120 protein-coding genes, 2 pseudogenes and 1 riboswitch (2 of these 123 running past the window's edge) are annotated in these 108,064 nt (G+C 68.0%); of the genes and pseudogenes, 42 read left to right on the plus strand and 80 right to left on the minus strand.

The genetic code is table 11. The features are described from left to right. Both E1H18_RS23735 and E1H18_RS23740 read left to right on the plus strand, forming a co-directional pair. Window positions 1–167, plus strand: partial view of a cupin domain-containing protein gene (locus tag E1H18_RS23735; RefSeq protein WP_241736181.1) — the final stretch only. 298 nt of this gene lie to the left of the window's left edge; the window shows 167 of its 465 coding nt (coding positions 299–465); the start codon falls outside the window, past its left edge; it ends in the stop codon at window positions 165–167. 187 nt (window positions 168–354) lie between these two features. Continuing rightward, window positions 355–795 (plus strand): hypothetical protein, encoded by a 441-nt coding sequence (locus tag E1H18_RS23740; RefSeq protein ID WP_172273853.1) that lies wholly within the window; start codon window positions 355–357, stop codon window positions 793–795. Here E1H18_RS23740 and E1H18_RS23745 read toward each other — a convergent pair. From E1H18_RS23745 to E1H18_RS23760, 5 genes and pseudogenes are all read right to left on the minus strand, one after another. Then, window positions 792–1,541 carry a substrate-binding domain-containing protein gene (locus E1H18_RS23745; protein WP_370526592.1) on the minus strand — a complete coding sequence of 250 codons (750 nt, stop codon included), beginning with the start codon at window positions 1,539–1,541 and terminating at the stop codon, window positions 792–794. The two genes, E1H18_RS23740 and E1H18_RS23745, sit on opposite strands and share 4 nt — an antisense overlap. A gap of 117 nt (window positions 1,542–1,658) precedes the next feature. Further along, window positions 1,659–1,829 (minus strand): annotated as a pseudogene (locus E1H18_RS27440) (LacI family DNA-binding transcriptional regulator); the annotation flags it as partial. A 178-nt stretch (window positions 1,830–2,007) separates the two neighbouring features. Beyond that, window positions 2,008–2,802, minus strand: coding sequence for a DUF4908 domain-containing protein (locus tag E1H18_RS23750; protein ID WP_172273856.1), 795 nt, complete (start codon window positions 2,800–2,802; stop codon window positions 2,008–2,010). 133 nt (window positions 2,803–2,935) lie between these two features. Continuing rightward, on the minus strand, window positions 2,936–3,658 hold the full coding sequence (locus E1H18_RS23755; RefSeq protein WP_172273859.1) for a beta-ketoacyl-ACP reductase: 723 nt from the start codon (window positions 3,656–3,658) through the stop codon (window positions 2,936–2,938). Between the two features lie 94 nt (window positions 3,659–3,752). Beyond that, entirely contained in the window at window positions 3,753–4,928 is a 1,176-nt protein-coding gene (locus E1H18_RS23760; protein ID WP_172273862.1) for an acetyl-CoA C-acetyltransferase, read from the minus strand. Window positions 4,929–5,226: 298 nt separating this feature from the next. Between E1H18_RS23760 and phaR the strand changes: the two genes are divergently transcribed. After that, a complete protein-coding gene (gene phaR, locus E1H18_RS23765) occupies window positions 5,227–5,877 on the plus strand; it encodes a polyhydroxyalkanoate synthesis repressor PhaR (protein ID WP_172273865.1) in 651 nt (216 codons plus the stop codon). A 64-nt stretch (window positions 5,878–5,941) separates the two neighbouring features. Beyond that, window positions 5,942–6,271 carry a hypothetical protein gene (locus tag E1H18_RS23770; RefSeq protein ID WP_172273868.1) on the plus strand — a complete coding sequence of 110 codons (330 nt, stop codon included), beginning with the start codon at window positions 5,942–5,944 and terminating at the stop codon, window positions 6,269–6,271. 155 nt (window positions 6,272–6,426) lie between these two features. On the opposite strand, the gene E1H18_RS23780 is transcribed toward E1H18_RS23770, so the two are convergent. Continuing rightward, a complete protein-coding gene (locus tag E1H18_RS23780) occupies window positions 6,427–7,689 on the minus strand; it encodes an acetyl-CoA C-acyltransferase (protein ID WP_172273871.1) in 1,263 nt (420 codons plus the stop codon). Window positions 7,690–7,771: 82 nt separating this feature from the next. On the opposite strand from E1H18_RS23780, the gene hemF reads away from it, so the two are divergent. Further along, the gene (gene hemF, locus E1H18_RS23785; protein WP_172273874.1) at window positions 7,772–8,644 is read left to right on the plus strand and encodes an oxygen-dependent coproporphyrinogen oxidase; all 873 of its coding nucleotides are present in this window, start codon (window positions 7,772–7,774) and stop codon (window positions 8,642–8,644) included. Window position 8,645: 1 nt separating this feature from the next. Here the strand turns inward: hemF and E1H18_RS23790 are convergent, their stop codons facing one another. From E1H18_RS23790 to E1H18_RS26425, 7 genes are all read right to left on the minus strand, one after another. Continuing rightward, the gene (locus tag E1H18_RS23790) at window positions 8,646–9,290 is read right to left on the minus strand and encodes an Isoquinoline 1-oxidoreductase subunit (RefSeq protein WP_172273877.1); all 645 of its coding nucleotides are present in this window, start codon (window positions 9,288–9,290) and stop codon (window positions 8,646–8,648) included. Between the two features lie 60 nt (window positions 9,291–9,350). Then, window positions 9,351–10,049: a type 1 glutamine amidotransferase gene (locus E1H18_RS23795; RefSeq protein WP_172273880.1), complete on the minus strand. Its 699-nt coding sequence runs from the start codon at window positions 10,047–10,049 to the stop codon at window positions 9,351–9,353. After that, window positions 10,049–11,293 (minus strand): CCA tRNA nucleotidyltransferase, encoded by a 1,245-nt coding sequence (locus E1H18_RS23800; RefSeq protein WP_172274474.1) that lies wholly within the window; start codon window positions 11,291–11,293, stop codon window positions 10,049–10,051. The genes E1H18_RS23795 and E1H18_RS23800 overlap by 1 nt, the downstream gene beginning before the upstream one ends. A 180-nt stretch (window positions 11,294–11,473) precedes the next feature. Continuing rightward, window positions 11,474–12,124: a CoA pyrophosphatase gene (locus E1H18_RS23805; protein WP_370526585.1), complete on the minus strand. Its 651-nt coding sequence runs from the start codon at window positions 12,122–12,124 to the stop codon at window positions 11,474–11,476. Beyond that, on the minus strand, window positions 12,121–12,684 hold the full coding sequence (locus tag E1H18_RS23810) for a DUF1285 domain-containing protein (protein ID WP_172273883.1): 564 nt from the start codon (window positions 12,682–12,684) through the stop codon (window positions 12,121–12,123). Before E1H18_RS23810 ends, E1H18_RS23805 begins: the two co-directional genes overlap by 4 nt. 32 nt (window positions 12,685–12,716) lie before the next feature. After that, entirely contained in the window at window positions 12,717–13,250 is a 534-nt protein-coding gene (locus E1H18_RS23815) for a GNAT family N-acetyltransferase (RefSeq protein WP_172273886.1), read from the minus strand. Between the two features lie 60 nt (window positions 13,251–13,310). Then, entirely contained in the window at window positions 13,311–13,355 is a 45-nt protein-coding gene (locus E1H18_RS26425) for a hypothetical protein (RefSeq protein ID WP_194248186.1), read from the minus strand. Window positions 13,356–13,452: 97 nt separating this feature from the next. Between E1H18_RS26425 and E1H18_RS23820 the strand changes: the two genes are divergently transcribed. Further along, window positions 13,453–14,718 carry an MFS transporter gene (locus E1H18_RS23820; protein ID WP_172273889.1) on the plus strand — a complete coding sequence of 422 codons (1,266 nt, stop codon included), beginning with the start codon at window positions 13,453–13,455 and terminating at the stop codon, window positions 14,716–14,718. Here the strand turns inward: E1H18_RS23820 and E1H18_RS23825 are convergent, their stop codons facing one another. After that, on the minus strand, window positions 14,719–15,198 hold the full coding sequence (locus E1H18_RS23825; protein WP_172273892.1) for a GNAT family N-acetyltransferase: 480 nt from the start codon (window positions 15,196–15,198) through the stop codon (window positions 14,719–14,721). Between E1H18_RS23825 and E1H18_RS23830 the strand changes: the two genes are divergently transcribed. Next, the gene (locus tag E1H18_RS23830) at window positions 15,197–15,523 is read left to right on the plus strand and encodes a TfoX/Sxy family protein (RefSeq protein ID WP_172273895.1); all 327 of its coding nucleotides are present in this window, start codon (window positions 15,197–15,199) and stop codon (window positions 15,521–15,523) included. The genes E1H18_RS23825 and E1H18_RS23830 overlap by 2 nt on opposite strands. Here the strand turns inward: E1H18_RS23830 and E1H18_RS23835 are convergent. From E1H18_RS23835 to E1H18_RS23855, 5 genes are read right to left on the minus strand one after another with little or no spacing between them, the layout of a single operon-like run. After that, complete coding sequence (locus E1H18_RS23835) at window positions 15,520–16,023, minus strand: hypothetical protein (RefSeq protein ID WP_172273898.1); 504 nt, start codon at window positions 16,021–16,023, stop codon at window positions 15,520–15,522. The two genes, E1H18_RS23830 and E1H18_RS23835, sit on opposite strands and share 4 nt — an antisense overlap. Continuing rightward, window positions 16,023–16,988: an SDR family NAD(P)-dependent oxidoreductase gene (locus E1H18_RS23840; protein WP_172273901.1), complete on the minus strand. Its 966-nt coding sequence runs from the start codon at window positions 16,986–16,988 to the stop codon at window positions 16,023–16,025. The genes E1H18_RS23835 and E1H18_RS23840 overlap by 1 nt, the downstream gene beginning before the upstream one ends. 38 nt (window positions 16,989–17,026) lie before the next feature. Beyond that, a complete protein-coding gene (locus E1H18_RS23845; protein WP_172273904.1) occupies window positions 17,027–17,797 on the minus strand; it encodes an enoyl-CoA hydratase in 771 nt (256 codons plus the stop codon). After that, window positions 17,794–18,237, minus strand: a complete 444-nt coding sequence (locus E1H18_RS23850) for a MarR family winged helix-turn-helix transcriptional regulator (protein WP_172273907.1) — start codon at window positions 18,235–18,237, stop codon at window positions 17,794–17,796. Before E1H18_RS23850 ends, E1H18_RS23845 begins: the two co-directional genes overlap by 4 nt. Window positions 18,238–18,284: 47 nt before the next feature. Continuing rightward, window positions 18,285–19,361, minus strand: coding sequence for an MBL fold metallo-hydrolase (locus tag E1H18_RS23855; RefSeq protein WP_172273910.1), 1,077 nt, complete (start codon window positions 19,359–19,361; stop codon window positions 18,285–18,287). A 154-nt stretch (window positions 19,362–19,515) separates the two neighbouring features. Between E1H18_RS23855 and E1H18_RS23860 the strand changes: the two genes are divergently transcribed. After that, entirely contained in the window at window positions 19,516–20,868 is a 1,353-nt protein-coding gene (locus E1H18_RS23860; RefSeq protein WP_172273913.1) for a hypothetical protein, read from the plus strand. Between the two features lie 185 nt (window positions 20,869–21,053). Here E1H18_RS23860 and E1H18_RS23865 read toward each other — a convergent pair whose 3' ends face one another. Continuing rightward, the gene (locus E1H18_RS23865) at window positions 21,054–22,592 is read right to left on the minus strand and encodes an acetolactate synthase large subunit (protein WP_172273916.1); all 1,539 of its coding nucleotides are present in this window, start codon (window positions 22,590–22,592) and stop codon (window positions 21,054–21,056) included. 116 nt (window positions 22,593–22,708) lie between these two features. On the opposite strand from E1H18_RS23865, the gene E1H18_RS23870 reads away from it, so the two are divergent. Continuing rightward, window positions 22,709–23,350: a lysoplasmalogenase gene (locus E1H18_RS23870; protein ID WP_172273919.1), complete on the plus strand. Its 642-nt coding sequence runs from the start codon at window positions 22,709–22,711 to the stop codon at window positions 23,348–23,350. On the opposite strand, the gene E1H18_RS23875 is transcribed toward E1H18_RS23870, so the two are convergent. Next, window positions 23,337–25,121: a feruloyl-CoA synthase gene (locus E1H18_RS23875; RefSeq protein WP_172273922.1), complete on the minus strand. Its 1,785-nt coding sequence runs from the start codon at window positions 25,119–25,121 to the stop codon at window positions 23,337–23,339. The two genes, E1H18_RS23870 and E1H18_RS23875, sit on opposite strands and share 14 nt — an antisense overlap. Window positions 25,122–25,269: 148 nt before the next feature. On the opposite strand from E1H18_RS23875, the gene E1H18_RS23880 reads away from it, so the two are divergent. After that, complete coding sequence (locus E1H18_RS23880; protein ID WP_194248187.1) at window positions 25,270–25,608, plus strand: YciI family protein; 339 nt, start codon at window positions 25,270–25,272, stop codon at window positions 25,606–25,608. After that, entirely contained in the window at window positions 25,605–26,819 is a 1,215-nt protein-coding gene (locus E1H18_RS23885) for an RNA polymerase sigma factor (RefSeq protein WP_172273930.1), read from the plus strand. Before E1H18_RS23880 ends, E1H18_RS23885 begins: the two co-directional genes overlap by 4 nt. Here E1H18_RS23885 and E1H18_RS23890 read toward each other — a convergent pair. Both E1H18_RS23890 and E1H18_RS23895 read right to left on the minus strand, forming a co-directional pair. Continuing rightward, window positions 26,816–28,150, minus strand: a complete 1,335-nt coding sequence (locus E1H18_RS23890; RefSeq protein ID WP_172273933.1) for a dihydroorotase — start codon at window positions 28,148–28,150, stop codon at window positions 26,816–26,818. The two genes, E1H18_RS23885 and E1H18_RS23890, sit on opposite strands and share 4 nt — an antisense overlap. 155 nt (window positions 28,151–28,305) lie before the next feature. Further along, window positions 28,306–29,502, minus strand: a complete 1,197-nt coding sequence (locus E1H18_RS23895) for a glycosyltransferase family 9 protein (RefSeq protein WP_172273936.1) — start codon at window positions 29,500–29,502, stop codon at window positions 28,306–28,308. A gap of 109 nt (window positions 29,503–29,611) precedes the next feature. On the opposite strand from E1H18_RS23895, the gene E1H18_RS23900 reads away from it, so the two are divergent. Together E1H18_RS23900 and E1H18_RS23905 are read left to right on the plus strand one after the other, a co-directional pair. Next, a complete protein-coding gene (locus E1H18_RS23900; RefSeq protein ID WP_172273939.1) occupies window positions 29,612–30,397 on the plus strand; it encodes a folate-binding protein YgfZ in 786 nt (261 codons plus the stop codon). Between the two features lie 39 nt (window positions 30,398–30,436). Then, window positions 30,437–31,027 carry a DNA-3-methyladenine glycosylase I gene (locus tag E1H18_RS23905; protein WP_172273942.1) on the plus strand — a complete coding sequence of 197 codons (591 nt, stop codon included), beginning with the start codon at window positions 30,437–30,439 and terminating at the stop codon, window positions 31,025–31,027. A 15-nt stretch (window positions 31,028–31,042) separates the two neighbouring features. On the opposite strand, the gene E1H18_RS23910 is transcribed toward E1H18_RS23905, so the two are convergent. The 3 genes from E1H18_RS23910 to E1H18_RS23920 form a co-directional block, all read right to left on the minus strand. Further along, window positions 31,043–31,648: a thioredoxin domain-containing protein gene (locus E1H18_RS23910; protein ID WP_172273945.1), complete on the minus strand. Its 606-nt coding sequence runs from the start codon at window positions 31,646–31,648 to the stop codon at window positions 31,043–31,045. A 68-nt stretch (window positions 31,649–31,716) separates the two neighbouring features. Beyond that, window positions 31,717–32,277, minus strand: coding sequence for a hypothetical protein (locus E1H18_RS23915; protein WP_172273948.1), 561 nt, complete (start codon window positions 32,275–32,277; stop codon window positions 31,717–31,719). Between the two features lie 44 nt (window positions 32,278–32,321). After that, a complete protein-coding gene (locus E1H18_RS23920; RefSeq protein WP_172273951.1) occupies window positions 32,322–33,251 on the minus strand; it encodes a glycoside hydrolase family 16 protein in 930 nt (309 codons plus the stop codon). Between the two features lie 66 nt (window positions 33,252–33,317). On the opposite strand from E1H18_RS23920, the gene E1H18_RS23925 reads away from it, so the two are divergent. Both E1H18_RS23925 and ccrM read left to right on the plus strand, forming a co-directional pair. Continuing rightward, window positions 33,318–33,941, plus strand: a complete 624-nt coding sequence (locus tag E1H18_RS23925) for a ribonuclease HII (protein ID WP_172273954.1) — start codon at window positions 33,318–33,320, stop codon at window positions 33,939–33,941. A 126-nt stretch (window positions 33,942–34,067) separates the two neighbouring features. Beyond that, on the plus strand, window positions 34,068–35,144 hold the full coding sequence (gene ccrM / locus E1H18_RS23930; RefSeq protein ID WP_172273957.1) for an adenine-specific DNA-methyltransferase CcrM: 1,077 nt from the start codon (window positions 34,068–34,070) through the stop codon (window positions 35,142–35,144). Here ccrM and dmeF read toward each other — a convergent pair whose 3' ends face one another. Genes dmeF through mutY form a run of 3 tightly spaced genes read right to left on the minus strand, consistent with a single transcriptional unit; the run spans window position 35,145 to window position 37,439 of the window. Continuing rightward, on the minus strand, window positions 35,145–36,071 hold the full coding sequence (gene dmeF / locus E1H18_RS23935; RefSeq protein WP_172273960.1) for a CDF family Co(II)/Ni(II) efflux transporter DmeF: 927 nt from the start codon (window positions 36,069–36,071) through the stop codon (window positions 35,145–35,147). Window positions 36,072–36,079: 8 nt separating this feature from the next. Continuing rightward, complete coding sequence (locus E1H18_RS23940) at window positions 36,080–36,352, minus strand: metal/formaldehyde-sensitive transcriptional repressor (RefSeq protein ID WP_172273963.1); 273 nt, start codon at window positions 36,350–36,352, stop codon at window positions 36,080–36,082. A gap of 43 nt (window positions 36,353–36,395) precedes the next feature. Continuing rightward, the gene (gene mutY / locus E1H18_RS23945) at window positions 36,396–37,439 is read right to left on the minus strand and encodes an A/G-specific adenine glycosylase (protein ID WP_172273966.1); all 1,044 of its coding nucleotides are present in this window, start codon (window positions 37,437–37,439) and stop codon (window positions 36,396–36,398) included. Window positions 37,440–37,487: 48 nt separating this feature from the next. Here mutY and E1H18_RS23950 point away from each other — a divergent pair, with 48 nt between their 5' ends. The 4 genes from E1H18_RS23950 to smc all read left to right on the plus strand — a co-directional run bounded on the left by E1H18_RS23950 (window position 37,488) and on the right by smc (window position 42,858). Then, window positions 37,488–38,027 carry a DUF721 domain-containing protein gene (locus E1H18_RS23950; RefSeq protein ID WP_172273969.1) on the plus strand — a complete coding sequence of 180 codons (540 nt, stop codon included), beginning with the start codon at window positions 37,488–37,490 and terminating at the stop codon, window positions 38,025–38,027. 137 nt (window positions 38,028–38,164) lie between these two features. Next, window positions 38,165–38,782 (plus strand): DsbA family protein, encoded by a 618-nt coding sequence (locus E1H18_RS23955; RefSeq protein WP_172273972.1) that lies wholly within the window; start codon window positions 38,165–38,167, stop codon window positions 38,780–38,782. Between the two features lie 47 nt (window positions 38,783–38,829). Next, window positions 38,830–39,393: a thioredoxin domain-containing protein gene (locus tag E1H18_RS23960; protein ID WP_370526586.1), complete on the plus strand. Its 564-nt coding sequence runs from the start codon at window positions 38,830–38,832 to the stop codon at window positions 39,391–39,393. 21 nt (window positions 39,394–39,414) lie between these two features. Continuing rightward, complete coding sequence (gene smc, locus E1H18_RS23965) at window positions 39,415–42,858, plus strand: chromosome segregation protein SMC (RefSeq protein WP_172273978.1); 3,444 nt, start codon at window positions 39,415–39,417, stop codon at window positions 42,856–42,858. On the opposite strand, the gene E1H18_RS23970 is transcribed toward smc, so the two are convergent. Further along, window positions 42,859–43,620: a TSUP family transporter gene (locus E1H18_RS23970; protein ID WP_194248189.1), complete on the minus strand. Its 762-nt coding sequence runs from the start codon at window positions 43,618–43,620 to the stop codon at window positions 42,859–42,861. Between the two features lie 98 nt (window positions 43,621–43,718). Further along, window positions 43,719–44,111 carry a DUF6481 family protein gene (locus E1H18_RS23975; RefSeq protein ID WP_172273984.1) on the minus strand — a complete coding sequence of 131 codons (393 nt, stop codon included), beginning with the start codon at window positions 44,109–44,111 and terminating at the stop codon, window positions 43,719–43,721. A gap of 348 nt (window positions 44,112–44,459) precedes the next feature. On the opposite strand from E1H18_RS23975, the gene E1H18_RS23980 reads away from it, so the two are divergent. The 6 genes from E1H18_RS23980 (at window position 44,460) to E1H18_RS24005 (ending at window position 48,531) form a co-directional block, all read left to right on the plus strand. Further along, window positions 44,460–44,840, plus strand: a complete 381-nt coding sequence (locus E1H18_RS23980; protein WP_172273987.1) for an AtpZ/AtpI family protein — start codon at window positions 44,460–44,462, stop codon at window positions 44,838–44,840. Window positions 44,841–44,845: 5 nt separating this feature from the next. Next, complete coding sequence (locus E1H18_RS23985) at window positions 44,846–45,607, plus strand: F0F1 ATP synthase subunit A (protein WP_172273990.1); 762 nt, start codon at window positions 44,846–44,848, stop codon at window positions 45,605–45,607. Between the two features lie 49 nt (window positions 45,608–45,656). Then, the gene (locus E1H18_RS23990; RefSeq protein WP_004615714.1) at window positions 45,657–45,881 is read left to right on the plus strand and encodes a F0F1 ATP synthase subunit C; all 225 of its coding nucleotides are present in this window, start codon (window positions 45,657–45,659) and stop codon (window positions 45,879–45,881) included. Window positions 45,882–46,009: 128 nt separating this feature from the next. Further along, window positions 46,010–46,549 carry a hypothetical protein gene (locus E1H18_RS23995; protein WP_172273993.1) on the plus strand — a complete coding sequence of 180 codons (540 nt, stop codon included), beginning with the start codon at window positions 46,010–46,012 and terminating at the stop codon, window positions 46,547–46,549. 12 nt (window positions 46,550–46,561) lie between these two features. Then, entirely contained in the window at window positions 46,562–47,071 is a 510-nt protein-coding gene (locus E1H18_RS24000; protein ID WP_172273996.1) for a F0F1 ATP synthase subunit B, read from the plus strand. Window positions 47,072–47,172: 101 nt separating this feature from the next. Next, window positions 47,173–48,531, plus strand: a complete 1,359-nt coding sequence (locus E1H18_RS24005) for an MFS transporter (protein ID WP_206679129.1) — start codon at window positions 47,173–47,175, stop codon at window positions 48,529–48,531. On the opposite strand, the gene E1H18_RS24010 is transcribed toward E1H18_RS24005, so the two are convergent. From E1H18_RS24010 to E1H18_RS24050, 9 genes are all read right to left on the minus strand, one after another. Then, the gene (locus tag E1H18_RS24010) at window positions 48,528–49,307 is read right to left on the minus strand and encodes a transglutaminase family protein (protein WP_172273999.1); all 780 of its coding nucleotides are present in this window, start codon (window positions 49,305–49,307) and stop codon (window positions 48,528–48,530) included. The two genes, E1H18_RS24005 and E1H18_RS24010, sit on opposite strands and share 4 nt — an antisense overlap. Window positions 49,308–49,378: 71 nt before the next feature. Then, entirely contained in the window at window positions 49,379–49,834 is a 456-nt protein-coding gene (locus E1H18_RS24015; RefSeq protein WP_172274002.1) for a hypothetical protein, read from the minus strand. After that, window positions 49,831–50,253, minus strand: a complete 423-nt coding sequence (locus E1H18_RS24020; RefSeq protein WP_172274005.1) for a hypothetical protein — start codon at window positions 50,251–50,253, stop codon at window positions 49,831–49,833. Before E1H18_RS24020 ends, E1H18_RS24015 begins: the two co-directional genes overlap by 4 nt. 133 nt (window positions 50,254–50,386) lie before the next feature. After that, complete coding sequence (gene gcvPB, locus E1H18_RS24025; RefSeq protein WP_172274008.1) at window positions 50,387–51,967, minus strand: aminomethyl-transferring glycine dehydrogenase subunit GcvPB; 1,581 nt, start codon at window positions 51,965–51,967, stop codon at window positions 50,387–50,389. Beyond that, window positions 51,964–53,310, minus strand: a complete 1,347-nt coding sequence (gcvPA, locus tag E1H18_RS24030) for an aminomethyl-transferring glycine dehydrogenase subunit GcvPA (protein ID WP_172274011.1) — start codon at window positions 53,308–53,310, stop codon at window positions 51,964–51,966. Before gcvPA ends, gcvPB begins: the two co-directional genes overlap by 4 nt. Before the next feature lie 25 nt (window positions 53,311–53,335). Continuing rightward, window positions 53,336–53,719 (minus strand): glycine cleavage system protein GcvH, encoded by a 384-nt coding sequence (gene gcvH / locus E1H18_RS24035; protein ID WP_370526593.1) that lies wholly within the window; start codon window positions 53,717–53,719, stop codon window positions 53,336–53,338. Continuing rightward, entirely contained in the window at window positions 53,719–54,831 is a 1,113-nt protein-coding gene (gene gcvT, locus E1H18_RS24040) for a glycine cleavage system aminomethyltransferase GcvT (RefSeq protein WP_370526587.1), read from the minus strand. Before gcvT ends, gcvH begins: the two co-directional genes overlap by 1 nt. 166 nt (window positions 54,832–54,997) lie before the next feature. Next, window positions 54,998–55,088: riboswitch (glycine riboswitch) on the minus strand. 111 nt (window positions 55,089–55,199) lie between these two features. Beyond that, window positions 55,200–57,002, minus strand: coding sequence for an arginine--tRNA ligase (locus E1H18_RS24045; protein ID WP_172274020.1), 1,803 nt, complete (start codon window positions 57,000–57,002; stop codon window positions 55,200–55,202). Then, a complete protein-coding gene (locus E1H18_RS24050; RefSeq protein ID WP_172274023.1) occupies window positions 56,999–57,718 on the minus strand; it encodes a Tat pathway signal sequence domain protein in 720 nt (239 codons plus the stop codon). The genes E1H18_RS24045 and E1H18_RS24050 overlap by 4 nt, the downstream gene beginning before the upstream one ends. 144 nt (window positions 57,719–57,862) lie before the next feature. Between E1H18_RS24050 and ispH the strand changes: the two genes are divergently transcribed. From ispH to E1H18_RS24070, 4 genes are all read left to right on the plus strand, one after another. After that, window positions 57,863–58,822 carry a 4-hydroxy-3-methylbut-2-enyl diphosphate reductase gene (gene ispH / locus E1H18_RS24055; protein ID WP_172274026.1) on the plus strand — a complete coding sequence of 320 codons (960 nt, stop codon included), beginning with the start codon at window positions 57,863–57,865 and terminating at the stop codon, window positions 58,820–58,822. A gap of 42 nt (window positions 58,823–58,864) precedes the next feature. Continuing rightward, complete coding sequence (gene thrB / locus E1H18_RS24060; RefSeq protein ID WP_172274029.1) at window positions 58,865–59,815, plus strand: homoserine kinase; 951 nt, start codon at window positions 58,865–58,867, stop codon at window positions 59,813–59,815. Continuing rightward, window positions 59,815–60,261 carry a ribonuclease HI gene (gene rnhA / locus E1H18_RS24065; protein WP_172274032.1) on the plus strand — a complete coding sequence of 149 codons (447 nt, stop codon included), beginning with the start codon at window positions 59,815–59,817 and terminating at the stop codon, window positions 60,259–60,261. The genes thrB and rnhA overlap by 1 nt, the downstream gene beginning before the upstream one ends. 63 nt (window positions 60,262–60,324) lie before the next feature. Further along, window positions 60,325–60,831: a recombinase family protein gene (locus E1H18_RS24070; RefSeq protein ID WP_172274035.1), complete on the plus strand. Its 507-nt coding sequence runs from the start codon at window positions 60,325–60,327 to the stop codon at window positions 60,829–60,831. An 82-nt stretch (window positions 60,832–60,913) separates the two neighbouring features. Here E1H18_RS24070 and E1H18_RS24075 read toward each other — a convergent pair whose 3' ends face one another. The 5 genes from E1H18_RS24075 to E1H18_RS24095 all read right to left on the minus strand — a co-directional run bounded on the left by E1H18_RS24075 (window position 60,914) and on the right by E1H18_RS24095 (window position 64,670). Then, window positions 60,914–61,675 carry an ABC transporter permease gene (locus E1H18_RS24075; protein WP_172274038.1) on the minus strand — a complete coding sequence of 254 codons (762 nt, stop codon included), beginning with the start codon at window positions 61,673–61,675 and terminating at the stop codon, window positions 60,914–60,916. Continuing rightward, window positions 61,672–62,664, minus strand: a complete 993-nt coding sequence (locus E1H18_RS24080; protein ID WP_172274482.1) for an ABC transporter ATP-binding protein — start codon at window positions 62,662–62,664, stop codon at window positions 61,672–61,674. The genes E1H18_RS24075 and E1H18_RS24080 overlap by 4 nt, the downstream gene beginning before the upstream one ends. Before the next feature lie 70 nt (window positions 62,665–62,734). Continuing rightward, a complete protein-coding gene (locus E1H18_RS24085) occupies window positions 62,735–63,196 on the minus strand; it encodes an NfeD family protein (RefSeq protein WP_172274041.1) in 462 nt (153 codons plus the stop codon). Window positions 63,197–63,200: 4 nt separating this feature from the next. Continuing rightward, the gene (locus E1H18_RS24090; RefSeq protein ID WP_194248178.1) at window positions 63,201–64,217 is read right to left on the minus strand and encodes an SPFH domain-containing protein; all 1,017 of its coding nucleotides are present in this window, start codon (window positions 64,215–64,217) and stop codon (window positions 63,201–63,203) included. A gap of 30 nt (window positions 64,218–64,247) precedes the next feature. Then, window positions 64,248–64,670: a TIGR02301 family protein gene (locus tag E1H18_RS24095; RefSeq protein ID WP_172274044.1), complete on the minus strand. Its 423-nt coding sequence runs from the start codon at window positions 64,668–64,670 to the stop codon at window positions 64,248–64,250. Between the two features lie 179 nt (window positions 64,671–64,849). Here E1H18_RS24095 and E1H18_RS24100 point away from each other — a divergent pair, with 179 nt between their 5' ends. Next, window positions 64,850–65,059, plus strand: coding sequence for a hypothetical protein (locus tag E1H18_RS24100; protein ID WP_172274047.1), 210 nt, complete (start codon window positions 64,850–64,852; stop codon window positions 65,057–65,059). On the opposite strand, the gene E1H18_RS24105 is transcribed toward E1H18_RS24100, so the two are convergent. Beyond that, window positions 65,052–65,594 carry a hypothetical protein gene (locus E1H18_RS24105; protein ID WP_172274050.1) on the minus strand — a complete coding sequence of 181 codons (543 nt, stop codon included), beginning with the start codon at window positions 65,592–65,594 and terminating at the stop codon, window positions 65,052–65,054. The genes E1H18_RS24100 and E1H18_RS24105 overlap by 8 nt on opposite strands. Before the next feature lie 114 nt (window positions 65,595–65,708). Between E1H18_RS24105 and E1H18_RS24110 the strand changes: the two genes are divergently transcribed. After that, complete coding sequence (locus E1H18_RS24110) at window positions 65,709–66,467, plus strand: Crp/Fnr family transcriptional regulator (RefSeq protein ID WP_172274053.1); 759 nt, start codon at window positions 65,709–65,711, stop codon at window positions 66,465–66,467. On the opposite strand, the gene E1H18_RS24115 is transcribed toward E1H18_RS24110, so the two are convergent. The 9 genes from E1H18_RS24115 to E1H18_RS26555 form a co-directional block, all read right to left on the minus strand. After that, window positions 66,464–67,429, minus strand: a complete 966-nt coding sequence (locus tag E1H18_RS24115; RefSeq protein WP_172274056.1) for a nitronate monooxygenase family protein — start codon at window positions 67,427–67,429, stop codon at window positions 66,464–66,466. The genes E1H18_RS24110 and E1H18_RS24115 overlap by 4 nt on opposite strands. A gap of 68 nt (window positions 67,430–67,497) precedes the next feature. Continuing rightward, entirely contained in the window at window positions 67,498–67,635 is a 138-nt protein-coding gene (locus E1H18_RS24120) for a hypothetical protein (protein ID WP_172274059.1), read from the minus strand. A gap of 136 nt (window positions 67,636–67,771) precedes the next feature. Then, the gene (locus tag E1H18_RS24125) at window positions 67,772–68,554 is read right to left on the minus strand and encodes an SDR family NAD(P)-dependent oxidoreductase (RefSeq protein ID WP_172274062.1); all 783 of its coding nucleotides are present in this window, start codon (window positions 68,552–68,554) and stop codon (window positions 67,772–67,774) included. 78 nt (window positions 68,555–68,632) lie between these two features. Then, window positions 68,633–69,394, minus strand: a complete 762-nt coding sequence (locus tag E1H18_RS24130) for a site-2 protease family protein (RefSeq protein WP_172274065.1) — start codon at window positions 69,392–69,394, stop codon at window positions 68,633–68,635. A gap of 27 nt (window positions 69,395–69,421) precedes the next feature. Next, entirely contained in the window at window positions 69,422–69,844 is a 423-nt protein-coding gene (locus tag E1H18_RS24135; RefSeq protein ID WP_172274068.1) for an NUDIX hydrolase, read from the minus strand. Next, a complete protein-coding gene (locus E1H18_RS24140) occupies window positions 69,841–70,902 on the minus strand; it encodes a patatin-like phospholipase family protein (protein WP_172274071.1) in 1,062 nt (353 codons plus the stop codon). The genes E1H18_RS24135 and E1H18_RS24140 overlap by 4 nt, the downstream gene beginning before the upstream one ends. 12 nt (window positions 70,903–70,914) lie before the next feature. Next, on the minus strand, window positions 70,915–71,712 hold the full coding sequence (locus E1H18_RS24145; RefSeq protein ID WP_172274074.1) for a 3-hydroxybutyrate dehydrogenase: 798 nt from the start codon (window positions 71,710–71,712) through the stop codon (window positions 70,915–70,917). An 85-nt stretch (window positions 71,713–71,797) separates the two neighbouring features. Continuing rightward, a complete protein-coding gene (gene yaaA / locus E1H18_RS24150) occupies window positions 71,798–72,565 on the minus strand; it encodes a peroxide stress protein YaaA (protein ID WP_172274077.1) in 768 nt (255 codons plus the stop codon). Window positions 72,566–72,750: 185 nt separating this feature from the next. Then, window positions 72,751–73,731: a hypothetical protein gene (locus E1H18_RS26555; protein ID WP_206679130.1), complete on the minus strand. Its 981-nt coding sequence runs from the start codon at window positions 73,729–73,731 to the stop codon at window positions 72,751–72,753. A 121-nt stretch (window positions 73,732–73,852) separates the two neighbouring features. On the opposite strand from E1H18_RS26555, the gene E1H18_RS24160 reads away from it, so the two are divergent. Next, entirely contained in the window at window positions 73,853–74,191 is a 339-nt protein-coding gene (locus E1H18_RS24160) for a hypothetical protein (protein WP_172274080.1), read from the plus strand. Here the strand turns inward: E1H18_RS24160 and E1H18_RS24165 are convergent. The 5 genes from E1H18_RS24165 to E1H18_RS24185 all read right to left on the minus strand — a co-directional run bounded on the left by E1H18_RS24165 (window position 74,166) and on the right by E1H18_RS24185 (window position 78,860). After that, window positions 74,166–75,587 carry an FAD-binding oxidoreductase gene (locus E1H18_RS24165; protein WP_172274083.1) on the minus strand — a complete coding sequence of 474 codons (1,422 nt, stop codon included), beginning with the start codon at window positions 75,585–75,587 and terminating at the stop codon, window positions 74,166–74,168. The genes E1H18_RS24160 and E1H18_RS24165 overlap by 26 nt on opposite strands. A 32-nt stretch (window positions 75,588–75,619) precedes the next feature. Continuing rightward, on the minus strand, window positions 75,620–75,940 hold the full coding sequence (locus E1H18_RS24170; protein ID WP_172274086.1) for a 1-deoxy-D-xylulose-5-phosphate synthase: 321 nt from the start codon (window positions 75,938–75,940) through the stop codon (window positions 75,620–75,622). A 3-nt stretch (window positions 75,941–75,943) separates the two neighbouring features. Then, window positions 75,944–76,921: an L-threonylcarbamoyladenylate synthase gene (locus tag E1H18_RS24175; protein WP_172274090.1), complete on the minus strand. Its 978-nt coding sequence runs from the start codon at window positions 76,919–76,921 to the stop codon at window positions 75,944–75,946. Then, a complete protein-coding gene (locus E1H18_RS24180) occupies window positions 76,852–78,144 on the minus strand; it encodes a YceI family protein (RefSeq protein ID WP_172274093.1) in 1,293 nt (430 codons plus the stop codon). Before E1H18_RS24180 ends, E1H18_RS24175 begins: the two co-directional genes overlap by 70 nt. Window positions 78,145–78,230: 86 nt before the next feature. Next, the gene (locus E1H18_RS24185) at window positions 78,231–78,860 is read right to left on the minus strand and encodes a YceI family protein (RefSeq protein ID WP_172274095.1); all 630 of its coding nucleotides are present in this window, start codon (window positions 78,858–78,860) and stop codon (window positions 78,231–78,233) included. 185 nt (window positions 78,861–79,045) lie between these two features. Here E1H18_RS24185 and E1H18_RS24190 point away from each other — a divergent pair, with 185 nt between their 5' ends. After that, entirely contained in the window at window positions 79,046–80,803 is a 1,758-nt protein-coding gene (locus E1H18_RS24190) for an acyl-CoA dehydrogenase (RefSeq protein ID WP_172274097.1), read from the plus strand. Between the two features lie 116 nt (window positions 80,804–80,919). Here E1H18_RS24190 and E1H18_RS24195 read toward each other — a convergent pair whose 3' ends face one another. Next, window positions 80,920–81,402 (minus strand): peroxiredoxin, encoded by a 483-nt coding sequence (locus E1H18_RS24195; RefSeq protein WP_172274099.1) that lies wholly within the window; start codon window positions 81,400–81,402, stop codon window positions 80,920–80,922. A 142-nt stretch (window positions 81,403–81,544) separates the two neighbouring features. Here E1H18_RS24195 and E1H18_RS24200 point away from each other — a divergent pair, with 142 nt between their 5' ends. Continuing rightward, window positions 81,545–82,135: a YqgE/AlgH family protein gene (locus tag E1H18_RS24200; RefSeq protein ID WP_172274101.1), complete on the plus strand. Its 591-nt coding sequence runs from the start codon at window positions 81,545–81,547 to the stop codon at window positions 82,133–82,135. 125 nt (window positions 82,136–82,260) lie between these two features. Here E1H18_RS24200 and E1H18_RS24205 read toward each other — a convergent pair whose 3' ends face one another. The 12 genes from E1H18_RS24205 to coxB form a co-directional block, all read right to left on the minus strand. Further along, window positions 82,261–83,928 carry a bifunctional diguanylate cyclase/phosphodiesterase gene (locus tag E1H18_RS24205; protein ID WP_172274103.1) on the minus strand — a complete coding sequence of 556 codons (1,668 nt, stop codon included), beginning with the start codon at window positions 83,926–83,928 and terminating at the stop codon, window positions 82,261–82,263. 35 nt (window positions 83,929–83,963) lie between these two features. Beyond that, window positions 83,964–84,542 carry a GNAT family N-acetyltransferase gene (locus E1H18_RS24210; RefSeq protein ID WP_172274105.1) on the minus strand — a complete coding sequence of 193 codons (579 nt, stop codon included), beginning with the start codon at window positions 84,540–84,542 and terminating at the stop codon, window positions 83,964–83,966. A 44-nt stretch (window positions 84,543–84,586) separates the two neighbouring features. Then, window positions 84,587–85,858, minus strand: a complete 1,272-nt coding sequence (locus E1H18_RS24215) for a pitrilysin family protein (RefSeq protein ID WP_172274107.1) — start codon at window positions 85,856–85,858, stop codon at window positions 84,587–84,589. Window positions 85,859–85,904: 46 nt separating this feature from the next. Further along, on the minus strand, window positions 85,905–87,302 hold the full coding sequence (gene thrC, locus E1H18_RS24220; protein ID WP_172274109.1) for a threonine synthase: 1,398 nt from the start codon (window positions 87,300–87,302) through the stop codon (window positions 85,905–85,907). After that, window positions 87,302–87,985, minus strand: coding sequence for an SURF1 family protein (locus E1H18_RS24225; protein ID WP_172274112.1), 684 nt, complete (start codon window positions 87,983–87,985; stop codon window positions 87,302–87,304). The genes thrC and E1H18_RS24225 overlap by 1 nt, the downstream gene beginning before the upstream one ends. Continuing rightward, window positions 87,978–88,355 carry a DUF983 domain-containing protein gene (locus E1H18_RS24230; protein ID WP_172274115.1) on the minus strand — a complete coding sequence of 126 codons (378 nt, stop codon included), beginning with the start codon at window positions 88,353–88,355 and terminating at the stop codon, window positions 87,978–87,980. The genes E1H18_RS24225 and E1H18_RS24230 overlap by 8 nt, the downstream gene beginning before the upstream one ends. Before the next feature lie 69 nt (window positions 88,356–88,424). Further along, on the minus strand, window positions 88,425–89,297 hold the full coding sequence (locus E1H18_RS24235) for a cytochrome c oxidase subunit 3 (protein ID WP_172274118.1): 873 nt from the start codon (window positions 89,295–89,297) through the stop codon (window positions 88,425–88,427). A 70-nt stretch (window positions 89,298–89,367) separates the two neighbouring features. Then, entirely contained in the window at window positions 89,368–90,024 is a 657-nt protein-coding gene (locus E1H18_RS24240) for a cytochrome c oxidase assembly protein (protein WP_172274121.1), read from the minus strand. Continuing rightward, entirely contained in the window at window positions 90,005–90,163 is a 159-nt protein-coding gene (locus E1H18_RS24245) for a hypothetical protein (protein ID WP_172274124.1), read from the minus strand. The genes E1H18_RS24240 and E1H18_RS24245 overlap by 20 nt, the downstream gene beginning before the upstream one ends. Next, the gene (gene cyoE / locus E1H18_RS24250) at window positions 90,160–91,164 is read right to left on the minus strand and encodes a heme o synthase (protein ID WP_172274127.1); all 1,005 of its coding nucleotides are present in this window, start codon (window positions 91,162–91,164) and stop codon (window positions 90,160–90,162) included. The genes E1H18_RS24245 and cyoE overlap by 4 nt, the downstream gene beginning before the upstream one ends. 98 nt (window positions 91,165–91,262) lie before the next feature. After that, entirely contained in the window at window positions 91,263–92,933 is a 1,671-nt protein-coding gene (gene ctaD / locus E1H18_RS24255; RefSeq protein ID WP_172274130.1) for a cytochrome c oxidase subunit I, read from the minus strand. A gap of 23 nt (window positions 92,934–92,956) precedes the next feature. Beyond that, window positions 92,957–93,901, minus strand: a complete 945-nt coding sequence (gene coxB / locus E1H18_RS24260; protein ID WP_172274133.1) for a cytochrome c oxidase subunit II — start codon at window positions 93,899–93,901, stop codon at window positions 92,957–92,959. Window positions 93,902–94,267: 366 nt separating this feature from the next. On the opposite strand from coxB, the gene E1H18_RS24265 reads away from it, so the two are divergent. The 4 genes from E1H18_RS24265 to tldD are packed head-to-tail and all read left to right on the plus strand — an operon-like array spanning window position 94,268 to window position 97,471. Next, on the plus strand, window positions 94,268–94,594 hold the full coding sequence (locus tag E1H18_RS24265) for a helix-turn-helix transcriptional regulator (RefSeq protein ID WP_172274136.1): 327 nt from the start codon (window positions 94,268–94,270) through the stop codon (window positions 94,592–94,594). Then, window positions 94,591–95,154 carry a DUF1700 domain-containing protein gene (locus tag E1H18_RS24270; RefSeq protein WP_172274139.1) on the plus strand — a complete coding sequence of 188 codons (564 nt, stop codon included), beginning with the start codon at window positions 94,591–94,593 and terminating at the stop codon, window positions 95,152–95,154. Before E1H18_RS24265 ends, E1H18_RS24270 begins: the two co-directional genes overlap by 4 nt. 20 nt (window positions 95,155–95,174) lie before the next feature. Next, the gene (locus tag E1H18_RS24275) at window positions 95,175–95,990 is read left to right on the plus strand and encodes a GIN domain-containing protein (protein ID WP_172274142.1); all 816 of its coding nucleotides are present in this window, start codon (window positions 95,175–95,177) and stop codon (window positions 95,988–95,990) included. A gap of 50 nt (window positions 95,991–96,040) precedes the next feature. Beyond that, a complete protein-coding gene (tldD, locus tag E1H18_RS24280; RefSeq protein ID WP_172274145.1) occupies window positions 96,041–97,471 on the plus strand; it encodes a metalloprotease TldD in 1,431 nt (476 codons plus the stop codon). A gap of 323 nt (window positions 97,472–97,794) precedes the next feature. Here the strand turns inward: tldD and E1H18_RS24285 are convergent, their stop codons facing one another. Together E1H18_RS24285 and E1H18_RS27445 are read right to left on the minus strand one after the other, a co-directional pair. Continuing rightward, complete coding sequence (locus E1H18_RS24285; protein ID WP_172274148.1) at window positions 97,795–99,699, minus strand: peptide MFS transporter; 1,905 nt, start codon at window positions 99,697–99,699, stop codon at window positions 97,795–97,797. Between the two features lie 43 nt (window positions 99,700–99,742). Next, window positions 99,743–99,819 (minus strand): annotated as a pseudogene (locus E1H18_RS27445) (hypothetical protein); the annotation flags it as partial. 101 nt (window positions 99,820–99,920) lie between these two features. Between E1H18_RS27445 and E1H18_RS24290 the strand changes: the two are divergent. Continuing rightward, window positions 99,921–100,463 carry a DUF427 domain-containing protein gene (locus tag E1H18_RS24290; RefSeq protein WP_206679131.1) on the plus strand — a complete coding sequence of 181 codons (543 nt, stop codon included), beginning with the start codon at window positions 99,921–99,923 and terminating at the stop codon, window positions 100,461–100,463. 96 nt (window positions 100,464–100,559) lie between these two features. After that, window positions 100,560–100,706 (plus strand): hypothetical protein, encoded by a 147-nt coding sequence (locus E1H18_RS24295; RefSeq protein WP_172274154.1) that lies wholly within the window; start codon window positions 100,560–100,562, stop codon window positions 100,704–100,706. On the opposite strand, the gene E1H18_RS24300 is transcribed toward E1H18_RS24295, so the two are convergent. The 3 genes from E1H18_RS24300 to E1H18_RS24310 form a co-directional block, all read right to left on the minus strand. Further along, window positions 100,703–101,209, minus strand: coding sequence for a molybdopterin-binding oxidoreductase (locus E1H18_RS24300; RefSeq protein WP_172274157.1), 507 nt, complete (start codon window positions 101,207–101,209; stop codon window positions 100,703–100,705). The genes E1H18_RS24295 and E1H18_RS24300 overlap by 4 nt on opposite strands. 54 nt (window positions 101,210–101,263) lie before the next feature. Then, window positions 101,264–102,625 carry a glutamate--cysteine ligase gene (locus E1H18_RS24305; protein ID WP_172274160.1) on the minus strand — a complete coding sequence of 454 codons (1,362 nt, stop codon included), beginning with the start codon at window positions 102,623–102,625 and terminating at the stop codon, window positions 101,264–101,266. 135 nt (window positions 102,626–102,760) lie between these two features. Beyond that, complete coding sequence (locus E1H18_RS24310) at window positions 102,761–103,477, minus strand: 16S rRNA (uracil(1498)-N(3))-methyltransferase (RefSeq protein WP_172274163.1); 717 nt, start codon at window positions 103,475–103,477, stop codon at window positions 102,761–102,763. Window positions 103,478–103,523: 46 nt separating this feature from the next. Between E1H18_RS24310 and ppk2 the strand changes: the two genes are divergently transcribed. Beyond that, on the plus strand, window positions 103,524–104,285 hold the full coding sequence (gene ppk2 / locus E1H18_RS24315; protein ID WP_172274166.1) for a polyphosphate kinase 2: 762 nt from the start codon (window positions 103,524–103,526) through the stop codon (window positions 104,283–104,285). 80 nt (window positions 104,286–104,365) lie between these two features. After that, the gene (locus E1H18_RS24320) at window positions 104,366–106,111 is read left to right on the plus strand and encodes a DUF4153 domain-containing protein (protein ID WP_172274169.1); all 1,746 of its coding nucleotides are present in this window, start codon (window positions 104,366–104,368) and stop codon (window positions 106,109–106,111) included. Here E1H18_RS24320 and E1H18_RS24325 read toward each other — a convergent pair. Together E1H18_RS24325 and E1H18_RS24330 are read right to left on the minus strand one after the other, a co-directional pair. Further along, a complete protein-coding gene (locus E1H18_RS24325) occupies window positions 106,092–107,885 on the minus strand; it encodes an ABC transporter ATP-binding protein (RefSeq protein ID WP_172274172.1) in 1,794 nt (597 codons plus the stop codon). The two genes, E1H18_RS24320 and E1H18_RS24325, sit on opposite strands and share 20 nt — an antisense overlap. Window positions 107,886–107,927: 42 nt before the next feature. Next, on the minus strand, window positions 107,928–108,064 hold the end of the coding sequence (locus E1H18_RS24330; protein ID WP_172274175.1) for a DUF454 family protein. The gene runs 142 nt beyond the window's last position; 137 of the gene's 279 nt are visible here — the last part of the coding sequence; its start codon lies beyond the right edge, outside the window — the gene reads right to left on this strand; it ends in the stop codon at window positions 107,928–107,930.

The following is a 108,064-nucleotide window of genomic DNA, read 5'->3' on the forward strand; positions in this document are numbered from 1 at the left end:
CGGACCTTCGCGCCGGCTGCCGACCACAGGTGGTGGTGCCGACTTTGTGGTGGCAGACCGCGGTCAGCCTGGGCGCCTGGACCCTGGTCGGCTGCACCGTCGCTCCCGGATTCCGATTCGAAGGTTTCGAGCTGGCGGCGCCCGACTGGAGACCCTCAAGCCTCTGAAATGGCGCCGGAATTTTACATTCCACAACCCTCGGCTGGATTATGGTGGCCTCGGCCCGCGTCAGTTCGTCGCAGCGGCTCAATAAGGGTACCCATAGTGAGCAACTTGGTCGCATGGCGTCGGTATCTGCACCGTGCAATCCTTTTCACGTCGCGGTGAAATGCCGGCCAGGGGAACCGAGTACGAATGTCTGAAGAGTACGCCAATGCTCGCTCAGCGAGCCGCTACGCGACCGATTATATCCTGCGCTGGGTCGAGATCGCCAACGAGGTTCACGGATCCGATCTACTCTACGCCCTGGTCTTCACCACCCTCTGGGCTGGCAACTGCTCGCACATCCGCGGCGGCCTCTATGCTGACCTCGATGACATTCCCCCGGACCACGAGCGTCGCCCGCTAACCGTGCGCCAGGTCGCGGACTCGCTGGGCCTGCCCTATGAGACCGTGCGTCGCCGCTTCGTCGAGATGCTGGAGCGCGGCATGGCCCAGCGCGTCGGCCGCGAGGGCTTCATCGTGCCCGCCTCGGCCCTGGCCAAGCCGGAGGTCGTGCACGGCCTGCGCCGCTCGCACATCAGCCTGACGCGCTTCCTGAAGGAACTGAAGACGATCGGCGTCGAGGCCGCCTAACGGCTGCTTTCGCGCACAACCAGCTGGACCGGCGCGCACGCGCCGGGCGCATCCTCGCCGGCCATGCGCCGGAACAGCAGATCGATCATCGTGCGCGCGCCGACTTCCAGGTCCTTGCGCACGCTGGTCAGCGGCAGCACGCCGTGCCGGGCGAGCACGCTGTCGTCGAAGCCGACCACCGCCACGTCCCCAGGCACGCTGCGGCCAGCCTCGGCCAACGCGCGCACCGCGGCGAGCGCGATCAGGTCGGACCGAGCGAAGACGGCGTCGAAGGCGATGTCGCGGGCCAGGAACGCCGCCATCGCCGCATGGGCTGCTTCGGCGGCATGCGGCGCGGCGACGACCAGGGCCGGGTCGAGCGAAAGACCCGCCTCGGCCAATCCTTTCTGATAGCCGGCGAAACGCTGAACCGCCTCGGGCGTGTCGGTTGCGCCCAGGAAGACGATGCGGCGCCGGCCAGTGGCCGCCAGGTGCGCCACGGCCAGCCGCCCCCCCTCGGCATTGTCGCCGCCCACCGCGCAATAGTGCTGGTCGGGCTGAGGCGCCGCCCACACCACCATCGGTCGATAGGTCCCAGCGACACTGTTGAGCGCCTCGTGCTGAGCGCTGCGACCGATCACCACCAGGCCGTCGGCGCGGTGCGACTGGATGATCCGCTCCAGCCAGCCGACTTCCGTGACCACCACCTTGTTCAGCAGCACCGAATAGTTTCGCAAGGTGATCTCGTCGGCCAGGCGTCCGACCATCTCCAGCAGGAAAGGATCGGCGATCAGCTGCCCGGTCTCGTCGGCCAGGGGGATGACCACGCCGATGGTGTCGGTCTTGCGCAGACGTAAGGAGCGCGCCGACTGGTTGACGACATAGCCATGGGTCTGGGCGATCTCGACGATCTGGTCGCGCAGGGTCTTGGGGATCAGCGGATTGCCCGCCAGGGCCCGCGAGACGGTCGAAATCGACACCCCCGCCATCCGCGCGATGTCGGCCATCTTCAGGCGACCGCGTTCCGGCGCCTCGGAGAGGTCGGGACTGTCCATGATATTACAATACAACCCTGAGAACGCACGAACAGCCATGTTGACGTCGCAGGATCGGCGGTAGAGCGCAGGTGACGGCGACAACGGGACCGGGAATAGCGAACAGCGCTATCCGAGGCCAATTAACGTCTCTTTAGACTTTATGGTTACGCTCGCGGCAGCCGTTCTTTTCCGCCGCTCAACGGTTCATGACCTTGAAGATCCGCTTTGAGGACGGGCGTCCCGCCAGGCCTTCGCCCGGCGCATAGGTGACCACCAGGGCCCCATCCTTCAGCTGGGCGCTGGGCTTGCCGCCTTCGGTCAGCATCACCCGCAGGATCCGCGACAGCAGAGCCCGGTCCTTGCGCGCGGCCCGCTCGAACGCTTCGGCCGCCAGGCTGGCGGCGTCGGCGATCAGCACCGAAGTCTCGGGCCGAGCGTCCTGCAGGGTCTCGAACGGCACCTGGCGCTGAGCGGCGCGACTGGCCCGGACGCTGGCCTGGCCCATGCGCTGGTACAGCGCCACGGGCGACAGCATGACCGGAGGCTGGATCGATGCGGCCCGCCCCGTCAGCGCCGCGGCCATGCCCATCGGCGCTTCGTCGCCGTAGAGGATCATGCCCCCCAGCTTGGTGATCCGCAGCACCGGCTCGCCCAGGTCGTTGCGGTAGATGACATCGCCGCGCGAGGCCGGCTGGCGCGACAGCACCCAGACCTCGGCGCTGTTGTCGAACTTGATCAGGGGTCGCGAGGCGGCCTGGTCGAAGATGAACGCACCGCAGCTTTCGGAGACATAGCGGGCGACAGGCGGGGCCGGCACGCGACGAGCCTCGGCGGCGCCCTTGTGGCCGAGCAAGGCGTCGCGCAGCGAGTGCGGCAACTGCTGGGCGTTCGCATTGCCTGGCCACAAGGGCGCCGCCATGAGCATCAGAGCCGCGATGGCGAGGGCGGTGATCGCCCCAAACTCGCTCGACTCCGCCTTACAGAATTTCATGCGATCCGTACTGCTCGCCGACTGGGGCGAATCTTGGACGCCTGAACGTCCATCCCCCGAAGCGGGGCGCATGAGGCCAAAACGCCACAGCGGCCGTCAAGCCCGGCTTCGGAGGAAAAACGCATTACGGCGGTTAGGCCATGTACTGGCCGCCGTTCAGGCTGAGCGTGGCGCCGGTCACGAAGCCCGCGCGCTCGCCGGCCAGGAACGAGACCATGTCGGCGATCTCCTCGCCCTTGCCCAGGCGACCGACGGGGATGCCGCCGATGATGCTGGCCAGGACGTTCTCCGGCACCGCCGCCACCATTTCGGTGTCGATATAGCCAGGGCAGATCACATTGACCGTCACGCCTTTCTTGGCGTTCTCCAGGGCCAGGGCCTTGGTGAAGCCGATCAGGCCGGCCTTGGCCGCCGAATAGTTGGTCTGGCCCATCTGGCCCTTCTGGCCGTTGATCGAGCTGATGTTGACGATCCGGCCCCAGCCGCGATCGCGCATGCCCTCGATGACCGGACGGGTCATGTTGAAGGCGCTGTCCATGTTGACCCGGATCACGTCCGACCACTGCTCGTAGGTCATCTTGTGAAGCATGCCGTCGCGGGTGATGCCGGCGTTGTTGACCAGGATGTCGATGGGGCCCAGCTCGGCCTCGACCTTTTTCACGGCCGCCTGACAGTCTTCGAAGTGGCCGACATTGCCCTTCACGACCATCACGCCCAGCTCCTTGGCGCAGGCCGCGGCGGCTTCTTCGTTGCCGGAATAGCCCGCCGCCACCTTGTGGCCGTCGGCGATCAGCCGCTCGCAGATCGCCCGACCGATGCCGCGGGTGCCGCCGGTCACGAACGCAACTCTCGTCATATCTGTCTCCCGGATATTTTTATGGTTGCCGCGCGCCCCGAGGCAACAGGGCCTAGAGCGCGCGGTTACAGCTAAGGTTGCGTATCGAAAGGTGTCAGAGCGCCTCGACGCACAGGGCCACGCCCATGCCGCCGCCGACGCACAGCGTGGCCAGACCCTTCTTGCCGCCCGAGCGCTTCAGCTCGTGCACCAGGGTGGTCAGGATCCGCGCGCCCGAGGCGCCGATCGGGTGGCCGATGGCGATGGCGCCGCCATTGACATTGACCTTGGCCGGATCGAGGCCCAGCTCGCGGACCACGCACAGCGACTGGGCGGCGAAGGCCTCGTTGCTCTCGACGAGGTCGAGGTCCGAAACGCTCCAGCCGGCCTTCTCCAGCGCCTTCTTCGAGGCCGGGATCGGGCCGGTGCCCATGATCTCGGGATCGACGCCCGCATTGGCCCACGAGGCGATCTTGGCCAGGGGCTTGAGGCCGCGCTTGGCGGCTTCGTCGGCGCTCATCAGCACCAGGGCGGCCGCGCCGTCATTCAGACCCGAGGCGTTGGCGGCGGTGACCGAGCCGTCCTTGGTGAAGGCCGGGCGCAGACCCGAAACGCTCTCCAGCGTCGCGCCGTGACGGATGTACTCGTCCTTGTCGACGATCGTGTCGCCCTTGCGGCCCTTGATGGTGACCGGAACGATCTCGTCGTCGAACTTGCCGGCCTTCTGGGCGGCTTCGGCCTTGTTCTGGCTGGCGACGGCGAAGGCGTCCTGGTCGGCGCGGGTGATCTGCCAACGGCTGGCGATGTTCTCGGCCGTCTGGCCCATGTGATAGCCGTGGAAGGCGTCCCACAGGCCGTCCTTGATCATGGTGTCGACGAACGCCAGGTCGCCCATCTTCTGGCCGCCACGCAGGTTCTGGGCGTGCGGCGCCTGGCTCATGCTCTCCTGGCCGCCGGCCACGACGATGCTGGCCGAGCCGTCGGCGATCTGCTGGGCGCCCAGGGCCACCGCGCGCAGACCCGAGCCGCACAGCTGGTTCAGGCTCCAGGCCGGGCTCTCGACCGGCACGCCGGCGCGGACGGCGGCCTGACGGGCGGGGCCCTGGCCGGCGCCAGCCTGCAGCACCTGGCCCAGGATCACCTCATCGACGTCGGCCGGCGTGATGCCGGCGCGCGACACGGCCGCCTCGATGGCGAGCTTGCCAAGCTCGGACGCGGGCAAGCTGGACAGCGCCCCATTGAACGAGCCGACCGGGGTGCGGGCGGCGGAGACGATGACGATGTCGCTCATGAGGAGAACTCCCGTGACGTTCTGATGTGACGCCGTCTGGTTCGCGGCGTCGCCTTCGCAGTGCAACGCCAGCCTTGCATGTCCGAACCGCGTTCGTCACGGCCACATTTTCACGGCTTGGCGACGCTTCCACGACATCACCCTACTGGCGTCATGGCTTTGCATTGGCGATAGTGCGGTGCGAAAAGCAGGCGGTCACCGCCCACTGGATCATCTTTGATGATCCAGGTTTTACTTAGAACGCATTTTCTGACGACGAACCGGCGTCCACTTCGTCGGAAAATGCTTAGGGAACGAAATGTCCGAGAACCCTGAAAAAGGCGAAACGACAGCCGGCGGCGAAAAGGCCTCCGCTCAGCGCGTGATCATCAAAAAGTACGCCAACCGTCGCCTCTACAACACGGCGTCCTCGTCCTACGTCACCCTCGAACACCTGTCGGACATGGTGAAGGAAGGCGTCGACTTCGTGGTCTATGACGCCAAGTCCAACGACGACATCACCCGTTCGGTCCTGACCCAGATCATCTTCGAAGAAGAGAACCGCGGCGGGGGCCAGAACCTGCTGCCCATCCAGTTCCTGCGCCAGCTGATCGGCTTCTACGGAAACTCGATGCAGGCCTTCCTGCCGTCGTACCTCGAGATGTCGCTGGAGAGCTTTTCCAAGCAGCAGGAGCGCCTGCGCGGCCAGCTGTCGACCATGGCCCCGGGCAAGATGCCGGGCATGGACGTCTATGGCGAGCAGATCCGCCAGAATATGGCCCTGTTCGACAGGGCCATGAAGATGTTCTCGCCGTTCGCCTATGTGCGCCCGGAAGACGCCGCGGCGGCCGCCCAGGCCGAGCCGCAGCCCGCGCCGGCGGCGCCGTCCAGCGACGACTCGCTGGCGGACCTGAAGCGGCAGATGGAAGCCATGCAGGAGCAGTTGGCCAAGCTGGCCAACAAGCCTTAACGCCACAGCCTCTTAACCAAGACGCTCCAGCCGTTCTTAACCGTCCTGGCCCTATTTTCGGTACATGAACGACCCGATCGATCCCATTCGACGCTCTGGTCACGCACGCCGCGCTCTGCCGGCGCCGCGGGACAAGTCGCGTCCTGAGAGCGAAGAAGAGGTCGTCTTCACCGTGGAGGAAGACGTCCCCCCACCGCGCTCGGAACCGCCGCCCCGGCGCGAGGGCTTCGCCGCCTTCGCCGCTCACGTCATGGGTCAGTCGGGACAGAAGCGCGGCCTGCGCGGTGGGCAGGAAGTGCTCGACACGGCCAGAACGACCTATCTCGGCACGGAATATTCTGGCCCGGCCGATCGTCGTCCCAAGACGGGCCTGCTGAAGAAAACCAACATCTAAAGGCCTCGCGGTCCCTTATCGGGAACCTGAAGGCTGGCGCCGTTCTTGCTTAAGCGTTGATGAACTCAACGCTGCGAGCCCGCCATGCTGTCCGTCGCCATCCGCATCTTCGACGTCACCATCGTGGCCCTGATCTTCACGGCGCTGACCTAAGTCTAGGCCGACTCCAGCAGCATCATCGTGCCCTGGCCGCCATCGGCGCAGATGCTGACGATGGCCCGCTCGCCCTTCGGACGGGCGGCCAGCTCCTTCACCGCTTGGCTGAGGATCCGCGCGCCGGTGGCCCCGAACGGGTGACCCAGCGCCAGGCTGCCGCCGTTGGGGTTCATCCGCTCGTGCGGGAAGCTGCCCATCGGCGCGGTGACGCCCGCCTTCTCCGACAGGAACTGGGCGCTCTCCCAGGCGGCGATGTGCGACAGGACCTGGGCGGCGAAGGCCTCGTGGATCTCCCACAAACCGACATCGGCATAGGTCATGCCATTGCGAGCCAGCATCCGCGGCACGCCATAGGCCGGGGCCATCAGCAGGCCCTCGTGACGCAGGTCGATCGAGGTGACCTCATAGTCGACGATCTTCACCTTCGGCGTCTCGCCCGGCAGGCGGGCCATGCCGGCCGCAGAGCCGACCCAGATCGCCGCCGCCCCATCGGTCAGGGGCGAGGAATTGCCGGCCGTCAGCGTGCCCTTGCCGCTGGTCTTGTCGAAGGCCGGTCCCAGCTTGGCCAGCTTCTCGGGCGTGGAGTCCTTGCGCGGAATGGTGTCGTGTTTCGTCTCGCCCACCGGGATGACCAGGTCGTCGAAGAAGCCGCTTTCCCAGCCCTTCACCGCGTCGCGATGGCTGGCATAGGCGATGGCGTCCTGGTCGGCGCGGGTCAGGCCCCATGCCTTGGCGGTGATCTCGGTGTGCTCGCCCATCGACAGACCCGTGACCCGATTGGCGACCTTGGGGATGAACAAGCGCACGTCCTTGAGGTTCAGCGCGCCTAGGGCCGCCAGCCGCTGCTGGCCGGTGCGCGCGCCCTGGAACTTGCGGATCCAGTCCGACAGCGCCACCGACAGGCCGATCTGCACCCGGCTCATGCTCTCGACGCCGCCAACCAGGGCCAGGTCGCGGCCCCGTCCATCGATCATGCCCGCCGCCTCGATCGCGCCGATCATGCTGGTCGAGCAGGCCATGATCGTCGAGAAGGCCGGGATGGTCGGGTCGGCCCCGGCGTCCAGCAACACCTCGCGCGCCAGATTGCTCCAGGTCAGGTTCGGAATGACCGTGCCCCAGACCGCGAAGTCGGGCCGCGCGCCCTTCTCGAGCATGGCTTTGACGACGGGCACGGACAGCGCGATGGCGTCGTAGGCGGCCAACGCCCCCTCGACCTTGGCGAAGGGCGTGCGCACGCCCGAGGCGATCCAGACATCAGACATGAAAGAACTCCGGAGGGCGGAAACCTCGACCTATATGGGATCGCCTCTCGCCTCTTGTCGAATATCGGCTTAATTCGGCGCGATGAGCAGCGATCAAGACCTCGACAGCAAGAAAGCCTGCGCCCGGGCGTGGTTCGAAAGCCTGCGCGACCAGATCTGCGCGGCGTTCGAACAGCTCGAGGACGAGGCCCCGGCCGACCTCTATCCCGGCGCGCCCGGCCGCTTCGAAAAGAAGCCCTGGAACCGCGCGGCCGGCGGCGGCGGCGTCATGGGCATGATGCACGGCCGGCTGTTCGAGAAGGTCGGCGTCCATGTCTCGACGGTCCACGGCAGCTTCACGCCGGAAATGGCCAAGAACATGCCCGGCGCTGGCGAAGATCCGCGGTTCTTCGCCACCGGGATCAGCCTGATCGCCCACATGGTCAGCCCTCGCGTGCCCGCCGTGCACATGAACACCCGCTTCATCGCCACGACCAAGAGTTGGTTCGGCGGCGGCGGCGACCTGACGCCCCTGCTCGGTTATCAGCGCAGCCAGGACTTCCCGGACGCCATCGACTTCCACGCCGCCTATCAGCGGGCCTGCGACAAGTACGATCCGAGCTGGCACGCCAAGTACAAGGCCTGGTGCGACGAGTATTTCTTCCTGCCCCACCGCAACGAACCGCGCGGCGTCGGCGGCATCTTCTACGACCACCACGACAGCGGCGACTGGGACCGCGACTTCGCCTTCACGCAAGACGTGGGCCGGGCCTTCCTGGAGATCTATCCCGACCTCGTCCGCCGTCGGATGAGCGAGGCCTGGACGCCTGAGGAGCGCGAAGAGCAGCTGGTTCAGCGCGGCCGCTATGTCGAGTTCAACCTGCTGTACGACCGCGGGACCATGTTTGGCCTCAAGACCGGCGGCAACGTCGAGTCGATCCTCAGCTCGATGCCGCCGACGGTGAAGTGGCCTTAGGCTAAGCCGTCGGGCACTTCGCGCCCGTGTCGATCCACGCCTTGATCAGCTCGCCGAACTGAGCCTGCGAGCCCGGAGCGGGAACGCGGCCCGCGCCGGGGTTCCAGCCCCAGCCGACCAGGTGATCCTCGGCCATGTGGTGATGGATCTGGGCCATGGTCTTGCCGCCGTTGCGGGCCGGGTCCTTCAGCTGGGCGCAGATCTGGCCCAGGCTCTTGCCCTGCCAGGCCATCTCGGCCGGGGCGAGGGCCCATTTCGGATCGCCGGGAATGCTCTTGATGTTCTGGCCCCAGGTCGGGACGTTGGCTTCGCCGTGGCACGAGAAACACGGCAGGCCCGTCGGGCCGTGGCCGCTGTCGCCGGCCTTCATGGGCGGATTGTGCGGGTGCAGATCATCGCCCTGCGTCGGGGCGCGCTCGACCGGGTGGCAGTTCAGGCAGCGCGGGCTCTGAATGACCTTTCCGGCCTCGGTGAACAGGGCGACCGAGCGCGCGCCCGGATCCTTGATCGACTGGAAGCTGGCCGCGGTCTTCAAGGTCGCAGGCTTGGGCTGGGTCGCCGCCTCAGGCGCGGCCTGGACGCTGGCCACGACCGCGCCAGCGGCGGCCAGGGTTCCGGCAAGGATCACCACGGTAGCAACGCGCATGAGAAATCTCCCGGATGTCGGCAGTCTGGGATGTAGGTCAGGGAACGCTTGAGCTTGACCTCAGGTTGCCTGCTCGAGAAAACGGCTGATCCAGCTTGCAAGGCGGTCGCGGTCGTTGTCCGCGCCCAGGCTGGCGATGGCGGCGTCGGCCTGCTCGTCTGTGAACCGGGTCCCGCGCCGGGCCTCGATCAGAGCCTTGGCGTAGGCCGGCGTGAACTCGGGGTGGAACTGCATCGAGATCGCCTTGGCGTCGTCATAGGCCAGCACGCCGTAGGGGGTGAAGGCGCTGCCGGCCAGCACCCGCGCGCCGGGCGCCAGTTCGACGACCTGGTCCTGGTGCGAGCCCGGGACCGAGACGTGGCGGGCGCCATCCATCCACGGCGCGTGTTCGGCCACCTCATAGGCCTGCAGGCCTACGCCCCAGCCCTTGTCGGACTTCTCGACCTTGCCGCCGAACGCCTCGGCCATGATCTGGTGGCCGAAGCACACCCCGACCAGCGGCGTCGCGCCCTTGGCGTCGCGGAGGAAGCTTTTCAGCGGCTCGATCCACGGCAGCGGGTCGTAGACGCCGGCCGCCGAGCCGGTGACGACATAGGCGTCGTTCTCGGCGGGATCGCTCGGCAGCTCGCCTTTCTGAACGTCGTAGACGCGATAGACATGGCCATCGCCCAGCAGCGCCTCGAACATCGCGCTGTAGCTGCCGTACTTTTCCAGCAGATCGCCCGGCGGCTCGCCGGTTTCGAGCAGGCCGATCTTCATCAGTAGACCATCCCTTGCGCCACCGCCTTCAGGCGCTCGATGGCGCTGAACTTGTCCTCGATGAAGTCCTGGTCGATCCACCAGATCTCGACCTCGCGCATCACCTCGCCGACCATCGGACCCTTGGGCACGCCGGCCTGCAGGATCTCGTCGCCGGTCAGCGGGAAGGTCGGCGGGTTCCAGGTCTCAGCCAGGGCCAGCAGGGCCCGCCACTGCGGCGCGGTCGAAGGCCGGCCCGAACCGGCCCAGGCCAGCTTGATGCGATCGCAGAAGGCCCGGACGCCCAGACCATAGACCGCGCGGCGAGCCTCGCGCGGGCTCATCCACGAGACGACGCGGGGGCTCTTGCCGACGGCGTCGACGATCCGGTCCCGGACGTTGTTGGGCAGGCGTAGACGCTCGGCGGTCTCGCTGGCGGCCTTGGCGTCGTCGGGGATCAGGGCCGCCAGGCGCAGCCCCGGGTCGTTCTCGAACAATTGCTCGGTCTCGATGCCGACCAGGGCCTCGAAGCGGGCCAGCGACTTCACCGACGGCAGGATCGAGGACAGCACGCCCGTCGCCGACATCAGCCGGAAGGCCGGACGCGGATCTTCCGACGCCAGCATCTTCATCAGCTCCTTCTGGGTGCGTTCGGCGGCGCGGCCCGAAACCATGCCCTTCAGCGCCTTGCAGGCGGCCAGGGCCTTCTGGTCGGCCTCGCCCTTGCCGTACCAGGCCTGGAAGCGGAAGAAGCGCAGGATGCGCAGATAATCCTCGCGGATGCGGGTCATCGGGTCGCCGACGAACACCACCCGGCCCTCGCGCGCGTCGTTCACGCCTTCGCCGGTCGGGTCATAGACGTGACCTTCCAGGTCGGCATAGAGGGCGTTGAAGCGGAAATCCCGCCGCTCGGCGTCCTGGCTCCAGTCCTGGGTGAAGGCCACCACCGCCCGGCGGCCGTCGGTCGAGACGTCCTTGCGCAGGGTGGTGATCTCGTAAGGCCGGCCGCCCGACAGCGCCGTGATCGTGCCGTGGTCGACCCCGGTCGGGATGGCGCGCAGGCCAGCCTGCTCCAGGGCGTCGATGATCAGGTCTGGCGTCAAGGTGGTGGCGATGTCGATATCGTCCACCGGCTTGTTCATCAGCGTATTGCGCACGCAGCCGCCGACGAAGCGCGCGCAGCCCGGATAGCCGCGCGCCTCCAGCGCCGCGATCACCGCGCGCGTCTCCGGTAGCGCCATCCACGGCGGCGCGCCGATCGTCATAGTGTCCAACGCCTGACTCCCACCCACGCGTTCGAGGGGCGACCATCTTGCCGCTTGCCCCCGAGTTCTTCTTCGAGAACCTCGTTCCCCATTGTGGGGTTTCCACCCAGAAGGAACAGGCCCTCGATCCCCAAAACGGGGCGACATAACTAGGTCAGGCGGCGCGCCCGCGCCAGCACCCTATTCGTGGGCGCCATCGCTCAAGCGCTCGTACAGCGACCGCAGCATCCCCGCCGTCGCGCCCCAGATGAAGCGGTCGTTCCAGGGCATGGCGTAGAAGTTGCGCCGCTCGCCGCTGGGCGTCTCGCGATGCTGGCGTTGGTGGTTGGCCGGGTCCATCAGGAAGGCGAACGGGGTCTCGAAGACGTCGGCGACCTCTTCGGGACTGGCCACGAAGGTCGCCTTGGGATCGATGAAGCCGACCACCGGCGTGACGTGGAAGCCGGTCACCGTCTGATAGCCGTGCAGCAGCCCCGCCACGGTCACGAAGGCCGGGTCCAGCGCCACCTCTTCCTGGGCCTCGCGCAGGGCCGTGCCCCAGGGCGTTTCGCCCGGATCGCAGCGGCCGCCGGGAAAGGCGATCTGGCCGGTGTGGCTGCGCAGGGTGTCGGCGCGGCGGGTCAGCAGCACGGTCAGGCCGTCGTCATGCTCGATCAGCCCTACCAGCACCGCGGCCGGCCGCAGGGCGTGGGGATTGTCGAAGGTCAGGCCCGGATTGAGGTCGAAGTCCGACTTGATCGGATTGGCCAGGCTGGGGTCGTAGTCGGCGATCGGGTCCAGCCGACTGCCGATCCAGGCCCGCAGGTCCTCGCCCTTCAGATCCGGGATCATGCGAGGTCCGTTCCGGGCGCAGCGATCGGGAACACCGCGCCGTTCGAGCTGACGCCCCACGCATCGCCGGTCAGGGTCGCCATCTCGGCCAGCTCGTAGAACACCGGCCGAGCGATCAGGGCCTCCAGGCCGCGACGCACGTGCAGATAGGGCCGCGGCTCGCCGGTCTCAGGATCGATCTCGACGCGGATGGCGTTGTCGGGCCCGGCCTCGACCGTGTCGCCGACATTGGTCTGGAAGATCAGCGCCTCGCCCTCGCGATCGACGCGGGTGGCGATGAACGGCGCGTCCTCGACGACGATCTTCATCTTCTCTACGGGCGTGACCAGGTGATAACCGTCCGGGTCCAGCCGCAACACAGTCGAGAACAGGCGCACCAGGGCCTCGCGGCCGATCGGCGTACCCTCGTGGAACCACACCCCGTCCTTGCGGATGCGGATGTCGATCTCGCCGCAGTGGGGCGGGTTCCACAGATGGACCGGCGGCAGGCCGCGACCGCCGGCGGCTTTCGCCGCTTCAGCGACGCCTTCCAGTCCAGCTTTGGGGGAAACCTCGGTCATCCCCGATCAGTTAGGCCCTAAGGGTCCCCGGCTCAAGCGCGGGGATCGATCGCCACCAGACCCGACAGCCCTTCGTCGCCGCCTTGACGCAGGGGCAACAGCAGCACGCGACGCTGGTCCACCGGACCCGGCATGACGACGCCGGCGGTGTGGGCGTTGTTGAAGCCGACCCGGCCGAAATAGGGACCGTCACCGACCAGCAGCACGGCGCGCCAGCCGGCTGCGCGGGCGGCCTCGACGGCGCTCTCGACCAGGGCCTGGCCCAGACCCGCGCTGCGCTCGTCGGGATCGACGGCCAGCGGCCCCAGGAACGCCACGGCCTCGCCGCCGATGGTCACCGGCCACATGCGGCAGCAGCCGACGGGCTTGCCCTCGCGCAGGGCCACGAACGAGCAGTCGTTCAGCAGGGTGTTGCCCTCGCGCAGGCGCTCGGACGACTTGGCGAAGCGGCCGGGCCCGAAGACCCGGTCGATCAGATGGGTGACGGCCGCCTCCATCGCCGGGGTCTCGAGGACCAACGGCGGATAGGCGGGCTCAGCAGAAACAGAGGTGGAAACGGAGGTCATCGGCCTTCGAAATGCGAGAGGACGTCGGGGGCTCCCGACGCGAAGGCGCGCGGGAGGGCTTCAGATCGTGGCGCGTTCGCGCAGGATTCGTCGCAGGCGTCGCATGGGCCAAAGCTCCGGATGACTGCGCGCGCTGTAGGGCCAAGCCTTTCTCAGGTCAACAACGTTGCGATGCGGGCGCTTGAGCCTATGTTGCGGGCCGATGTCAGACCCCGCCCCAGCAGACGCGCCCGCTTCCGACTCCTCTAGCCGCGCCCTGTTGCGGGAACGTGACTTCCTGCTGTTCCTGGTGGCGCGGTTCTGCTCGACCGTGGGCGTGCAGATCCAGTCGGTGGCGCTGGGCTGGCAGGTCTATGCGATCGCCCGCCTGACCCACTCGGTCGGCGAGTCGGCCTTCCTGGTCAGCATGATCGGCCTGGCCCAATTCATCCCGTTGTTGCTGCTGACCCTGATCGCCGGCGAGACGGCCGACCGGCTCACCCGCAAGCGGATCATCGCCGTCAGCCTGACCCTGGACGCGATCAGCGCCGGCGTGCTGCTGGTGCTGGCCCTGTCGGGTTCGCATCATCTGTGGCCGATCTTCGCCATCTCGGTGATGTTCGGAGCCAGCCGCGCCTTCCTGTCGCCGGCCAGCAGCGCCATGGGGCCCATGCTGGTGCCGCGCGCCCTGCTGCCGCGCGCCATCGCCTGGAACTCACTGGCCTGGCAGGGCGGGGCCATCGCCGGCCCGGCCCTGGGCGGCCTGCTGCTGATTCACTCGCCGGGCCTGGCCTTCGGCGGTTCGGTGACCCTCTACCTGCTGGCCGCGACGCTGGCGCTGCTGGTGCGCCATTCGACCAAGCCCGAACGCCAGGACGGCTCGCGCGTCGAGCTGATCAAGGAGGGCTTGGCCTATGTCTGGAACAACAAGATCGTCTTCGGCTCCATCTCGCTAGACCTGTTCGCAGTGATCCTGGGCGGGGCCACCGCCCTGCTGCCGGTCTTCGCCAAGGACGTGTTGCACATCGGTCCGGGCGGCTTTGGCCTGCTGCGCGCGTCTCCCGCGATCGGCGCGGCGCTGGTCGGCATCTACCTGGCCAGCAACCCGATCCGCCGCCATGCAGGCCACATCATGTTTGCGGGTGTGGCGGTGTTCGGCCTGGCCACCGTGGTGTTCGGCCTGTCGAAGCTGCAGTGGCTGTCGGTCGGGGCCCTGGCTGTGCTGGGCGGAGCTGACATGCTGTCCGTTTATGTCCGCCAGACCCTGGTCCAGATCGTCACCCCCGACGCCATGCGCGGCCGCGTCGCCGCCGTCTCGGGCGTGTTCATCAGCGCGTCCAACGAGCTGGGCGAGGTCGAGAGCGGCGCGGTCGCCTGGCTGCTGGGGCCGGTCGGCGCAGCGGTGTTCGGCGGCGTCGGCGCGATGGCCGTCACCGCCCTCTGGGCCTACCTCTTCCCCGACCTGCGCAAGGCCGACCGGCTGGAGTAGCTAGACGCCCGCCAGCTTGCGCAGCGCGTCGCCAGTCAGGCGGCGGGTGATCCAGTCGGTCATCGCGGCGGCCTCCAGGCTGTCGTAGAAGGCGATCGAGGGCGCGTTCCAGTCCAGAACCGACCATTCCAGGCGGCCAAGGTTCTCGGCGACGCAGCGCTGGGCCAGATTGGCCAGCAGCGCCTTGCCCGCGCCCGAACCACGCGCCGACGGCCGCACGAACAGATCCTCCAGATAGATCCCGTGCCGGCCGACGAAGGTCGAGTAGTTGTAGAACCACAGCGCGAAGCCCACCGGCTGGCCGTCGATCTCGGCGATGTCGGCGAAGGCGCGCGGGTTGTCGCCAAAGAGCGCACCGGCGGTGTCGGCCTCGCTGGCGTCCACTTCATGCAGCAGCTTTTCATACTCGGCCAGATCGCGGATGAACTGGTGGATGAGGCTCGCATCGGCGGGCGTGGCGGCGCGGACTGAAACGGACATGGCGGTCTCTTCGGACTATCTGGACTTCTTGGTCGAGCAGCTGGCGCCGCTAGGGCGGATCACCACGCGCCGGATGTTCGGCGGCGCCGGGATCTACGCCAACGGCCTGTTCTTCGCCCTCATTGCCGATGACGTGCTCTATCTCAAGGGCGATGAGACCCTGAAGGCAGAGTTCGAGGCGGCCGGCGCCCAGATCTTCGACCCGTTCGGCGACGGCAAGACCCTGAACTACTGGTCCGCCCCGGCCGAGGCGCTGGACGACCAGGAGATCCTGATCGACTGGGCCCGCAAGTCGCTGGAGGTCGCCGCGCGCAAGAAGCGCTAGCGCTTTCTCAGGAGCTCGAACCCAACCACCGCGAAGCCGCCGATGAAGGTCCACTTGGCCAGGTGCGCGAGCGTCCCGCCGTCCTTCACGACCAGACCTGCGAGGCCGACCGCCAGCGCGGCGATCCACAGCGCCGCCGCCAGCCGGAACGTCTTGGCCTTCAAGAGATCGACGGCCCACAGCACCATGCCGATCGACCAGGCGCTGGAGGCGATCATGTACGAGGCCTCGCCGAAAATCCTGGCCTCGGAGGTGCGCACCAGCATTACGCCCAGCAGGGCCAGGACGAAGCCGGCCAGAGCCAGCCGCCCGGTCGACTTCGCCGTCGCCGCCCTCAGACCCAGCATGCCGATCACCAGCAGCAGGTCGATGAGCACATAGACCAGATGCGGCCACGGCTGGGTGAGACGCGGGTAGATGACGAACGGCGCGGCGACGTCGATCGCCGCGCCGGCCAGGGTCGCGACCCCAGCCAGGCGCAGGGTGGAGCGGCTTTCCATCAGGCGCCCGTCACCTTGATCGAATAGTCCCACAGCCGGTCGGCCGCTTCGGGGTCCAGAGCATGGGGCATCACCCCGACCCAAGAATGCTCCTTGGTCCACGGGACGGCCTGGTTGCAGTCCTCGAGATAGAGCCCGCCAACGCCCTCCAGTTCGTTGCCGACCGCGGCCCAGACGCTGGTCGACGCGCCCTGCTCGGTGGTCTTGAAGCCGTCGCGGACGTTGCCGTCGTCGTCGATCCAGCCCAGCGCCTTCTGCTCCTCGATCGGTAGATGGCGCTGCAGCGGGGTCATGATGCCGCCGGGCATGACGGCGTTGGCGTTGACGCCCTGGTCCTTGAAGCGCTGCTCGAAGCCGACCGCGAACAGGCTGTTGGCGGTCTTGGCCTGACCGTAGGCTTCCCACTTTTCGTAGGGCCGGCTCTCGTAGTTCGGATCGTCGAAGTTCACGCCCGAGCGGCGATGGCCGATCGACGACAGCGACACCAGCCGCGAGCGCTTCCCGCTGGCCTTGGCGCCGGCGACCAGGTTCGGAGCCAGCAGCACCGACAGCAGGAAGTGGCCCAGATGGTTGGTGCCGAACTGCATCTCAAAGCCGTCGGCAGTGCGCATCAGCGGGCTGGCCATGACGCCGGCGTTGTTGATCAGCAGGTCGATCGGCCGCTCGCCCCAGCGGTTGGCGAAGTGACGCACGGCCTCCAGGCTGGAGAGGTCCAACATGCCGAAGCTGACGCGCTTGGAGCCGACCTCTTCGTTGATCTGGTTGGCGACCTCTTCGCCCAGCTCAGGCTTGCGGGCGGCGATGATCACTTCGGCGCCAGCCAAGGCGAGCGCGCGGGCGGTCTCGACGCCGATGCCGGTGGCCGCGCCGGTGACGATGGCCGTTCGGCCCGACAGGTCGTGGCCCTGGGCCACCTCGCGCGCCGTCGTCTTCGCCCCAAAGGGCGAGGTGATCCGTTCAGCCATGGCGATCCTCCCAGATCGTTTTTGTTATGGCGGCGAGCTTAGCCCACCTTCGAGAAATCCGGCGGCCGGCGCTCCATGAAGGCCATGAAGGCCTCGCGGGCTTCGGCGGTCTTGAGGCGCTCGCCGAACAGCGCGCCTTCGGTGTCCATCAGTTCGGCGATCTTTTCGGCGTCGCGCATCAGGCGCTTGGTCGTGGTCAGGGCGCCCAGCGGACGCGTCGCCAGCCGGTCGGCCGCCTCGCGCGCCCGGGCCCGCAGGTCGCCGGCCTCGGCCGCGCCGTTGGCGATCCCCCAGGCCACCGCGGTGGCGCCGTCGATCGCCTCGCCCAAGGCGAACATGGCGTAGGCGCGGGCGTGGCCGATCCGGGCCGGCAGCAGCCAGCTGGAGGCAGCCTCCGGCACCAGGGCCAGATTGACGAACGGCACGGTCAGGCGCGCATCCGGCGTCACATAGACGAGATCGCAGTGCAGCAGCATGGTCGTGCCGACGCCCACGGCCTGGCCGTGGACGGCGGCGACCAGCGGTCGGGTGGCGTGGGCCAGGGCCTTCAGGAACCGCCCCACATGCCGCTCTTCGGTGAAGGCCCCGGCGCCCTGGGCCGCGAAGTCCTGCAGGTCGTTGCCGGCCGTGAAGCTGTCGCCGTCGGCCTGGAAGACCACCACGCGGATCGCGGGGTCCTGCTCGGCGGCCTCCAGGCTGTCGGCCAGCACCTTGTACATGGCGTTGGAGAGCGCGTTCTTTTTCTCGGGCCGGGCCAGGGTGAGGGTCATCACGCCGGCGTCGATCTCGACCTTTACGTGCTCGGTCATTGCGCTTCTCCCTTGGGGAATTTGGTCTGCAGGCTGGCCAGCCAGCGGGCGACGACGGCGATCTCGGCGTCGGTGAAGCCGTCGATCAGGTGGGCGTTGATCCCGTCCAGGCCGGACTTGGCGGCCTGGCGGGCGTCGCGTCCCTTGTCGGTCAGGTGCAGGCGCATGGCCCGCCCGTCCTTGGGATCGGCGCGGCGCTCGACCAGCTCGGCGCGGGTCATGCGGTCGATCAGGCCGGTCATGGCCGAGGGGGCCAGATCGAGGGCGTCGGCAGCCTCGCCGATCAGCACCCCGTCCTTGTCGCCGAGATAGAACAGCACCCCCGACTGGGCGGCGGTCAGACCGCCCTTGGCCGCCATCTTGCTCTCGATCCAGCGCTGCACGCGCCGTTGGCCGGCGTTAAGCAGGAAGATCAGTCGACGGTCGGCGGGCACGGACATGCGCGCGTCAGATTATGTTTCGCACGCGAAATGTCAAACGCGCGTTTTCACGCCCGATACCAGGCCACCCCCTCACCATCGAGTTCCCGGCGGATCAGCCCCCGCCCGATCAGGCAATTCAGATGCGCCAGCGCCTCGCCGGTGGCCATGCCCAGCAGGTCCGGCCCGATCGGCCGGGCGAACAGGGCGCCGAAGGTGTCGACCACCCGCTTGGGCTCGGCCAGCTTCTTCTCCAGCCTTCCCAGGCCGCGCTCGTGACCGGAGATCAGCCCCTCGATCCGGGTGTGCAGGCCCTCGAACGGATCGTTGTGAGCCGGCAGCACCACGACCTCGTCCGGCACCACATCCCGCACCTTGGCCAGCGACCGCAGCCAATCGCTCAAGGGGTCCGCGTCCGGCTCGGTCGGAAACACCGAGACGTTGGACGAGATGCGCGGCAGCACTTGGTCGCCGGAGATCAGCAGGTTCAGCTCCGGGCACCACAGACAGGCGTGGTCGGGCGAGTGCCCCTGCCCCGTCACGACCCGCCAGGTCTTGCCGCCGATCTCGAAATCCTCGCCGTCACTGAGGCGGCGATAGCTGTCGGGCAGGGCGTAGATCGCCTTGCCGAAGCCGCCGAAACGGGCCTTGTAGTTGTCGAGGGCGTCCTCGTCCCAGCCGGCGGCGCGGAAGAACTTCACCCCGTCCTCGGGCGCTTCACGGCCGGTGTCGGCCACCAGCATCCGGCACTGGAAATACTCCAGCCGCGTCATCCAGAGCCGGCAGTCGAACTTGCGCGTCATCCAGCCGGCCAGGCCGATGTGGTCGGGATGCAGGTGGGTGACGATCACCCGAGTGATCGGCTTGCCGCCCAGGGCGCCGGCGAAGGCGTCGCGCCAGGCCTGGCTGGTCTCGCGGGTCTGCAGACCGGTGTCGACCACCGCCCAGCCCTCGCCGTCCGCGATGGCCCAGACATTGATGAACTGCAGCGAGCCGCCCAGCGGCATCCGCAGCCACAGAACGCCCGGCGCCACCTGGACCGCGTCGCCGGCCCCGACCTCCGGCGCCATCTCGAACGGATAGACCAACCGCCCCGTCTTCTTCGGCGCCTCGGTCGCCGCCGCATCTTCGAACCCGTCCCGCATTCCGTTCCCTCCCGGCCCCGCTCGTCAGGCGAAGCTTCTTGAACCAACCCATTTTTTGCCCGCAGGCGCGGTCATGTTCGCGCCTATGTCGGACGGTATCTTGACCCCCGATGCAAGCACGCGCTTATGTCCGCGCGAGGAATCCACCCAGGAGATGTGTCCCATGAAGCGTTTCGCGATCGGCCTGTCGGCCGCCCTCGCGGTCGCCATTCTCATTCCAGCCGCCGTCATTTCGGCGCCGAAAGAAGAGAAGGGCAAGCCCGCCGCCGTCGACGCCAAGTCGCGCGAAGTGGGCATGAAGGAAGCTCCGGCCCTGATCCAGGCCGCCGGTATCGCCTGCACCGTCTCGGACGCTCGCTACATCGGCGAGGACAAGAAGTCGGCCAGCAAGTACTACGAAGTCGCCTGTAACGAAGGCATGGGCTTCGCGGTTCTGGCCAAGAAGGACGCCCCGGTCCAGACCTACACCTGCCTGGAATCGAGCGCCCCGCAAGCCGACGGCAAGGCCGGCGGCCTGGCCTGCGTCCTGCCTGGCAACGCCAACCCCGGCGCGGCCCTTCAGGCCTACGCCACCAAGGCCGGCGTCAGCTGCGAAGTCGAGAACAGCCGCGCCATCGGCTCGTCGGCCAAGAACTCGTTCTTCGAAATCGCCTGTAAGGGCGGCACGGGCTACGTCCTCCAGACGGCCAACCCGATGACCCTGAACGGCGAAGTCGTCGCCAACAGCTGCCTGCTCTACGAGGAAGGCGGCAACGTCAACTGCAAGCTGACCAACCGCGAGACCCAGCTGAGCGTCGTCAACACGCTGAACGGCTCGGCCGGCACCAGCTGCACGATCAAGGACAAGCGCTACGTCCTCAGCACCAAGACCGACAACTACTACGAGGTCTCGTGCCAGGACGGTAAGGGCTACATGTACCAGCAGACGGCGTCGAACGGCGCCTTCGCCAAGGCCATTCCGTGCGCCCAGGCCGGCTTCGTCGGCGGCGGCTGCACCATGACCGACGCCGTGGCCGCCCAGACCGAACAGGCCGGCTTCTACGGCAAGCTCGCCGCCAAGGCCGGCTTCCCGTGCGACGTCGAAAAGTACGGCATGCTGCCCAGCCAGGACCCCAAGAAGGAAGTCGTCGAGCTGAAGTGCAAGAACAGCGACGTCGGCGCCATCGCCATCTTCACGGCGAACGACGGCCAGGTGTTCGACTGCATCACCGCCGAGCTGAACGGTTATCGCTGCACCTTCACCAAGAAGGACACCCAGTACGCCCGCCTGTCGGCCGACCTGGTGAAGTTCAACAAGGGTTCGTGCAAGGTCTCGGACGCCCGCATCATCGGCTCGACCGACAAGGAAGGCTTCGTCGAAGTCGCCTGCTCGGACGGTCTGCCGGGCTGGGTGCTGGCCTATCCGCTCAACGTCTCCAAGCCGGCTTCGTCGCAGTTCCTGTCCTGCGTGCAGGCCAAGGGCATCGGCGGCGGCTGCAAGCTGCCGACCAACGCGACCAAGAGCTGATCTGCTCAGCGCTTGAAATGACGAGGCCCGCCGGGAGCGATCCCGGCGGGCCTTTTCTTTTGATCCTCCCCCGCGATGCGGGGGAGGTGGCTCAGAGAGCCGGAGGGGGCCAACTCGGCCTACGTCCAGCTAGCCCCCTCAGTCGCTTCGTGACAGCTCCCCCGCAGCGCGGGGGAGCATCCAAACTACAACGCCGCCTCGATCAGGCGCGGCCCCGGCGCGGCCATGGCGCGGGCGAAGGCGTCTTCGAAGGCCTCGGCGGTCTCGGCCCGTTCAGCGGCCATGCCCATGCCGGCAGCCAGGGCCACCCAGTCGATGCGCGGGTCGCCCAGGTCCAGTAGCTTCGAGGCCGCAGGACCGGGATTGCCCGCCCCGGTGCGACCCAGCTCGATGCCCAGGATGCGATAGGCGTGGTTGGCGAACACCACGACCGTGACGTCCAATTGCTCGCGGACCAGGGTCCACAGCCCCTGCACCGTGTACATCCCCGCCCCGTCGCCGGTCAGGGCCAGCACCTTGCGGTCGGGACAGGCCACGGCCGCGCCGATCGCCGCCGGAACGCCCTGGCCGATCGCGCCGCCGGTCAGCGACAGCCAGTCGTGGGCGCGGGCCGCGCGGGTCTGGGTGAAGATCGGCAGCCCCGCCGTCACCGCATCGTCCGAGACCACGGCATCGGCTGGCATGTGCCGGGCGATTGAGGCGCCGATGGCCCAGGCGTCCAGGCGGCCCGTCGGCGCATCGATCTGGGCGTAGGTCTCGCGTGGTCCCGTCTCTGGCGCGCCGACGGCATCGGCCAGGGCGATCAGCGCCGCCTCGGCGTCGACCTCGCGGCCGCACAAGGTCTCAACCGAGCAACCCTCCGGAACCAGCACGCTGGGCCGGTCGGGATAGGCGAAGAAGGCCACCGGCCGCTGGGTCGAGACCAGCACCATCAGATCGACGCCCTCCAGGTCCTGCAGGGCCAGCTCGGCGAAGTACGGCAGCTTGTCGGGTCGGAAGCGGCCCTCGCCCCGCGCCTGGCGGGACGTGAAGGTGTCGGTGAGCACGCGCACGCCGTGGGCCGACAGGCGGCCGGCCGCGGCCAGCGCCGCCTCGCCGCAGGCGCCCGACCCCAGCAGCAGCACCGGCTTCTTGGCGAAGGACAACGCCTTGGCCACAGCCTCGACGGCGGCCGGATCAGGCTGGACGAAGGCTGGCGGGGTGACCACCGGCCCCTTCACGGTCGCCTCGTTCCAGGCGCTGTCGGCCGGGAGGATCAGGCTGGCGTTGCCGCCGGGCGCGCCGTAGCTGGCGACGATGGCCTCGGCGGCCAGCGGCCCGACGCTGTCGGCGCTCTCGGCCGACTTGACCCACAGCGAGTTGGGCGCGGCCAGGGCGGCGATGTCGCTGTTCAGCGGCGCGTCGAAGCCGCGGTGATAGGTGGCATGGTCGCCAATGACATTGACCACCGGCGTGAAGGCGCGGCGAGCATTGTGCAGATTGGCCGCCCCGTTGGCGTAGCCAGGCCCCAGGTGCAGCAGGGTGCAGGCGGGCTTGCCGGCCATCCGCCCGTAGCCGTCGGCCGCGCCGGTCGCCACGCCTTCGAACAGGCACAGCACCGAGCGCATGCGCGGCTCGCGGTCCAGGGCCGAGACGAACTGCATCTCGCTGGTGCCGGGATTGGCGAAGCAGGCTGTGACCCCGTTGTCGGCCAGGGTGGTGATCAGGGCGTCCGCGCCGTTCATGCCGTCCTCCATTTTGTTATGCCCTTGGTGTCCGACATTTCGGCAGGCCCCTCAACACGATTGCGTCCGGCGCGAACCTCGTCGCAATCTCAAGAAAAAGTTGGGGGAAACGGTTCATGCAAGGAATGAGCGCGATCGCGCGCGGGACGCTTGTCGCGTCGATAATCGCCGGCGTCAGCTATGTGGCGACCTGGACCTGGGACCTGCCAGCAGTGGTGGAGACGGCCTGGAAGGGCGCGGGCGTCGCCTTGCTGGCGGTCCATGCCGCCTTGCGCGCCCGAAACCTCGACGGCTGGCTTCTGGTCGCGGTCATGGCGCTGGGCGCGGGCGGCGACATCCTGCTGGAAACCCACGGCCTGACGATCGGAGCGGTGTCATTCCTTCTGGGCCACCTGACGGCCACGGGCCTCTACTTGCGGCATCGCGGGACCGGTACGCGGCTGCAGCTGCTGCTGATCCCGGTGGTGGCGATCGTCTCCTATCTGCTGCCGGCAGATCGCGCCGCCGCGCCGGGCGTAGCGCTTTATGGCCTGATCCTGGCAGTGATGGCGGCGACGGCGCTGATGAGCCGCTTCTCCCGCAAGATGGTCGGGCTTGGGGCGCTGATGTTCGTCGCCTCCGATCTCCTGATCTTCGCGCGACTGGGATCGCTGCCCGACACCTTCGCCACCGGGCTGGCGGTCTGGGGCCTCTACTATTTCGGCCAGCTGCTGATCTGCCTGGGCGTGGTGCGAGGTCCCGAGCCTAGAACCGCATGACCCCGGCGTCGGGGCGCTCGGCGAACAGCCGCGCCAGCTCGGCCGGACGCCGATCGCGAGCCAGGGCCTGGTTGATATAGCCCTTGTCGGTCAGCTCGCCGCTGGCCGCGTCGGGCGCGCCATCCAGGATCAGGGCGCGTAGCACCCTGCCGCCGCCGCCCATGGCTCCTGCGTTCAGCTGCGAGAGCCCCTCGATGATCGCGGCCCTGACCGCACCTTTATCGCCCAGCCGCTCGCAGGCCTTGGCGTCAAGGAACAGCATCAGCCCGACACCGTCCTGGCCCTCGCCGCAGACCACCGCGTCCGAGATCAGCCCGCCGATCGCCGACACCGCCGCCACCCGCAGCGCCCCAGCCGCCACGAAGGTCCCGCTGGCGAGCTTGAAGTTCTCCACGAGGCGCCCGTCGAAGACGAGGCCCGCCGCCGGGTCCTCCGGATCAGCCAGCCGCGCCGCATCGCCCAGCCGGTAGAAGCTGTCCTCGTCGAAGGCCTGGGCCGTGGCTTCCGGCTGATCCAGATAGCCGGGAGAGACCTGCGGTCCCTTCACCCGGATCTCGAACTTGCCGCCCTCCCCGGCCGGGACCAGCTTCACCGAGGTCCCGGGCGTCGGCAGGCCGACCATGCCCGAACGGGCGTTGATCCAATGGATGTTGCAGGCCGTCGGCCCGGTCTCGGTCGCGCCATAGCCGGCCGCGAAGGTGATCCGCTGACCGATCGTGCGCACCGCCACGGCCTGGACGCGATCCAGGATCGACTGGGCCATGGATGCGCCGCCGTACTGCAGCACCCGCACTACCTCGAAGAACTTGGCCGCCAGGACCTCGTCGCGTTCCAGCTCGCCGACCAGCATGCCCCAGCCGGCTGGGACCATGTTGTGATAGGTCGTGGCCACCTCGCGCAGGTTGCGGACAGTCTCGGCGAACTTGCCTGGCACGGGCTGGCCAGCGTCGATGTACAGGGTCCCGCCTCGGTGCAGGACCATGTGCAGGATGGCGTTTGCCCCCAGGCTGTGGCTCCAGGGCGCGGAATTGACCAGCACCGGCGGATCCGGATCGGCGTAGCAGCCCTGGATCTGACAAGCGTTGAGCGCGATGTTGTCGTGGGTGCAGACCACCGCCTTGGGCTTGCCCGTCGAACCCGAGGTGAGCAGCAGCTTGGCGATGTCGTCGGATTGGGCGACGGGCTCGACGGGGGCGCTGTTCAGCAGGTCGTCGAAGGCGACATCGCCCGGCCGCGCATTGCGGCTGACCACCACCGGCAAACCGGCCAGGAACGGCGCCGCCAGCGCCTCGCCGAACGCCTCGGCGTCGTCGGCATAGACCGCGGCGGGCTTCAGGCGCTCCACGGCATGCTCCAGCCGGGTCAGATCCGCGCCCTTCAGCCCGTACTGCGGCGAGACCGGCGCGACCGGCATGCCCAGGCCCATGGCGGCATAGGCGATCAGGGCGTGGTCGATCCCATTGCGGGCCAGGATCAGCAGCGGCTGGCCACGCGACAGGCCAAGACCTTTCAGCCCCCCGGCCAAAGCCGCGACCTGCTCAGCCGCCCTGGCATAGGTCACCGTCCGCCAGCCCTCGCCATCCCGCTCCGCCAGCCAGATGCGCTCCGGCGCCTCGGCCGCCCAGCGCGCCAGCGGCGCCGTCGTCGTCCGCATGGTGGCGGCGTAGGGCATGGGATTGCGCAGGATCAGCGTCTCGCCCTGTCGCTCGACGTCCAGCGCACGAGGCGCGTAGCGGGCGTCACGAAACGGGGCGTCGATGGATGCGTTCATGCCCGACTATCCCGCGTCGGATCACAGCGTTCAATCTGGTCTCGACTTTTTCGCCAAGGCCTGTCGAATCCGGGCCGGCTCGCGCGTCTCTCCCTTCGAAAGCGCCGCGAGGACCGCGGGCTCGCCTGGAGACGACATCGTGCAATACATGCTGCTGATCTACGAGGACGAGAGCCTCTATCAAGACGACAGCCCCGACCTGGAAGCGGTCATCGCCGCCCACCAGGCCCTGGCCGCCGAGCTGGCCGAGCAAGGGATTCTGCGGGGCGGCGATGGCCTGAAGACCTCCGACACCGCCACCACTGTGCGCAAGACCGCCGACGGTCACGCCCTGCACGACGGCCCCTATGCCGAGGCCCGCGAGCAGCTGGGCGGCTTCTACCAGATCGAGGTCCCCGACCTGGACGCGGCCTTGGCCATCGCCAAGCGGATTCCTCTGCTGCGCGACGGCGCGGTCGAGGTGCGGCCCGTGATGGAGATGGATTGAACACGCTAGACCAAACGGCGCGGGAGGCCGGCGGGCGCATCGTCGCCGCCTTGGCCACGGCCTTCCGCGACCTGGATCTGGCCGAAGAGGCCTATGCCGAGGCCTGCGCGCGGGCCGCCGCCGTCTGGCCGACAGCCCCACCGCTCGACCCAGCGGCTTGGCTCTACGCCACGGCGCGGCGGCACGCCCTGGATATAATCCGTAAACGGAATATCAGGCAAAAGCTAACGCTCGATGCGCCCGAACCGGAGCCCTCAGTCGAGGACATTCTGGTCTCGGACGCCCGCCTGATCCCCGACGAGCGGCTGCGGCTGATCTTCGTCTGCTGCCATCCCGCCGTCGCGCCCGAGGCCCGCGCGGCCCTGACCCTGCGGCTGGTCTGCGGACTTTCCGTGCAGGAGATCGCCCGCGCCTTCCTGGTCGCCGAACCGGCCATGTTCCAGCGCCTGACCCGCGCCAAGAAGAAGATCGCGCAGGCCGGGGTGTCGTTCGAGGTCCCTGGTCCCGACGCCTGGCCCGAGCGGCTATCGGCGGTGCTGTCGACCCTGGAGGTCGCCTATGCCCGCGCTCACGAGGACGCCGCGGGGCTTGGTCCACACGCCGGCTATGGCCGCGAGATGCTGGACCTGACCACGGCGCTGGCCGACCTGCTGCCGACCGAGCCCGAGTGCCTGGCCTTCGCCGCCCTGGTCCGCTTCGCCGAGGCCCGCCGGCCAGCGCGGCTGGACGCCGAGGGGGCGATGGTCCCTCTCTCGGAGCAGGATCCCGCCCGCTGGAACAAGCCGCTGATCCGCGAAGGCGAGGCTCTGCTAAGGGCGGCCGCGCGGCTGAACCGTTCCGGTCCCCGCCAACTGCGCGCGGCGCTGCAGGGCGTGTGGTGCGTCCGCCGATCCTTGGCCGAACCACCGCCCTGGTCGGCGGCCCTGGCGCTGTACGACCTGCTGCTGGCCTGGCGCGAGGACCCATTTGTGAGGATCAACCGCGCCGTAGTGCTGGCGCAGATCGCTGGACCAGCCACAGCCCTGGCCGAGATCGAGGCGCTGGACGCCCCCCGGCTGGCCGATTTCCAGCCCTTCCACGCCGTGCGCGCCGACCTCCTAGCGCGTCTGGGACGGCGGGGGGAGGCGCTTCTGGCCTATGATCGCGCTCTGGATCTGGCGCCCGGACCAGCCGAGCGCCTTTGGCTGATCCGTAGGCGGAGCGAACTTTAGCCCGCCAGGGTCTCCAGGAAGCGCACCGGCTCGCCACGGCCCTCGGCGACGATCTCGTCGTCGCGCATGACCACGATGCCGCGCACGATGGTCGCCACCGGCCAGGCCTTGGCCTCGAAGCCGTCGAACGGAGTCCAGCCGGCGCGATTGGCCATCTGCTCGTGGGTGATGACTTTGCGGGCCTTCATGTCGACGATCGTGAAGTCGGCGTCGAAGCCCTCGGCCAGGCGGCCCTTGTCGGCCAGGCCGAACACCCGGTTCACGCCATGGCTGGTCAGGTCGACGAAGCGCTCGAGGCTGAGCTTGCCGTCCACCACGTGGGTCAGCATCACCGGCACCAGGGTCTGGACCCCGGGCATGCCCGAGGGCGAGGCCGGATAGGGCCGAGCCTTCTCCTCGCGGGTGTGCGGGGCGTGGTCCGAGCCCAGCACGTCGGCGATGCCGGCCTCGATGCCGCGCCAGACGCCAGCCACATGGTCGGCGGTGCGGATCGGCGGGTTCATCTGAGCGAAGCCCTTCAGGCGCTCGTAGGCCTCGGGCGCCACCAGGGTCAGGTGCTGCGGCGTGACCTCGACCGAGGCGACGTCCTTGTTCTGGGCCAGGAAGTCGATCTCTTCCTTGGTGGTGACGTGCAGCACATGGATGCGCTTGCCCAGGTTCTTGGCGATGCGGACCAGGCGGTGGGTCGATTGCAGGGCGGCCTGGGCGTCGCGCACCTCGGGGTGGCTGGTCCAGTCGCCAGGGCGCGCCAGATGGCGGCGGTCGGCCAGACGGTATTCGTCTTCCGAGTGGAAGGCCGCGCGGCGGTTGACGTGGCGCAGCACATTCTCGACGCCCTCGTCGTCCTGCACCAGCAGGGTGCCGGTCGAGGCGCCCATGAACACCTTGATGCCGCAGCAGCCCGGCAGGCGCTCCAGCTCGCCCAGGAACTTGGCGTTCTCGTGGGTGCCGCCGACATAGAAGGCGTGGTCGGTGTGCATGCGGTTCTTGGCGCGCGAGAGCTTGTCGGCCAGGGCGTCCGGATCGGTCGTCGTCGGCTCGGTGTTGGGCATCTCGAACACGGCGACCACGCCGCCCAGGGCCGCGCCGCGCGAGCCGCTTTCCAGGTCTTCCTTCCACTCCAGGCCCGGCTCGCGGAAGTGGACCTGGCTGTCGATCACGCCCGGCAGCACCGTCAGGCCCGAGGCGTCGAAGATCTCACCCGCGCTGGCCTGGCTCAGGTCGCCGATAGCGACGATCTTGCCGCCGCGCACGCCGATGTCGGCGAGACCGCGACCCGCGTGGTTCACCACCTCGCCGCCACGCACGATCAGGTCGAAGGTCTGGGTCATGGGAGGCTCCTGCGAATGGATTTCAGCGGGTCTAGGAGCCCTGTTCCCACCCCGCAACCATTATCCGCTCATCCCGCCCCCGGGTCGCGCTAAAGCGCGCGCCCGAGGATAAACTCCAGCGGGGACCCATGCAGAGTTTGCGGGATCAACCGAGCTTAAGCGTCTCGCTCAGCTTGGGTCCCCGCTTGCGCGGGGATGAGCGATTGAGGGGCTTCATGTTCTTCAGCCAACGCTTCCTCGACGGCCTCCTCCTGAGCGGACGGTTCCTCAGCAACGATGAGGTGTTCCGGCGCGATGTCCTCGGCCGGCGGAGCCTCTTCAACGCCTGCGTCTTCCTCGGCGATCGCCGCCTCGACAACGGCGGCCTGCGCCGAGACGTCGGCAGGGATGGTGCGGGCCAGCAAGGCCTTGGCTTCGCGGACGACCTTGGCCACCGGCAGGTCGCTCATGTGGCGGATGGCCTGGGAGAGGTCCGGGTCGATGGCCAGGAACTGGTCAAAGGTGCGCGGGCCACGAATCGCCGCCGTATGCTCGCCCCAGGGCGCGTAGCGGCGCTCGTCCGACGGGCCGAACAGGCCCAGGGTCGGCGTTCCGGCGGCGGCGGCGATGTGCATCAGGCCCGAGTCGTTGCCGATGAACGTCCGCGCCCGCCGCAGGCAGGCATAGGCGGTCAGGAGATCCACCTTCCCAGTCAGGTCGATGCAGCGGCCGCGCGCGGTGGCCATGCGCAGCTCCTCGACCATGCGCTGGTCTTCCGGACCGCCCAGGATCAGCAGCCGACCGCCGGCCATCGGGCCGTCCTTGTCCAGCAGCTGACCGGCGGTCTGGATGAAGCGCTCGATCGGCCAGACCTTGCCGATCCAGTTCGAGGCCGGCCCCACGGCCAGGATCGGGCCGCCTTCACCGAGCAGGCCGTCGGCCAGGGCCTGGACCTCGGGGGTGATGTAGAGGTGCGGGGCCGGCGGGTCGCCTTCCAGCTTCAGGGTGCGGGCCGCGTCGATGACCTTGTGCACCGGTTCGCCGGGAGTCTTCTTCCAGATCGCCCGCTTCTCGCGGCGCAGGAAGAGGGCCGTGCCGCTGCCGCGCAGGTCGACGACTAGGCCCCACTTTTTACGGCGGACCTGGTTCCAGAGCTTGAACCAGTGGCCCTTGCCCTTGCCCTTCTCCATCACGATCACGCGGTCCAGGCCCGGCACGTGGGCGAACAACGGCGCGGCCAACGGGCCGGCGACGATGGTGAAGCGCGCGTTGGGTATTTGATCTGAGAGAAGCTTGATCAGGCCGGACGACAGCACCGCATCGCCGATGCGGGTGGCCGTGATGAAGAGAATCGGGAAGGCCCGCTGTGTCATCGGTCCATCTATAGATGCGTCTTCGAGTCGACGCATCCCACGTTAACGGTTGAGCTTTCCGAGTTTTTGAGGACTGGCGCGACCGTCACCTCGGCGCCACATGTGCGACATGACCACGCTTACCGTCGCCCCCCTGCTGTCCCGCGCCGTCATCGCCGTGTCCGGACCGGACTGGAAGAGCTTCCTGCAAGGGCTGCTGACCCAGGATGTCGAGACCATCCAGCCCGGCGAGCTGCGCTTCGCGGCGCTGCTGACCCCGCAGGGCAAGGTGCTCTACGACCTGTTCGTGGCGGGTACGGAAGACGGCGCCCTGCTGGACGTGGCGGCCGAGCATCGGGCGACGATCCTGATGCGGCTGACCATGTACCGCCTGCGAGCCAAGGTGACGCTTGAGGCCGTCGATACACCGGTATTCGCGGCATGGGGCGGCGACATCGCGGGCTTGTACATCGACCCCCGCCTGCCGGGCCTGGGCGCGCGGGCCTATGGCGAGCGCGGCGCCAATGCCGACGAAGACGCCTACGAGGCCCACCGCCTGGCTCTCGGCGCGCCAGGGCCGGCCGACTGGGGCAGCGAGGCGACCTATCCGATCGAGGCCAATTACGACCTCCTGGCCGGCATCGACTTCAAGAAGGGCTGTTTCGTCGGCCAGGAGACGACCAGCCGCATGAAACGGCGCGGCACGATCAAGAACCGCATGCTGCCCATCGCCTTCAACGGCCCCGCGCCGGCCTTCGGGACCGAAGTGCTGGCCGGGACCTTGCGGGCCGGCGAGGTGTTGAGCGGCCGCGACGGCCGGGCCATGGCCCTGCTGCGCCTGGACCGCATCGAGGGCGCGGCGCTGACCGTGGACGGACGGCCTGTGACCGTCGAGCGCCCGGACTGGCTCGCCTAGGGGGCTTTCGTTCCCGAAAAGTTCTGGTAGCGTCGCCGCATGACCGAACCGACACGCTGCACCTGGTATGGCATGAACGGCAACCCGTTCTACGAGGCCTATCACGACCACGAATGGGGCGTGCCCGAGTGGGACAGCCGCGCCCTCTGGGAGAAGTTAGTGCTGGACGGCTTCCAGGCCGGGCTGTCGTGGATCACCATCCTGAAGAAGCGCGAGGCCTTCCGCGAGGCGTTCGCCAACTTCGATCCGGAGATCGTCGCACGCTTTGGCGACGAAGACCGCGCCCGGCTGATGGCCGACGCCGGTATCATCCGCTCCAACGCCAAGATCGACGCGGCCATCTCGGGCGCGCGGATCTATCTGGACATGCGCGAGCGCGGCGAGGACTTCTCGAAATTTCTGTGGGACATGGTCGGCGGCGCGCCGATCCAGAACGCCTGGCAAGCCGGCCAGGTCCCGGCCCAGACGCCGCTGGCCGTCGACATGGCCAAGGCGCTGAAAGCCAAGGGCTTCAAGTTCTGCGGGCCGGTGATCGTCTACGCCTTCATGCAGGCCACGGGCCTGGTCAACGACCACCTGACGACCTGCTTCCGCCACGAGGACTGCAAGGCCATGGCCCAAAGGGTTTAGGGCGGGCCTGGACGCCTACTTGCCCGCGGCGGCGATGGCGGCGTCGATCTCCTCCAGAGTGTGGTAGCCCGGCTCCATCTTGCGACCATTGATCTCGAAGGTGGGCGTCGCCTCCACGCCGTGGTCGCGACGGTTGCGCTCGACGCGATCGTTCAGCGCCTTGATCTGGGTCTCGTCGGCCACGCACCTGGCGAACTGGTCCTCGCTCAGCCCCGACGATTTGGCGATGTCCAGCAGGGTCTCACGCGGCGAGTAGAAGATCCCCGGCTGACTGGCGAAGATCGCGTCGTTGACGGCGAAATACTTGTCCTTGCCCGCGCAGCGCGCCAGCAGGAAACCGGCCGAGGCGACGGTGACCTCCGACGAGCCGCCGACCAGCATCTCGCGGAACACGTAACGCACCTTGCCGGTGTCGATATATTTGGCCTTGAACGCCGGATAGACGTCGGCCTGCCACTTGGCGCAAACTGGGCAGCCGACCGAGGCATATTCGACGACGGTGATCTTGGCGTTCGCATCGCCCAGCGCCATGTCGTCGGGCTGCGGGCCAGACGATCCCTTGTTGCAGGCCCCCAGACCCAGGGTCGCGACAAGAGCGGCGGCGAGGATCAGACGGCGCATTAGGGGTCTCCGGACGAACGGCGCCATCAGAGGCAGGATCACCGACAGCGTCAACCCGAACGGCGCCGCTAGGGAGCGAGCACCTTGGCCGCAGCCACCGTGCAGACCTGGCCGTCCCAAGCGCCGTCCGCCGCCCCCAGATTGATCGCCGCGAAGATCAGCCTGCCGCCTGGCGGGATGACCGCCTGCACCACCGCCGACACCGTACCGGCCTTGGCGCCGCCGCGCGTCATGCGGCAGCTCAGGCGAGGGTTGCTGATCGCCAGACCCGAGCCGTTCATCGCCACGCCGGTCAGCAGCACCGCCCCATCGCGCCCCTTGTAGGCCGTCACGCCGTCCAGAGTCAGAAAGCGTTCGGGGTGGGCGCGGACCTTGTCGCCGGCGGGCAAGCGGATAGGCGGAGCCTGAACGGGCGGCCGCGGCGCGACGGGCGGCTCGCGGTCCGCGCCCAGGAGACCGGCCAGCGCTATGGCGAGCCCACCGCCGACCAGGATCCCCGCCAGCATGGCCAGAGCCCGTCCCCGCGTGGCGAACACCGCCAGGCTGGGGCTAGGCCGGAAGACGTAGAACAGCGCCATCAGGGCGGCGCACAGCCACACCAGCAGCCCCGCGTCGATCAGCAAACGCATCGAAGATCCCCCTCGCCCGCCCGTCGGGACGAGCGCGACGGCATCTAGGGCGTCGGAGCCTTGCTGTCCAAGCCCTCGCTGGCCGCAACCCGCTGACTGACCCGCACCCAGTCGACCTCCATCGTGGCCGGCAAGGCCGTCTCGTCGATCCCCTTGGCGTTGGCGCCTTCGGGCCAGCGGCCGCCGAAGGCCAGGTTCAGGATCAGGTGGAACGGTCGGTCGAACGGCGCCGGGCCTGCCGCCTGATCCGTGCGCTTCCAGTCGGCGGCCTTGGCCTGGGCGTATTGCCGGCCATCGACGAACCAGGTGATCGCCTCGGCCGACCATTCGACGGCGTAGACATGGAAGCCATCCGCCGAAATCGGCATCGGCGTCCCGGCGCTACGCTGGCTGTGCGATCCGGCGGCGTCGCCAGCGAAGTGGATCGTCCCGAACACCCGGTTCTCGCGTCCGCCCTCGCAGTCGCCGCACGGCGCGTCCAGGTTCACCGCCTCCAGGATGTCGATCTCGCCCGAGCGCGGCCAGCCGCCATAGGTCCCGAAGTCCGGCATCATCCAGATCGCCGGCCAGACGCCCTGGCCGCCGGGGATCCTGGCGCGGGCCTCGATGCGGCCATAGAGCCAGCTGGCCCGCCCCTGGGTCAGGATCTTGCCCGAGGCGTAGTCGCCGGTCTTCATCGGCCCGGTCGGCCCGGCCCAAGGATTGGCCAGGCCCGTGGTCTTGCGCTTGATCGCCGTCAGCTTCAGCACGCCGCCGCCGACCGACACCGTCTCGGGACTGACGTCGTAGCACTGCCGCTCGTCATTGCCCCCGCCACCGCAGTCGGCCGCGTAGCTCCACTTGGTCTCGTCGAGTTGGTCGCCGTCGAACTCGTCGGACCAGACAAGCGTCCAGTCCTCCTTCACGTCCTGAGCGTGGACAGGCCCAGCAAGGACGGCGATGGCCAGAGCCAGGGCGGCGGTCGATCGGATCATGGGCGCGACCCTAGGCGAGGACGCCGCACATTCCCATCCCGTGCGAACCAGCCTAAACACCGGCCCATGCGCACCGGGCCCGACATGATGCTGGAACTGGCCTGCGGACCGGGACCGGTCTGCGGGGTGGACGAGGCCGGACGCGGTCCCTGGGCTGGCCCCGTCAGCGCCGGCGCGGTGATCCTGGATCCCGACCGCGTACCCAAGGGCCTGAACGACTCCAAGAAGCTGACCGCCAAGGCCCGCGCGGCCCTGGAGGAGGAGATCAAGGCCGTCGCCATCGCGTGGGGCGTGGGCATGGCCTCGATCGAGGAGATCGAGCAGCTCAACATCCTGCACGCCGCGGGCTTGGCCATGTGCCGGGCGATCGACGGCCTGTCGGTGACGCCGGCCATCGCGCTGGTGGATGGAAACTACGCCTTCAAGCTGCCCTGCCCGATCAAGACCGTGGTCAAGGGCGACAGCCTGTCGTGCTCGATCGCAGCGGCCTCGATCCTGGCCAAGGAAGCCCGCGACCGGATCATGGTCGAGATGGACGCGGTCTATCCCGGCTACGGCTTCGCCGGCCACAAGGGCTATCACGCCCCGATCCATGTCGAGGGCCTGCGCAAACTGGGTCCGTCGCCGATCCATCGCCTGGGCTGGGCGCCGGTCAAGGCCGCGCTGGCCGAAAAGAGCCTAGACGCCTGATCGCGCTGAGGTTTTGAGTCTAATCAGACTCAAACGGTAAGGTTAATCCGCCGCTAACCACGTCTCTACACACCGCGTTTACCAGCAAGACTCATGATTCCACTCTCTTTCTTAGGGACGTGGACCATGAAGTTCGGGCCGGAAACCATCATCCTGGGCGACTGCATCGAGCAGATGAACGCCCTGCCGGAGAAGTCGGTCGACCTGATCTTCGCCGATCCGCCCTACAATCTTCAGCTGGGCGGCGACCTGCTGCGTCCCGACAATTCCAAGGTCGACGCGGTCGACGACCACTGGGACCAGTTCGAGAGCTTCGCCGCCTACGACAAGTTCACCCGCGAGTGGCTGAAGGCCGCCCGCCGCGTCCTGAAGGACGACGGCGCGATCTGGGTGATCGGCAGCTATCACAACATCTTCCGCGTCGGCGTGGCCGTGCAGGACCTGGGCTTCTGGATCCTCAACGACATCGTCTGGCGCAAGTCCAACCCGATGCCCAACTTCAAGGGCACCCGCTTCGCCAATGCTCACGAGACCCTGATCTGGGCCTCGAAGAGCCAGAACGCCAAGCGCTACACCTTCAACTACGACGCCCTGAAGATGGCCAATGACGAGGTGCAGATGCGCTCGGACTGGACCATCCCGCTGTGCACCGGCGAGGAGCGCATCAAGGGCGCCGACGGTAACAAGGCCCACCCGACCCAGAAGCCGGAAGCCCTGCTCTATCGGGTGATCCTGTCGACGACCAAGCCGGGCGACGTGATCCTGGATCCGTTCTTCGGCGTCGGCACCACCGGCGCGGCCGCCAAGCGCCTTGGCCGCAAATTCATCGGCATCGAGCGCGAGGCCGAATATGTCGACCACGCCAAGGCCCGCATCGCCAAGGTCGTGCCGATCGCGCCGGAAGACCTGGACATCATGGGCAGCAAGCGCGCCGAGCCGCGCGTCCCGTTCGGCACCATCGTCGAGAGCGGCCTGCTGAGCCCCGGCGACACCCTCTACTGCGCCAAGGGCAACCACGCGGCCAAGGTGCGCCCGGACGGCTCGATCACGGTCGGCGACCTGTCGGGCTCGATCCACAAGATCGGCGCCCTGGTCCAATCGGCCCCGGCCTGCAACGGCTGGACCTACTGGCACTTCAAGACGGACGCCGGCCTGGCGCCGATCGACGTCCTGCGTGCGCAGGTCCGTGCGGGAATGAACTAACTAGGCCGGATAGGCCTCCACCGTGACGTGGCTGAGCTCGTGGACGCGGGCCAGCCGCTCGCGGACCGCTTGGGCGGGGGCTGCGCCAAGATAGCTGACGATCGCGCCATAGGCGCCGGGGCCCAGCCGCCAGACGTGCAGGTCGGTGATCGTCGCATCGCCCGGCCCCTCGACCTCCTCGCGAACCTCGGCCTCCAGGTGGCGGTCGGTGGCGTCTAGCAGCACGCCGGCCGTGTCGCGGATCAGGCTCCAGGCCCAGGTCGCGATCACCACCGCGCCGACGACGCCCATCACCGGGTCCAGCCAGGTCCAGCCCAGGAAGCGGCCAGCCAGCAGCGCGGCGATGGCCAGCACCGAGGTCAGGGCGTCGGCCAGCACGTGGACGAAGGCCGCGCGCAGGTTGTTGTCCTGATGGTGATGATGACCGTGGTCATGGTGGTGATCATGGCCATGGCCGTGATGATGATGCCCACCGCCCAGCAGCAGGGCGCTGACCAGATTCACGACCAGACCGATCACCGCCACCAGGGTCGCCTGGCCGAAGGCCACCGGACGTGGGTCCAGCAGCCGACCCACGGACTCCCAGGCGATGCCGATCGCCACGACCGCCAGCACCAGGGCCGAGGCGAATCCCGCCAGATCGCCGACCTTGCCCGTGCCGAAGGTGTAGCGGCCACTGCGAGCGTGCTTGCGGGCGAAGGCGTAGGCGAACGCCGCGACGGCCAGGGCGCCGGCGTGGGTGGCCATGTGGAAGCCGTCGGCCAGCAGGGCCATCGAGTTGTAGACCACGCCGGCGACGATCTCGCCGACCATCATCACCGCGGTCAGGGCCACCACCAGCAGGGTGCGGCGGGTGTTGTCGTCATGCCCCGCGCCCAGGAACACGTGCTCGTGGGTCAGGGTCTTGATGTCGTCGTCCAGGGGCATCGGTCGGCCTATTTCGCGTAGCGGCGGATGGCCGCCATCAATTCCTCAGCGCCCTGGGCGCGGGCGGCGTCGGACAGTCCCGGAGCGGCGACGTGCTCACGCAGGTGAGACTCCAGGATCTCGTCCATCAGGCCGTTCACCGCGCCCCGCACGGCCGCCACCTGCTGCAGGACCGAGGCGCAGTCGGCCTCGCCGTCGATCGCCCGCTCCACCGCGGACAGCTGACCCGAGATCCGCCGCACGCGGGACATCAGGGCCTGGTCATTCTTCAAGTGCGCCATACTATACCCCCCTATAGTATCTAACTAGACATGGCTAGGCGGATCAGATCAGCCGATCGGCCGCCCGCGCCGCTTTCAGGAACACGCTGGGCAGCGCGCCAAGGCCGGCACGGGGCGTCCAGACGAAGTCGCCGTCGCCCCGGGCCATGAACACCCTCAGCGTCAGGGAGAAATGGGTGAAGACGTGCTCGACCGCGCCAAGGTCACGCCAGGGCGCGGCAATGGGACCTGCGACGGCGGCTTCGGCGTCGGAGAATGGTTCGGACCGCCAGTCGCTGGTCGGCAGGCCCAGCATTCCACCCAGCAGGCCTTTCGGCGGACGACGGACCAGGGCCATCTCGTCGCCGCGGGTCAGGACATAGGCCACGCCGTAGCGCCGCGGGCGGTCGGCCTTCTTGGTTTTCCTCGGATAGGTCTCGGGCGCGCCGCCAGCGCGCGCGTCGCACCAGGCCTCGACCGGGCAGCGATCGCACAGCGGCGACTTCGGCTTGCAGATCGTGGCGCCCAGATCCATCAACGCCTGGGCCCAGTCGCCGGGCCGATCGCCGGTGACCAATTCAGCGGCCAAAGCCTTCAGCTCAGGCTTGGCGTCTGGCATCGGCGCCTCGACTGCGAACAGCCGCGACATCACCCGCTCGACATTGCCGTCGACGACATTGGCGGCGCGGTCGAAGGCGATCGCGGCTACGGCGGCGGCGGTGTAGGCCCCGACGCCCGGCAGAGCGCGCAAACCGTCCTCGGTGTCCGGAAAGACCCCGCCATGCTCGCCCGCCACGGCGCGGGCGCAGGCCAGAAGGTTGCGGGCCCGGGCGTAGTAGCCCAGCCCCGCCCAGGCGGCCATCAACTCGCCGTCCTCCACGGCCGCCAGGTCAGAGACCGTCGGCCAGCGCTCGGTGAAGCCCAGGAAATAGGGCGTGGCGTGCGGCACGGTGGTCTGCTGCAGCATCACCTCCGACAACCAGACGCGATAGGGATCGCTGCGCACGCCCGCGCGGCGGTCGCCGGGCGAGGTCCGCCAGGCCAGGGTGCGCGCCTGGGCGTCATACCAGGCGAGCAAAGCAGAACGGAGGGCGTCGCGGTCTTTCATCACCCCTCGCCTACCCCGAAGGCCGGGCGTCGTGCTAGCCTTCTGGACATGCGCCGCCCCTTGCCCACGCCGGAAGAAGCCCTTGCGATCCTGCGCAGGAAGCGGACACGGCCGCAGTTCCGCTCGCCGCCTCCCGCCGGCAAGAACCTGGCGCCGCTGCTGAAGTCGCTGGAAGAGAAGTACGGCAAGGGCCCGGCCGCCCTGCAGGCCCGCTGGCGCGAGATCGTCGGCGACACCCTGGCCCGCCGCACAGAACCCGTCCGGATCATCAAGGGTCGCAACGGTGACGGCGGGGCGCTGGAGCTGCGCGTCGACGGCCCGGTGGCCTCGCTGATCCAGCACCAGGCGCCGCAGATCACCGCCCGCCTGGACATGCTGCTGGGCAAGGGCGTCGTCACTCGCCTGCGCATCGTCCAAGGCCCCGTGAAGGCGCCCGCCGCGCCGGTCGCCCAGCGCCCGCGCCGCAAGCCGCCGCTGGACGCGGCGCTGGAAAAGCAGCTCTCCGACAGCCTGGCCGAGCAGCCCGACGGCGACTTGAAACAGGCCCTGCTGAAGCTCGGACGCGGCGTCCTGGCCTCGGAGCGCTGAACGGCTCCGCAACCCCGCCTGCAACCATTGACAAGCGTCCCGCCGTGAAGCTCATGCGCTGTCACGGTTTGGGCTCTTTTCGCGCGATAACGAGAATCGGGCTTAACTTTCCTATCGACCCTCGAGGGCCAAATTCCATGCGTTCGCTGATCAGCCGAGTCACTGTCGTCGCCGCGCTCGCCGCCGGGCTTTCCGCCTGCGGCCCCAAGGGCGAAACCGTCACCGCCGACGACATGACCCAGGGCAACGCCAGCGCCAAGATCACCGTCGTCGAATACGCCTCGGCCTCGTGCAGCCACTGCGCCGAGTGGAACGAGGACGTCTATCCGGCCTTCAAGGCCAAATATATCGACACCGGCAAGATCAACTACGTCTACCGCGAGATCCTGACCCCGCCGCAGGAAGTGGCCGCCGCCGCGTTCCTGATGGCCCGCTGCGCCGGTAAGGACAAATACTTCCAAGTCGTGGACTCGGTGTACCGTTCGCAGACCGAGATGTTCCAGACCGGCCAGTTCCGTGAAGGTCTGCTGCGCGTCGCCCAGTCGGCCGGCATGAGCGAAGAGCAGTTCAACGCCTGCGTCACCGACGAGAAGGGCCTGAAGGCCCTGAACGACCGCGTCGAGAAGTACAGCAAGGAAGCCAAGATCCAGGGCACCCCGACCTTCGTCGTCAATGGCAAGAAGGTCGGCGGCGACGAGGGCGGCGCCCGCAGCCTGGCCGAGCTGGACAAGGCCATCGAGGAAGCTTCGAAGTAATGACCCTGGACCGGCGCGCGCTTATCGTTTCCGGGCTTGCCGTCGCGATGGCGAGCCCTGCCCTGGCGCGCGCCGGCCAGATGCCGCCGGTTCCCGGCGAAATGCTGCTTGGATCGCCCAAGGCTCCGGTGCAGCTGGTGGTCTACGCCTCGGCCAGCTGCCCGCACTGCGCCCACTGGTGGACCACGGTGCTGCCGCAGGTGCGCAAGAGCTTCATCGACACCGGCAAGGTTCGGCTGACGTTCCGCGAATTCCTGACCCCGCCCAACGAGTTCGCCGCCGCCGGCTTCATCCTGTCCCGCCGCGTCCCGGGCAAGTATTTCGACGTCCTGACTACGGTGTTCGAGCGCCAAGGCGCCATCTACGAAAGCGGCAAGCTGTTCGAGGGCCTGCTGGCCATCGCCAAGCAGTATGGCCTGACGGACGCCCAGTTCTCGGCAGCCCTGAATGACCCGGCGGCCTTGAAGGCGGTCAACGACCGCGCGGCCCGCGCGGTCGAGGTCGAGCACGTCCAGAGCACCCCGACCTTCTTCGTCAATGGCGTGCAGCACGTCGGCGACACCGACTTCGCCACGCTGTCCAAAGCCTTCGCCGCCAAGGCGAAGGGCTAGGGACCTCAACGGGACCGCCTCGTGCAGTTCCAGCGCCTGCGCCTTTCGGGCTTCAAGTCCTTCGTCGAGCCGACCGAATTCCGGATCGAGCCCGGCCTGACGGGCATCGTCGGGCCGAACGGCTGCGGCAAATCCAATCTGCTGGAAGCCCTGCGCTGGGTCATGGGCGCCAACTCGGCCAAGGCCATGCGCGCAGGCGGCATGGACGACGTGATCTTCGCCGGCAGCGGGGCGCGGCCGCCGCGCAACCACGCCGACGTCGCCCTGACGATCGACAACGCCGACCGTACGGCTCCTGCTCAGTTCAACGACGATCCGATCCTGGAAGTCGTGCGCCGCATCGATCGCGGCGCCGGCTCGACCTACAGGATCAACGGCCGCGAGGTGCGGGCCCGCGACGTCCAGCTGCTGTTCGCCGACGCCTCGACCGGCGCCAATTCGCCAGCCCTGGTGCGCCAGGGCCAGATCAGCGAGCTGATCGGCGCCAAGCCGCAGAACCGCCGCCGCATCCTGGAAGAGGCCGCCGGGGTCTCAGGGCTCCACACCCGCCGCCACGAGGCCGAGCTGCGGCTGCGGGCGGCCGAGAGCAATCTCTCGCGCCTGGACGACGTGGCCCGCGAGCTTGAGACGGCGCTGAACCGCCTCAAGCGCGAGGCCCGCCAGGCCGAGAAGTACAAGCGCCTGTCGGCCGAGATCCGCGCCGTGCAAGGAGCCGTGCTTTACAGCCGCTGGACCGAGGCTCGGGATGCGCTGGAGCGCACCCAGCGCGAGGCCACCGAGGCCGCGCGTCTGGTCGAGGACACCGCCCGCGCCAGCGCCGCCGCCCAGGTCGCCATCACCGAGGCCGAGGCCGCCATGCCTCCCCTGCGCGAGGAGGCGACCATCGCTCAGGCGGTCCTGGGTCAGCTGGCGATCCAGAAGGACCGGGCCGAGCGCGAGGCCGAGGCCGCCGCCGCCGAGTTCGAGCGCCTTTCCAACGATCTGGCCCGCATCGACGCCGATCGTGGCCGTGAGGAGCAGGCTACGGCCGACGCCGCCGCCGCTCTCGCCCGCATCAACGCCGAGCTGACCGAGGTCCGCGCCCTGGTCGCCGCCGCGCCCGAGCGTGGCCCCGAACTAGCCGCCGCGGCCAAGGCCGCCGAGGAAGCCCGCGCCGCCGCAGAAACCCAGGTAGAACAGCTGGCCGCCCGCGTCGCCGCCGAGGAGGCGCAGGGCCGCGCCGCCGCCACGCGCCTGTCGGAAGCCGACGCCCGCGCCAACCGCACAAACCGCGCCCTGGACCAGGCCAAGGCCGAGCGGGCCGCCGTCGGTCCCGAGATCGACCCGGCCGCGGCTGACGCCCGCCAGCGTTTCGTCAACGCCGAGACCGCCCTGGCCGCCGCCCGCGCGGCGCTGGAAGAGGCCGAGAACGAGCGGGTCAAGGCCGCCGAGCAGGAGGCCCAGGCCCGCCAGCTGGCGCGCAATGTCGAGGACCAGCTAGGCCGCCTGCGCACCGAAGCCCGCGGCCTGGCCCAACTGACGGCGCCGCGCAGCAAGAGCGGTCACGCCCCCGCCTTAGACAGCGTCTCGCCTGACAAGGGCTATGGCGCGGCCCTGGCGGCGGCTCTGGGCGACGATTTGGACGCCGCCCTGGACGCCAAGGCCCCTTCGTACTGGGGCGGCGCCGAGGCCCCTGCTCCGACCTGGCCAGACGGCGCCGAGCCGCTGGCCCTGCTGGTGAAGGCTCCCCCCGCCCTCGCCGCCCGCCTGTCGCACGTGGCCGTCGTGGCCCGCGCCGAGGGCGACCGGCTGCAGAAGGACCTCAAGGTCGGCATGCGCCTGGTCTCGCGCGAAGGGGACCTCTGGCGCTGGGACGGCTTCGTCGCCCGCGCGGATGCGCCCAAGCCGGCCGCCATCCGCCTGGAACAACGCACCCGCCTGGCCGAGGTCGAGGCCGAGATCGACGTGCTGGCGCCCCGCGCCGAGGCCACTAACGCCGCCTTGAAGACCGCCGCCGACCGCATGCGCATGGTCGAGGACAGCTTGCGCGACAAGCGGCGCGGACCGCCCGACGCCGAGCGGCTGCTGAACGGGGCCCGCGAGCAGGTGGCCAAGTTCGAGCGCGAGCAGGCCATGCGGGCCGCCCGCGCCCAATCGCTGGACGACACCATCGCTCGCTTCGAAGCCGAGAAGGCCGAGACCGACACCGCCTTGACCCAAGCCCGCGAGGCTCATGCCGCCGCCCAGACGTCGGGCGATCTGCAGCCGCAGCTGGCGCAAGCCCGCCAGGCCTCGGCCCAGGCCCGCGAGACGGCCAGCGCCGCCCGCACCGCCTTGGACGTCGAGACCCGCGAGCGGGCCGGCCGCCAGCGTCGCTTGGAGAGTCTGGAGCGCGACCACGCCGACTGGAGCAAGCGCGCCGAGAGCGCCGCCAAGCGCACGCAGGCCCTCGACGCCGACCGCGTGAAGGCCGCCGCCGCCCTGGAGGCCGCCCGCGAGGCGCCCGTGGCGCTGAAGGAAAAGCTGGTCGCCCTGCTGGACGAGTTCGCCGCCGCCGAGGCTCGCCGCGCCAAGTCCAGCGACGCCCTGGAAGCCGCCGAGACCGACCGCCTGAACGCCGACCGCGCTGCGCGGGCCGCCGAACAGGCCGCCGGCGAAGCCCGCGAAAAACGCGCGGCCCTGGTCGCTCACCTGGACGGGGCTCGCCAGCGCTTCGGCGAGGTCGCCTCGGCGATCCGCGAGCAGGCCCGCATGGAGCCCGAGGAGCTGGGCCGCCACGTCGCCGGCGAGGCCGTCGCCGTGCCGAAGGACGCCGCCGGCGTCGAGGCTCACCTGTTCGCCCTGGAGCGCGAGCGCGACTCCATTGGCCCGGTGAACCTGCGCGCCGAGGAGGAGGCCCAGGAATATGCCGGCCGCCTGGAGATCATGCGCACCGAGCGGGCGGACCTGTCGGGCGCCGTGACCAAGCTGCGGGCCGGCATCGAGGAGCTGAACGCCGAGGGGCGCGAGCGCCTGCTGGCGGCCTTCGACGTCATCAACGCCAACTTCCAGACCCTCTTCCAGGCCCTGTTCGGCGGCGGTCAGGCCGAGCTGAAGCTGATCGAGAGCGACGATCCTCTGGAAGCAGGATTGGAGATCTTCGCCTGTCCGCCCGGCAAGCGCATGGCCAGCATGAGCCTGATGAGCGGCGGCGAGCAGGCTCTCACCGCCAGCGCCCTGATCTTCGGCGTCTTCCTGGCCAATCCGGCCCCGATCTGCGTGCTGGACGAAGTCGACGCGCCGCTAGATGACGCCAATGTCGACCGCTACTGCAACATGCTGGACGAGATGCGCCGGCGCACCCAGACCCGCTTCATCGCCATCACCCACAACCCTGTGACCATGAGCCGCATGGATCGCCTGTTCGGCGTGACGATGGCCGAGCGCGGCGTCAGCCAGCTGGTCAGCGTCGATCTGTCAACGGCCGAGAAGCTGGTCGCGGCCTAGTTAGAAGCCGATGGCCTGACGGATGGGATTTGTGGGGTCGGCCAGCAGCTTGATGGCCATGGCGCACGAAATCGTCACCAGAAGGGGCCGGATCAGCTTGGGCCCGAAGCGCACGGCCAAGCGCGAGCCGATCTGGGCGCCGAGGAAGGCGCCGACGGCCATGGTCAGGCCGATCGGCCAGACCACCACGCCCTTGAGAATGAACAGGGCTAGGCTGCCCAGGTTGCTGGCGGCGTTGGCCAGTTTCGTATGGGCCGTGGCCTTCAGCACGCCGTAGCCCAGCAGGGTGACGATCGCGACCATGTAGAAGGCCCCTGCCCCCGGGCCGAAGATGCCGTCGTAGAATCCGACCAGCGGGGCGACGAAGCACGCGAACGGGATCAGCGCCAGGCGGGGGGCGACGTCCTCGCTCTTGAGCGCGCGCGAGAAGCCGAAATAGAGGGCGATGGTGATCAGCATCACCGGCACGATGGCCCGCAGCAGCTCCGGCGACAGAAGGCTGGCGCAAAGCGCGCCGCACAGACCGGCGATCCCGGCCCCAAGGGCGACCGGCCAGGCGGTCTTCCAATCGATCATGCCGCGACGGGCGAAGGCCGCTGTCGCCGACAAGGAGCCGAAGGTACTCTGCAGCTTGCTGGTGCCCAGAGCCTGGACCGGCGACAGCCCCGCCAGCAACAGGGCAGGCAGAGTCACCAGACCACCGCCGCCGGCGATGGCGTCGAGCGCGCCCGCCAGCGCAGCGACGGCGAACAGGGCGACCAGAAGTTCGAAATGGACGGAGTCCACGACGGCTCGTCTCCGTGGGATTCACGCCCAAACGAAAACGGGGACCCGAAGGTCCCCGCCTAATCCTTAAAGGATCAGCTGCTCCAGAGGCTGGCCCACTGGTGGGCGCGGTCAGCCTTGCTGTTGCTCGTCTTGCCCAGAGCGCGAAGCTCTTCGCGGGCCTGAGCCTTCACTTCCTTGCGCTCGCGCTGCTCGGCGGCCTCGGCCACCTTGCGTTCCTTACGCTCGGCGCGCTTGGCGGCCATGATCTCTTCCTGGCGAGCCAGGGCTTCGAGGCGGGCCACTTCCTTGGCTTCGGCGCGAGCGGCGCGGACAGCCTCGAGTTCGGCCGCGCGAAGCTCTTCGCGCTTGTCGAAATCGGGGTCCTGCACGGTCGGCTTGGCCTTGAACTTGGCCAGCATGGCCTTCTTGGCCTCCTGCTGAGAGGAGATGCGATCGGCGAAACCGGTGTTCTTCAGGTGCGACATGAATCTTCGTATAGTTAGGAGGCGGCGGCTCTAAAGCCCAGATTGACGAAAAAATCAATGCGTCATCGGGCCCGACGCTCCGTGCCTAGGGGGAGCGGCGTCGTGAGAACGCGCGATATATAGGGGGCCGTTCCCTTCGTTGTCAGGGGCTGGCGCGACTAAGAACGGGGACGGATTGCCCCCTTCCTGAACGTAAGGGCGATTTCTTCAAGGATTACCGAGACTTGTGAAGCGACCCGGTCGTCTTGACGCACCGCAGCGAGGTCTATAGGTTCCGCGCCGATCAAGCCGGCCGGAAATGCGCCTTCTTTTGGCGCGTCCGCGGCGTTTTCGGACCTGCCGCTTCCCATGCCCAAGGCCGACGAGACGAACGACAAGGCTTTCGACAGCCTGGACGCTCGTCTCGCCGCTTTCGAGGCGAGGAAGGCGGCGGAAAAACCCGCCAAGGCGGGCGCCGAAAAGGCCAATCAGGATGGCTACCGCCTCCTGGCGGATTTGATCGGGGGCGTACTGGTGGGTCTCGGCTTCGGCTGGCTGCTCGACCGCTACGTCCACACGAGCCCCTGGGGCATGGTCGGCGGTCTGCTGATCGGTCTCGGGCTCGCGATTTTCTCCATCGTCCGCAAGGCGATGAAACTGAGCGCGCAGGCGTCGGCGACTTCCTCTAAAGGGGGCGACGACGAACACATGGGAGACGGGCCTACCGTCCCCAAACAGAAGAGAGACTAGGGCCAATGGCCGATCCGATGCACCAGTTCCAGATCAGCAAGATCGTGGAACTGCCGACCGTGACCGTTCCCGGCCTGGGCGCCATCGACCTGTCGATCACCAATTCGGTCGCCGCGATGATGTCGGCCGCCCTGCTGGTCATCGGCTTCTATGCCGTGGCCGCGCGCCGCGCCGTGGTGCCGGGCCGCCTGCAGTCGGTCGGCGAGATGCTCTACGGGCTGGTCGACGGATTGGCTGAATCGATCATCGGCCACGATGGCAAGAAGTACCTGCCGTTCATCTTCACCCTGTTCGCGTTCGTGCTGTTCATGAACATGCAGGGCATGTTCCTGGTGTTCACCGCCACCTCGCAGCTGGCCGTGACCCTGACGCTGGGCCTGATGGTCATCCTGACCGTGGTCGCCGTCGGCTTCGCCAAGAACGGCCTGAAGTTCTTCAAGCTGTTCGCGCCGTCGGGCGTCCCCCCGGTGCTGTACATCCTGCTGGTGCCGATCGAGATCCTGTCGTTCCTGATCCGTCCGATCACCCTGGGCCTTCGTCTGTTCGGCAACATGCTGGGCGGCCACGTGGTTCTGAAGATCTTCGCCGGTTTCGTGATCGCCCTGGGCGGTCTCGGCATTCTGGGCTGGGCCGGCGCGGCCCTGGCCCTGACCTCGGTCGTCGCCCTGACGGCCCTCGAGTTCATGGTGGCCTTCCTGCAGGCCTTCGTGTTCGCGGTGCTCGCATGCGTCTACATCAACGACGTCGTGCACCTCGACAGCCACTGATCAACCTCTAGTCTTTCAACCTACATACCCTTCCTAAGGAGTCTCTATCATGGACGCTGCTGCTGCTAAGTACATCGGCGCTGGCCTGGCTATGCTCGGCATGATCGGCGCGGGCGTTGGCCTGGGCGTGATGTTCGGCAACTACTTCCAAGGCGCCCTGCGCAACCCGACCGCCGCCGCTCAAGAGCGCCCGATGCTGTTCCTGGGCATGGCTCTGACGGAAGCCCTGGGCATCTTCGCCCTGGTCATCGCCTTCCTGATCCTGTTCTCGTAATCCGATCCCTGGAGCGCGGCGCTTCAACGGAAGCGACGCGCTCCAAGCTTTCTTGTTTTCTCGCGTCTTCGGGGCGGGCCGGTTTCCGGTCCGCTCGATGACGCTCTAGCTGAGAGGCGCCTTCGCCCATGGCGACGGAACATCACGGCACGACCGAGACGACGGAAGCCCCTCAGGGCCACGAAGGCGGCGGCGGTCTTCCGCAGCTGCAGTTCGAGCACTGGGGCGGTCAGATCGTCTGGTTGCTGCTCATCTTCGCCGTTCTCTACGTGGTGCTGTCGAAGGGCCTCCTGCCCCGCGTCAGCGGCGCGATCGACGAGCGCGGCGCCAAGATCGCCGGCGACATCGCTGACGCCCGTCGCATGAAGGACGAAGCCGAAGCCCAGGCCCGTGCGGCCGCCGCCGAGGTGGCCGAGGCTCGCGCCAAGGCCCAGAAGACCGCCGCCGACGCCAAGGCCAAGGCCGCGGCCGAAGCCGCCGAGCGTCAGGCCAAGGAAGAAGCCGTCCTGGCCGAGAAGCTGGCCGCGGCCGAAGCTTCGATCCAGACCGCTCGCGACCAGGCCCTGAGCCAGGTCCGCGTGGTGGCCGAGGACACGGCCAGCGCGATCGTCGAGAAGCTGACCGGCAAGGCGGCTTCGGCCGCCGAGCTGAAGTCGGCCCTGGCCTAAGGAGCGCTGACAATGGAACACGAATCCCTGTTCAGCGTCGCCAACCCGGAACTCTGGGTTCTGGTCGCCCTGGTGATCTTCTTCGGCCTTCTGGTCGTGCTGAAGGTCCTGCCGGGCGCTCTGTTCGGCGCGCTCGACGGCTATGCCGCCAAGATCAAGGCTGAACTCGACGAAGCCCAGACCCTGCGGGAAGAGGCGCAAGCCCTGCTCGCCGACGTCAAGGCTCAGCGCGAGGACGCCGAGCGCCAGGCTGCGGGCATGCTCGACGCCGCCAAGGCCGACGCCAAGCGTCTGGCCGAGGAAGCCAAGGAAAAGCTCGAGGAGCAGATCAAGCGCCGCGCCGAAATGGCCGAACGCAAGATCGCTCAGGCCGAGGCTCAGGCTGCAGCGGACGTGAAGGCCGCCGCGGTCGACCTGGCCGCCCAGGCCGCCGAAGCTGTCCTGGCCGCCCGCCTTGCCGGCGCCAAGAGCGACCCGCTGATCGACACCGCGATCGGCCAGATGGGCGCCAAGCTGCAATAGCAGCGAGGTCCATCGGACAAAGATGAGAGGGCGCGGATCGCAAGGTCCGCGCCCTTTTCTTATGCCCCTCCCCGGTTCGGAGACCTCTGCTTCGAAAAGATTTGCAAAAGCGTCGCAAGAGCGCTTGTTCTGGCGATGATCGCAGGGGGAGTTCCGTCATCGCCATCGCCGCACCGGCCACGTCAGACAACGGCGCACCGTCGACCGCCCCCACCGCCTGGACCGTCTCGGCTCTGTTCACCGTCGCCTTCCTAGGCGTCACGGCCGGGGTGCAGATGAGCGACCGCGGCCTCCAGTCGGTTCTGCTGGCCGCGATCCAGAAAAGCTTCCAGGTCGGCGACGCCACGATCGGCGCCTTGCAAGGGCTGGCGGGCGTGCTGGTGGCCAGCGCCGTCGCCGTCCCGATCGCGCGCCTGGCCGACCGTATGTCGCGCAAGGTCGTCCTGCTGGGCCTGATCATCGGCTGGAGCGCCTTGATGGTTCTGAGCGCCCTGGCGCCGAACTTCCCGCTGTTCTTCGTCGGCCGAGCCGCCGCCGGCGTCACCGAGTTCGCGATGATCCCGATCGTCTATTCATTGATCCCCGATCTGGCTCCAGACCGTAGCCGGGTCGCCGCCAACCTGTCCTTCGCCGCCCTGATGGCCGCCGGGGCCAGCGCCGGCTTCTATTTTGGCGACGTGATCGTTCACGTCGCCGAGGCGGTGTTCACGTTCCAGGCCGAGCCGTGGCGCAAGGCCATGCTGCTGCTGTCGCTGGCCGGCGTTCCGCTGCTTCTGCTGGGCCTTTTGACGGCCGATCCGCGCCGGACAGTGATCGCCGACACCCAACGCCCCTCCGCCTCTCTGCTGGCCTTCTTGCGCGAGCGCTGGCGGGCCGTGGGGTTGTTCGTCGGGGTGGCCGGCAGCCTGATGATCGCCGTCCAGGCGCTGAACCCGCTGATCGCCCTGGCCCTGCAACGCCGCTTCGACGCCGACATGGGCCAGATCGGTCACGCGCTGGGGATCGTGACCCTGGCCACCAGCATCGGCTGCCTGCCCGTCGCCGGTTTCCTGGACCGCGCCCTGCGGCGCCGCTTCGGCCTGGCCGCCAGACCGATGATCATGGGCCTGGGAGCCCTGGCGTCCGTGCCCTGCGCGGTGCTGCTGCTGACCGCCGGCGACATGGACGCCGCCCTGTGGCTGGTCGCCGCCTTCCTGTTCCTGACCTGCACGGCCAACGCCCTGGTGCCGACCATGCTTCAGGATCTGACGCCGTCGGAGCTTCGCGCCCGCAGCTTCGCGATCTGGAGCTTCGTGGTGTCGATCTTCTGCGCCATCGGTCCGATGGTCGCCGGCGCGCTATCGGATCTGGTCCTGCACGGCCGCCTGCTCAGCGCTATCGCCGTCACCGCGATCCCCGCTCTGGTGATCTCGGCCCTCTGCGCGATCCGCTCGATGCAGAGCGCGCGCGCCACGGCCTAGCCGATCTTGCCGATCGAGAAGCTCTGCTCGACCAGGGTCGCCTTGCCGAAGATGGTCATGAAGGCGATGTCGGCGGCGTCTCGCCCCGTGGCCACCCGCACCAGCCCATCGATCGGCGCCAGGCCGGTGGCGTCGATCAGCCGCCAGCGGCCGCCAAGATACACCTCGGCGATAGCGTGCAGGTCCGGCGGCTCCAGCCGCCAGGCATAGGCGCTGACGGCCCGGGCGGGGATGTTCGCGGCCCGGCACAGGCCGATCACCAGGTGGGTGAAGTCACGGCAGACGCCAGCCCGGTCGACCAGAGTGTCGATCGCCGTGGTGGCCGCGTCGCTGACGCCGGCCCGATAGTCCAGATGCGCCGCGATCCAGTCCAGGATCGCCTGCACCTTGCGCCCGCCCTCCAGCCCCTCGAACTCGCGGTCCACGAAGCGTTCCAGGCGGTCGGACGGGCTATAGCGGCTGGCCCGCAGGAACGGCAGAACCTCGCTGGGCAGATCCCGCACCGCCATGGCCGGCGCATCGGTCAGGTCGTGGTCGCGAAGCATGACCTCGACCTCGGCGCGGTAGAGCGCGTTCACCTGGCCCGAGGCCGTGAACACCGTCCGCCGCTCAAAGGTCACCGGGTCGTCGACCCGCACGGCGTCGACATTGGGCCAGAAGGTCAGGGCTTCGGAATGCACGACCTGGTCGGGTCCGTGCGCCGCCTCGACGAGGAGCAGGACCTCGCACGGGCCGGCGAAGTCGTAGGTCAGCGAGGCTTCGACCGCAAAACGCATGGATTGTCCTGAGATGGCCATGGGACCCGAACGGCCTTGGCCGTCCCTCAATCCCCAAGACGGCAAAGAGTTCAGGCCGACGCCTTATTGTGCTCGGCCATCTTGCGCGCGACGTAGCGCTTGGCCTTCTTGCGCGTGCGCTTGAGCAGCCGCCAGCGGGCTTTGCGCAGGACCAGCTTCTCGGTGCGCAGCATCTGTTGCCAGACGACCAGCAGCACTTCCGGCTCGCGGCGCATCAGGCGACGGATCGGAAAGACCAGCTTGGGATGGCGGCGCTGCCAGCGGATGAAGGTCTTGCGGGCCTGGAACGAGTAGCGCAGCACCACCATCAGGCCCAGGACCAGCAGCGGCAGGCCCACATGCCCCGGCAGCGGCGTCAGGATCGCCCCGGCCAGGATCACCAGGGCCCCGAACCCCAGGGCGATCCAGCGAAAGACCCGAGCCGCCAGCTCGCGCAGCAGCAGGGCCAGCCGCGCGCGGCGGCGCGCACGTTGTCGGATCTGGATCGCCGAAGCGGTGGCGGTCACCGTCCCGCGCGCTTCATGGCGCCACGGCGCTTGGCCGACTTGCGCCAGCGCACGGCCACCCGCCACTTGCGCGGCACGATCAGCCGCTCGACGCGCAGGGCCTGCTGCCAGGCCACCAGCACGACCTCGGGTTCGCGGCGCAGGAGGCGACGCAGCGGGAAGATCAGCTTGGGGTGAGCGTGCTGGAAGCGGACGAACTGCTTGCGCGCCTTGAACGAGTTGCGCAGCACCAGCATCAGGCCCAGCACGGTCAGGGGCAGGCCCATCGGACCCGGCAGCGGCGCGATGACGATGCCGCCAATCACCAGCAGCACGCCCAGCGTGACCAGCACGATGCGCAACACACGGGCGATGAGATCCCGGGCGAGGTCATCGGCGGTGCGGCGTGTGCGCGGCATGGCGAGGGCGATAGCAATCATGGGAGGGGCGAAACGAAGCTCGCGTTCGCCTGCTGCCTGGATCAGCCAGCCAGCCCCGATGCGCATCCCCGATATGTGGACCAGGGAGGACGCCGTAAAGGCGCCCTCCCGCGATCACGGGGTATGGACTTTACTATTCAGCTGCGAGTGGCGCCGCAGCAACAGGTTTCCACCTCAACCGGGGCTTGCGGGCCGCCTGGGTCTCGTCCAGGCGCTTGAGCGGCGCATGGAACGGCGCGCCCTTGAAGCGCTCGGTCTCGCCCGCCTTCGCCGCGCCGGCCAGCAGACGCAGCGCCTCGATGAAGCGATCCAGCTCCTGCTTGCTCTCGGTCTCGGTCGGCTCGATCAGCATCGCGCCGTGGACGACCAGCGGGAAGTACATGGTCATCGGATGGAAGCCCTCGTCGATCATCGCCTTGGCGAAGTCGAGCGTGGTCACCCCGGTGCCTTCCAGCCAGCTGTCGTCGAACAGGGCCTCGTGCATGCACGGCCCTTCCGGGAAGGCCGGGCTCATCACGTCCTTCAGCTTGGCCTTGATGTAGTTGGCGTTGAGGACGGCGTCCTCGGCCACCTGCCGCAGACCGTCGGCCCCATGGCTCAGCATGTAGGCGTAGGCGCGGACATACATGCCCATCTGGCCGTGGAAGGCGCTCATTCGGCCGAAGGCGGTCTTGGCGCCCTCTTCGCCGGCGTGCTCGACCATCTCGAAGCCGTCGTCGCCATGGACCAGCCAGGGCGTCGGGGCGAAGGCGGCCAGGGCTTCGGACAGCACCACCGGGCCCGCGCCCGGACCGCCGCCGCCGTGGGGCGTCGAAAAGGTCTTGTGCAGGTTGATGTGCATGGCGTCGACGCCCAGGTCGCCCGGGCGCACCCGGCCGACGATGGCGTTGAAGTTGGCGCCGTCGCAGTAGAAGTAAGCGCCTGCCGCATGGGTCAGACGAGCGATCTCGACGACGTCGCGCTCGAACAGGCCGCAGGTGTTGGGGTTGGTGACCATGATGGCGGCCACGTGGTCGCCCAGCTTGGACTCCAGGTCCGCCAGGTCGACGCGGCCGTCATCGGTCTGGGCGATCTCGACGACGGTGTAGCCGACGAAGGCCGCCGTGGCCGGGTTGGTGCCGTGGGCGCTGGTCGGGGCCAGGACGGTCTTGCGGTGCCCGTTGCCGGCCGCCTCGTGGGCGGCGCGGATGGCCAGCAGGCCGCACAGCTCGCCGTGGGCGCCGGCCTTGGGGCTCAGGGCGACGGCGGGCATGCCGGTCAGGGTCTTCAGCCAGTGGGCCAGGCGGTCCATCAGCTGCAGGGCGCCCTGCACGGTCGACTGCGGCTGCAGCGGGTGGATGTCGGAGAAGCCCGGCAGGCGCGCCATCTTCTCGTTCAGCCGCGGATTGTGCTTCATCGTGCACGAGCCCAGCGGATACAGCGCCAGGTCGATGGCGTGGTTCTTCTGCGACAGGCGCACGTAGTGGCGGACGGCTTCCGGCTCCGACAGGCCCGGCAGGCCGATCGGCTCGGCGCGCAGCAGGCCGGCCAGGTCGCTCGACGGCGCGGCGGCTTGCGGCAGGTCGACGCCGGTCTTGTTCCAGCCATCCAGTTCGAAGATCAGGGCTTCGTTCTGGAGCAGACCGCGATTGCCGGTCAGGGTTTCATGGCCGTTCGAGCCGTCATTGGCGGCGGTTTCCGGGCGCGTGGGGCGGCCGACGTTGTTCATGCTCATTGGCCCACCACCTTGGACAGGATCTTGGCGAAGAAAGTGATGTCGATGTCGAGCGTGGTCTCGGTGGCCGCGACCAGCAGCACGTCGTCCAGGCCCGCGCCCGCATCGAGGCGCGAGAACGGCACGCCGGCGATGACGCCGTGGCCGGCCAGGGTCTCGACGACCTCGGCGGCCTTGCCCGGCACGCGGATGGCGAACTCGTTGAAGAAGCGCGGGGTCAGGACCTCGACGCCCGGCACGGCCTTCAGGGCGTCGCGCAGGGCGAGCGCCTTCTGGTGATTCAGGGCGGCCAGCTGGCGCAGACCAGTCTCACCCAGCAGGCTCATGTGGATCGAGAAAGCCAGGGCGCACAGGCCGCTGTTGGTGCAGATGTTCGACGTCGCCTTGTCGCGGCGGATGTGCTGCTCGCGGGTCGACAGGGTCAGCACGAAACCGCGCTTGCCGTCGGCGTCGACCGTCTCGCCGCACAGGCGGCCCGGCATCTGGCGGACGAACTTTTCCTTGCAGGCGAAGAGGCCGACATAGGGGCCGCCGAAGTTCAGGCCGTTGCCGATCGACTGGCCCTCGGCCACGGCGATGTCCGCGCCCATCTCGCCCGGCGACTTCAGCAGGCCGTAGGAGACGGCCTCCGTGGTCACGACGATCAGCAACGCGCCGGCGGCGTGAGCGGCCTCGGCGATCTTGGTGACGTCGGTGACCGTGCCGAACACGTTCGGGGTCTGGACGACGACGCAGGCGGTATCTTGGTCGATGGCGGCGATCACCGCGTCCTCGGCGTCGACGGCCGCGGGCATAGCCTGGGTCGTGACGCCGGCCGCGTGGGCCAGGGTCTCGATGGTCTCGATGTAGTGCGGGTGGACGCCGCCCGACATCACCGCCTTGTTCCGACGGGTGACGCGCTGGGCCATCATCACGGCCTCGGCCGCGCCGGTCGAGCCGTCATAGAGCGAGGCGTTGGCCACTTCCATGCCGGTCAGGGCAGCGACCTGGGTCTGGAACTCGAACAGGACCTGCAGGGTGCCCTGAGCGATTTCCGGCTGGTAGGGCGTGTAGCTGGTCAGGAATTCCGACCGCTGGATGATGTGGTCGACCGTGGCCGGCACGTGGTGGCGATAGGCGCCGGCCCCGCAGAAGAACGGTCCCTCCCCCGCCGAACGGTTGCGACGGGCCAGGCCCGCCATCTCGCGCTCGACTTCGATTTCGCCGGCGTGCAGCGGCAGGTCGACGGTTCCGTCGCGGCGGGCCGAGGCCGGCACGTCGACGAACAGGTCGTCGATCGACTTCACGCCGATCGCGCCGAGCATCTCGACGCGGTCTTCGGGGGTCAGGGGGAGGTAACGCATTGATCTGCTTTCGTGGGGTCGAAAGTTAGAGGGTGCTCAGGAACGCTTCGTACGCGTCGCGGTCCATCAGGGCCTCGACTTCGCTCGGGTTGCTCAGCTTGATCTTGGCGAACCAGCCGCCGCTTTCCGGCAGGGCGTTGACCGTTTCCGGCGCGTCGCCGAGTTCAGCATTGCCTTCGACGACCTCGCCCGACACCGGGGCATAGACGTCCGAGGCCGCCTTGACGCTCTCGACGACGGCCAGGCCGTCGCCTTGCTTCACGGTCTTGCCGGCTTCCGGAACTTCGACGAACACCACGTCGCCCAGTTGCTCGGCGGCATAGGCGCTGATGCCGACGGTGGCGACGTCGCCTTCGACGATGACCCACTCATGATCTTTGGTGAAACGCATCTTTTCCGGCCCTTGGATTAGAGTTTGCGGACGTAACGATTGGCGACGAACGGCGTCGCAACGACTTCAGCGGCGGCCTGCTTGCCGCGCACGATGACTTTCAACTTCGTCCCAACGACGGCGAAGGCCGGTGGGGCGAAGCCGATGGCGATGGGGAAACCCAGCGAGGGCGCGAAGCCGCCGCTGGTGATCTTGCCGATGACGTTACCGGCTTCGTTGGCGATCTCGGCGCCTTCGCGGGCCGGAGCCCCTTCCAGCACCTTGAGATTGATGCGGACGCGCGAGAGCTCGCCAGCCAGCTCCTTGGCGATGCGGGTCGCGCCCAGATAGTCGCCAGCCTCGCGGCGCGACTTGCCGACGGCGAAGTTCAAGCCGCCCTCGATCGGCGAGACCGTCTCGTCCAGGTCATGGCCGTACAGCGGCAGGCCGGCTTCAAGACGCAGGCTGTCGCGCGCGCCCAGGCCGATCGGCTTGACGCGCTCGTCGGCCAGCAGGGTGTTCCAGATCCGCTCGGCGGCGTCGGCCGGGACCGAGATCTCGTAGCCGTCCTCGCCAGTATAGCCCGAGCGCGAGATGATGGCGTCAACGCCGAAGGCGGTCAGGGCCTTGGTGTCCATGAACACCATCTGCGCGGCTTCCGGCACATGGGCGGCCAGCACGGCGGCGGCCTCGGGGCCTTGCAGCGCCAGCAGCGCGCGGTCTTCCAGGCGGGTCACCGTGGCCTCGCCGGCCAGGGCCTCGGCGATGATCTTGTAGTCGTTGTCCTTGCAGGCGCCGTTGACGACCACGAACAGGCCGTCGTCGTCGGGACGCGCGGTCATCAGGTCGTCGATGATGCCGCCGTCGGCGTTCAGCAGCACGCCGTAGCGCTGCTTGCCGGCCTTCAGGCCCTGATAGTCGGCCGAGACCACCTTCTCGAAGCTCTTGGCGGGGTTGTCGCCGCGCAGTCGGGCCTGGCCCATGTGCGAGACGTCGAACAGGCCGGCGTGCTCGCGGGTCCAGAGGTGCTCTTTCAGCACCCCGTCCTTGTACTGCACCGGCATGGAATAGCCCGCGAACGGCACCATGCGGGCGCCGGCCGCCACGTGGGCGTCGTACAACGGGGTCTTCTTGAGGTCTTGATCAGACACGCGGCGGGCTCCAAACGGGGTCGGCGAGACGACCGGCATCCGCCGGTTGGTCGCGCCCCCGCTGTCCCTTGGACCTGAGAGATTCCGGCCTCGCCCCTCTGCCGGACGGGTTTGGCCTTGCTCCTTCGGCGAGCCGCTCTTTCGAGAGGCTACTTTCCAGCGTTTCTAAACCCGCGCGGTCCTTTTGCCTGAGCGTTTCCGGGGCGGTTGCGCCTTCGGCCTCGGGATCGAATCCCGATGTCTCCCGCGAGGGTCGTCGGCTCAATGCGGGAGGGGCGGGTCCGAGTCAAGCTGGCCCTGCCTGAGCCCGGCCTGTTTGCCGGGAAAAGCAGCGCCCCTCTCCCATCGCCGGGAAAGGGGCGTGCGGATTACATCCGTTCCGGCGCTTCGATGCCAAGCAGGTCCAGGGTCAGCTCCAACTGACGCAGGGTGGTCTCGGCCAGCGACAGGCGCGAGGCTCGCAGCGTTTCGTTGTCGGCGCCCATGATCGGGCAGGCGGCGTAGAACTTCGAGAACGACTGGGCCAGCTTGTAGGCGTGCTCGGCGACGAAGTTCGGGGCCTTCTTGTCGTAGGCCTCCTGCAGGGCGCCCTCGAAGGCGTCCAGCAGCATGGCCAGGTCGCGCTCGGCGGGCTCGTGGATGGCGATGCGACCGGCGACGGCGCCGGCCTCCGAGGCGCGACGCAGCACGCTCTTGATGCGCACCGACTGGTACAGCAGGTAAGGGCCGGTCTTGCCCTCGAAGCTGGTGAAGCGGTCGAGGTCGAAGACGTACGACGTGCCGCGGAAGTTCTGCAGATCGGCGAACTTCAGGGCGGCGACGCCCACCTTGTGCGCCGTCTCCTCGAACTGGTCCTCGGGCAACTCGGCGCCGAGGCCGGCTTCGCGCAGGCGCTCGCGGGCCTTTTCGCGGGCCATCTCGATCAGGTCGTGCAGCTTCAGGACGCCGCCGGCGCGGGTCTTGAAGGGCTTGCCGTCCGTGCCGTTCATCGTGCCGAAGCCGATATGCTCCAGCCCGCCCTCTTGCGCGTAGCCGGCCAGATAGGCGGCGCGGAACACGGTCTCGAAGTGCAGGGCCTGACGCTGGTCCACGCAGTAGAGGATCAGGTGCGGATCGAACGACTTGCGGCGGTCCAGGATCGTGGCCAGGTCGGTCGTGCCGTACATGGCCGAACCTTCCGACGACACCACCAGCAGCGGCGGCACGTCCTGCTTGTCGTCCTCGCGCGAGACGCGGACGATGCGGGCGCCCTGGTCGGAGACCAGCAGGCCCTTGTCCTCGAGCTGGCGGACCATCGGCTCGATCAAGTCGTTGACGTCGCTCTCGCCCTTCCACAGATCGAAGTCGACGCCCAGGGCATGGAACTCGCGCTCCAGGGCCACGCGGCTGACCTTGACGAAGTGGCTCCACAGCAGACGGTAGCCGAAGCGGCCGTTCTGCAGCTCGGCGGTGGCCTTGCGGGCGCGCTCCTTGAACGCCGGATCTTCCTTCTGTCGCACCGAGGCGGCCGGATAGATGCGGTCGAGGTCGGCCAGGGTGATGCGGCTCTCGAACTCGGCCATGACCTTGGCTTCGTCGGCGGCGGAAAAGCCGCGCGGCGCTTCCGGCAGCTTGTCCATCAGGGCGCGGATGAAGGCGTCCTCGTCGATGATCGCCGAGATCAGCAGGCCCATCTGGAAGCCCCAGTCGCCGAAGTGGGCGTCGCCCACCACGTCGTCGCCGCGGAAGCGGTACAGGCGCTTGATCGACTCGCCGATGATCGAGGCGCGCAGGTGGCCCACGTGCATCGGCTTGGCGACGTTGGGGCCGGCATAGTCGATCAGCACCCGGCGCGGATCTTCCAGCAGCTGAGCGCCGGCGCGATCATCAGCGGCGATCTCGCGCGCGCGGGCCGAGAGAGCCTCGTCGCTGACGCGCATGTTGATGAAGCCGACGCCAGCGATCTCGACCGAGGCCAGGCGCGGGTCGCCCTTCAGGATGTCGACCACCTGGACGGCGATCTCGCGCGGATTGCGCTTGGCGCTCTTGGCGGCCGCAAGGGCGCCGTTGCACTGGAAATCAGCCAGGTCGGGACGGTCGGACGCGGTGACGCGACCGAATTCGGGAGGCAGTCCGGCGGCCTGGAAAGCGGCCGCGGCCGCCTCGCTCAGGGACCGCTTCAAATCGTTCATGGGTTGGTAGTCGTCCCTGCTTGGGTCTTGCCCGTCTGGGTTTGGGCTTGTTGCGCGGCCTGGCCCGCATTGACGCGGAAGCGCTTGCCGTCACGGTTGAAGGCGGCCATTTCCGGGGTCACGTCGAAACCGAGCAGCACTTCGAAGTTGCCGCCGCTGACCTTCTCGTCGGCCCGCGGGATGGTGATCGATTCGATCGCCTCACGGGTGTAGACGCGGTCCTGGCCCGGCGCGAAGCTCACCGGCAGATCGAAATATTCCTTGGCGATGACCGACTGATTGCGCTCGGTGACCGCCACCCAGTAGCGATAGGTGTGCTTGTCGCCCTGGGCCTGCGGACCACGGCCCAGCTGGAACAGCGCCTCGATGCGGATGCGGATAGGCTCATCGCTCTTGTAGGCGCATCCCGAGGAGATGCTCTGCAATTCGCCGGTGTAGCCGGCCTGGGCGGCGGATTCCTTGCCGTCCTTGAACTCGACATAGCGGCTGGCGTCGTACAGCACCTTCACGAAGGGGCACGGGCCGGCGTTGCGCAGCTGCTGAAGCGGCGCCTTGGGCTGGTTCCATTCGGCGTCGCGCTTCTTGCGCTTGGCCGCTTCGCCGTCATCGCCACCGCCGCCGCCGCCCGGGCCTTGCTGGGCGTGAGCGATCGACGCCGTCGCGGCGAGCGAGACGACCATCAGGGCTCTGAGGGCGAGCGAGACTTTGCGGCGCATGAAACGTCTGGTCCGGAAGAAGAAGTAGCCAAGCGGGACCATCCAGCCCCATCGGCGTCATGCAGCCTGATAAAGGCATATGCGTGACGTCGCAACGACGCAGACTCCTGGCGTCAGACCGCCCGAGAGACTAGTTTCCGCGTCATGAACGCCCATTCGCCCGTCCGCCGCCCGATCTCGCTCGTGCTCGCCAGCCCGCGCGGCTTCTGCGCCGGCGTCGATCGCGCCATCCAGATCGTCGAGCGCGCCGTCGAGAAGTTCGGCGCGCCGGTCTATGTGCGCCACGAGATCGTCCACAACCGCCACGTGGTCGACCGCCTGAAGGCGATGGGTGCGGTGTTCATCGAAGAGTTGTCCGAGGCCCCCGACGACCGTCCCGTGGTGTTCTCGGCCCACGGCGTGCCCAAGTCGGTGCCGGCCGAAGCCAAGGCCCGCGAGATGATCTATCTCGACGCCACCTGCCCGCTGGTTTCCAAGGTCCATGTCGAGGCCCAGAAGCATTTCGACGCCGGCCGCGAGATCGTGCTGATCGGCCATGCCGGCCACCCCGAGGTGATCGGCACCATGGGCCAGCTGCCCGAGGGCTCGGTGACGCTGATCGAGGACATCCACGACGCCGCCGCCTGGACCCCCAAGGATGCGTCCAACGTCGCCTTCCTGACCCAGACCACCCTGTCGGTGGACGACACCGCCGACATGGTGGCCCTGCTGCGCGAGCGCTTCCCGGGCATCGCCGCCCCGCACAAGGAAGACATCTGCTACGCCACGACCAACCGCCAGGACGCGGTCAAGCACCTGGCCGAACAGTCGCAACTGGTGCTGGTGGTCGGGTCGCGCAACTCGTCGAACTCGGTGCGCCTCAAGGAGGTGGGCCTGAAGGCCGGCGCCAGCGCCGCCTATCTGATCGACGACGCCAAGGACATCGACTGGGCCTGGTTCGACGGCATCGACCGCGTCGGCCTGACCGCCGGCGCTTCGGCCCCGGAAGACCTGGTGCAGGGCGTCATCGACGCCATCTCGGCCCGCTTCGACACCAATGTCGAGGAACTGGTCGAAGCTCGCGAGACCATCACGTTCAAGCTGCCGAGGCTGCTGACCGCGTAAGGGCGGCTTGACCACAGGCGTCCGGTCGCGCATCCCGACGCCATGGCCGTCTATACCGACATCACCGACGAAGAACTCGCGACCTTCCTGCAGGGCTACGACCTTGGCGCGCCGCTGGCGTTCAAGGGCATCGCCGAGGGCGTGGAGAACTCCAACTTCCTGCTGGAGACGGAGAAGGGGCGCTACATTCTCACCGTCTACGAGCGGCGTGTGAAAGCGCAGGAGCTGCCCTACTTCCTCAACATGCTGACCTGGCTGGCCGACAAGGGCTATCCCAGCGCCCGCCCCATCCCGGACCGCAAGGGCGAGACGCTGTCGACCCTGCGCGGCAAGTCGGCGGCGATCGTCGAGTTTCTGCCTGGTCTCTCGGTGCGAAAGCCCACCCCCGCCCACTGCCGCGAAGCCGGTGAAGGCCTGGCCTGGCTGCACCTGGCCGGCGAAGGCTATCCCGGCCGCCGCGCCAACGACCTGGGCCAGACCGCCTGGGCTTCGCTGTTCTCCAAGCACCGCAAGGCGGCCGAGGATCTGAAGCCCGGCCTGTCGGCGACGATCGACAACGATCTGGCGCAGCTCTCTTTGATGTGGCCGCGCACCTTGCCGGCCGGCCCGATCCACGCCGACTATTTCCCCGACAACGTCTTCTTCAAGCCGGACGGCAAGTTCGCGGCGGCGATCGACTTCTATTTCGCCTGCGACGACGCCTATGCCTACGATGTGGCCGTGACCCTGAATGCCTGGTGCTTCGAGGCGGACGGCAGCTTCAACATCACCGCCGCCAAGGCGTTGCTGAACGGCTACGAGCGCCGCCGGCCGCTGAGCCCGGCCGAAAAGGAAGCCCTGCCGATCCTGGCGCGCGGCGCGGCCATGCGCTTCTTTCTGACCCGCCTGGCCGACTGGGGCGCGACGCCCGCCGGCGCCCTTGTCCGACCCAAGGATCCGCTGGAGTACGAGCGCAAGCTGGCCGTCCACCGCGAGGGCCTGGTGCTGTTCTGATGACGCCCAAGGTCACGATCTATACCGACGGCGCCTGCAAGGGGAATCCCGGCCCGGGCGGCTGGGGCGCCATCCTCTTCTATGGCGACAAGAAGAAGGAAATCACCGGCGGCGAGCCGGCGACGACCAACAACCGCATGGAGCTGATGGCCGCCATCCAGGCGCTGGAGCTGCTGAACCGCCCCTGCAAGGTCGAGCTGCACACCGACAGCCAGTACGTGATGAAGGGCATCCAGGAATGGATCCGCGGCTGGAAGGCGCGCGGCTGGAAGACCGCCGACAAGAGCCCCGTCAAGAACGACGACCTGTGGAAGCGTCTCGACGCCGCCCGTGATCGCCACGAGGTCGACTGGCGCTGGGTCAAGGGTCACGCCGGCCATCCGCTGAACGAGCGCGCCGACGCCCTGGCCAACGAAGGCCTGCGCAAGGCCAATCCGCGCTACTAACCCAACTGTGGACGTTTGGACAAAGCCCTCGCCAAGCCGCGCGGGGTTTGCCAAGCACGCCCGATGAATCTCGTCGGCTACTATCGCGTGCCGCCCGTGCGCGGGATCTTCTTCAGCCCCGCGCAGGAGGAGCGCCTGCTGCTGCTGGGCTGCCAGGAGGTCTTCAGCGACCGCTGCCTGGCCTCGGGCGTGGTGCGACCCGGCCTGCAGCGCGCCCTGGACGCGCTGGAGCCGGGCGGCGCGGTGGCGGTGCCCAGCTTCCACGCCCTGGCCGGCGACATGGCCGGCCTGGTCGAGGCGGTGCTGAAACTGCAGGCGCGCGGTCTGCACCTGATCGTCCAGCAGCCGGACGTCGATACCCGCACCCAGCCCGGCTTCTTCGAGACCTGCCAGATGCTGGCCGGCTTCAGCCGCGAACGCCCGATGGTCCGCGCCGCCGAAGCGGCCTTGATCGCCAAGGGCGGCAAGGCGGGCGGCATGAAGGGCCTGAAGACTGGCGCTTCAGAAAAGCCCGGAGAGAAAGAGCCCCCCACCACCGCTCATCCCCGCGAAGGCGGGGACCCAAGCTGACTCGCAGCCGATTGGTGAGGCTTCTAAGAACCCGCTGGCTCGGCTTGGGTCCCCGCCTTCGCGGGGATGAGCGGTTTATGGATCAGACCTTGATCCGGTAGCCGGTCTTGAAGATCAGCCACACGGCGGTCAGGCAGATGACCAGGAACACCGTCGTCATGGCCAGGCTGATGCCGACGCCGACGTCGGAGACGCCGTAGAAGCTCCAGCGGAAGCCGCTGATCAGATAGACGACCGGGTTCAGCAGGGTGATCTTCTGCCAGATCGGCGGCAACATGTTGATCGAGTAGAAGCTGCCGCCCAGGAAGGTCAGCGGCGTGATGATCAGCGCCGGCACGATCTGCAGCTTCTGGAAGTTGTCGGCCCAGACCCCGATCACGAAGCCGAACAGGCTGAAGGTCACCGCCGTCAGCACCAGGAACAGCGCCATCACGAACGGGTGGGCGATCTCGAACGGCACGAACAGGCGCGCCGTGGCCAGGATCAGCAGGCCCAGCAGCACCGACTTGGTCGCCGCCGCCCCGACATAACCCATCACCGTCTCGATCCACGACACCGGGGCCGAGAGAAGCTCATAGATCGTGCCGGCCCACTTGGGCATGTAGATGCCGAACGAGGCGTTGGAGATGCTCTCGCTGAGCAGCGACAGCATGACCAGACCCGGGATGATGAAGGCCCCGTAGCTGACCCCGTCGATCGACTGCATCCGCGAGCCGATCGCCGAGCCGAACACCACGAAATACAGCGAGGTCGAGATCACCGGCGCCAGGATGCTCTGCAGCAGGGTGCGGAACCACCGCGCCAGCTCGAAGCGGTAGATGGCTTTGATTGCATGGACGTTCATTTCGCGTCCCTCACCAGGCTGACGAAGATTTCTTCCAGCGAGCTCTGGCTGGTGTGCAGGTCTTTGAAGTCCACGCCTTCATTGCTGAGGCGGCGCAAGAGGTCGGCGATGCCGGTTTCCTCGGCCTGGGCGTCGAAGGTGTAGATCAGCTCGTTGCCGTCCTTGGCCAGTTCCAGGGCGTGGCCCATGAGGTTGGCCGGCAGGGCCTCGAGCGGGCTCTGCAGCTGCAGGGTCAGCTGCTTCTTGCCCAGCTTGCGCATGAGGACGTCCTTGTCCTCGACCAGGATGATCTCGCCCTTGCGGATCACCCCGATCCGGTCGGCCATTTCCTCGGCTTCCTCGATGTAGTGGGTGGTCAGGATGATGGTGACCCCGCGCTCACGCAGACCCCGCACCATCTCCCACATGTCGCGGCGCAGATCGACGTCGACGCCGGCGGTGGGCTCGTCCAGGAACAGGATGGTCGGCTCGTGGCTCAGCGCCTTGGCGATCATCACCCGGCGCTTCATGCCGCCCGACAGCGCCATGATCTTGCTGTCCTTCTTGTCCCACAGGGACAGGTCGCGAAGGATCTTCTCGATCAGGGCGTCGTTGCGCGGCTTGCCGAACAGACCCCGCGAGAAGCTGACCGTGGCCCAGACCGTCTCGAAGGCGTCGGTGTTCAGTTCCTGCGGCACCAGACCGATCTTGGTCCGGGCGGCGCGGTAGTCCTTCACGACGTCATGGCCGTCGGCCAGCACCACGCCCTGGCTGGGATTGACGATGCCGCAGATGATGCTGATCAGCGTCGTCTTGCCCGCCCCGTTCGGGCCGAGCAGGGCGAAGATCTCGCCCTGTCGGATGTCGAGGTCGATGGTCTTCAGGGCCTGATGGCCCGAGGCATAGGTCTTGTTCAGACCCTTTACCGATATGATGGAGGTCACGCGGTCTCCCTTGAGCGCAACGGCGACACGGCCGCAGCGCTCCCCCTTTTCAAAAGCCGGCCTCAGATGGTGTCGCTTGGCCGATATAACAGGGGGTCATAACAGGGAGGCGGCTGACTTCTGTCAGCAGGCGCTTTCAGGTCGCGATCGGGCGCACCTTGAGCACCGCGCCAGCCACGGCCGTGACCACCACTTCCTGGCTGGCGGCGGAGAGCGGCTCGTCGGTTTCAGCAGCCCAGTCCTTGCCGTCGACGAACACGCGGCCGCGCCCCTGTTCGAACGCCGACAGCACCTGGCCGCGCTGGCCGACCAGACGCTGCAGGGGGTCGTTGAGATCCGGACCCTTGGCCTCCAGCACCGGCGGCAGGAAGCGCCGAGCCAGATAGGTCGAGGCGATCGTCAGGACGGCGAAAAGGCCCAGCTCCAGGACGAAGCCCGGATGGATCGCCTGGGCCAGCAGGCCTACGACGAAGGCGCTGGCGGCCGGCCACAGCAGCCAGCCCGTGCCGCTGGCGACCTCGATCGCCAGGAACAGCGCCGCCAGTCCCAGCCACAGCCAGAACGGTTGCAGGGCGTAGAAACCGGCGACGGCGTGCATGGCCTTAAGCTCCGCGCTTGCCGCCGGGCGGCGTGATGGTCGGGGGAACCGGCGACGTCGCCACCGGGCGCGCGCGCTGGGCGGCGGGTTGCAGCGGCGGCGAGCGCGGAACGTCGGCGCTGAGCGACTTCACCAGTTCGCCCACGCCCGCGACCGTACCGGTCAGGCCGGCGAAGTCGGCGGGCACGATGACGGTCTTTTGCTGCGGACTGCGGGCCAGTTCGGCGAACGCCTCCACATATTTCTGGGCGACGAAATAGTTGATGGCGTTGACGTCGCCCTCGGCGATGGCGGCCGACACCATGGCGGTGGCTTTCGCCTCGGCCTCGGCTTCACGTTCGCGGCCTTCGGCGTCGCGGAAGGCGGCTTCACGACGGCCCTCGGCCTCGAGAATGGCGCCCTGCTTCTGGCCCTCGGCGCGGGCGATGGCGGCTTGCTTCTCGCCCTCGGCCTCGGTGATGACGGCGCGGCGCTCACGCTCGGCCTTCATCTGGCGGGCCATGGCGTTGGTGATGTCGGCCGGCGGGGTCAGGTCCTTGATCTCGATGCGGGCGATCTTCACGCCCCACGGCCCCGTCGCATGGTCGATCGTCGACAGCAGGCGGGTGTTGATCTGGTCGCGCTGGCTCAGCACCTCGTCCAGCTCCAGCGAGCCGACCACGGTGCGCAGGTTGGTCTGGGCCAACTGGGTGATGGCGTAAATCAGGTTGTCGACACGGTAGGCCGCCTGGGACGCGTCCATCACCTGGATGAAGACGATGGCGTCGACCTTCACCGAGACGTTGTCCTTGGTGATGACCTCCTGCTGAGGCACCTCCAAAACCTGCTCCATCATGTTGACGCGGCGGCCGATCGTCTCGACGAACGGGGTCAGGATGCTGATGCCGGGCTTGAGGGTGCGGGTGTAGCGGCCGAACCGCTCGACGGTGAACTCGCGCCCCTGCGGGACGATCTTGATCACGCTGAACACCAGCGCGAACGCCAGGATCAACAGCACCACAACGACGATCGACGTGCCCAAAACGCTCTCCCTTAAAACTTAAGGTCGAGGTTAGCGCGCTCCTTCGCCTTCCGCCATGGAATCCGGCGCTGGGCGAGCGGCTTGGCGAACCGATTGCGAGAGCCGGCGGGCCAGAGCCTGGCCACGGCGGGCCGTTTGCTGCTCGGCCTTGCGGCTGGCGTCGTCGCAGGTCGGAAACTCGCTTCGACGCGACGCGAAGCCGGTGTTGAAGCGCTCGCGCATCTGGGCGTCGAAGGCCTGATCGGCCTGCTCCACCTCGGTCATGCGCACCATGCGGGCGCGCCAGTACTGGTCGCCCTCGCCCTGGCACGCCTGGCGCAGGGCATGGCTCTCGCCCAGCGTATAGGCGATGTCGAGCAGGCGCTGACGTTCGCCCGCGTCCCGCTCCTGAGCCAGGACGGGAACGGCGAAAAGGGCGCTCAAGGCGACGCCGATGAGGAACGGACGCGACATGCCGCTGTTATCGCCAAACCACGCCCGCCTGTCACGATCCCGCCCGCAGGAGGCGAGCCCCATACCGTCAGGCTGGGGACAATTGTCCATCGGTGTCAGGAAAAAGCTTGAGTGATAAAGGACTTGCGCCTTCCCCGGATCGGGGCTTCCCTGTGGATTACTGCAAGGAGGTCACGCCCATGACTGAGGTGCATTACGGCGTTGTTCGCGTCGGCCATCACTGGTCGATCATCGGTGACAACCTGCGCTTTGGAACCTACGAAACTCGTCGCGAGGCCCGCGAGGCCGCGAGACGCTTGGCCCTCCACTCCTCGGGTCTGGGCCTGCCCGTCCTGATGCACGAGCAGCAGGACGACTGGACCCTGCCGCGCCCAGTTCAGCTCAGCTGACCTCTTCGGTCTCGTCCTCGTCGTACAGGTACGGGCGGATGACTCTTAGCACCTGGGCGATCGAGGCCACGGCCCCGACGATCGACGCCACGACCTGGAAGCCTTGCCACAGCAGGCCGATCAGCGGGTCCTCGCCCAGCAGGGACGCCAGCGGATAGATCAGGCGGCTGACCACGATCCGGAAACCGGCATAGGCGGTGGAATATTCGACGGACGCGCCCGCCAGGGCGGCCGAGACGACCACCGCCAGCACCGGCGCCCAGAGGAGCGGCAGGAGCAGCAGCAACGCCAGGGTCACGATCACCAGCTTGGTCGACAGCCCGACGTCACGCACCAGGGTCAGACCGACGCCGACGATCACAAGGACGCCCAGAACTCCGAACGCGACCGGCAGCGCCATGTCCGCCGTTTCGGCCAGGGGCGCGCCGACGCCGAACACCATGGCGGCCATGACGATCAGGGTAAGGACGAAGGACCCTAGCCACAGCGCGCCGTACTGACCGAGCCTTCGCCGGACATGCCGCTTCGCGATCATCGCCGCCCCCTTTGGCCAATCGAATGAAGGGTGCGTCGGAAGAGTCTCGCCGTCCACGGGAAACTAAGCCGTTCGACGCGCGCTTTAGGAGTCGAAGCGCCACCGGAGAGCTTGATGAGCCTCATCACCCGCATCGTCCGCAGCGCCGCCGACGGCGACGCCGCCCCGCCCTATGGCGCCAACCGCCTGTTGGCCGCCTTGAAGCCCGACGCCCTGGCGGCTCTGGCGCCACATCTCGTGCTGGTCGACCTGCCCGCCGAGGCGGTTCTGTTCGACGTCGGCGACGACGTGCAGCACACCTATCTGCCGTGCGGCCCGACCCAGGTGTCGTTGCTGGTGGTCACGGCCGACGGCCAGGAAATCGAGACCGCCAGCATCGGCCTGGAAGGCGCGATCGGCGGCGTGGTCAGCGCCGGCTTCAAGCCGGCCTATGGCCGAGCCGTGGTCCGCACGCCCGGCCACGCCTTCTGCGTCCCGACCCAGAAGCTGGAGGAGATCAAGACCGCCTCGCCGGTCGTCGCCGACCTGTTTGATCGCTACGCCGACGTGATGATCGCCCAGATGATGCAGCTGGCGGCCTGCAACGCCCTGCATCCGATCGAGCAGCGAGTCGGACGCTGGTTGCTGTTCGCCCACGACCGCGCCGGCGACGAACCCATCCGCCTGACCCAGGAAACCCTGGCCCAGATGCTGGGCGTGCAGCGCACCACGATCAGCGCCGTGGCCCGCACCCTGCAGGACGCCGGCGTCATCGACATCGGCCGCGGCAAGGTCACCATCCGCGACCGCGCCGGCCTGGAACGTCGCGCCTGCGAATGCCACGACGCGGTCGAGGCCCACTTCCGCCGAGTCCTGCCGAAGGTCGAGGTCTAGGTCCTGAACGCCGCCGCCTTCGCCAGGGCGTCTTCCGCCTCGACCACCAGCCGGGCCACGATCTCGCCGGCCGGCGGGGCGTCGCGGACGCCGCCGGCGCTCTGACCCATGGCGAAGCAGGACTTGTCGGGGTCCAGCCCCTCGATCTGACCACCGATGCCGCCCATGGCCTGATTGCGGATTGAGGTCATGGCCTGCTGCGGGAACGGCTGGATGTCGGCGGGCCGCGCCTCCCAGTCGTCGACATAGCCGTTCTTGCGCACCCGCATCGGCTTGCCCGAGTAGCAGCGGGTGCGGATGGTGTCCTCGTCGGTGGCCTCGATCACGGCTTGGCGATAAGGCTCGCCGGCATGGGCCTCCTGGCTGGCGATGAAGCGGGTGCCCATCCAGACGCCCTGGGCGCCGAGGGCCAGCGACGCCGCAAGCCCCCGGCCGTCATAGAGGCCGCCGGCCGCGACCACCGGGATCTTCACCGCTTCGACCGCCTGGGCCACCAGCGGCAGGGTGCCGACCAGGCCGGTATGGCCTCCGCCCTCGCCGCCCTGGCAGATCACCGCGTCGCAGCCGGCCTGCTCGGCTTTCACCGCGTGCTTGACCGCCCCGCAGACGACCATGACCTTCAGCCCCGCCGCCTTGAGGCGTTCGATGATCGGCAGCGGCACGCCCAGGCCGGCGATGAACGACGACGCCCCCTCTTCGATGATGACCTCGACGCTGGCGGTCAGAGCCTCGGGCGTGGCGGCCAGCAGGTCGACGCCGAAGGGCCTGTCGGTCAGGGCGCGAACCTCGCGCATCTGCTGGCGGATAAAGTCGGGCGTCGTACCGGCCATGCCCAGCACACCGTAGCCCCCGGCGTTGGAGACCGCCGCCGCCAGAGGCGCATAGGAAACCCCTCCCATGCCGGCCAGCATGACGGGGTGCTTGATATCCAGAAGATCGCAAAGCGGCGTGCGCAGTCCCATGCCGGTTCCTCCCTTTGTTTCGAGGGAGGATTTAGGCGCACGGCCGGCGCGGCAAGTATGCCGCGAGGTTAGCGGTGCTTGGCGAGCTCGGTCTCGACGTCGGTTTCCGACGTCCAGAAGCAACTGGCCATGGCCGTGATGATCATGGCGACCAGCATCAGGAAGCCGCGCGGCGGCGCCAGGCTGACAACGTCTTGAGGCGTCATCGGTGTTGTTTCCTCATCGGCGCCCGGATCTGATGTCCAGGCTGCCGTGAGGAAAGCTTCTCACCAGATGCTACGTTCCGCAAGAGGCTGTTTTTCATAAGCTTTTCCTGGACCGCAGAGTCCAAGATACGCACCTCTAGAAGATCGAGTATCCGCCATCGATCACCAGAGTGGTCCCCGAGTGATAGCTGGAGGCGTCCGAGGCCAGATAGACGGCCATGCCGCCGAAGTCCTCGGGCTCGCCCCAGCGACGGGCGGGCACGCGGGGGATGACCTTTTCCGAGAAGGCCGAATTGGCCTGGGCCCCGGCCGTCATATCGGTAGCGATCCAGCCGGGCAGGATGGCGTTGGCGCGCACGCCATAGCGGGCGTGCTCGACAGCGACCGACTTGATCATGGAGATCACCGCGCCCTTGGTGGCGGCATAGGCCTCGTTGCGGGCCGCGCCTTCGATGGCGGCCAGTGAAGCCACCCCGACCAGCGAACCCCCGGCGTCGCCGGCCTTGGCCCGCTCGACCATGTGACGGCAAGCCTCGCGCAGGGTGAAGAAGACGCCGTCCAGGTTCACGGCCAGGGTCTTGCGATAGGTCTCGGTGGTCATGTCGACGAACGACGGCGAGCCGAAGCCGACGCCGGCATTGGCGAACACGCTGTCGACCCGGCCCATGGCGGCCACGGCCTCTTCCATGCCCTCGCGGACCTGGGCCTCGTCGGAGACGTCGACGGTCTGCGCCTTCACCCGGACGCCCAGGCCGGTCAGTTGCTGCTCGGCGGCCAGGTTACGTTCGGCGTTGGAGCCCCAGATGACGATGTCGGCGCCGGCTTGGGCCATGGCCTGAGCCATGCCGAAGCCGATGCCCCGATTGCCGCCGGTGACGAGGGCGACCTTGCCCGACAGGTTGAACGGCGCGTAGGCCATGGCGAAACCTCCCTCATTCTTCTCGAAACGTTTGTTTGAAGAAGGAGGGCTGACGCGACGCCAGTCAAGAGGTTCGGATCAAGCCCCCCAGAAGTGGAAGGCGTCCCAGCCCGCGGCGATCGCCGAGCGTGGGACGCCCAGCAGGTCAGTGATCGACAGAGCCGCGCCGAAGATCGGCCGGCTGGCGCCGGGCACGAAGAAGATCAGGCCAAACAGGATCAGGAAGCCGATCCGCTCGATCTTCAACATCCCCGCCCGAACGCCGTCGGGCAGGAACGGCCGCAGGACGCCGTAGCCGTCCAGGCCGGGGATCGGCAGCAGGTTCAGCACCAGCGCGCTACCCTGCAGCATCGCCAGCAGGCTGAGGGCGTTGCGCAGGTCCGGCGAGGCGACGAACGGCAGGGTCACGGCCAGCACCAGCAGCACGGCCAGCGTCCCCAGCGGTCCGGCTAGCGAGGCCAGCGACCGCCAGGCTTTCGAGCGCATCAGGTCCTCGCGCAGATACACCGCCCCGCCCGGAAAACCGATCCCACCCATCGCCAGGGCCAGCAGCGGGATGACGATCGTGGTGACGAGGTCGGAATATTTCAGCGGATCGAGGGTCAGATAGCCCTTCTCGACGATCGTGTGGTCCCCGGCCTTCCAGGCGGCGAAGGCGTGGCCGAACTCGTGGACGCCGACCGACAGAATCCAGGTCGCGGCGACGAAGGCGAAGGTGATCGGCCCCACCGGCGGCAGCTGGGCGGCCACGGCCCAACCCAGACCCACGCAGGCGGCAATCAGGATCAGGGCGTTGGGCGACAGCGGGGCCCTGGGGGCGCGGGCTTCAAGGACGGTCATGACTGCGGATTTCGGCTAGCTGGGGCGTCAGCGCAAGCCGAACCGTTCATAGGTCGCGTCGATCATCCGCCGCGTCTCGTCCCATTCGACCATCGCCATGGCCTCGTCACGGGAGACGAACCGCGCCTCGGCCGCGTCGTCGCCGGCCACCGGCTCGCCGCCGGTCCAGCGGGCGGCGTAGTCGATCAGCACGTAGTGGCGGGTGATCTCGCCACCGGGCCGGGCCGGAAATACGCCATCGACCACGTCCAGCAGGCCGGTCAATTCGGCGTCGACGCCGGTCTCTTCCTTCAGCTCGCGCAGGGCGGCGACCTCCAGAGTCTCACCCCATTCCAGCCGCCCCCCGGGCAAGCTCCACTGCCCCAGGCGCGGCGGCGTGCCCCGGCGGATCAGCAGCACCTCGTCACCGCGCAGGCAGACGACGCCAACGCAGGGGACGGGGTTGCTCATGGGAAGCCCACCTTCAGATCGACGCTCGACTTCACGCCGATGCAGGTCCCGCAGTCGGCCAGCCACTGCTCGGCCGCCGTTCGCCCGCGTTCCTTCAGGTCCGAGAGGAAGCTCCACTCGGTGTTGAACTTGCTCGACATCGAAAGGTCCGCCAGCGGCTTGTCGGCGGTGATGGCGTGGACCAGCATCCGGCGATAGCGGCCCCGGGCGTTGTCCTTCAACAGGCCCTCGTCCAGCAGCTTCTGCACGAAGCCGATGGCCCGCAGTTCCGACGCCAGCGAGGCGTTGAAGGTGATCTCGTTCAGCCGGTCCATGATCTCGCCCGGCGTCTTGGGCGTCTCCTCGCGGACGAACGGATTGAGGCTGACGATCAGGATGTCGTCGGGGGTGTCGTCGTAGAACAGCGGCCACAGCGGCGGATTGGCCAGGAAGCCCCCGTCCCAGTAGGGCTCGCCGTCGATCTCCACGGCCTGGAACACCTGCGGCAGGCAGGCGCTGGCCATGATGTGGCGTACGGTCAGCTCGGTCTCGCGGAAGATGACGGACTTGCTGGTCCGCACCGCGGTGGCGGCGATGTACAGCTTGATCGGGCTGTTCTCGCGCAGCTGGTCGAAGTTGACCTCGCCCTCCAGGGCGTCGTGCAGCGGGTTCAGGTTGAACGGATTGAACTCGTAGGGGCTGAACGACAGGGCCAGGGTCTCGGCCATCCGCCAGCCCGGCAGGTTCTTGAACCAGTCGACGCCGCCCGAAAACGCATTGGTCCAGATGGAGGTGTCGCCGAAGACGTTGCGGCCGCCCTGGCGGTTCACCTGCCGCCAGAAGGCGTCCAGCTTGGCCTTGGCCCCGGCCTTGCCGTCGTCGATCAGGCCCTGGGCCAGGCAGACGGCGTTCATCGCCCCGGCCGAGGCGGCGGTCACCGCCCGGATCTCCAGGTCTTCTTCCTCGAGCAGGCGATCCAGGATCCCCCACTCAAACGCCCCATGGGCGCCGCCGCCCTGCAAGGCGAGGCTCAGGTTTCGGCCCGAGGACTTCTTCCTGGTGAAGGGCGGGATCGGCATCGGCCTACCCCGCTATTGCGCCACCCAGCCGCCGTCGACCTGGAAGGCCGCGCCATTGGCCGAGGCCCCGGCGTCCGAGACGAGATACAGCAGCATGCCGCCCAGCTGCTCGAAGGTGACGAACTGCTTGGTCGGCTGGCTGGCCAGGATCACGTCCTTCATCACGGCTTCTTCCGAGATGCCGCGGGCCTTGGCCTGGTCGGCGATCTGAGCCTCGACCAGCGGAGTCTTCACAAAGCCCGGGCAGATGGCGTTGCAGGTGATGCCGTTCTGGGCGACTTCGAGGGCGACGGTCTTGGTCAGACCCATGATGCCGTGCTTGGCGGCGACATAGGCGGCCTTGTAGGGCGAGGCGATCAGGGCGTGGGCCGAGGCGATGTTGACGATCCGCCCGCGCCCCTGCTCCTTCATGATCGGCACCGCCGCCTTGGTGGCGTGGAAGGCCGACGAGAGATTGATGGCGATGATCAGGTCCCACTTGTCGTCGGGGAAGTCCTCGATCGGGGCCACGTGCTGGACGCCGGCGTTGTTCACCAGAATGTCCAGCTCGCCGAACTCGGCCTTGGCCTGCAGCACCATGTCGGCGATCTGGGCCGGCTTGGTCATGTCGGCGCTGTTGTAGAGCACCTCGACGCCGTGGCGCTCGGCCATCTCGGCCCGGGCCCGCTCGATGGCGTTCATCTCGCCCAGGCCGTTCATGACGATGTTGACGCCCTGGGCGGCGAGCGCGTCGGCCAAGGCGTGGCCGATGCCGCTGGTCGAGCCGGTGACGATGGCGACCTGACCCTGCAAACCGAAATCGACGGCCATGCGAGCGCTCCCTATATTGCTGCAGCGCAGCATATAGCTCGCCCTTGCGATGAGCGAGCCCTTATAAATTCACCACTAGATGAATTCAGGGCTGCAGGCGAGCGAAAACCCAGTCGGCGTCGGTCGACAGGTCCGCCCGGAAGCCATAGCCATCCAGATCGAAGCCCTTCAGGCCTTCGGCGCGGTCGATGCGGTTATCGATCACGTAGCGCGCCATGCGGCCGCGGGCCTTCTTGGCGAAGAAGCCCAGCACGCGCAGCTCGTTGCCCTTCTCTTCCTTGAAGTGGCAGGTCACCACCGGCAGTTTCAGGGCCTTGGCGTCGACGGCGCCGAAATATTCCTGGCTGGCCAGGTTCACCAGCGTCGGGTCGGCGTGGCCCTCGGCGGCGGCGTTCAGGGTCTTGGAGATCGTCTCGCCCCAGAAGTCGTAGAGATTGCCGCCGCGCTTGGTCTTCAGGCGCGTGCCCATCTCCAGGCGATAGGGCTGCAAGGCGTCAAACGGGCGCAGCACGCCATACAGGCCCGACAGGATCCGCAGGTGGTCCTGCGCCCATTCCAGGGCCGGACGGTCCAGCTCGCGGGCGGCCAAGCCGCCATAGACGTCGCCGTTGAAGGCGATCACCGCCTGCAGGCCGTCTTCCAGCTCGGCGTCGAAGGCCTGAAACCGCTCGCGGTTCAGCTTGGCCAGGGCGTCGGAGATATGCATCAGGCGCTTGAGATCGGGCGCGGTCAGCTTGCGGGTGACCTTGGCCAGCTCGCCGATCTGCGGTTTCAGCTCGGGCGTGGTGAGGGGCAGCACCGTCTTGGGGGCGGTGAAGTCCAGCGACTTGGCAGGCGAGATGACCATCAACATGGGCCGGGAGATAGAGGCTTCGAGGGAGCTTCGCTAGCGGGGTCACTACGGAATGGCGCACGGAGCCGCCGCTTCACGCGGCTGGGCGCTGAAGTTGGACGAAAGGGACGCGGCGCGCCGGAGGACGTCCGGAGAATTGGCGTTGATTGCTGCCTGCCCCTTGCCTGCGCGGCTCTTCGAAACCCTTAGCGGGTCAGGGTGACTGACTGGACAGCCCCGCCGCTCACTGACACGCGCGTCGCCAAGGTCCCGCCCTCCTGCACCAAGTACGACACCGAGCCGCCGGCCGGCGTCTCGATGCTGACGACGGCCGCGACGTAATAGTCGCCGTCGGGCGCCCGGTCGAAGACGAAGACGCCTTGAGCGTCACAGGTCGCGAACTGAACGTCATGGTCGAACGGCTGCGGCTCCCAGCCGGTGCGACGGCTGAAACCACCCGCCGGTGAGCCGAAGGTCCAGGCGACAAAGGCTTGGGTGGTTTCGTTGACGGGAAACAGTCGTACCGGACGGCCGGCGCAGGTGCGCTGTTGGCCGTTTCCGGCCCGCAGGAAGGCCGAGCCCTTGATGACATTGCCGGCATGGACGCGCGGCAGCTCCGGCGCGGCCGGCGGCGGCCCGCCAGCCAAGCGCAAAGGCTCTGCATCGCTGGGCGAAAGGGGCGGAGGCGGAGGAAGCGGCCGCGAAACCGGAGGCGGAGGCAACGGCGGTTCCGGCTCTGGCGGCGGTTCTGGGGCGGGCGGCGCGGCGGCCCAGGGCGCAGCCACGGACGGGGCGTCGTAGATCGACGCGGGCTCCAGCTTGAGGAAGGCGGGATTGGGGGTCAGGTCCTGGGTGGCGCCGGTCGTGGAGTCGATCGCAATCCCGATCAGTCCGCCGATCAGGACATTGCCCGCCATGCCGGCCGCGCCGGCCTTGGCGGTCTTGTGGGTCACGGTGACGGTCGCCGGCTTGTAGCCAGGCTTGGTCACCGTCGCGACGAACTCGCTCTTTCGGCTCATGCGGATGGAACACGGCGTGGCCGGACACTGGTGGCCGTGGGTGGTTTCGACCTTGGCGCCGATCGGATCGCTGCTGACTTCCCAGGCGTCCGTGGTTCCCCGCGTCACCGACGCACAGGCGCCAAGCATGACGCACGCCGACACCGACGCAGCCAGACCAAGTTTCATCGTCTTCCCCCGCTCGTCACCGACGAGCCTCGATTGCCCGCGCCCATACGCGCATTCAGAGGTTGAACAACGGTGAAGGTCGGCGCTTCTCGGCCGCCGCCAGGGAGGCTATGCAGCGGCGATGACCTACACTATGGGCCTGATGGCCGCCCTGACCTGGCCTCTGCCGATGATCGTCGCGCTGATCCTGGTCGCCCGCGACAAGACCCTGAAATATCGCGTGCTGTGGGCGGTGCTGTGCTTCGTCGGCGTCGGCGCGTTCTGGATGCAGATCTCGACCGGCCGCTGGGGCTTCGTGCCGCTGGCCATCAACCTGCTGGGCCCGGGCTCGCAGCCGGACTTCCTGAAGGCCACCGTCCCCGCCGGGGCCTTCGCGGTGCTGGCCCTGCAGACCATGCGCGCGCGCAAGAAGCGGGCGCTGAAAATCCAGGCCGCTAGAACAGAATCCGCGGGTTCATGATCCGCTGCGGGTCCAGCGCACCACGGATGGCCCGCAACGCCGCGACCTCGATCGGATCCTTGTAGGTCAGAGCCTCGCCCGTCTTCATCGCCCCCAGGCCGTGCTCGGCGCTGATCGAGCCTTGGAAGGTGGCGGTGATGTCGTGGACGATCTTGGCGCCAGCCTCGCGGGCCGCGTCATGGGCGCCATCGTCGCCGCCGTCGGGCTTGAGAACGTCGTAGTGGACATTGCCGTCGCCGACATGGCCGAAGGCGACGATGCGGGTTCCCGGGAAGGCCGTGGTGACCGCCGCGTCGGCCTGGGCGACGAAGTCGGGGATCTTGGAGACCGGCACCGAGACGTCGTGCTTCCACACCGCGCCCTCAGGCTTCTGGCCGGCCGAGTGGCCTTCGCGGATGTGCCAGAAATCCTTCATCTGGCTCTCGGTCTGGGCGACGGCCGCGTCGGCGATCAGGCCGCGTTCGAACGCCCCTGCCAACAGGCGTTCCAGCGCCGCCTCGGCCGCGCCCGGCTCGCCGCTGGCGATCTCGATCAGCACGTACCAGGGATGCTCGCTGGCCAACGGCTCGCGCAGGCCCGGTACGTTGCGGAGGGTCAGGGCAAAGCCCAGCCGGCCCATTAGCTCGAAGGCCTCGACCGCGCCGCCGGTCTCGTCTTTTGCCCTGGCGAGCAGCTGGATAGCGTCGGCTGGCGAGGCCAGGCCCACGATGGCCACGGCTCGGGAGGCCAGCGGCGCGTGCAGCTTCAACGAGGCGGCGGTGACGATTCCCAGCGTGCCTTCAGCCCCGATCAGCAGCTGCTTGAGGTCGTAGCCCGTGTTGTCCTTGCGCAGGCGTTTCAGGCCATTCCAGATCTCGCCATTGGGCAGGACGGCCTCGATCCCCAGCACCTGCTCGCGCATCATGCCATAGCGCAGGACGGCCGTGCCGCCGGCGTTGGTCGAGATCAGTCCGCCGATCGTGCAGGAGCCTTCCGAGGCCACACCCACGGTAAAGCGGCGGCCGACCTTGGCGGCCTGCTGGTGAGCCTCATAGAGGGTGACGCCGGCTTCCAGCACCATCACGTCATCGAGAGGATCGACGTCGCGGACGGCGGTCAGCTTCTTGGTCGACAGCAGGATCTCGCCATGCGGGATCTGGCCGGCGACCAGGCCGGTATTGCCGCCCTGGGGGGTGATCGCCACGCCTTCGGCGGCGCAGATCCCGACCACGGCGGCGACGTCGGCGGTCGTGCGCGGCGTGACCAGCAGCGGCGTCTCGCCCCTCCAGCGACCGCGCCATTCCACCAGATGCGGCGCCAGGACGTCGGGATCCTGGCTCCACCCGCCCTCGCCGAGCACGGCCTTCAGGCGGGAGACGACGCTCTCCAAGTCTTTGGGGGGAACGGGCTTGGTCATGGGCGAACGATACGCTTCTGGCAGGGTCGATGTCAGTCTTTGAGGGCCGGGTCGGGCAGACCGCGGATGTCGCGCCAGTATTCCTCGCGCACGTCCTCGTCGATCACCGCCGGCTCGCCCGCGCCCTTGTAGAGCCGGTCTGCGCCATCCTTGCGGGCCCGGGCGATCCAGTACGGCTTGCCGGTGACGCTGCACTCGAAATTGGCCTTCAGGCCCGAGTGGCGCAGCGCCCTGAACGACTGGCCGGCATAGTGCAGGGTCTCGCCGCTCTTGGACGAGTTCACCCGCCCGATCCGCGCGGGGCCGTTGATGCCCTTGGACTTGTCCTCGACATACATGATCCGGGATTTCATCGACTATCCTACGAAGCCGGCGGCGCGACGCAGCCGGTCATTGATCGCTTCGCCCAGGCCCTCTTCGGGGATGGCCGCCACGGCGATCGCCGTGGGCTGCGTCCGATCGGCGGCGCGCAGGAACGAGAAGAGATTGGCCGCCGCTTCGCCCAGCGAAGCCGTTGGGCTGAGATTGAACACGCCCGCCCCGCCCGGCCAGGGACCGAAGGCCAGGAACGCCTCGCCGGCGGCGGGGGTCTTGGCGTTGATCCGCACCGGGGCGTCGGGGGCGTAGTGCAAGGCCAGGCGGCCGGGCGAGCGCTTGGCGTCATCCTCGGCCTCGGCCAGCGGGCCGACGATCTGCTGCAGTTGCACGCGGGTGACCGCGCCGGGACGTAAGAGACGCACCTGGCCCTCCAGCACCGAGACGACGGTCGATTCCAGGCCGACGGCGCAGGGACCGCCATCCAGGGCGGCGGCGGCCTTGTCGCCAGTCTCGGCGACGGCGTCGGCGAAGGTGGTCGGGCTGGGCCGGCCCGAGCGGTTGGCCGAGGGCGCCACGACCGCACCGCCGAACGCGTCCAGCACGGCATGCGAAACGGGATGGCCCGGCACGCGGATCGCCACGGTGTCCAGACCCGCGCGGGCCAGGTCACAGACGGCTGTCGTGTCCTTGATCGGCGCGACGATGGTCAGCGGGCCCGGCCAGAATTCCTTGGCCAGCGCCCAGGCGCGGTCGTCGAAGTCGGCGATGCTCGCAGCGGTTTCCAAGTCGGCGACGTGGGCGATCAGCGGGTTGAAGCGCGGCCGGCCCTTGGCCTCGAAGATCGCCGCCACAGCCGCCGGGTTCGAGGCGTCGGCGCCCAGGCCATAGACGGTCTCGGTCGGCAGCAGGACGAGCCCGCCCGCGCGCAGGGCGCGGGCGGCGGCCGCTACTTCTTCTTGGCGGTCAGCGAGAAGCTCACCTGCACCTTGGCTGCGATTTGATCCGTCGACGCCCATTCGCCCTGTCCAACTCCGAACGCGGTCCGGTCGAGGCTGGTTACACCCCGCGCGGTGGCCGTGTCGCCGTCGATCTTCAGGCTGAACGGCAGGCTGAGCGGCTTTTTGGCCCCGCGCAGGTCCAGGGTCCCGTCGGCGACGTACTTGCCCTCGCCGGTCTTGCGGAACTTGGTCGCGGCGAAGGTCGCCTTGGGATGGGCGGCGGTGTCGAAGAAGTCACCGCTGGGCAGGCTCTGGTCGCGCTGGTCGTCGCCGGTCGCGGCCGAGGCCATGTCGATGCTGACGGTCAGCTTCGAGCGGTCCAGGGCTTCGGGCGAGAACAGGATATCGGCGGTCCAGCGGGTGAAGCGCCCCTCGATGGCGCTGCCCGACCAGTCGGCGGTGAAGGCCAGCACGCCACCCTTCTGGACGGTCCAGGCGACGGGGTCCTTCAGCGGCGATTCCTCGACGGGCGCGGTCGTTTCCGTAGCGGCCGGTGTCTCGGCGGTCGGGGCGACGGGCGTCACGACGGCCGGGGCCTCGGGCTCGATGGGCTCCTCGATCGGCGCGGGCGCGACTGGCTTGGCCTTGACGGCGGGGGTGTAGAGATAGCCGGCGGCGATCACCGCGACGAGGCCAGCCGCAGCCAGCCAGGCGCGGGGCTCTTTCCAGCCGGGCTTGGCGCCGGGGGCCATGTGACCCAGCACTTCGTCCTTGTCGAGGATCTGGTGCTTGGCCACCGCGCCCAGGTGCAGGGCCAGCAGCAGGTAGGTGGTCTTGACCAGCACGCCGTGGCCCAGGTCGCCGAACTCGCGCCAGGCCTGCTTGGCGCCGGCGGCCAGCTCGGGGATCAGCGGCAGGTGCGGCCACGGGATCGTCCCGTAGAGCAGGGTGGGGATCGGCGTGCGGCTGGCCGAGACCATGATCCAGCCCGTAAGCGGCAGGCCGATCATGATCACGTAGAAGCCGACATGCACCACCTGCGAGGCGATCTTCTCCCACTTCGGCTGGCCCTCGGGCGCGGGCGGCGACCTGTGGGTCAGCTTCCAGCCCAGCCGGAACAGGCTGAGCAGCAGGATGGTGATTCCGATGGACTTGTGCAGCTGGACCATCGCGAAGGTGGACGGCCCCTTCGGACCATCCCCCATGCGCCAGCCCAGGATGACCTGGAAGATAAGAGCCGCGGCGATCAGCCAGTGAACAACGATCGCCACCGTCGTGTAACGCGTACGGGTGTCGGCCATCCGTATCTCCCAGGTCGTTATAGGTCTTTACGCTTCGAGCACGTCGAGCGGCGAAACCGCTTACACTTTCGCCTACGTGCTCTGCCTTACTTCTTGTCGAACTCGACTTCGATGTTCAGCGTCACGTCGTCGCCAACCAGCGGGGCGTACTTGCTGACGCCGAACTCGGTGCGCTTGATCGTCGTGACAGCCGAGAAGCCGGTCTTGACGCCCGGACCCATGCCCGAGCCGACGCCGTTGAAGGTCACGTCCAGCACCACCGGCTTGGTGACGCCATGCAGGGTCAGGTCGCCATGGACCTTGCCCTTCTGGCCCGCGCCCGGCTCGATCTTGGTCGAGACGAAGGTGGCGGTCGGGAACTTGTTGGCTTCCAGCCAGCCGTCGCCGGCCAGTTCCTGGTTGAACTTGATCCCGAAGGCGTCAGGACCGGTCGAGGTGTCGACCGAGGCCGGATCGATGGTCACCGACAGCTTGGCGGCGGTCGGGTTCTTCGGATCATAGTCGAAGTGGGCGTCGACCTTGGTGAAGCGGAACTGGTAGTTCGAGAAGCCCATGTGGCTGAGCTTGGCGACGACCGAGGCGTGGGTCTTGTCCAGCACATAGTGGCCGGCCGGCAGATCAGCGGGCTTGGTCGAGGTCACGCCCGGCGCGGCCATCGCGGCGGGGGCCGCGAAGAGGACGACGGCGAGAGCAGCGGAGGCGAAAGGACGAAACATCGGGATTTGCTCCAGGCAAATTAAAACAGGACCAGTTACGGTTTCCCCGACTTAGGAACTTAGCCATGCGATGGAAGGGACCGGCGATCACGAGGGCGTGATCCGAGGCATAAAGTTCGGGCCGGCTTGGCGACGTAGCGTCAGCCTGCCTAAACAGATCGTCGATCACCCGGAGTCTGCCGTCGATGACCTACCGCGCCCCCGTTCGCGACCTCGCCTTCTCGCTACGTCATGCCGCCGGCTTCGACCGGCTGGCAGATGCGTTTCCAGAGGCCGATGCGGACACGGTGACGGCGGTGATCGAAGCGGCCGGCGCCTTCGCCGCCGACGTGCTGGCCCCGCTGAATCGCGGCGGCGACCTGGTCGGCGCCAAGCTGGAGAACGGCGTGGTTCGCTGCGCGCCCGGCTTCGCCGACGCCTATCAGCAGTTCGCGCGAGGCGGCTGGGCCAGCCTGGCCGCGCCGGCCGAGCACGGCGGCCAGGGCCTGCCCAAGACGCTGGAGGTCGCGGTGCTAGAAATGGTCCAGGCCGCCAACATGGCGTTTGGCCTGTGCCCGATGCTGAGCCTAGGCGCGATCGAGGCGCTGGAACATCACGGCACCGACAGCCAGAAAGCGACCTACCTGCCCAAGCTGGTCTCGGGCGAGTGGACCGGCACCATGAACCTGACCGAGCCCCAGGCGGGCTCGGACCTCGCGGCCCTGACCACGGTGGCCACGCCCGATGGGAATGGCGGCTGGAAGATCACCGGCCAGAAGATCTTCATCACCTGGGGCGACCACGACGCGGCCGACAACATCGTCCACCTGGTGCTGGCCCGCACGCCCGACGCGCCTCCCGGCGTGAAGGGCATCTCGCTGTTCCTGGCGCCGAAGGTGCTGGTCGACGCGGACGGCAAGCTGGGTGAAGCCAACGGCGTCCGTGTCGGCGGCCTGGAGCACAAGCTGGGCATCCACGGCTCGCCCACCTGCGTCATGCTGTTCGAGGGCGCCAAGGCCGAGCTGGTCGGCGGCCTGGGCGCGGGCCTGCCCAACATGTTCACGATGATGAACGCCGCGCGCCTGCAGGTCGGCACGCAGGGCGTCGCCATCGCCGAGCGCGCCTATCAGCAGGCGCTCGCCTTCAGCCAGGAGCGCAGCCAGGGTCGCTCGGCCTGGACCGGGGCCTATCCGGCCCGGCTGTTCGACCATCCGGACGTGCGCCGCACCCTCGTCCTGATGAAGGCCCATATCGAGGCTGCCCGCGGCATCTGCCTGTCGACCGCCGTCGCCGCCGACCTGGCCCGCGCCGCCACCGACGAGACCGTCCGCACCGCTGCCAAGCTGCGCGAGGAGCTGCTGACCCCGATCGCCAAGGCCTGGTCGACCGACATCGGCGTGCAGGTGGCCTCGCAGGGCGTGCAAATCCACGGCGGCATGGGCTTCATCGAGGAGACCGGCGCGGCCCAGCACTATCGCGACGCCCGCATCGCGCCGATTTACGAAGGCACCAACGGCATCCAGGCCATCGACCTGGTCGGCCGCAAGCTGATGCTGGGCGAAGGCCAGGCGGTCGGCGACCTGATGGACGACATCCGCGACACGATCGAAGTGCTGGTCGCCGGCGATCTCAAGGCCGTCGGCCTGCGCCTGGAAGCGGCCCTGGACGCGGCGGCCTCGGCCACCGCCTGGCTGATCGAACGCCGCACGAAGTCGATGCCCGACGCCCTGTCGGGAGCCACGGCCTATCAGAAGCTGCTGGGCGATGTCGTGGGCGGCTGGATGCTGGCCAAGGGCGCTCTCGCGGCCGACGGCGAGGCCGATACGGCCTGGGCCGAGAGCAAGCGGGCGTTGGCGCGGGTGTTCGCGGAGTCTGTGCTGGCGCAGGTCCCGGGCGCTGCCGCGGGCGTGATGCTCGGCGCGGCCGACCTGGAGGCGATGACGCCGGAAGTGCTGGGGGCGTAGTCGGAAAGATCGTGCGTCCTTCGAGGCTCGCCTACGGCTCGCACCTCAGGATGAGGGACTTCCTAAATTCCTCATCCTGAGGCGTCCGCGTAGCGGGCCTCGAAGGACGCAGAGACTTAAAGCTGCTCCAGCAGGTACTCGGCCGACGAGACCTTGAACTGGCCGGCTTCCTCGACGTGCAGCTGGGTCACCACGCCGTCCTTGGCGATCAGCGAGTAGCGCTGCGAGCGGCCGCCCATGCCGAACTTCGAACCGTCGAAGTCCAGGCCGATGGTGCGGGTGAAGTCGCCGTTGCCGTCAGCCAGCAGCAGCACTTCGCCGTCGATGCCCTGGTCCTTGCCCCAGGCCTTCATCACGAAGACGTCGTTGACCGAGACGCAGGCGATCGTATCGACGCCCTTGGCCTTCAGTTCGGCGGCCTTCTCCTTGAAGCCCGGCAGGTGCTTGGCCGAGCAGGTGGGCGTGAAGGCCCCCGGCACGGCGAACAGGGCGACGGTCTTGCCCTTGAACAGGTCGTCGCCGGTGATCGGCGCCGGGCCTTCGGCCGTGCTGGTCATGAAAGTCGCTGCAGGCAGCGTGTCGCCAACCTTGATGGTCATCCGTCCCAATTCCTTGTGTTCGAAAAGATCGCGCACCCGAGATAGACCTCGCGCGCCTGAACGCCAAGGAACAAGCGGCGGGGCCGTAAGGTTTCCTTGATCCGACCTTGAAACCGAAGCCTGGAAGGCCAATCCTCAGTCCATGGCCAGCCTGATCGAAGATGACGAAGACACCGATTTCCTGACCGGCCGGCTGCTGGTCGCGATGCCCGGCATCGACGACGAGCGCTTCGAGCGCACGGTGCTCTATCTGTGCGCCCATGACGAGGAGCAGGCCATGGGTGTGGCGGTCAACCGCCCGATCGACGGCCTGTCGGTGTTCGAGCTGCTGGACCGCCTGGGCGTGAAGTCCGAGATCCAGGCCCCCAGCGACCTGGTGCTGCTGGGCGGGCCGATCGAGCGCGAGCGTGGCTTTGTCCTGCACACCGACGACTTCAACTCGCCGGACTCGACCCTGCCGGTGGCCGACGGCGTGGGCCTGACCGCCACCCGCGACGTGCTGGACGCCATGGCCAGCGCCATCCACCGCCCGCGCAAGGCGGTGCTGGCCCTGGGCTATGCCGGCTGGGGTCCGGGGCAGCTGGAGCAGGAGCTGCGCGACAACATCTGGCTGATCTGCGACGCCGACGAGGGCCTGCTGTTCGACGAGGACCACGAGCACAAGTGGACCCGGGCGTTGGCGAAGCTTGGGATTACGGCGGATCACCTGTCGGCGACGGCGGGGCGGGCTTAAGCGCTTGCCCCCTCCGCGCCTTCGGCGCTCCTCCCCCAAATGGGGAAGAGGGGTCTGCGTCTGCCCCCTCCGGGGGGCGGACGACCTGCGAAGCAGGTCAGGTGGGGGCCTGCTGAGCTAGCCGCCTAGCCCCGCGCCTTCACCGGCGCGGCGCCGTCCACATAGGCCTCGTTCAAGTACACCTCGGCCTCCTGCGGCGACAGGGCCGGCGCATAGCCGAAGCCCTGGCCGTAGTCGCAGCCCAGCGATTGCAGCGCATGGGCCATCTCGGCGTTCTCGACGCCTTCGGCGACGACTTCCAGGTCCAGGTCCTGGCCCAGCTTGACGACCGAGCGGACGATCTTGGCCGAGCCGGCGTTGCCGCCCATGGTGCGGACGAAGTAGCGGTCGATCTTCAGCGTGTCGAACGGCAGGCGCGTCAGATACGACAGCGACGAGAAGCCGGTGCCGAAGTCGTCCAGGGCCAGGCCGGCGCCGGCTTCGCGCAGGGTCTTGAGGATCACCGCGGCCCGCTCGGGGTCGCGCATGATGTCGCTCTCGGTGACTTCCAGCTTCAGGGCGCCGCGCGGCAGACGGTTGATGCGCAGGGTCTCGGCCACGTCGGCCACTAGGCCTGGGCGGTCGATCTCGCCGGTCGACAGGTTGACGCTGACGGTCAGGCTACCCATCGCCGGATGCGCGTCACGCCAGGCCGCCAGCTGTTTGGCGGCCGAGTGCATCATGTGCGCGCCCAGCTCGCTCATCAGCCCCATCTCTTCGATCAGCGGCAGGAACTCGTCGGGCGGCAGCATGCCCCGGCGCGGATGGATCCAGCGGGCCAGGGCCTCGAAGCCGGACAGCGCGCCGGTCGACAGGCGCACCACGGGCTGGAAATAGGGAACGATCTCGCCACGGCCGATGGCCCCGCGCAGGTCGGCTTCCAGGGCCAGACGCGACAGGCCGTCGGTCTCCATGGCGCGACCATAGGCGGCGGCTCCGCCCCGGCCAGCGGCGGCGGCGGCCTCGACGGCCAGTTCGGCGCGACGGATCAGCTCGGCGGCGTCAGGCGCGTCGAGCCCCCCTTCGGCCGAAACCGCGCCGATCGAGAGGGTCGGGTGGATGTCGAAGCCGGCGATGCGCAGCGGTTGCTCCAGCGCGGCGCGCAGCATCTCGGCCGGCGCATAGCCCTGAGGCGAGCACAGGACGGCGAACTCGTCCTCGCCGACGCGTCCCATCAGAGTGTCGCTCGGGAAGGCCGCGACCAGACGCGATCCCAAGGCGGCCAACACCAGGTCGGCGCGCTCGTGGCCAAGAGCCTCGTTCAGGCGGCGCAGGCGATCCAGGTCGGCGACGACCAGCTCATGGACGCCGTCGCGCGACAGACGCTCGCGGGCACGGGCGATGAAGCTGCGACGATCGAGAAGACCCGTCAGCTCGCAGCGCTCCGAGGCGGCGAATTTCGTTTCGGGAGCGACGACGCCGGCGGCGCGCACGCCCTCCTCCAGCCATACGCCACGCCACAGGCAGGTCTCGCCGCCACGCACGCGGAAGCGGGCGACGACCTCGGAGCCGGGCTCCCGGACCTTCAGAACTTCTTCGGCCTGGGCGCGGTCCTGCGGCAGGGCCAGGGCCCGGAAGGCGGCGGACGAGCACTCGGGGGCCAGCGGGCCAAGACCCAGCGCCCGCGCCGCGCCGTTCAGGCGCAGCCGGTCGGCTTCAGGTTCCCAGATCCACAGCGCGACGTCGGCCCCGCCCAACGCTTCCAGCGTGGCCGTGGTGTCCCAGATCCGTCGCTCACCCGTCCGAAAAGACATACGCGTCCCAAAAGTCCGGGCATGGGCCCCAGCGCCTAATCGGGCGCAACCATGCCGAACAGACGATGATCTCGCCAACCGCCGTTAATTTTCAAATAAGCGGGCGCGTATCCTTCCTCGCGGAAGCCACATTTCATCAACAGGCTGGCCGAGGCGTCGTTCTCGGGCATGCAGGCCGCCTCCAGGCGGTGGAGCCCCAAACCCTGGAAGGAAAAGCGGATCAGCGTCTCGACGGCGTCGGCCATGTGGCCTTGGCGCGTGAACGGCTGGCCGATCCAGTAGCCGATCGTCCCAGTCTGGGCGACACCACGTCGCACGTGGAAAAGACGCACGGCGCCGATCAGGGCGTCGTCTTCCCGACGGAAAATGAAGAACGGATAGGCGTCGCCCATCTCGATCTCGCGGGCATAGGCCGCCAGACGAGCCCGAAAGGCGCCCCGGCTGAGATCGTTTTCAGGCCAGGTCGGTTCCCAGGGCTCGAGGAAGTCGCGCGATCGGGCGCGCAGGGTCGCCCAGGGCCGATGGTCCTGCGGCCGCGGCGGACGCAGATAGACCCCACGCCCGGTCAGTTGCTGGCGAGGGCGGGCTTTCAGAAACGGCAGCAAAACGGACACTTGGGGCGAGCTTCAGGATCAATCACGGTCGCCACCTTCCACCGTCAGGATGCGGAGAACAACGCCTTGTCGAACGCCTCGCCCGCCTTCAGGGACGACTTGGCGCCGAGCACGGCGGTGGCGGCGCGACGGCCCGACAGGAGACGCGCGGCCAGGCGGGCGACGTCGGCGGGGGTGACGGCGTCGACCTCGGCGGCCAGCTCGGTCGGCGGATAAAGACGATCGAACAGCAGCACCTGCCCCGCGCCCTGCTCGGCGCGCGACAGAGGCTGCTCACGGGCCATGAACATGTGGGCCTTCAGCTGGGCCTTGGCGCGGGCCAGTTCGGCGGGCTCGATGCGCTCGGCCAGCTTCAGGATCTCGCCGGCGCAGACCTTGGCCGTCTCCACCGCATCGCCGGCCGCGCAGCCGGCATAGACGCCCAACGCGCCGTGGTCGGCGTAGGTGTCGGCATAGGCGTCGATATTGTAGGCCAGACCGCGCTTCTCGCGGGCTTCCTGGAACAGGCGCGAGGACATGCCGCCACCCAGGCACTCGGCGAAGATCCGCAGGGCGAAATAGTCGTCCTCGCGCGAACCGCAGGCCGGCAGCATGAAGACCAGATGCGCTTGTTCCAGCTTGCGGGCCTCGGCCTGCGGGCCGCCGACAAAGGCGGCCGGAGCCGGCACGTCAGCGCCGGGCGTGGCGGGCAAATCACCGAACGCGCGCTCAGCGGCGGCCATCAGCTCGGCTTCGTTCACGGCGCCCGTGGCGCTGACCACCAGGCGGTCTGCGGCGTAGAGAGCCCCGCGCCAGTCAGACAGGGCCTCGACGGTGGCGGCCTCGACCGTGGCGTCGCTGCCCAGGATCGGACGGCCCACAGGATGGTCGCCCCAGCAGGCGCGCTGGATCAGGTCGAAGACATAGTCGTCGGGCGCGTCGGCGGCCTCGGCGATCTCTTGGGCGACGACCTGCTTCTCGCGGGTCAGGTCGGCGGGATCCAGGGTCGGCCGCAGGACGAGGTCGGCGATGACATCCATGCCCAGATCCAGCCCGCCCTTCAGGGCCCGCACCTGGAAGCTGGTGCGCTCATAGCCGGTGGCGGCGTTGATCGAGCCGCCTTCGCTCTCGATGACCTCGACGATGTCGCGCGACGAGCGGGCCCCAGCCCCCTTGAACACCATGTGCTCCAGGAGGTGCGACCAGCCCGAGCGCGCCGTATCCTCATAGGCCGCCCCGCGCCCCGCCACGACAGTGAGCGCCAGGGTTTCAAGGCCCGGCATCGGGTCACAGACGACGCGGACGCCGTTCTTCAGGGTGCGGAGGGAGGCGGTCATGTGGCGCGGTATCTAGGACGCCGCGCCCATAAACGCCAGTGCGGCCTCAGCTATTGGCCGCGAAGGTCCGCACGAAGGCCTTGATGGTCGCGCCGTCGGCTGGCAGCCGCTCGAACTTCTCGGGCTTCCTGGAGAGGTCCGGCGTGGCGCGCGGGGTCGAGGGCAGCAGGCCCGTGGCGGCCTGGACCGCTTCGGGGAACTTGGCCGGGTGGGCGGTCGACAGCACCACGACCGGCACCGACGCAGGCACGTCGACGCCGACCGCCGCGGCCAGGCCGACGGCGGTGTGGGGGTCGATGACCTCGCCGGTCTCGTTCAGGGTCGAGAGCATGGTCTTGGCGGTGTCGGCCTCGGTGACCGACGCGCCGCGGAACAACTCGCACATCCAGGCGTAGGCGGCCGGCGGGATATCCAGCAGGCCGGTGTCGGCGAAGGCGCGGAAGGCCCGGCCGGTCTCGGTGCCGTCCCGGCGGACGGCTTCGAAGTAGAGGCGCTCGAAGTTGGAGGCGACCTGGATGTCCATGGCCGGGCTCTGGGTCGCGGCCACCGCGCCGCGCGCATAGCGGCCGGTCTCGAAGGCGCGGGCCAGGATGTCGTTGGAGTTGGTCGCCGCCGTCACCGAATGGATCGGCAGGCCCAGCTTCTTGGCCACGAAGGCCGCATAGGCGTCGCCGAAATTGCCCGTGGGGACGACGAAGGCCACTTCACGGTTCGGTGCGCCCAAGGCGACGGCCGAGGTGAAGTAGTAGACGCTCTGGGCCGCGATCCGCGCCCAGTTGATCGAGTTGACGCCCGACAGGTCCACGGCGTGGCGGAACTGGTCGTCCTGGAAGGCCGACTTGACGATGTGCTGGCAGTCGTCAAACGAACCCAGCACCGAGACGCAGGCGACATTGCCATCGACGGCCGTGGTCATGAACCGGCGCTGCACCTCGCTGATGCGGCCTTCCGGGAAGAGCGCGACGATGCGAGCGTTCTTGCGGCCGCGGAACGCCTCGACGGCCGCGCCGCCGGTGTCGCCCGAGGTGGCGCAGATGATGGTCATCTTCCGCGACTGACGCTCCAGCACGTAGTCGTACAGCCGGCCCAGCAGCTGCATCGCCACGTCCTTGAACGCCAGGGTCGGACCGTGGAACAGCTCAAGCAGGTAGCGGTTGGCGGTCAGTTGCTTGACCGGCACGACGGCCGTGTGAGCGAAGGTGGCGTAGGCCTCCTCGCACATGTGCCGCAGGTCGTCGGCCGGGATGTCGTCGCCGACGAACTTGCCGACCACGGCGGCGGCCACCTCGGCATAGGGCTTTCCCGCGAAGCCCGCGATCTCGGCGGCCGAGAAGGCCGGCCATTCGGAGGGCACGTACAGGCCGCCGTCGGGGGCCAGGCCGGCCAGCACCGCATCGAGGAAGCCGATGGTCGCGGCCTGGCCGCGGGTCGATACGTAGCGCATCAGGGTCTCAATCTCCGCCAGAGCATGGCGGCATAGATAAACAGCAGGGTTACGGCAAGACCGAACCACGTCAGGGCGTATTCCAGGTGCCGATTGGAAATTTCTACCGGCAAGGGCGCCACGGTGACACCGTCGACCTTGGGCGAGACCTGTTCTGCCATCAGCACGTGGTGCGAGGGCTTGGGCCCCATCAGGGTTTCGATGATCCGCTTGCGCTCGTCGCCGCCAAGCTGGTCGGAGGCCGCGAGCACACCGATCACCTTGGCCGGCGGCGCGAAGGCCTTTTGGCCGCCCGTCGGCTGACCCGTAAGCGCATCGACGACGCCCAGGTCGACAAGGATCGCGCTGTTGACGGCTCCGGAGAGCTGACAGACCGCTTGGGCGCGCCATACGATGTCGCCGTCACGGATGCCGTAGACCAGAGGCAGGTCAGCGCGGGCCGAAGCCGGCGCACAGTTCGCCTCGACGCGGGTCCAGGAGACATCTTCACCCTTTGCGGCGGCCGCCAGCACCGGGGCCAGCGGCACGGCCGGCGCGGCCTTCAGCTTCTCCAGGCGGACCAGCAGGTCCTCCTTCCAGGCCAGGCGCTTCATCTGCCAGGCGCCGAGACCGCACAGGATCACGAACGAGATGGCGACGGCGATGGTCAGGCCGAAGGGGAAACCAGGCTTCTTCTCAGACATCGCCCCGCCCCGCTTCCGAAGCCTTCTGGGCGTACTGGGCGGCGACCATCAGTCCCTTGGCCGGGCGCATCAGGCCCAGGGTGATGACGAACACCGCCGGCAGCCACACGACCAGCAGCGCCCACACCGGCCAGTTCCAGGCGAACATCGAGAACAGCGCCCCGAACGCGCAGATCGTCCCGGCGATCAGGATCACGAAGGTCGCCGCGCCGTCGCCGGTCTCGTACTTGGAAAGGTCAAAGCCGCAGGCTTCGCAGGCCGGGGCCACCTTCAGGAAGCCCTCGAACAGATGCCCCTCGCCGCAGTGGGGACACAGGCTGCGCGCGCCGGCGCTGTAGGGGTTGGTCGCAAAAGAAGAAGGATGGGTCATTATGGACGCCCGAAACGAAAAAGGCCCGGAACGCTGGTCTGCGTTCCGGGCCCCTCTGATCCTAGGATCTTAGTGAGCCGAGGCCCCGAAGATCACGTAGATGAACGCGAACAGGAACAGCCAGACCACGTCCACGAAGTGCCAGTACCAGGCGGCCGCTTCGAAGCCGAAGTGCTGCTTGGGCGTGAAGGCGCCGTTCATCAGGCGGATCAGGCAGACGATCAGGAAGATCGTGCCGACGAACACGTGGAAGCCGTGGAAGCCGGTCGCCAGGAAGAAGGTCGAGCCATAGAGGCCCGAGTTCACGGCGGCTTCCGAGTAGAACAGCTGCTCGTGGTTGATGTGGGCGTACTCGACCACCTGGATGCAGGTGAACAGCGCGCCCAGCAGCACGGTCAGGATCAGGCCCCACTTGGCGCCCTTGCGGTCGCCGACCTGCAGAGCATGGTGAGCCCAGGTGACCGTCGTGCCCGAGAGCAGCAGGGTCAGGGTGTTGACCAGCGGCAGGCGCCAGGCCGAGACGGTCTCGACGCCGGCCGGCGGCCAGGTGGCCCAGGCGGTGCGGACTTCCTCGATGGTCGAGAGTTCACGATGGCCGTGGAACAGGGCCATTTCGAAGAACATCCAGAACCACGCCACGAAGAACATCACTTCCGAAGCGATGAACAGGATCATGCCGTAGCGCAGGCCGATCGAGACGACCGGGGTGTGGTCGCCGACCTTGGCTTCCTTGGCCACGTCCGACCACCAGCCGAACATGGTGTAGAGGACGCCGGCCAGGCCTGCGGCGAAGATCGCCCAGTTGCCCTTTTCCAGACCCAGGAAACCACCCTTGACCCAGCCGATCAGGCCGACGGCCATGACGACGGAAGCCATCGAGCCGACGAACGGCCACGGGCTGGGCGGAAGGATGTGATAATCGTGTTTAACGGCGCCGGCCATGTTGCTGCTAACCCTTATATCCCTCTGATCACGGCGCTGGTCCCCCTACGCCGCAGTCCTTAAGTGAACGCTATAGCCCTCTCGACGGCGTGCCGCCAAGAGGTTCCACGATGCGAGGCGAGGTCGCCGCCGCCACCTTGTCGTTTTTGTCGCCTTCGACCGCCGGGAAGAACGTGTAGCTGAGCGTGATCTCGTTCTTGCCCTTGGTCTCGGGATCGTCGACGAACTTCGGATCCACAAAGTAGACGATCGGGAATTCCACCGTCTGGTGGGGCTGGATCGTCTGGCTGGTGAAGCAGAAGCATTCCAGTTTCTGGAAGTACGGCCCCGCCGATTCCGGCACGACGTTGTAGAGCGCGCGGCCGGTGATCGGCTTGTCGGTGGGATTGCTGACCTTGAAGAAGGCCAGGCCCGTCTCGCCGATGCGCAGGTCCTGGCTGGCCTGCAGGGTCTGGAAGGTCCAGGGCAGGTCGCGCAGGTTGGCGTCGAATCGGACGGTGATCTTGCGATCCAGGATCGTGGTCGGAGCGGCCTCGGCCTTGCGGACCGTGCCGTCGAAGCCGGTGACCTGGCAGAACAGCTTGTACAGCGGTACGGCCGCATAGGCCGCGCCGACCATGCCGAAGAAGGCCGCGCCGCAGATCAGCGCCACCCGGCCGTTTCGGCGGGCCATGGCTTCCTGCGCGGTCTCCGGGCCCTTCGGGGCCTTAGGCGTGCGGGTGAACATTGCCGGCGAGCCTCACCAGGGTGACCACGAACACCAGGATGACGAAGGTGACCAGGCCCAGGGCCAGGGCCAGGTTGCGGCCATTGCGGGCCTTCTTGGCCGCCTCTTGGGCGTCCTTGGTGTCGAGCGGTTGGTTCACTTCAGCAGCTCCAGCGCCTGCAGCCCCACCACGGCCTCGCCCAACAGGGCGGCGAACAGGGCGAACAGATAGAGGATCGAGAAGGCGAACAGGTTACGGGCGGCCTTGGCCCCCGCGGCCTTCTCGTCTTCGGAGACGTCGTACAGGGCCCGGTCGGCCAGGCGCGGATCGGCCGCGTCGCCCGCCTTGCTGACGAAGACTCGCCAGGCCAGGACCAGGAACACCAGATCGCCCAGGGCCGCGACGGCCAGGTACAGCGGACCGCCCAGGCCGGTGAAGGCCGGGATCAGGCAGATAGGGGTGAAGATCAGGCTGTAGATCAGGATCTGCTTGCGGGTCTCGCGCGCGCCCTTGACCACCGGCAGCATCGGCACGCCGGCCTTGGCATAGTCGGTGGTGACGTACAGCGACAGCGCCCAGAAGTGCGGCGGCGTCCAGAAGAAGATGATGGCGACCATCAGCCAGGCGTTCAGCGGGGCCGAGCCCGTGGCGGCAGCCCAGCCGATCGCGGGCGGCAGGGCTCCGGCCAGACCGCCGATGACGATGTTCTGCGCCGTCCAGCGCTTCAGCCACATCGTGTAGACGACGGCGTAGAAGACGATGGTGAAGGCCAGCAGGCCCGCGGCGAACCAGTTGATGGCGAAGCCGAGGAACATCACTGACAGCAGGCTGAGCACGACGCCGAGGGTGGCCGCCTCCTCGCCCTTGACCTTGCCGGCCGGGACGGGACGGCCGCGGGTGCGGCGCATCTGCTGGTCGATATCGGCGTCGTACCACATGTTCAGCGCGCCCGAGGCCCCGGCCCCGACGGCGATGCAGAGAACGGCGATCGCGCCCAGCACGGGGTGGATCGGCGCACGGGCGGCCAGCAGGCCGGTCAGGCCGGTGAACACCACCAGCGACATCACGCGCGGCTTCATCAGCTGGAAGTAATCCTGCCAGCGCGCGGTTTCGGTCGTGTCCGAAACGGTGTCCGGAGTCATGGCGGCGGTCTTCGACATGGTGATTGAAATATAGCGGTCTTTAATGGGCGAAGGGCGCGGCCCAGACCCTTAAGGATCCTGGCCGCGCCCCCGTTTAGCGTAATTAGGTCAACAGCTTAGTGGCTGTCTTCCTTGATCACCGGCGGTTCGCTGAATTGGTGGAACGGCGGCGGCGACGACAGGGTCCATTCCAGGGTGGTGGCGCCTTCGCCCCACGGATTGGCTTCACCCTTGCGGCGACGGATGACGGCTTCCAGCAGCATCAGGAGGAAGATGCCCACGCCGACGACGGTGATCATGTAACCGACCGACGAGACGTAGTTCCACTTCGTGAAGGCTTCCGGATAGTCGATGTAGCGGCGCGGCATGCCCTGCAGACCCAGGAAGTGCTGCGGGAAGAACACCAGGTTCACGCCGACGAACATCACCCAGAAGTGGGCGGCGCCGAGGAACTCGTTGTACTTGATGCCGAACATCTTCTCGAACCAGTAGTAGAAGCCCGCGAAGATGGCGAAGACGGCGCCCAGCGACAGCACGTAGTGGAAGTGCGCCACGACGTAGTAGGTGTCGTGCAGGCTGTAGTCGATGCCGGCGTTCGACAGGACGACGCCGGTGACGCCGCCGACCGTGAACAGGAAGATGAAGCCGATCGCCCACAGCATGGGGGTCTTGAAGCTGATCGAACCGCCCCACATCGTGGCGATCCAGCTGAAGATCTTCACGCCCGTCGGGACGGCGATGATCATCGTGGCGGCCACGAAGTAGGCGCGCAGGTTGATGCTCATGCCGACGGTGTACATGTGGTGAGCCCACACGACGAAGCCGACGAAGCCGATGGCGACCATGGCGTAGGCCATCGCCAAGTAGCCGAAGACCGGTTTCTTGGAGAAGGTCGAGACGATGTGGCTGATGATGCCGAACCCGGGCAGGATCAGGATGTACACTTCCGGGTGACCGAAGAACCAGAACAGGTGCTGGAACATGACGGGGTCGCCGCCGGCGGCCGGATCGAAGAAGTGAGTGCCGAAGTTGCGGTCGGTCAGCAGCATGGTGATGGCGCCGGCCAGCACGGGCAGCGACAGCAGCAGCAGGAAGGCGGTGATCAGCACCGACCAGGCGAACAGCGGCATGCGGTGCAGGGTCATGCCCGGCGCGCGCATGTTGAAGATCGTGGTGATGAAGTTGATCGCGCCCAGGATCGACGAAGCGCCGGCCAGGTGGAGCGACAGGATCGCCAGGTCCATGGCCGGACCCTTGTGACCGATGGTCGACAGGGGCGGATAGATCGTCCAGCCGCCGCCGAAGCCATGGCCCGGGCCACCGTCGACGAACATCGACAGGCAGAGCAGGATCCAGGCGGCGATCAGCAGCCAGAACGAGATGTTGTTCATCCGCGGGAAGGCCATGTCCGGCGCGCCGATCATGATCGGAACGAACCAGTTGCCGAAGCCGCCGATCATGGCGGGCATGACCATGAAGAAGATCATGATCAGGGCGTGGGCGGTGACCACGGCGTTATAGCCGTGCTTGCCCTTGAACAGGCCCATCTGAGCCAGCAGGCCGGTGTCCGAGAACACCTGGATGCCCGGCTCCATCAGTTCCCAGCGGATCAGGCCCGACAGGGCGCCGCCGACCAGGCCCGCCATGATGGCGAACAGCAGGTAAAGGGTGCCGATGTCCTTGTGGTTCGTCGAGAAGAACCAGCGGGCGAAGAAGGGCGGCTTGTGGTCGGCGTCATGCCCGTCGTGGGCGCCGTCCGTATGGTGAGTGTCTGCGGCGTGAGCCATCGGACTTCTATCCTACAGGTATCTTAGGCCGCCGGCGCGGCGGGAGCCGCGGCCGGGACGGAAGCGGGAGCGGCGGCCGGAGCCGAGGCGGGGGTCGCAGCAGCAGCGGCGGCGCCTGCATCAGCAGGAGCGGCCGGCGCGGCGGCCGGAGCCGGCGGAGCGGTCTTGGAAGCGACCCAGGCGTCGAACTGCGCCTGCGTCACGACCTGGATCTCGATCGGCATGTTGGCGTGGTCGACGCCGCACAGTTCCGAGCACTGACCGTAGAACACGCCGGTCTTCTCGGCCTTGAACCAGGTTTCGTTCAGGCGGCCCGGGATGGCGTCGATCTTCAGACCGAAGGCCGGCAGGGCGAAGGCGTGGATGACGTCGGCGCCGGTGACCTGCACGCGGACGACCTGGTTCACAGGGACGACCATCGCGTTGTCGGCGGCCAGCAGGTACGGGACCTTCTTGGCGTCGGCCTGTTCCTTGGTCAGCGGCAGCGACACGATCTCGCTGACCTTCTGGTCAGGATATTCGTAGCCCCAGTACCACTGATAGCCCGTGGCCTTCACGGTCATGTAGGGCTTGGGCATGTCGTTGTAGTGGAACAGCAGCCGGAACGAGAAGATGGCGATGACCATCAGGATCAGCACCGGGACCAGGGTCCAGATGATCTCGATCGTGGTGTTGTGGCTGAACTTGGCCGGAACCGGGTTCGCCTTCTTGTTGTAGCGCACCGCAATCCAGATCAGCAGGCCCAGCACCAGCAAGGTGATGGCCGTGATGATCGGCAGCAGGATGATGTTGTGGAACCAGATCGCGTGGTGCTTCAGCTCCGACGCGGCGGGTTGCAGGTCGATGGCCCCCGGCGTGGGTTGGCCCATCAGATCTTCGGCGAGGGCGTGCCCCGCGAAAACGACACTGGCGGCGAGCGCGCTGGCGCCCGTCAAGACCCGCCGAATCCCCGAAAATTGCGCCTTCATATCCCTCACGGCCCGTTTCGGCGGCGTTTTGACATCGATCAATGTCACAGCGCGCCGACTTGCTTATTACGACCCCGATGATGGCGGGAGCCACGACCGACAAGGTCCAAAAGGACACGCGTCGACGCCCAGCCCGCCCCAAGAGGCCGATCCACGGGGCTGCATACGCGCATCGTCCCCGGTTGCCAAGCACCAGAGACCACGCTCTGAGCATGGGATTGGCGCGCCCCGCCTCAAGCCCCCGAAAAACCTGCGCCGCAACGGCTTTCCTCAATTTCCGCATCATTACGTATTGTTCATGGCAAGGTACCTTGTGATGCTCAGTACCTGGCGGTAGAAGAGAGCATCCAAGGAGGCGAGGACGACGTGCCGGAAGCCATTGAAATCCAATTGAAGAAAGGCGTGCTGGCGCTGTGCGTGCTGGCCCTGCTCTCGCACGCCGACAACTACGCCTACGAGATCGCCAGCAGGCTGACGAAGGACATCGATATGGGGGAAGGGACGATCTATCCGCTGATGCGCCGCATGCAGTCGGATGGACTGGTGGAAACCTATCTGGTCGAGAGCCAGAGCGGGCCGCCGCGCAAGTATTATCGCCTGACGGCCGCTGGCCGTCGCAGCTTCGAGCAGCAGAAGGCCGAATGGGCGACGTTCTCGAACGCCGTCAACGCCATCGTGGGAGCCGCCGCATGACCCGCGCCGAGTTCATGACCCGCCTGCGTCGGGGTCTCGCCGGCCTGCCGGTGACCACGATCGCCGACATCGTCGCCGACCACGAAGCCCACTTCGCCGACGCCGAGGCCGCTGGCCGCAGCGAAGCCGAGGTGGCCGCCGCCCTGGGCGATCCCGATCGCCTGGCCCGCGAACTGCGCGCCGAGAACGGCCTCAAGCAATGGGAGGAACGCAAGAACCCCTCCAACGCCCTGGCCGCCGTCATCGCCCTGCTGGGCCTGGGGGCGCTGGACATCATGTTCCTGCTGCCCCTGCTGATGGGGGTGCTGGCTTCGCTGGTCGGGCTGCTGTTCGCCGTGGTGGCGATCTTCGTCGCCGGCGGCTTCGTCTTCGCCGTCGGCCCGCTGACGGGACCGCCCGGCGGCCCGATCACCGCTTTCCTGAGCGGCATCGGCCTGATGGGCATGGCGACTTGCCTGGGCGCCCTGCTGACCATCGTCACGGTCGGCGTCTTCAACGCGGTCGTCTGGTACGCCCGCCTTCACTTCCGGCTTCTGAAGCCGGCCATGGACCAAGCTTAGCGGGACAAGGAGGGGACACCATGTTGATCCGCAATTCGCTCATCGTCGCCGGGGCCAGCTTTGCGCTCGCCATCGGCTGCTTCGCCGGGGTGGCGGCCATCGCCGGCCCCGAGATCCTCAAGAACGGCTGGACCTTCCCGCTGAACGAGGGCGACACCATCGTCGTCCGGGAGAACGGCAAGGTGTTCCGCGCCAGCGGCAGCCACGTGGGGCCAGGTCGCCGCATCGCGCCCAGCATCGACCGCACCTTCGCCTGGACGGGCAAGGACGAGCTGCGCATCGACCTGCCGGTCGACGTCGTCTTCGTCCAGGGCGCCGAAGCCAAGATCGTCGCCTCGGGCCCCAAGGCCTATATCGACCGCCTCCGCGTCGACGGCGGCCATATCAGCCTGGACGACAATGACGGCGCCGACCACGACAGCGTCACCATCAGCGCCCTGGGCGTGCACATCCAGAGCGACTCCGACCGGGTGAAGATCACGGTCATCGCCCCGGACGTGACCAAGTTCGACGTGCGCGGCTCCGGCGATCTCGACATCCGCAAGTACGACCACCCGTCCTTCGCGGTGTCGGTCAGCGGCAGCGGCGACGTCGAGGCCTCGGGCCGAACCGACGCCGTGGCGATCGACAATTCCGGGTCCGGCTACGCCAACCTCGGCGACCTGAAGGCCAAGACCGCAGTCGCTGACATCTCCGGCAGCGGCGGCGGCGCGCTCTTCGCCACGACCCTCGCCCGGATCGACATCTCCGGCAGCGGCGACCTGGAGCTGCGCACCGAACCCAAGACGGTGAACAGCGAGATCAGCGGCTCCGGCGAGATCCGCCGGGAATACTGAGACAAAGGGGCGGGGTGACGGACGCGTTCGGAACGCCTACCTGTAGGCTTATGAACGCTCCCATCTCCGCTCCTTCCCTGCTGGACGCCGCCGGCGTCGATCGTGAACGCGCCCAGGCGATCCTGGGCGAGGCCCTGGCCGGCGCCGACGACGGCGAGTTGTTCCTCGAACGCTCCGAGAGCGAGGCCTTCGTCTTCGACGACGGACGCCTCAAGAGCGCCTCCTACGATTCGGGCGAGGGTTTCGGCCTGCGCGTGGTGGCCGGCGAGACGGCCGGCTACGCCCATGCCGCCGAGATTTCCGAGGCCGCCATCGGCCGCGCCGCCGATTCGGCCAGGCTGGCCAAGCGCGGCTACGCCGGCGTCTCGGCGGAAGGTCCCCGCTCGACCAACGAAAAGCTCTATGGCGAAGACAATCCGGTCAGCGCCCCCGACTTCTCCGACAAGGTCAGCCTGCTCCAGGAAATCGACGCCTTCGCTCGCGCCCGCGACCCGCGCGTCGTCCAGGTCATGGCCTCGATGGCCGGCGAGCGCCGCGTGGTCGAGATCCTGCGGGCCGACGGCAAGCTGATCCGCGACGTGCGTCCGCTGGTGCGGGTCAATGTCCAGGTCACCGTCGAGAAGGATGGCCGCCGCGAGACCGGCAATTCCGGCGCCGGCGGCCGCGCCGGCTTCTCAGCCTGGATCAGCCCCGACAAGTGGCAGGGTCAGGTCGACGAGGCCCTGCGCATGGCGCTGGTCAATCTCGACGCCGTCGCCTGTCCCGCCGGCGAGATGGACGTGGTCCTGGGCCCGGGCTGGAACGGCGTGCTGCTGCACGAGGCCGTCGGCCACGGCCTGGAAGGCGACTTCAACCGCAAGGGCATTTCGGCCTTCTCCGGCCGCATCGGCGAACGTGTGGCCGCCAAGGGCGTCACTGTGTTCGATGACGGCTCGCTGGCCGGCCGCCGCGGCTCGCTGACCGTCGATGACGAAGGCACGCCCACCGAACGCACCGTGCTGATCGAGGATGGCATCCTGGTGGGCTACATGCACGACCGCATGTCGGCCCGCCTGATGGGTATGAAAGCCACCGGCAACGGCCGCCGCCAGTCCTACGCTCACATGCCGATGCCGCGCATGACCAACACCGGCATGCTGGCCGGCAATGACGATCCGCAGGAGATGATCGCCTCGCTGAAGCGTGGCCTCTACTGCGCCAATTTCGGCGGCGGCCAGGTCGACATCACCAACGGCAAGTTCGTCTTCCAGTGCACCGAGGCCTATCTGGTCGAGGACGGCAAGATCACCGCCCCGGTCAAGGGCGCCACCCTGATCGGCGACGGCCCCAGCGCCCTGACCCGCGTGACCATGATCGGCAACGACTTCGACTTCGACCCCGGCATCGGCGTGTGCGGCAAGTCCGGCCAGGGCGTCCCGGTGGGCGTGGGCCAGCCGAGCCTGAAGATCACCGGGCTGACCGTGGGCGGCACGGCGGTTTAATCCCTGCGTCCTTCGAGGCCCACTACGCGGGCGCCTCAGGATGAGGAACTCGTTGCACTAGCGACCTCATCCTGAGGTGCGCGCTCCTGAGCGCGCCTCGAAGGACGCACGGCGCTCCCCAACCTGTCTCAGGTTTAATCCACCTTTCGCGCTTGTAACTGTCCCCGAAGCGTCGCCGCACGCACGGTGCGCGGACTTCGGGTTGGAGCGGAAACGGCCTTCATGACTTGAGCCGTCACGAAGGCCGGTCCACCCGAAGGTGAGGCGCGGCCCCTCTGCGCCTCGGTGGAGGACCCCGGTGAGCGCCGGGGTCCTTCGATCCTTTAAGCCTGCCCCGAAACGCTGGGATCGGCGACCAGCTTGGCGTCGGTGTCGTCCGCGCCGTGCGACCACTTCTTGAGGATCGGCGACAGCGCCAGGAACAGCACGCCCAGGCCGATGGCGGCCAGGCCGATCACCTTGAAGACCAGCAACGACTGAGCCATGGCGGCGGCGGGATCCAGGACCTGGCCGCCGATGGTCTCGGTCGAGGCGATGGCGGCGATCCAGCTGCCGAACAGGTTGGCCATGGCCAGGGCCATGTACCAGACGGCCATCACGAACGAGACCATCTGCAGCGGCGACAGCTTGGTCATCTGCGACAGGCCCACAGGCGACATGCACATCTCGCCGGTGGTGTGCAGCATGTACATCAGCACCAGGAAGACCAGCGGCATCTTGAAGGCGCCGTCGGCGAACTGGGCCCCGACCAGCAGGATCAGGAAGCCAGCCCCGACCTGGATCAGCGAGAGGCCGAACTTGATCATTGGGTTGGGGTTCCTGCCGCGCGCGGTCAGCACAGTCCACAGGGCGGCGAAGACCGGGGCGAAGATCAGGATCCAGCCGGCGTTGATGGCCTGGGTCTGGGCGGCGTTGAAGTCGGTGTTGATCCAGAACTTGCCCGCCGTGGAAATTCCGGCTGCGGCCAGCTGGCCGGGCGCGCCCAGCACCACCGAACCGCCGAACCATTCGACCGGCTTGGACAGCAGCTTCAGATCGACATTGGTCGCCGCGAACAGGTTCAGCGACGAACCGGCCTGTTCGAACAGGGTCCAGAACACCACCGCGCCCAGCACCAGCACCGTGGCCAGCAGCAGGCGTTCACGCTCAACCTTCTCGCACTTGGCGAAGGCGAACCACAGGATGTAGCCCAGCGAGCCGAACATGCCGGCCAGCAGGGTGACATTGACCACTGGCGTGCGCTGCACGACCAGGAACACCGCCAGCACGGCCAGCAGCGAGACGCCGTAGATCAGCACTTCGCGGGTGACAGGGCCGGCCACCTTCTCCTTCAGCTTGGCGTTCGCCGGCGGCTCGCCCTTGCCCAGCAGCCAGGGCTTGCCCAGCACGAAGATCACGAAGCCGGCCAGCATGCCCAGGCCGGCCGCGCCGAAGCCGGCCCACCATCCGAAATTGACGCCGAGGATGCCGCACAGGATCGACGCCCAGAACGAGCCCAGATTGATGCCGTAGTAGTAGAGGGTGAAGCCGGGATCGCGCCGCGGATCGCCCTGCGGATATAGCTGGCCGACGAGGGCCGCGACGTTCGACTTCATGAAGCCTACGCCGACGATGATCAGCGAGAGGGCCAGCCAGAAGATGTTCAGATACAGCGGCTCGCGACCGGTAACGTCCAGCTTGTACTCGCCCTTGGGCAGAACGGCCGGCAGCGGCGCGGCGGCGGGCAGATCCTTGATCGCGAAGTCGCCCTTCGGGGTCGCGGTGACCTCGTAGGGCTTGCCGGCGACGACCAGCTTGGCGGTGCGCGCCTCGCCTCGGCCTTCCGACTGGAACTCATAGACCTGGCCGCCATAGGCCAGCGTCTGGACCGCGGGCTTGCCCTCGACCGCCATGGCCAGGTGTCCGGCCACCAGGAGCAGGGCGCCGAACGCCACCGCCTTGCGAGTGCCCAGATAGCGGTCGGCCAGGAAGCCGCCCAGCAGGGGCACGATATAGACCAGCGAGGTGTAGGAGCCGTAGTGGCCGCTAGCCGCCTTCGGATCGAACAGGAAGTGCTGGGTCAGGTAGAAGATCAGCAGCGCCCGCATGCCGTAGTAGGAGAAGCGCTCCCACATCTCGGCCAGGAAACAGATGATCAGGCCGCGCGGATGGCCTTTCAGTAGCTGCACGAGAACAGGAATGCCGGTCACGAGCGTGACCAGGATGCCCCCGGCGATGACGATATTCATACGCGAGCCTTGAAACGTGACGAGTTGGCCGGACAAAGACCCCCCGGTCAAATCGCCCTCGCCTCCCCCAATTGGCGGGGAGAAGATCACGCAGCGGATGGTTTCACAAGCAACGGCTTGCCGATCGCTTGGCGAACTTTCACCCCTTTGCGAGCCTGGATTGAAGCTTTGCGGCGATTTCGTGCGTTTCCCTCACGAACCCTTTCATGCGGAAGCGCCCGATGAAGATTCCCGACGAAAGCCATCCGATCACGATCAGCCGCGCCCCGACCACGGTGCGGGTGCTGTTCGAAGGCCACGAGATCGCCGACAGCGATGATGTCCTGGTGCTGCAGGAGGCCAGCTATCCGCCGGTCTACTACTTCCCGCGCCAGGACGTGCAGATGCTGTTCCTGCGCCGCACCGACAAGACCAGCCACTGCCCCTACAAGGGCGACGCCGCGTACTTCACCATCTATCGCGACGCTCAGGTGATCGAGGATGCGGTGTGGTCCTACGAGACGCCGTTCGCAGCGGTCGACCGGATCAAGGAACGGGTGGCCTTCTATCCCGAGCACGTCGAGTTCCAGCTGGGCGCGCTGACCGCGGCTCAAACGGAAGCGCGCGACGTGGACGAGATCGTCCGCCACACCGACAGCGGCTCGGGCAGCAGCCAAGCCCCGCATTGGCAGCCCAATGTGTCGATGCCCGATCCGGAGCGCACCGAGCACGAGATCGACACGCCGTCCGTGGACCAGCCTTACAAGGGCGTTGGCGCGATCTAACGGATTTTCAGGAGGGGAGCCGGGCTTAAGCCCGCCTTAACCGATGGGAGCGTGACCATGAGGTTCAGCTCCCGGCAGAGGGGCGCGGAGGAAATCATGGCCTACGTCACCTACCACCGGACGGACGCTGTTCACGCGACGATTCACCCGCAGCGCAAGCTTGCCTGGGGTCGGCTGTTCGCCCTGGCCGCGGCGATCGGCCTGTGGGCAGGCCTGATCGCCGCCGCGAGAGCGATCTTCTAGTGCTTGTGTGCGGGAGCGCCAACGCTCCCGCCGCCGAGATTGATCACCTTGATGGCGGACACCATGCGCGCGCCGCGCGCTGGGCGCAGGTCGCCCTCGACGATCAGACGGAACGGTCCCTGCCCCTCGCCCATCGGCGCGCCGTCGGCCTTGTCGGCCAGGATCATGCGATTGGCGCGCGTGCCTGGATCCGCCTCGGCCAGGCCGAAGGCGACCTTGTAGCCGTCGCCGGCCTCGACCAGCACCACATTGGCCAGGGCCGGACCGCGCAGCGCCTGGCCCGTCGGCGCCCCCGCCTTGGCCAGGACGTCGATCAGCAGCGGGCCTTCATAGACATGCGATTCGCCATGGCCGGCGAAGGTCACCGTCTGGCGCGGCAGGGCGGCGATGTCGGCGGCGCTCAGCGTCACCGACTGCCCCGCGGGCCCGGTCAGAACCAGGGTTTGGGCGGCGACTGGAGACGCCAGCAGCGCCAGCGCGACGAGGGACGAAAGAAGGCGCATTGATCGACTCGTTATGAAGCGAAGCTCCATAACGACAGTCTTTGCCGCTTCCCGCTAGTAGGCGCAGTCGGTGAAGACGCGGCCGATGTCGCCCTGCCACTCGCCATTGTACAGCGACAGCAACTTCTCGGCCGGAGTGATCCCGCTGTCGGCGATCTGCTCCAGCTCGCCCAGATAGATGGTCTCGTCCAGGAAGCCGCCGTTCATGTGGGCGCGGCCCTTCAGGCCAGACTTGGCGATGGCCACGAAGTCCTTGGCCACGTCCTGCGCCGAGCGGCCGGCGACCTGCGCCTTCAGGCCCAGGCGCGGCACGTCGCGGCGCAGGCCTTCACGGTCTTCGATCGTCCAGTCCTTGCAGAGGTCCCAAGCCGCCGCCAGGGCCGCGTCGTCATAGAACACGCCGGTCCACAGGGCCGGCAGAGCGCACAGGCGGCTCCACGGACCAGCATCGGCGCCGCGCATTTCCAGATAGGTCTTGAGGCGAACTTCCGGGAAGGCGGTGGTGGTGTGGTCGGCCCAATCCTTCATCGTGGCAATCTCGCCCGGCAGCTCGGGCAGCTTGCCCTCGATGAAGTCACGGAAGCTGCGACCGGCGACGTCGATATATTTGTCGCCGCGCTTGACGAAGTACATCGGCACGTCCAGCGCGTAGCGGGCGTAGCGCTCGAAGTCGAAGCCATCCTCGAAAACGAAGTCCAGCAGGCCCGTGCGGTTGGGGTCGGTGTCGGTCCAGACGTTGGCGCGCGCCGAGAGGAAGCCGTTCGGCTTGCCCTCGGTGAACGGCGAATTGGCGAACAAAGCCGTAGCGATCGGCTGCAGGGCCAGGCTCATGCGGAACTTGGCGACCATGTCCGCTTCGCTGGAGAAGTCGAGATTGGCCTGCACCGTGCAGGTGCGCAGCATCATGTCGAGGCCGAGATTGCCGACCTTGGGCATGTAGTTGCGCATGATCACGTACCGGCCCTTGGGCATGATCGGCACCTGTTCCCGGGTCCACAGCGGCGAGAAGCCCAGGCCCGTGAATCCCAGGCCCAGTTCGTCGGCGACGGTCTTGACCTCGTCCAGGTGCTGACCCGTCTCCTCGCAGATGTCGTGCATGGTCGCCAGCGGCGCGCCCGACAGCTCGAACTGGCCGCCCGGCTCCAGGCTGACATTGGCGCCGTTGCGCTCCAGGCCGATGAGGACCTCGCCCTCCATGACCGGCTTCCAGCCGAAGCGCTGAAGCCCCGTCAGCAGGGCGTAGATGCCCTTGTCGCCCTCATAGGGGACCGGTTCGTGCGAGCCGAGATAGAAGCCGAACTTCTCGTGCTCGGCGCCGACGCGGAAGGCGTCCTTGGGCTTGCTGCCCTGGGCGAAATATTCGGTCAGATCGGCGAGCGTCAGCTGACGATCTTGAACGCTAGCGGTGTCGGCCATGCAAGCCGCCCCTCCCCAGGGAATGATGCTGCGGGAGGATGGAAACGAAGTCCCTCCGCCGACGGCGAAACGCGATGTCACGCCCAGTTGGGCGTTTTCTTTCAGAACCTCAAGGGGCGACCTTGAGCATAATGTTCAGCGCCAATCTCCTGCAGCGGCCTGCCACAAGGTCATCGCCGAGATCGCGGCGGTGTCGGCGCGCAGGATGCGCGGGCCCAGCGACACCGGCGTGACGAAGGAAAGCCCCCGCAGCCGCTCGCGTTCCTCGGGCGCGAACCCGCCTTCGGGACCGATCAGGATGGCTGCCGGACCGCCGGTTCCGGCCAGCGCTTCGATCGCGGGTTTCGCATCGCCGCCCTCGTCGCAGAACACCAGGCGGCGAGCCGGGTCCCAGGCGTCCAGGATCTTGTCCAGCTTCTCGGGGTCGGCGACCTCGGGCACGTCCAGACGGCCGGTCTGCTCAGCGGCTTCCATGGCGATGGCGTCCAGGCGGCCCAGCTTGACGAAGTCGACATTGGTTCGCCGCGTCACCGCCAACCGCACTCTGCGCGCCCCCAGCTCGGCGGCCTTCTCGACGATGGTCTCGACCCGGCTGCGCTTGACCATGGCGATGATCAGATCGAGGTCGGGCCCCAGCTCCATCGGACGGGTCTGGTCCTCGGCCTTCAGCAGGCAGCCGCGCTTGGTCGACTCGATGAGGGTGGCGCGCCACTCGCCGTCGCGGCCGTTGAACAGCAGAAGCTCGGCCCCTACCGCCAGACGCATGACCGCAGTCAGATAGCGCGATTGGTCGACGGTGGGCACGACGCCGGCCCCGGCGGAGAGGTCGTTGGGAACGAAGAGACGGATCATGGCGTCCTTCTAGCGCATCTCTTCTTTTCGGGGGTAGGCTGACGTCATGAGCAAGCACGACGACTACGAAAACGAACTCATGCAGCTGCAGCTCGCCCTGATCGAGATGCAGAAGAAGGCCATCGCCGACGACTGGAAGATCCTGGCAGTCTTCGAGGGCCGCGACTCGGCCGGCAAGGACGGCACGATCGCCCGAGTCACCCAGCATCTGTCCAAGCGCGCCACCACCGTCGTGGCCCTGCCTAAGCCGAACGAGCGCGAACGCAGCGAATGGTACTTCCAGCGCTATGTCGACTACCTGCCGGCCGCCGGCGAGGCGGTGCTGTTCAACCGCTCCTGGTACAACCGGGCGGGGGTCGAGCGGGTGATGGGCTTCTCGACGCCAGAGCAGCAGGAGCAGTTCCTGCGCGACGTGCCGGCCTTCGAGCGGATGCTGGTCGAGAACGGCCTGCGCTACGTGAAGTTCTGGCTCGACATCAGCCGCGACGAGCAGGCCGAGCGCCTCAAAGCCCGCCGCGATGATCCTCTGAAGGCCTTCAAGACCAGCGACCTGGACAAGGTCGCCCAGGACAAGTGGGACGACTACACCAAGGCCCGCGACGAGATGCTGATGCGCACCCACAGCGACGTCGCCCCGTGGATCTGCGTGCGCGCCGACCACAAGAAGGAAGCCCGGCTCAACGTCATCCGCTGGCTGCTGCACGCCGCCGGCGACAAGAAGCTGGTCAAGGGCGTCGCCAAGCCGGACCCGAGCGTCATCTTCTCGTTCGAGCCCGCGGCGCTGGAGGACGGGCGGCTGGCGCGGTAGACCCGCTTCTCGGTTCGAAAAGCCCCTTTCCGACAGGGCGCGAGCGTGGTGCTGTACCCGAAACGGAGAAGCGCCCTCGCATGGACGACACCAAGACGACCCGGACCACCGCCTTCACCCGCCTGGGGATCGGCCTGGCCCAGGGCATTGCGATGTTCCTGCTACAGAAGGCCGACGAGTCCAAGGCCTGGCCCGCGACGCAGCCGATGCTGTACGCGCCGCTGCTGATCTGCGCCTTGATGGTCCCGATGATCCCGCTGGCGGCGCTGTCGGCCATGCGGCGCCAGGCTCTGATCGCCTGGAGCCTGATCGCCGCCGCCCTGGCCGTGATCCTGGCCATCCACGCCGCCTGGACCGGCGCCGGACCCGAACGCTATGGCGCAGGACCGTTGTCCCCGCCGCTGTTCATCGCCGTCGCGGCCCTCCTCTTCATCGCCCACCACCTGGTCCAGCCGGCCGAGGCGGTCTCTAAGCCGGTCGCGCCCTACGAGGACTATTTCGACCTGGTGGGCACCAATGCGGTGCGCCTGTTCCTGTCCCTGGCCTTCACCGGCGCGTTCTGGCTGCTGCTGTTCCTGGCCGGGGCGCTGTTCAAGCTGATCGGCGTCGACGCCATCCAGAAGCTGATCGGCGAGACCGCCTTCGCCTTCCCGGCCACCGGCCTGATGTTCGCCGCCGCCGTGCACATGGCCGTGCAACTGACCGAGGCCCGCGCCGGCCTGGTCCGCGGCGTGCGCACCGTGGCCCTGGTGCTGCTGGCCTGGCTGCTGCCGCTGATGGTCGTGATCGCCGGCGGCTTCCTGGCCAGCCTGCCGTTCACGGGCCTGGCCCCGCTGTGGGGCACCAAGGCCGCCGCGGCCCTGCTGCTGTCGGCCGCCGCCGCCCTGATCATCCTGATCAACGCCGCCTATCAGGATGGCGTCGAGCCGCCGCACCTGATTTTGCGCTGGTCTGCGCGGATCGCCAGCCTGCTGCTGATCCCGATCGTCGTGCTGACCGCCTATGCGCTGTGGCTGCGGATCGACCAGTATGGCCTGACCCCGGACCGCGTCCTGGCCTCCACCTATCTGGTCGTCGCCGCCGGCTTCACGGTCGGCTACACCCTCGCCGCTTTGAAACCGGCGCCCTGGATGAAGCCGCTGGAGCCCACCAACCTGATCATGGCCGCCGTCTCGGTCCTGCTGCTGATCGCCCTGTTCACCCCGATCGCCGACCCCGCGCGCCTGTCGGTGAACAGTCAGGTCAAGCGGCTGGAGACCGGCAAGATCGCGCCCGACAAGTTCGACTTCCAGTTCCTGCGCTTCGACAGCGGACGCTATGGTCGCGACGGGCTGGCCCGGCTGAAGGCCAGCAGCAACACCGACATCGCCGAGCGCGCCCGCAAGGCCCAGGCCCAGACCGCCAAGGACTTCCGCCCGCTGAACGCCCCCGAAGGCGGCGTGATCGCCGTCTATCCCGCCGGCCGCACCCTGCCCGACAGCTTCCGCAATCAGGACTGGACCAAGAACGATTCCGGCTCGGTCTGCGGCTATGCCGGCATGCGCTGCTCGGCCCTGCTGCTGGATGTCGACGGCGACGGCGTCGAGGAGGTGCTGCTGACCAACGGCGCCATGCTGGACGTCATGTCGCTGGCCAATGGCGAATGGCGCAAGGTGGCCGACGTCTCAACGTCCTGCGAGGGCGTCGACCTGGATGCGGCCCTGAAGGCCGGGACGGTCCGCATGGGCGAGCCGGAGGCCCGCCGCGACTTGATGCTGGGCGACCAGCGCCTAGTGCTGCGCCCGGCGGCGAAAGGCTGCGGGGTGGCTACGCCATCCCCGCGCTGATCGCGTTCAGGCGGGCATAGACCCCGCCCTGCGTCGCCAACTGGTCGTGACGACCTTCCTCGACGACCTGACCGTTCTGGAAGACCAGGATGCGGTCGGCGCCGCGCACCGTCGACAGGCGGTGGGCGATGACGATCGTGGTCCGGCCGTCCATCAGCGCCTCGGCGGCGGCCTGGACCAGGCCCTCGGTCTCGACGTCCAGCGACGAGGTCGCCTCGTCCATCACCAGGATGGGCGCGTCGGCCAGGAAGGCGCGAGCGATGGCCACACGCTGGCGCTCGCCGCCCGACAGCTTGACGCCGCGCTCTCCGACCAGGGTGTCGTAGCCTTTCGGCAGGCGCAGGATGAACTCGTGGGCGCGGGCCTTCTTGGCCGCCGCCTCGATCTCCTCGCGGGTGGCGTCCGGCTTGGCGTAGGCGATGTTTTCCCAGAGCGTGCGGTGGAACAGGGCCGGATCCTGCGGCACCACCGCGATGGCCCGGCGCAGCGATGTCTGAGTGACCTTGGAAACGTCCTGGCCATCGATCAGGATTGTCCCGTCCTGCAGGTCGTGCAGGCGCTGGACCAGCTTGACGAAGGTCGACTTGCCCGAGCCCGTCGGGCCGACGAGGGCCACTCGCTCGCCAGGCGCGATCTTCAGGCTGAAATGGTCGTACAGCGGCGCGCCCGCCGCCTTGTAGCGGAAGGTCACGTCGCGGAACTCGATGCTGCCGGATGCGGGCAGGAAGTCAGGGGCCCCAGGCGCATCGGCGATCTGCGGCGACAGGGTGGTCCACGCGGCCACGTCCTCGGCGTCGTCCAGGCCCTTCTGCAGCATGCGGATGTTCTCGCCCAGGTTCCGCAGATAGCCGCTCATCAGCATGAAGGCGGTGATGGCGAAAGCGACGTCGCCGGGCGTGGCCGTGCCCTTGGCCCAGCCCCAGACCATCGCCCCGGTCAGGCCGGCCTGCAGCACGACCAGCAGCAGGTTCTGGCCCAGCCATACATTGGTGAAGCGCACCCAGGTGACCATGATCGCGTCGCGCCAGGCGGCCGTGACCTCGGCCAGACGCTCGCCCTCGCGCTGCTCGGCGCCGAAGCTCTTCACGGTCGGGTTCGAGGTCACCGCGTCGGCCAGAGCCCCGCCGATCCTGGAGTCCAGGGCGTTGGACCGCAGATTGCTGGGGCGCACATAGCGCTCGGTGATCCACAGGTTGACGCCCAGATAGGCGACCACCACGACCAGCGAGATGACGCCGGCCAGCGGCTGGCGCAGCAGCATGGCGAACGACAGGCCGACCAGCACGATGATGCCCGGCCCCAGCCAGATCGTGACCGCGTCGGTGACGCTGTCATAGCCCCACATGGCGCGGGTCAGCTTGCGCACCGTCGCGCCGGCGAAGCTGTCGGCGTGCCAGTCCGACGAGAAGGCCTGCACCTTGGCGAAGCCCTCGTTGGTCATCTCCTCCATGTTCCGGGCCGCCAGCGGGATCCAGAACCGGTGGGCGATGTTGCGGATGATCGCGAAGGCGAAATAGACGCCGACGAACAGACCCAGCGCCGTCCAGGCCTCGCTGTCGCCACGCGGCTTGCTGGCGACGGTGTCGACGAGGTAGCCGGAGGCGTAGGGCAGGGCCAGGTCGAAGGCCACCGCCACCAGGGTCAGTCCGACGCCGAAGCCGAACAGCACCGGCCGCCGCTTCCAGAACTGGGCGACGAAGCCCAGCACTTGGCGGTTCGACAGGGCGCGCTTGCGGGGCCCGGCTTCGTCTTCATCGTCGAGAATGTCGGTCATGGCGCGGGCTAGATAGGCGCTTTCGCCGGCCGGCGCGACCCGTCAGGTGCGCGACTTGCGACCGCCGCCGAACGGTCGCCAGCGCAGAAACCAGATGATCGCCGGCCCGACGATCGGCGTGCGCAGCAGCGGACGCACCGTGTGCGGACGGGTCTTGAGGAAGCAGACCACCGCCCCGA

It is taken from the genome of Caulobacter sp. RHG1 (assembly GCF_013181195.1).
GTDB lineage: Bacteria > Pseudomonadota > Alphaproteobacteria > Caulobacterales > Caulobacteraceae > Caulobacter.

Coding starts and splice junctions, on each gene's coding strand:
- ccrM (WP_172273957.1), top strand. CDS start 34,068: ATGAAGTTCGGGCCGGAAACCATCATCCTGGGCGACTGCATCGAGCAG.
- ctaD (WP_172274130.1), bottom strand. CDS start 92,933: ATGGCTCACGCCGCAGACACTCACCATACGGACGGCGCCCACGACGGG.
- E1H18_RS23860 (WP_172273913.1), top strand. CDS start 19,516: ATGTGTCCCATGAAGCGTTTCGCGATCGGCCTGTCGGCCGCCCTCGCG.
- E1H18_RS23905 (WP_172273942.1), top strand. CDS start 30,437: ATGACCGAACCGACACGCTGCACCTGGTATGGCATGAACGGCAACCCG.
- E1H18_RS24205 (WP_172274103.1), bottom strand. CDS start 83,928: ATGTCTTTTCGGACGGGTGAGCGACGGATCTGGGACACCACGGCCACG.
- E1H18_RS24310 (WP_172274163.1), bottom strand. CDS start 103,477: ATGATCCGTCTCTTCGTTCCCAACGACCTCTCCGCCGGGGCCGGCGTC.
- E1H18_RS23750 (WP_172273856.1), bottom strand. CDS start 2,802: ATGAAATTCTGTAAGGCGGAGTCGAGCGAGTTTGGGGCGATCACCGCC.
- E1H18_RS24285 (WP_172274148.1), bottom strand. CDS start 99,699: ATGAATATCGTCATCGCCGGGGGCATCCTGGTCACGCTCGTGACCGGC.
- E1H18_RS23940 (WP_172273963.1), bottom strand. CDS start 36,352: ATGGCGCACTTGAAGAATGACCAGGCCCTGATGTCCCGCGTGCGGCGG.
- yaaA (WP_172274077.1), bottom strand. CDS start 72,565: ATGTTGATGGTCATCTCGCCTGCCAAGTCGCTGGACTTCACCGCCCCC.
- E1H18_RS23795 (WP_172273880.1), bottom strand. CDS start 10,049: ATGAAGATCGGCCTGCTCGAAACCGGCGAGCCGCCGGGCGATCTGCTG.
- E1H18_RS26555 (WP_206679130.1), bottom strand. CDS start 73,731: ATGAAACTTGGTCTGGCTGCGTCGGTGTCGGCGTGCGTCATGCTTGGC.
- E1H18_RS23805 (WP_370526585.1), bottom strand. CDS start 12,124: ATGATCCCGGATCTGAAGGGCGAGGACCTGCGGGCCTGGATCGGCAGT.
- E1H18_RS23755 (WP_172273859.1), bottom strand. CDS start 3,658: ATGACGAGAGTTGCGTTCGTGACCGGCGGCACCCGCGGCATCGGTCGG.
- E1H18_RS23745 (WP_370526592.1), bottom strand. CDS start 1,541: ATGGTCGGACGCCTGGCCGACGAGATCACCTTGCGAAACTATTCGGTG.
- E1H18_RS23820 (WP_172273889.1), top strand. CDS start 13,453: ATGTCAGACCCCGCCCCAGCAGACGCGCCCGCTTCCGACTCCTCTAGC.
- tldD (WP_172274145.1), top strand. CDS start 96,041: ATGAACGCTCCCATCTCCGCTCCTTCCCTGCTGGACGCCGCCGGCGTC.
- E1H18_RS24110 (WP_172274053.1), top strand. CDS start 65,709: ATGAGCCTCATCACCCGCATCGTCCGCAGCGCCGCCGACGGCGACGCC.
- gcvPA (WP_172274011.1), bottom strand. CDS start 53,310: ATGCGTTACCTCCCCCTGACCCCCGAAGACCGCGTCGAGATGCTCGGC.
- E1H18_RS23910 (WP_172273945.1), bottom strand. CDS start 31,648: ATGCGCCGTCTGATCCTCGCCGCCGCTCTTGTCGCGACCCTGGGTCTG.
- E1H18_RS23990 (WP_004615714.1), top strand. CDS start 45,657: ATGGACGCTGCTGCTGCTAAGTACATCGGCGCTGGCCTGGCTATGCTC.
- E1H18_RS23900 (WP_172273939.1), top strand. CDS start 29,612: ATGACCACGCTTACCGTCGCCCCCCTGCTGTCCCGCGCCGTCATCGCC.
- E1H18_RS23920 (WP_172273951.1), bottom strand. CDS start 33,251: ATGATCCGATCGACCGCCGCCCTGGCTCTGGCCATCGCCGTCCTTGCT.
- E1H18_RS24325 (WP_172274172.1), bottom strand. CDS start 107,885: ATGACCGACATTCTCGACGATGAAGACGAAGCCGGGCCCCGCAAGCGC.
- thrC (WP_172274109.1), bottom strand. CDS start 87,302: ATGCGCTACGTATCGACCCGCGGCCAGGCCGCGACCATCGGCTTCCTC.
- E1H18_RS24070 (WP_172274035.1), top strand. CDS start 60,325: ATGAATCTCGTCGGCTACTATCGCGTGCCGCCCGTGCGCGGGATCTTC.
- E1H18_RS24290 (WP_206679131.1), top strand. CDS start 99,921: ATGAAGATTCCCGACGAAAGCCATCCGATCACGATCAGCCGCGCCCCG.
- E1H18_RS24215 (WP_172274107.1), bottom strand. CDS start 85,858: ATGACCGCCTCCCTCCGCACCCTGAAGAACGGCGTCCGCGTCGTCTGT.
- E1H18_RS23810 (WP_172273883.1), bottom strand. CDS start 12,684: ATGACCGAGGTTTCCCCCAAAGCTGGACTGGAAGGCGTCGCTGAAGCG.
- E1H18_RS24240 (WP_172274121.1), bottom strand. CDS start 90,024: ATGTTCACCCGCACGCCTAAGGCCCCGAAGGGCCCGGAGACCGCGCAG.
- E1H18_RS24275 (WP_172274142.1), top strand. CDS start 95,175: ATGTTGATCCGCAATTCGCTCATCGTCGCCGGGGCCAGCTTTGCGCTC.
- mutY (WP_172273966.1), bottom strand. CDS start 37,439: ATGAAAGACCGCGACGCCCTCCGTTCTGCTTTGCTCGCCTGGTATGAC.
- E1H18_RS23925 (WP_172273954.1), top strand. CDS start 33,318: ATGCGCACCGGGCCCGACATGATGCTGGAACTGGCCTGCGGACCGGGA.
- rnhA (WP_172274032.1), top strand. CDS start 59,815: ATGACGCCCAAGGTCACGATCTATACCGACGGCGCCTGCAAGGGGAAT.
- E1H18_RS24050 (WP_172274023.1), bottom strand. CDS start 57,718: ATGCGCCGCAAAGTCTCGCTCGCCCTCAGAGCCCTGATGGTCGTCTCG.
- E1H18_RS23995 (WP_172273993.1), top strand. CDS start 46,010: ATGGCGACGGAACATCACGGCACGACCGAGACGACGGAAGCCCCTCAG.
- E1H18_RS24270 (WP_172274139.1), top strand. CDS start 94,591: ATGACCCGCGCCGAGTTCATGACCCGCCTGCGTCGGGGTCTCGCCGGC.
- E1H18_RS24295 (WP_172274154.1), top strand. CDS start 100,560: ATGGCCTACGTCACCTACCACCGGACGGACGCTGTTCACGCGACGATT.
- E1H18_RS24195 (WP_172274099.1), bottom strand. CDS start 81,402: ATGACCATCAAGGTTGGCGACACGCTGCCTGCAGCGACTTTCATGACC.
- E1H18_RS23980 (WP_172273987.1), top strand. CDS start 44,460: ATGCCCAAGGCCGACGAGACGAACGACAAGGCTTTCGACAGCCTGGAC.
- E1H18_RS23850 (WP_172273907.1), bottom strand. CDS start 18,237: ATGTCCGTGCCCGCCGACCGTCGACTGATCTTCCTGCTTAACGCCGGC.
- E1H18_RS23845 (WP_172273904.1), bottom strand. CDS start 17,797: ATGACCGAGCACGTAAAGGTCGAGATCGACGCCGGCGTGATGACCCTC.
- E1H18_RS23770 (WP_172273868.1), top strand. CDS start 5,942: ATGAACGACCCGATCGATCCCATTCGACGCTCTGGTCACGCACGCCGC.
- E1H18_RS24170 (WP_172274086.1), bottom strand. CDS start 75,940: ATGAAATCCCGGATCATGTATGTCGAGGACAAGTCCAAGGGCATCAAC.
- E1H18_RS24135 (WP_172274068.1), bottom strand. CDS start 69,844: ATGAGCAACCCCGTCCCCTGCGTTGGCGTCGTCTGCCTGCGCGGTGAC.
- E1H18_RS23975 (WP_172273984.1), bottom strand. CDS start 44,111: ATGTCGCACCTGAAGAACACCGGTTTCGCCGATCGCATCTCCTCTCAG.
- E1H18_RS24140 (WP_172274071.1), bottom strand. CDS start 70,902: ATGCCGATCCCGCCCTTCACCAGGAAGAAGTCCTCGGGCCGAAACCTG.
- E1H18_RS24010 (WP_172273999.1), bottom strand. CDS start 49,307: ATGCGTTTTGCGGTCGAAGCCTCGCTGACCTACGACTTCGCCGGCCCG.
- E1H18_RS23875 (WP_172273922.1), bottom strand. CDS start 25,121: ATGAACGCATCCATCGACGCCCCGTTTCGTGACGCCCGCTACGCGCCT.
- E1H18_RS23835 (WP_172273898.1), bottom strand. CDS start 16,023: ATGGAAAGCCGCTCCACCCTGCGCCTGGCTGGGGTCGCGACCCTGGCC.
- coxB (WP_172274133.1), bottom strand. CDS start 93,901: ATGAAGGCGCAATTTTCGGGGATTCGGCGGGTCTTGACGGGCGCCAGC.
- ispH (WP_172274026.1), top strand. CDS start 57,863: ATGAACGCCCATTCGCCCGTCCGCCGCCCGATCTCGCTCGTGCTCGCC.
- E1H18_RS23870 (WP_172273919.1), top strand. CDS start 22,709: ATGCAAGGAATGAGCGCGATCGCGCGCGGGACGCTTGTCGCGTCGATA.
- E1H18_RS23740 (WP_172273853.1), top strand. CDS start 355: ATGTCTGAAGAGTACGCCAATGCTCGCTCAGCGAGCCGCTACGCGACC.
- E1H18_RS23895 (WP_172273936.1), bottom strand. CDS start 29,502: ATGACACAGCGGGCCTTCCCGATTCTCTTCATCACGGCCACCCGCATC.
- cyoE (WP_172274127.1), bottom strand. CDS start 91,164: ATGTCGAAGACCGCCGCCATGACTCCGGACACCGTTTCGGACACGACC.
- phaR (WP_172273865.1), top strand. CDS start 5,227: ATGTCCGAGAACCCTGAAAAAGGCGAAACGACAGCCGGCGGCGAAAAG.
- gcvPB (WP_172274008.1), bottom strand. CDS start 51,967: ATGAGCATGAACAACGTCGGCCGCCCCACGCGCCCGGAAACCGCCGCC.
- E1H18_RS24130 (WP_172274065.1), bottom strand. CDS start 69,394: ATGACCGTCCTTGAAGCCCGCGCCCCCAGGGCCCCGCTGTCGCCCAAC.
- E1H18_RS24125 (WP_172274062.1), bottom strand. CDS start 68,554: ATGGCCTACGCGCCGTTCAACCTGTCGGGCAAGGTCGCCCTCGTCACC.
- E1H18_RS23780 (WP_172273871.1), bottom strand. CDS start 7,689: ATGTCTGATGTCTGGATCGCCTCGGGCGTGCGCACGCCCTTCGCCAAG.
- E1H18_RS24000 (WP_172273996.1), top strand. CDS start 46,562: ATGGAACACGAATCCCTGTTCAGCGTCGCCAACCCGGAACTCTGGGTT.
- E1H18_RS24160 (WP_172274080.1), top strand. CDS start 73,853: ATGACCTACACTATGGGCCTGATGGCCGCCCTGACCTGGCCTCTGCCG.
- E1H18_RS24020 (WP_172274005.1), bottom strand. CDS start 50,253: ATGATTGCTATCGCCCTCGCCATGCCGCGCACACGCCGCACCGCCGAT.
- E1H18_RS23880 (WP_194248187.1), top strand. CDS start 25,270: ATGCTGCTGATCTACGAGGACGAGAGCCTCTATCAAGACGACAGCCCC.
- E1H18_RS24230 (WP_172274115.1), bottom strand. CDS start 88,355: ATGACCCATCCTTCTTCTTTTGCGACCAACCCCTACAGCGCCGGCGCG.
- E1H18_RS24320 (WP_172274169.1), top strand. CDS start 104,366: ATGGACGACACCAAGACGACCCGGACCACCGCCTTCACCCGCCTGGGG.
- ppk2 (WP_172274166.1), top strand. CDS start 103,524: ATGAGCAAGCACGACGACTACGAAAACGAACTCATGCAGCTGCAGCTC.
- E1H18_RS23855 (WP_172273910.1), bottom strand. CDS start 19,361: ATGCGGGACGGGTTCGAAGATGCGGCGGCGACCGAGGCGCCGAAGAAG.
- E1H18_RS24095 (WP_172274044.1), bottom strand. CDS start 64,670: ATGTCGCGTCCGTTCCTCATCGGCGTCGCCTTGAGCGCCCTTTTCGCC.
- E1H18_RS23830 (WP_172273895.1), top strand. CDS start 15,197: ATGGCGGTCTCTTCGGACTATCTGGACTTCTTGGTCGAGCAGCTGGCG.
- E1H18_RS24105 (WP_172274050.1), bottom strand. CDS start 65,594: ATGATCGCGAAGCGGCATGTCCGGCGAAGGCTCGGTCAGTACGGCGCG.
- E1H18_RS23800 (WP_172274474.1), bottom strand. CDS start 11,293: ATGACGATCGGCGCGCCGCCGTGGATGGCGCTACCGGAGACGCGCGCG.
- E1H18_RS24180 (WP_172274093.1), bottom strand. CDS start 78,144: ATGGCCGACACCCGTACGCGTTACACGACGGTGGCGATCGTTGTTCAC.
- hemF (WP_172273874.1), top strand. CDS start 7,772: ATGAGCAGCGATCAAGACCTCGACAGCAAGAAAGCCTGCGCCCGGGCG.
- E1H18_RS23760 (WP_172273862.1), bottom strand. CDS start 4,928: ATGAGCGACATCGTCATCGTCTCCGCCGCCCGCACCCCGGTCGGCTCG.
- E1H18_RS24045 (WP_172274020.1), bottom strand. CDS start 57,002: ATGAACGATTTGAAGCGGTCCCTGAGCGAGGCGGCCGCGGCCGCTTTC.
- E1H18_RS24190 (WP_172274097.1), top strand. CDS start 79,046: ATGACCTACCGCGCCCCCGTTCGCGACCTCGCCTTCTCGCTACGTCAT.
- E1H18_RS24145 (WP_172274074.1), bottom strand. CDS start 71,712: ATGGCCGTCGATTTCGGTTTGCAGGGTCAGGTCGCCATCGTCACCGGC.
- E1H18_RS23790 (WP_172273877.1), bottom strand. CDS start 9,290: ATGCGCGTTGCTACCGTGGTGATCCTTGCCGGAACCCTGGCCGCCGCT.
- E1H18_RS23955 (WP_172273972.1), top strand. CDS start 38,165: ATGCGTTCGCTGATCAGCCGAGTCACTGTCGTCGCCGCGCTCGCCGCC.
- E1H18_RS23840 (WP_172273901.1), bottom strand. CDS start 16,988: ATGGCTGAACGGATCACCTCGCCCTTTGGGGCGAAGACGACGGCGCGC.
- E1H18_RS23950 (WP_172273969.1), top strand. CDS start 37,488: ATGCGCCGCCCCTTGCCCACGCCGGAAGAAGCCCTTGCGATCCTGCGC.
- E1H18_RS24100 (WP_172274047.1), top strand. CDS start 64,850: ATGACTGAGGTGCATTACGGCGTTGTTCGCGTCGGCCATCACTGGTCG.
- E1H18_RS23960 (WP_370526586.1), top strand. CDS start 38,830: ATGGCGAGCCCTGCCCTGGCGCGCGCCGGCCAGATGCCGCCGGTTCCC.
- E1H18_RS24115 (WP_172274056.1), bottom strand. CDS start 67,429: ATGGGACTGCGCACGCCGCTTTGCGATCTTCTGGATATCAAGCACCCC.
- E1H18_RS23985 (WP_172273990.1), top strand. CDS start 44,846: ATGGCCGATCCGATGCACCAGTTCCAGATCAGCAAGATCGTGGAACTG.
- E1H18_RS23825 (WP_172273892.1), bottom strand. CDS start 15,198: ATGTCCGTTTCAGTCCGCGCCGCCACGCCCGCCGATGCGAGCCTCATC.
- dmeF (WP_172273960.1), bottom strand. CDS start 36,071: ATGCCCCTGGACGACGACATCAAGACCCTGACCCACGAGCACGTGTTC.
- E1H18_RS24075 (WP_172274038.1), bottom strand. CDS start 61,675: ATGAACGTCCATGCAATCAAAGCCATCTACCGCTTCGAGCTGGCGCGG.
- E1H18_RS24200 (WP_172274101.1), top strand. CDS start 81,545: ATGGCCAGCCTGATCGAAGATGACGAAGACACCGATTTCCTGACCGGC.
- E1H18_RS24165 (WP_172274083.1), bottom strand. CDS start 75,587: ATGACCAAGCCCGTTCCCCCCAAAGACTTGGAGAGCGTCGTCTCCCGC.
- E1H18_RS24085 (WP_172274041.1), bottom strand. CDS start 63,196: ATGCACGCCGTCGCCGGTTTCTACGCCCTGCAACCGTTCTGGCTGTGG.
- E1H18_RS24120 (WP_172274059.1), bottom strand. CDS start 67,635: ATGACGCCTCAAGACGTTGTCAGCCTGGCGCCGCCGCGCGGCTTCCTG.
- E1H18_RS24305 (WP_172274160.1), bottom strand. CDS start 102,625: ATGGCCGACACCGCTAGCGTTCAAGATCGTCAGCTGACGCTCGCCGAT.
- E1H18_RS24185 (WP_172274095.1), bottom strand. CDS start 78,860: ATGTTTCGTCCTTTCGCCTCCGCTGCTCTCGCCGTCGTCCTCTTCGCG.
- E1H18_RS24300 (WP_172274157.1), bottom strand. CDS start 101,209: ATGCGCCTTCTTTCGTCCCTCGTCGCGCTGGCGCTGCTGGCGTCTCCA.
- E1H18_RS23915 (WP_172273948.1), bottom strand. CDS start 32,277: ATGCGTTTGCTGATCGACGCGGGGCTGCTGGTGTGGCTGTGCGCCGCC.
- E1H18_RS24235 (WP_172274118.1), bottom strand. CDS start 89,297: ATGGCCGGCGCCGTTAAACACGATTATCACATCCTTCCGCCCAGCCCG.
- thrB (WP_172274029.1), top strand. CDS start 58,865: ATGGCCGTCTATACCGACATCACCGACGAAGAACTCGCGACCTTCCTG.
- E1H18_RS24175 (WP_172274090.1), bottom strand. CDS start 76,921: ATGGGCGTCGACGGATCAAATCGCAGCCAAGGTGCAGGTGAGCTTCTC.
- E1H18_RS24225 (WP_172274112.1), bottom strand. CDS start 87,985: ATGTCTGAGAAGAAGCCTGGTTTCCCCTTCGGCCTGACCATCGCCGTC.
- E1H18_RS23815 (WP_172273886.1), bottom strand. CDS start 13,250: ATGACCTCCGTTTCCACCTCTGTTTCTGCTGAGCCCGCCTATCCGCCG.
- E1H18_RS23865 (WP_172273916.1), bottom strand. CDS start 22,592: ATGAACGGCGCGGACGCCCTGATCACCACCCTGGCCGACAACGGGGTC.
- E1H18_RS23890 (WP_172273933.1), bottom strand. CDS start 28,150: ATGACCCAGACCTTCGACCTGATCGTGCGTGGCGGCGAGGTGGTGAAC.